The sequence below is a fragment of the Kitasatospora sp. NPDC091276 genome, from assembly GCF_040684355.1.
In the GTDB taxonomy this organism is placed as follows: Bacteria; Actinomycetota; Actinomycetes; order Streptomycetales; family Streptomycetaceae; genus Kitasatospora.
The window spans coordinates 1-114,505 of sequence record NZ_JBFBFU010000010.1 but is presented as its reverse complement, the minus strand read 5'-3'; the positions used below and the strand labels follow the sequence as shown (position 1 = coordinate 114,505).

The 114,505-nt window shown below is 72.4% G+C and carries 93 protein-coding genes, 1 rRNA gene and 2 pseudogenes (1 of these 96 cut by a window edge); 49 read left to right on the top strand and 47 right to left on the bottom strand.

Features of this window, described 5'->3' with window-relative positions; genetic code table 11:
* Nucleotides 1-450, top strand: the 3' portion of a protein-coding gene (locus AB0O19_RS14900; protein ID WP_363619683.1) for a TNT domain-containing protein. Its footprint begins 264 nt before the window's first position; the window shows 450 of its 714 coding nt (coding positions 265-714); its start codon lies off the left edge, out of view; its stop codon occupies nucleotides 448-450.
* 134 nt (nucleotides 451-584) lie between these two features.
* On the opposite strand, the gene AB0O19_RS14895 is transcribed toward AB0O19_RS14900, so the two are convergent.
* Nucleotides 585-6,734 (bottom strand): hypothetical protein, encoded by a 6,150-nt coding sequence (locus AB0O19_RS14895; RefSeq protein WP_363619681.1) that lies wholly within the window; start codon nucleotides 6,732-6,734, stop codon nucleotides 585-587.
* A gap of 185 nt (nucleotides 6,735-6,919) precedes the next feature.
* Nucleotides 6,920-7,861 (bottom strand): hypothetical protein, encoded by a 942-nt coding sequence (locus AB0O19_RS14890; RefSeq protein ID WP_363619679.1) that lies wholly within the window; start codon nucleotides 7,859-7,861, stop codon nucleotides 6,920-6,922.
* Between the two features lie 185 nt (nucleotides 7,862-8,046).
* Between AB0O19_RS14890 and AB0O19_RS14885 the strand changes: the two genes are divergently transcribed.
* The 3 genes from AB0O19_RS14885 (at nucleotide 8,047) to AB0O19_RS14875 (ending at nucleotide 12,698) form a co-directional block, all read left to right on the top strand.
* On the top strand, nucleotides 8,047-10,146 hold the full coding sequence (locus AB0O19_RS14885) for a hypothetical protein (protein ID WP_363619677.1): 2,100 nt from the start codon (nucleotides 8,047-8,049) through the stop codon (nucleotides 10,144-10,146).
* 522 nt (nucleotides 10,147-10,668) lie between these two features.
* A complete protein-coding gene (locus AB0O19_RS14880) occupies nucleotides 10,669-11,868 on the top strand; it encodes a serine hydrolase domain-containing protein (RefSeq protein ID WP_363619675.1) in 1,200 nt (399 codons plus the stop codon).
* A gap of 47 nt (nucleotides 11,869-11,915) precedes the next feature.
* Entirely contained in the window at nucleotides 11,916-12,698 is a 783-nt protein-coding gene (locus AB0O19_RS14875; protein WP_363619673.1) for a MerR family transcriptional regulator, read from the top strand.
* A gap of 19 nt (nucleotides 12,699-12,717) precedes the next feature.
* Here AB0O19_RS14875 and AB0O19_RS14870 read toward each other — a convergent pair whose 3' ends face one another.
* Nucleotides 12,718-14,199, bottom strand: coding sequence for a CoA transferase (locus AB0O19_RS14870; RefSeq protein ID WP_363619671.1), 1,482 nt, complete (start codon nucleotides 14,197-14,199; stop codon nucleotides 12,718-12,720).
* Nucleotides 14,186-16,003, bottom strand: coding sequence for an acyclic terpene utilization AtuA family protein (locus AB0O19_RS14865; RefSeq protein WP_363619669.1), 1,818 nt, complete (start codon nucleotides 16,001-16,003; stop codon nucleotides 14,186-14,188). Before AB0O19_RS14865 ends, AB0O19_RS14870 begins: the two co-directional genes overlap by 14 nt.
* 142 nt (nucleotides 16,004-16,145) lie before the next feature.
* Between AB0O19_RS14865 and AB0O19_RS14860 the strand changes: the two genes are divergently transcribed.
* Nucleotides 16,146-17,063: a LysR family transcriptional regulator gene (locus AB0O19_RS14860; RefSeq protein WP_363619893.1), complete on the top strand. Its 918-nt coding sequence runs from the start codon at nucleotides 16,146-16,148 to the stop codon at nucleotides 17,061-17,063.
* 110 nt (nucleotides 17,064-17,173) lie between these two features.
* On the opposite strand, the gene AB0O19_RS14855 is transcribed toward AB0O19_RS14860, so the two are convergent.
* Nucleotides 17,174-18,787, bottom strand: coding sequence for an FAD-dependent monooxygenase (locus AB0O19_RS14855; protein ID WP_363619667.1), 1,614 nt, complete (start codon nucleotides 18,785-18,787; stop codon nucleotides 17,174-17,176).
* Nucleotides 18,788-18,885: 98 nt separating this feature from the next.
* Here AB0O19_RS14855 and AB0O19_RS14850 point away from each other — a divergent pair, with 98 nt between their 5' ends.
* Nucleotides 18,886-19,608, top strand: coding sequence for a TetR/AcrR family transcriptional regulator (locus tag AB0O19_RS14850; protein WP_363619665.1), 723 nt, complete (start codon nucleotides 18,886-18,888; stop codon nucleotides 19,606-19,608).
* Between the two features lie 140 nt (nucleotides 19,609-19,748).
* On the opposite strand, the gene AB0O19_RS14845 is transcribed toward AB0O19_RS14850, so the two are convergent.
* Together AB0O19_RS14845 and AB0O19_RS14840 are read right to left on the bottom strand one after the other, a co-directional pair.
* Nucleotides 19,749-20,810, bottom strand: a complete 1,062-nt coding sequence (locus tag AB0O19_RS14845; RefSeq protein WP_363619663.1) for a CU044_5270 family protein — start codon at nucleotides 20,808-20,810, stop codon at nucleotides 19,749-19,751.
* Nucleotides 20,807-21,448: an RNA polymerase sigma factor gene (locus AB0O19_RS14840; protein ID WP_363619662.1), complete on the bottom strand. Its 642-nt coding sequence runs from the start codon at nucleotides 21,446-21,448 to the stop codon at nucleotides 20,807-20,809. Before AB0O19_RS14840 ends, AB0O19_RS14845 begins: the two co-directional genes overlap by 4 nt.
* A gap of 333 nt (nucleotides 21,449-21,781) precedes the next feature.
* Here AB0O19_RS14840 and AB0O19_RS14835 point away from each other — a divergent pair, with 333 nt between their 5' ends.
* Nucleotides 21,782-25,612 carry a cytochrome D1 domain-containing protein gene (locus tag AB0O19_RS14835; protein WP_363619660.1) on the top strand — a complete coding sequence of 1,277 codons (3,831 nt, stop codon included), beginning with the start codon at nucleotides 21,782-21,784 and terminating at the stop codon, nucleotides 25,610-25,612.
* Nucleotides 25,613-25,753: 141 nt separating this feature from the next.
* Here the strand turns inward: AB0O19_RS14835 and AB0O19_RS14830 are convergent, their stop codons facing one another.
* The 6 genes from AB0O19_RS14830 to AB0O19_RS14805 all read right to left on the bottom strand — a co-directional run bounded on the left by AB0O19_RS14830 (nucleotide 25,754) and on the right by AB0O19_RS14805 (nucleotide 31,652).
* Nucleotides 25,754-27,073: a ferritin-like protein gene (locus tag AB0O19_RS14830; RefSeq protein WP_363619658.1), complete on the bottom strand. Its 1,320-nt coding sequence runs from the start codon at nucleotides 27,071-27,073 to the stop codon at nucleotides 25,754-25,756.
* Nucleotides 27,070-27,813: a DNA-binding domain-containing protein gene (locus tag AB0O19_RS14825; RefSeq protein ID WP_363619656.1), complete on the bottom strand. Its 744-nt coding sequence runs from the start codon at nucleotides 27,811-27,813 to the stop codon at nucleotides 27,070-27,072. The genes AB0O19_RS14830 and AB0O19_RS14825 overlap by 4 nt, the downstream gene beginning before the upstream one ends.
* 1 nt (nucleotide 27,814) lies before the next feature.
* A complete protein-coding gene (locus AB0O19_RS14820) occupies nucleotides 27,815-28,711 on the bottom strand; it encodes a DUF692 domain-containing protein (protein ID WP_363619654.1) in 897 nt (298 codons plus the stop codon).
* Nucleotides 28,708-29,370 (bottom strand): hypothetical protein, encoded by a 663-nt coding sequence (locus tag AB0O19_RS14815; RefSeq protein WP_363619652.1) that lies wholly within the window; start codon nucleotides 29,368-29,370, stop codon nucleotides 28,708-28,710. Before AB0O19_RS14815 ends, AB0O19_RS14820 begins: the two co-directional genes overlap by 4 nt.
* Nucleotides 29,371-29,595: 225 nt before the next feature.
* Entirely contained in the window at nucleotides 29,596-30,969 is a 1,374-nt protein-coding gene (locus AB0O19_RS14810; protein ID WP_363583438.1) for a HAMP domain-containing sensor histidine kinase, read from the bottom strand.
* Nucleotides 30,966-31,652 (bottom strand): response regulator transcription factor, encoded by a 687-nt coding sequence (locus AB0O19_RS14805; protein ID WP_363583436.1) that lies wholly within the window; start codon nucleotides 31,650-31,652, stop codon nucleotides 30,966-30,968. Before AB0O19_RS14805 ends, AB0O19_RS14810 begins: the two co-directional genes overlap by 4 nt.
* Nucleotides 31,653-32,083: 431 nt before the next feature.
* Between AB0O19_RS14805 and AB0O19_RS14800 the strand changes: the two genes are divergently transcribed.
* From AB0O19_RS14800 to AB0O19_RS14790, 3 genes are all read left to right on the top strand, one after another.
* Nucleotides 32,084-32,836 (top strand): DUF2993 domain-containing protein, encoded by a 753-nt coding sequence (locus AB0O19_RS14800; RefSeq protein ID WP_363619650.1) that lies wholly within the window; start codon nucleotides 32,084-32,086, stop codon nucleotides 32,834-32,836.
* Nucleotides 32,833-34,023 (top strand): alpha/beta fold hydrolase, encoded by a 1,191-nt coding sequence (locus AB0O19_RS14795; RefSeq protein WP_363619648.1) that lies wholly within the window; start codon nucleotides 32,833-32,835, stop codon nucleotides 34,021-34,023. Before AB0O19_RS14800 ends, AB0O19_RS14795 begins: the two co-directional genes overlap by 4 nt.
* Before the next feature lie 75 nt (nucleotides 34,024-34,098).
* A complete protein-coding gene (locus AB0O19_RS14790) occupies nucleotides 34,099-34,893 on the top strand; it encodes an SGNH/GDSL hydrolase family protein (RefSeq protein WP_363619646.1) in 795 nt (264 codons plus the stop codon).
* Nucleotides 34,894-34,968: 75 nt separating this feature from the next.
* Here AB0O19_RS14790 and AB0O19_RS14785 read toward each other — a convergent pair whose 3' ends face one another.
* Complete coding sequence (locus AB0O19_RS14785; RefSeq protein WP_363619644.1) at nucleotides 34,969-37,962, bottom strand: glycoside hydrolase family 3 C-terminal domain-containing protein; 2,994 nt, start codon at nucleotides 37,960-37,962, stop codon at nucleotides 34,969-34,971.
* Between the two features lie 241 nt (nucleotides 37,963-38,203).
* On the opposite strand from AB0O19_RS14785, the gene AB0O19_RS14780 reads away from it, so the two are divergent.
* The gene (locus tag AB0O19_RS14780) at nucleotides 38,204-40,237 is read left to right on the top strand and encodes a chitinase C-terminal domain-containing protein (RefSeq protein WP_363619642.1); all 2,034 of its coding nucleotides are present in this window, start codon (nucleotides 38,204-38,206) and stop codon (nucleotides 40,235-40,237) included.
* A gap of 146 nt (nucleotides 40,238-40,383) precedes the next feature.
* Here AB0O19_RS14780 and AB0O19_RS14775 read toward each other — a convergent pair whose 3' ends face one another.
* The 7 genes from AB0O19_RS14775 to AB0O19_RS14745 all read right to left on the bottom strand — a co-directional run bounded on the left by AB0O19_RS14775 (nucleotide 40,384) and on the right by AB0O19_RS14745 (nucleotide 54,164).
* Nucleotides 40,384-41,142: a thioesterase domain-containing protein gene (locus tag AB0O19_RS14775; RefSeq protein ID WP_363583424.1), complete on the bottom strand. Its 759-nt coding sequence runs from the start codon at nucleotides 41,140-41,142 to the stop codon at nucleotides 40,384-40,386.
* A 54-nt stretch (nucleotides 41,143-41,196) separates the two neighbouring features.
* The gene (locus AB0O19_RS14770) at nucleotides 41,197-42,432 is read right to left on the bottom strand and encodes a cytochrome P450 (RefSeq protein ID WP_363583422.1); all 1,236 of its coding nucleotides are present in this window, start codon (nucleotides 42,430-42,432) and stop codon (nucleotides 41,197-41,199) included.
* Nucleotides 42,429-44,507 carry a non-ribosomal peptide synthetase gene (locus tag AB0O19_RS14765; RefSeq protein WP_363619640.1) on the bottom strand — a complete coding sequence of 693 codons (2,079 nt, stop codon included), beginning with the start codon at nucleotides 44,505-44,507 and terminating at the stop codon, nucleotides 42,429-42,431. Before AB0O19_RS14765 ends, AB0O19_RS14770 begins: the two co-directional genes overlap by 4 nt.
* A gap of 4 nt (nucleotides 44,508-44,511) precedes the next feature.
* Entirely contained in the window at nucleotides 44,512-44,892 is a 381-nt protein-coding gene (locus tag AB0O19_RS14760; RefSeq protein ID WP_363619638.1) for a nuclear transport factor 2 family protein, read from the bottom strand.
* A 103-nt stretch (nucleotides 44,893-44,995) separates the two neighbouring features.
* Complete coding sequence (locus AB0O19_RS14755; protein WP_363619636.1) at nucleotides 44,996-48,142, bottom strand: amino acid adenylation domain-containing protein; 3,147 nt, start codon at nucleotides 48,140-48,142, stop codon at nucleotides 44,996-44,998.
* The gene (locus AB0O19_RS14750) at nucleotides 48,139-52,416 is read right to left on the bottom strand and encodes an amino acid adenylation domain-containing protein (protein ID WP_363619634.1); all 4,278 of its coding nucleotides are present in this window, start codon (nucleotides 52,414-52,416) and stop codon (nucleotides 48,139-48,141) included. The genes AB0O19_RS14755 and AB0O19_RS14750 overlap by 4 nt, the downstream gene beginning before the upstream one ends.
* A complete protein-coding gene (locus AB0O19_RS14745) occupies nucleotides 52,413-54,164 on the bottom strand; it encodes a condensation domain-containing protein (RefSeq protein ID WP_363619632.1) in 1,752 nt (583 codons plus the stop codon). The genes AB0O19_RS14750 and AB0O19_RS14745 overlap by 4 nt, the downstream gene beginning before the upstream one ends.
* A 437-nt stretch (nucleotides 54,165-54,601) precedes the next feature.
* On the opposite strand from AB0O19_RS14745, the gene AB0O19_RS14740 reads away from it, so the two are divergent.
* The 15 genes from AB0O19_RS14740 to AB0O19_RS14670 all read left to right on the top strand — a co-directional run bounded on the left by AB0O19_RS14740 (nucleotide 54,602) and on the right by AB0O19_RS14670 (nucleotide 66,948).
* The gene (locus tag AB0O19_RS14740; RefSeq protein WP_363619630.1) at nucleotides 54,602-56,119 is read left to right on the top strand and encodes an AMP-binding protein; all 1,518 of its coding nucleotides are present in this window, start codon (nucleotides 54,602-54,604) and stop codon (nucleotides 56,117-56,119) included.
* Nucleotides 56,116-56,385 carry an acyl carrier protein gene (locus AB0O19_RS14735; protein WP_363583409.1) on the top strand — a complete coding sequence of 90 codons (270 nt, stop codon included), beginning with the start codon at nucleotides 56,116-56,118 and terminating at the stop codon, nucleotides 56,383-56,385. The genes AB0O19_RS14740 and AB0O19_RS14735 overlap by 4 nt, the downstream gene beginning before the upstream one ends.
* A gap of 2 nt (nucleotides 56,386-56,387) precedes the next feature.
* Complete coding sequence (locus AB0O19_RS14730) at nucleotides 56,388-57,443, top strand: anthranilate phosphoribosyltransferase (protein ID WP_363619628.1); 1,056 nt, start codon at nucleotides 56,388-56,390, stop codon at nucleotides 57,441-57,443.
* A complete protein-coding gene (trpA, locus tag AB0O19_RS14725; RefSeq protein ID WP_363619626.1) occupies nucleotides 57,440-58,243 on the top strand; it encodes a tryptophan synthase subunit alpha in 804 nt (267 codons plus the stop codon). Before AB0O19_RS14730 ends, trpA begins: the two co-directional genes overlap by 4 nt.
* A gap of 92 nt (nucleotides 58,244-58,335) precedes the next feature.
* On the top strand, nucleotides 58,336-58,710 hold the full coding sequence (locus AB0O19_RS14720; protein ID WP_331744348.1) for an ectoine synthase: 375 nt from the start codon (nucleotides 58,336-58,338) through the stop codon (nucleotides 58,708-58,710).
* A gap of 12 nt (nucleotides 58,711-58,722) precedes the next feature.
* A complete protein-coding gene (locus AB0O19_RS14715) occupies nucleotides 58,723-59,862 on the top strand; it encodes an acyl-CoA dehydrogenase family protein (RefSeq protein WP_363619624.1) in 1,140 nt (379 codons plus the stop codon).
* A 6-nt stretch (nucleotides 59,863-59,868) separates the two neighbouring features.
* On the top strand, nucleotides 59,869-60,543 hold the full coding sequence (locus AB0O19_RS14710; RefSeq protein ID WP_363619622.1) for an N-(5'-phosphoribosyl)anthranilate isomerase: 675 nt from the start codon (nucleotides 59,869-59,871) through the stop codon (nucleotides 60,541-60,543).
* Nucleotides 60,544-61,359, top strand: a complete 816-nt coding sequence (locus AB0O19_RS14705; RefSeq protein ID WP_363619620.1) for an indole-3-glycerol-phosphate synthase — start codon at nucleotides 60,544-60,546, stop codon at nucleotides 61,357-61,359.
* 4 nt (nucleotides 61,360-61,363) lie between these two features.
* Nucleotides 61,364-61,579: an MbtH family NRPS accessory protein gene (locus AB0O19_RS14700; RefSeq protein WP_363378543.1), complete on the top strand. Its 216-nt coding sequence runs from the start codon at nucleotides 61,364-61,366 to the stop codon at nucleotides 61,577-61,579.
* Nucleotides 61,576-62,754, top strand: a complete 1,179-nt coding sequence (locus AB0O19_RS14695) for a Glu/Leu/Phe/Val dehydrogenase dimerization domain-containing protein (RefSeq protein WP_363619618.1) — start codon at nucleotides 61,576-61,578, stop codon at nucleotides 62,752-62,754. The genes AB0O19_RS14700 and AB0O19_RS14695 overlap by 4 nt, the downstream gene beginning before the upstream one ends.
* Before the next feature lie 89 nt (nucleotides 62,755-62,843).
* Nucleotides 62,844-63,293 (top strand): TIGR03618 family F420-dependent PPOX class oxidoreductase, encoded by a 450-nt coding sequence (locus AB0O19_RS14690; RefSeq protein ID WP_363619616.1) that lies wholly within the window; start codon nucleotides 62,844-62,846, stop codon nucleotides 63,291-63,293.
* Between the two features lie 241 nt (nucleotides 63,294-63,534).
* Nucleotides 63,535-64,383, top strand: coding sequence for a class I SAM-dependent methyltransferase (locus AB0O19_RS14685; RefSeq protein ID WP_363619614.1), 849 nt, complete (start codon nucleotides 63,535-63,537; stop codon nucleotides 64,381-64,383).
* Between the two features lie 447 nt (nucleotides 64,384-64,830).
* Entirely contained in the window at nucleotides 64,831-66,147 is a 1,317-nt protein-coding gene (locus tag AB0O19_RS14680) for a hypothetical protein (RefSeq protein WP_363619612.1), read from the top strand.
* A gap of 109 nt (nucleotides 66,148-66,256) precedes the next feature.
* Nucleotides 66,257-66,787 (top strand): GNAT family protein, encoded by a 531-nt coding sequence (locus AB0O19_RS14675; protein WP_363619610.1) that lies wholly within the window; start codon nucleotides 66,257-66,259, stop codon nucleotides 66,785-66,787.
* Between the two features lie 2 nt (nucleotides 66,788-66,789).
* The gene (locus tag AB0O19_RS14670; protein WP_363619608.1) at nucleotides 66,790-66,948 is read left to right on the top strand and encodes a hypothetical protein; all 159 of its coding nucleotides are present in this window, start codon (nucleotides 66,790-66,792) and stop codon (nucleotides 66,946-66,948) included.
* A gap of 80 nt (nucleotides 66,949-67,028) precedes the next feature.
* Here AB0O19_RS14670 and AB0O19_RS14665 read toward each other — a convergent pair whose 3' ends face one another.
* A complete protein-coding gene (locus AB0O19_RS14665) occupies nucleotides 67,029-67,403 on the bottom strand; it encodes a GNAT family N-acetyltransferase (protein WP_363619606.1) in 375 nt (124 codons plus the stop codon).
* Between the two features lie 249 nt (nucleotides 67,404-67,652).
* Between AB0O19_RS14665 and AB0O19_RS14660 the strand changes: the two genes are divergently transcribed.
* Together AB0O19_RS14660 and AB0O19_RS14655 are read left to right on the top strand one after the other, a co-directional pair.
* A complete protein-coding gene (locus tag AB0O19_RS14660; RefSeq protein ID WP_079136622.1) occupies nucleotides 67,653-67,985 on the top strand; it encodes a PadR family transcriptional regulator in 333 nt (110 codons plus the stop codon).
* The gene (locus AB0O19_RS14655) at nucleotides 67,982-68,947 is read left to right on the top strand and encodes a hypothetical protein (RefSeq protein WP_363619604.1); all 966 of its coding nucleotides are present in this window, start codon (nucleotides 67,982-67,984) and stop codon (nucleotides 68,945-68,947) included. Before AB0O19_RS14660 ends, AB0O19_RS14655 begins: the two co-directional genes overlap by 4 nt.
* A 509-nt stretch (nucleotides 68,948-69,456) precedes the next feature.
* Here the strand turns inward: AB0O19_RS14655 and AB0O19_RS14650 are convergent.
* The 5 genes from AB0O19_RS14650 to AB0O19_RS14630 all read right to left on the bottom strand — a co-directional run bounded on the left by AB0O19_RS14650 (nucleotide 69,457) and on the right by AB0O19_RS14630 (nucleotide 74,916).
* Nucleotides 69,457-70,371 carry an NAD(P)-dependent oxidoreductase gene (locus AB0O19_RS14650; protein ID WP_363619602.1) on the bottom strand — a complete coding sequence of 305 codons (915 nt, stop codon included), beginning with the start codon at nucleotides 70,369-70,371 and terminating at the stop codon, nucleotides 69,457-69,459.
* Nucleotides 70,371-71,573, bottom strand: a complete 1,203-nt coding sequence (locus AB0O19_RS14645; RefSeq protein WP_363619600.1) for a cytochrome P450 — start codon at nucleotides 71,571-71,573, stop codon at nucleotides 70,371-70,373. The genes AB0O19_RS14650 and AB0O19_RS14645 overlap by 1 nt, the downstream gene beginning before the upstream one ends.
* A complete protein-coding gene (locus AB0O19_RS14640) occupies nucleotides 71,570-73,063 on the bottom strand; it encodes a class I adenylate-forming enzyme family protein (RefSeq protein ID WP_363619598.1) in 1,494 nt (497 codons plus the stop codon). The genes AB0O19_RS14645 and AB0O19_RS14640 overlap by 4 nt, the downstream gene beginning before the upstream one ends.
* Nucleotides 73,064-73,162: 99 nt before the next feature.
* Nucleotides 73,163-73,906: a glycosyltransferase gene (locus tag AB0O19_RS14635; protein WP_363619596.1), complete on the bottom strand. Its 744-nt coding sequence runs from the start codon at nucleotides 73,904-73,906 to the stop codon at nucleotides 73,163-73,165.
* Nucleotides 73,903-74,916 carry a 3-oxoacyl-[acyl-carrier-protein] synthase III C-terminal domain-containing protein gene (locus AB0O19_RS14630; RefSeq protein ID WP_363619594.1) on the bottom strand — a complete coding sequence of 338 codons (1,014 nt, stop codon included), beginning with the start codon at nucleotides 74,914-74,916 and terminating at the stop codon, nucleotides 73,903-73,905. Before AB0O19_RS14630 ends, AB0O19_RS14635 begins: the two co-directional genes overlap by 4 nt.
* Nucleotides 74,917-75,196: 280 nt before the next feature.
* On the opposite strand from AB0O19_RS14630, the gene AB0O19_RS14625 reads away from it, so the two are divergent.
* Entirely contained in the window at nucleotides 75,197-75,409 is a 213-nt protein-coding gene (locus AB0O19_RS14625; RefSeq protein WP_363583369.1) for a cold-shock protein, read from the top strand.
* A 165-nt stretch (nucleotides 75,410-75,574) separates the two neighbouring features.
* Here the strand turns inward: AB0O19_RS14625 and AB0O19_RS14620 are convergent, their stop codons facing one another.
* Nucleotides 75,575-76,633 (bottom strand): Lrp/AsnC family transcriptional regulator, encoded by a 1,059-nt coding sequence (locus tag AB0O19_RS14620; protein ID WP_363619592.1) that lies wholly within the window; start codon nucleotides 76,631-76,633, stop codon nucleotides 75,575-75,577.
* Between the two features lie 214 nt (nucleotides 76,634-76,847).
* Here AB0O19_RS14620 and AB0O19_RS14615 point away from each other — a divergent pair, with 214 nt between their 5' ends.
* Both AB0O19_RS14615 and AB0O19_RS14610 read left to right on the top strand, forming a co-directional pair.
* Nucleotides 76,848-78,287, top strand: a complete 1,440-nt coding sequence (locus AB0O19_RS14615) for a UbiD family decarboxylase (protein WP_363619590.1) — start codon at nucleotides 76,848-76,850, stop codon at nucleotides 78,285-78,287.
* An 82-nt stretch (nucleotides 78,288-78,369) separates the two neighbouring features.
* Nucleotides 78,370-78,984: a UbiX family flavin prenyltransferase gene (locus AB0O19_RS14610; protein WP_363619588.1), complete on the top strand. Its 615-nt coding sequence runs from the start codon at nucleotides 78,370-78,372 to the stop codon at nucleotides 78,982-78,984.
* Between the two features lie 87 nt (nucleotides 78,985-79,071).
* On the opposite strand, the gene AB0O19_RS14605 is transcribed toward AB0O19_RS14610, so the two are convergent.
* The 7 genes from AB0O19_RS14605 to AB0O19_RS14575 form a co-directional block, all read right to left on the bottom strand.
* Entirely contained in the window at nucleotides 79,072-79,461 is a 390-nt protein-coding gene (locus tag AB0O19_RS14605; RefSeq protein WP_363619586.1) for a RidA family protein, read from the bottom strand.
* Between the two features lie 224 nt (nucleotides 79,462-79,685).
* Nucleotides 79,686-79,859 (bottom strand): hypothetical protein, encoded by a 174-nt coding sequence (locus AB0O19_RS14600; RefSeq protein ID WP_363619584.1) that lies wholly within the window; start codon nucleotides 79,857-79,859, stop codon nucleotides 79,686-79,688.
* Nucleotides 79,860-79,911: 52 nt separating this feature from the next.
* Complete coding sequence (locus tag AB0O19_RS14595) at nucleotides 79,912-80,157, bottom strand: hypothetical protein (RefSeq protein WP_363619582.1); 246 nt, start codon at nucleotides 80,155-80,157, stop codon at nucleotides 79,912-79,914.
* A gap of 268 nt (nucleotides 80,158-80,425) precedes the next feature.
* Nucleotides 80,426-81,610, bottom strand: coding sequence for a helix-turn-helix transcriptional regulator (locus AB0O19_RS14590; protein ID WP_363619580.1), 1,185 nt, complete (start codon nucleotides 81,608-81,610; stop codon nucleotides 80,426-80,428).
* Between the two features lie 86 nt (nucleotides 81,611-81,696).
* Entirely contained in the window at nucleotides 81,697-82,329 is a 633-nt protein-coding gene (locus AB0O19_RS14585) for an HAD family hydrolase (protein WP_363619579.1), read from the bottom strand.
* 448 nt (nucleotides 82,330-82,777) lie between these two features.
* Nucleotides 82,778-83,101 carry a divalent-cation tolerance protein CutA gene (gene cutA / locus AB0O19_RS14580; RefSeq protein ID WP_363619577.1) on the bottom strand — a complete coding sequence of 108 codons (324 nt, stop codon included), beginning with the start codon at nucleotides 83,099-83,101 and terminating at the stop codon, nucleotides 82,778-82,780.
* 482 nt (nucleotides 83,102-83,583) lie between these two features.
* On the bottom strand, nucleotides 83,584-84,477 hold the full coding sequence (locus AB0O19_RS14575; RefSeq protein ID WP_363619575.1) for a helix-turn-helix transcriptional regulator: 894 nt from the start codon (nucleotides 84,475-84,477) through the stop codon (nucleotides 83,584-83,586).
* Between the two features lie 234 nt (nucleotides 84,478-84,711).
* On the opposite strand from AB0O19_RS14575, the gene AB0O19_RS14570 reads away from it, so the two are divergent.
* From AB0O19_RS14570 to AB0O19_RS14560, 3 genes are all read left to right on the top strand, one after another.
* Nucleotides 84,712-85,629 (top strand): MBL fold metallo-hydrolase, encoded by a 918-nt coding sequence (locus tag AB0O19_RS14570; protein ID WP_363619891.1) that lies wholly within the window; start codon nucleotides 84,712-84,714, stop codon nucleotides 85,627-85,629.
* Between the two features lie 88 nt (nucleotides 85,630-85,717).
* Complete coding sequence (locus AB0O19_RS14565) at nucleotides 85,718-87,157, top strand: carboxylesterase family protein (protein WP_363619573.1); 1,440 nt, start codon at nucleotides 85,718-85,720, stop codon at nucleotides 87,155-87,157.
* Nucleotides 87,158-87,321: 164 nt separating this feature from the next.
* Entirely contained in the window at nucleotides 87,322-87,651 is a 330-nt protein-coding gene (locus AB0O19_RS14560; protein ID WP_363619571.1) for a deoxyxylulose-5-phosphate synthase, read from the top strand.
* 129 nt (nucleotides 87,652-87,780) lie between these two features.
* Here the strand turns inward: AB0O19_RS14560 and AB0O19_RS14555 are convergent, their stop codons facing one another.
* Complete coding sequence (locus AB0O19_RS14555) at nucleotides 87,781-88,443, bottom strand: GDSL-type esterase/lipase family protein (protein ID WP_363619568.1); 663 nt, start codon at nucleotides 88,441-88,443, stop codon at nucleotides 87,781-87,783.
* 419 nt (nucleotides 88,444-88,862) lie between these two features.
* Here AB0O19_RS14555 and AB0O19_RS14550 point away from each other — a divergent pair, with 419 nt between their 5' ends.
* The 5 genes from AB0O19_RS14550 to AB0O19_RS14530 all read left to right on the top strand — a co-directional run bounded on the left by AB0O19_RS14550 (nucleotide 88,863) and on the right by AB0O19_RS14530 (nucleotide 94,025).
* Entirely contained in the window at nucleotides 88,863-89,903 is a 1,041-nt protein-coding gene (locus tag AB0O19_RS14550) for an ABC transporter ATP-binding protein (RefSeq protein WP_363619566.1), read from the top strand.
* A 24-nt stretch (nucleotides 89,904-89,927) separates the two neighbouring features.
* Nucleotides 89,928-91,202, top strand: coding sequence for an ABC transporter substrate-binding protein (locus tag AB0O19_RS14545; protein WP_363619564.1), 1,275 nt, complete (start codon nucleotides 89,928-89,930; stop codon nucleotides 91,200-91,202).
* Nucleotides 91,203-91,264: 62 nt separating this feature from the next.
* Nucleotides 91,265-92,119: an ABC transporter permease gene (locus AB0O19_RS14540; protein WP_363619889.1), complete on the top strand. Its 855-nt coding sequence runs from the start codon at nucleotides 91,265-91,267 to the stop codon at nucleotides 92,117-92,119.
* 13 nt (nucleotides 92,120-92,132) lie between these two features.
* On the top strand, nucleotides 92,133-92,948 hold the full coding sequence (locus AB0O19_RS14535; protein WP_363583321.1) for an ABC transporter permease: 816 nt from the start codon (nucleotides 92,133-92,135) through the stop codon (nucleotides 92,946-92,948).
* A gap of 177 nt (nucleotides 92,949-93,125) precedes the next feature.
* The gene (locus AB0O19_RS14530) at nucleotides 93,126-94,025 is read left to right on the top strand and encodes an LLM class F420-dependent oxidoreductase (protein WP_363619562.1); all 900 of its coding nucleotides are present in this window, start codon (nucleotides 93,126-93,128) and stop codon (nucleotides 94,023-94,025) included.
* A 274-nt stretch (nucleotides 94,026-94,299) separates the two neighbouring features.
* Here the strand turns inward: AB0O19_RS14530 and AB0O19_RS14525 are convergent, their stop codons facing one another.
* Nucleotides 94,300-96,354: a transglycosylase domain-containing protein gene (locus AB0O19_RS14525; protein WP_363619560.1), complete on the bottom strand. Its 2,055-nt coding sequence runs from the start codon at nucleotides 96,352-96,354 to the stop codon at nucleotides 94,300-94,302.
* Nucleotides 96,355-96,867: 513 nt separating this feature from the next.
* Here AB0O19_RS14525 and AB0O19_RS14520 point away from each other — a divergent pair.
* The 3 genes from AB0O19_RS14520 to AB0O19_RS14510 all read left to right on the top strand — a co-directional run bounded on the left by AB0O19_RS14520 (nucleotide 96,868) and on the right by AB0O19_RS14510 (nucleotide 99,602).
* Entirely contained in the window at nucleotides 96,868-97,071 is a 204-nt protein-coding gene (locus tag AB0O19_RS14520; RefSeq protein WP_030918248.1) for a cold-shock protein, read from the top strand.
* A 371-nt stretch (nucleotides 97,072-97,442) separates the two neighbouring features.
* Complete coding sequence (locus AB0O19_RS14515) at nucleotides 97,443-99,008, top strand: DEAD/DEAH box helicase (RefSeq protein ID WP_363619558.1); 1,566 nt, start codon at nucleotides 97,443-97,445, stop codon at nucleotides 99,006-99,008.
* A gap of 213 nt (nucleotides 99,009-99,221) precedes the next feature.
* A complete protein-coding gene (locus tag AB0O19_RS14510; RefSeq protein ID WP_363619556.1) occupies nucleotides 99,222-99,602 on the top strand; it encodes a CBS domain-containing protein in 381 nt (126 codons plus the stop codon).
* On the opposite strand, the pseudogene AB0O19_RS14505 reads toward AB0O19_RS14510, so the two are convergent.
* Nucleotides 99,592-99,840: pseudogene (locus tag AB0O19_RS14505) on the bottom strand (TetR family transcriptional regulator); the annotation flags it as partial. The gene AB0O19_RS14510 and the pseudogene AB0O19_RS14505 sit on opposite strands and share 11 nt — an antisense overlap.
* 5 nt (nucleotides 99,841-99,845) lie before the next feature.
* On the opposite strand from AB0O19_RS14505, the pseudogene AB0O19_RS14500 reads away from it, so the two are divergent.
* Nucleotides 99,846-100,289, top strand: a pseudogene (locus AB0O19_RS14500) (amidase family protein); the annotation flags it as partial.
* A 47-nt stretch (nucleotides 100,290-100,336) separates the two neighbouring features.
* On the opposite strand, the gene AB0O19_RS14495 reads toward AB0O19_RS14500, so the two are convergent.
* The gene (locus AB0O19_RS14495) at nucleotides 100,337-101,230 is read right to left on the bottom strand and encodes an NADP-dependent oxidoreductase (RefSeq protein ID WP_363619887.1); all 894 of its coding nucleotides are present in this window, start codon (nucleotides 101,228-101,230) and stop codon (nucleotides 100,337-100,339) included.
* Nucleotides 101,231-101,309: 79 nt separating this feature from the next.
* On the opposite strand from AB0O19_RS14495, the gene AB0O19_RS14490 reads away from it, so the two are divergent.
* Nucleotides 101,310-101,897, top strand: a complete 588-nt coding sequence (locus AB0O19_RS14490) for a helix-turn-helix domain-containing protein (protein WP_363619554.1) — start codon at nucleotides 101,310-101,312, stop codon at nucleotides 101,895-101,897.
* Nucleotides 101,898-102,036: 139 nt separating this feature from the next.
* Entirely contained in the window at nucleotides 102,037-102,477 is a 441-nt protein-coding gene (locus AB0O19_RS14485; protein ID WP_363619552.1) for a hypothetical protein, read from the top strand.
* A gap of 37 nt (nucleotides 102,478-102,514) precedes the next feature.
* On the opposite strand, the gene AB0O19_RS14480 is transcribed toward AB0O19_RS14485, so the two are convergent.
* A complete protein-coding gene (locus tag AB0O19_RS14480) occupies nucleotides 102,515-102,820 on the bottom strand; it encodes a hypothetical protein (RefSeq protein ID WP_363583303.1) in 306 nt (101 codons plus the stop codon).
* Nucleotides 102,821-103,145: 325 nt separating this feature from the next.
* Between AB0O19_RS14480 and AB0O19_RS14475 the strand changes: the two genes are divergently transcribed.
* Nucleotides 103,146-103,886, top strand: a complete 741-nt coding sequence (locus tag AB0O19_RS14475) for a hypothetical protein (RefSeq protein ID WP_363619550.1) — start codon at nucleotides 103,146-103,148, stop codon at nucleotides 103,884-103,886.
* A gap of 573 nt (nucleotides 103,887-104,459) precedes the next feature.
* Here AB0O19_RS14475 and AB0O19_RS14470 read toward each other — a convergent pair.
* Nucleotides 104,460-104,849, bottom strand: a complete 390-nt coding sequence (locus AB0O19_RS14470) for a phage tail protein (protein WP_363619548.1) — start codon at nucleotides 104,847-104,849, stop codon at nucleotides 104,460-104,462.
* A 572-nt stretch (nucleotides 104,850-105,421) separates the two neighbouring features.
* Complete coding sequence (locus AB0O19_RS14465) at nucleotides 105,422-106,714, bottom strand: NAD(P)/FAD-dependent oxidoreductase (RefSeq protein WP_363619546.1); 1,293 nt, start codon at nucleotides 106,712-106,714, stop codon at nucleotides 105,422-105,424.
* Nucleotides 106,715-107,306: 592 nt separating this feature from the next.
* Here AB0O19_RS14465 and AB0O19_RS14460 point away from each other — a divergent pair.
* On the top strand, nucleotides 107,307-107,801 hold the full coding sequence (locus AB0O19_RS14460; RefSeq protein ID WP_363619544.1) for a cupin domain-containing protein: 495 nt from the start codon (nucleotides 107,307-107,309) through the stop codon (nucleotides 107,799-107,801).
* A gap of 119 nt (nucleotides 107,802-107,920) precedes the next feature.
* Here AB0O19_RS14460 and AB0O19_RS14455 read toward each other — a convergent pair whose 3' ends face one another.
* Together AB0O19_RS14455 and AB0O19_RS14450 are read right to left on the bottom strand one after the other, a co-directional pair.
* Entirely contained in the window at nucleotides 107,921-109,390 is a 1,470-nt protein-coding gene (locus AB0O19_RS14455; RefSeq protein ID WP_363619542.1) for a carboxylesterase family protein, read from the bottom strand.
* A 274-nt stretch (nucleotides 109,391-109,664) separates the two neighbouring features.
* Nucleotides 109,665-110,585, bottom strand: coding sequence for a phenylalanine 4-monooxygenase (locus AB0O19_RS14450; protein WP_363619541.1), 921 nt, complete (start codon nucleotides 110,583-110,585; stop codon nucleotides 109,665-109,667).
* Nucleotides 110,586-110,849: 264 nt separating this feature from the next.
* Between AB0O19_RS14450 and AB0O19_RS14445 the strand changes: the two genes are divergently transcribed.
* Nucleotides 110,850-111,308 (top strand): DoxX family protein, encoded by a 459-nt coding sequence (locus AB0O19_RS14445; RefSeq protein WP_363619540.1) that lies wholly within the window; start codon nucleotides 110,850-110,852, stop codon nucleotides 111,306-111,308.
* A gap of 111 nt (nucleotides 111,309-111,419) precedes the next feature.
* On the opposite strand, the gene AB0O19_RS14440 is transcribed toward AB0O19_RS14445, so the two are convergent.
* Together AB0O19_RS14440 and AB0O19_RS14435 are read right to left on the bottom strand one after the other, a co-directional pair.
* Nucleotides 111,420-112,229 (bottom strand): metalloregulator ArsR/SmtB family transcription factor, encoded by an 810-nt coding sequence (locus tag AB0O19_RS14440; RefSeq protein ID WP_363619538.1) that lies wholly within the window; start codon nucleotides 112,227-112,229, stop codon nucleotides 111,420-111,422.
* 158 nt (nucleotides 112,230-112,387) lie between these two features.
* Nucleotides 112,388-112,993: a TetR/AcrR family transcriptional regulator gene (locus AB0O19_RS14435; RefSeq protein WP_363619537.1), complete on the bottom strand. Its 606-nt coding sequence runs from the start codon at nucleotides 112,991-112,993 to the stop codon at nucleotides 112,388-112,390.
* Nucleotides 112,994-113,081: 88 nt separating this feature from the next.
* Here AB0O19_RS14435 and AB0O19_RS14430 point away from each other — a divergent pair, with 88 nt between their 5' ends.
* On the top strand, nucleotides 113,082-114,329 hold the full coding sequence (locus AB0O19_RS14430) for an NADH:flavin oxidoreductase/NADH oxidase family protein (RefSeq protein ID WP_363619535.1): 1,248 nt from the start codon (nucleotides 113,082-113,084) through the stop codon (nucleotides 114,327-114,329).
* Nucleotides 114,330-114,413: 84 nt separating this feature from the next.
* Here the strand turns inward: AB0O19_RS14430 and rrf are convergent.
* Nucleotides 114,414-114,505 (bottom strand): 5S ribosomal RNA (rrf, locus tag AB0O19_RS14425); the annotation flags it as partial.

Below are 114,505 nucleotides of genomic sequence, written 5' to 3'. Positions count from 1 at the left end.
GTGCGCTTCCTGGACTGGTACCGGGACTGGAGGGGGTGGAAGTACCCGGACCACAACGGCTTCACCGACAACAACGGCACCCTCGACATGGCCGTACAGAGCATGACGGAGCACCAGAAGCTGGACCGCTTCGGGAACAGCGCCTACGGCTCGTTCCTCGCCCCCGGCGGCACGCCGTTCCCCCAGCGAGCCCTTCCGCCGGACTCCCTCAACGGGGGCGAGGACAACTACCACTGCTTCGAGGTGCAGAGGCCGTTCAACGTCCAGCAGGGGCACATCGCGGGCGCGTTCTCCCAGCCGGGCAACGGACTCCAGCAGTGGCTCGACCCGGCCCTGAAGCCGGGCGACATCCCGGGCACGTACGACGTCGCCGGCCTCATCACCGCCGGGTACCTGACCGAACACGCCGCCGACAAGGACTTCTGCCAGTCGAGCCAGAACGACGCCTGACCCCCACCCGGCCGGACCTGGCTGCGCACGCCCGGCAACCGGCAACCGGCCCGCCCCGCCCTGCTACGCGCTCGGCGGGGCTGCCGCGGCAGTCGGCACGGGCCTGTGGCCTGCGGCGACACCGGGAAGAACGGCTAGTCGAAGGATGGGCTGACCGAATCGGAGAGTCCGACCGCATCGAGGTCCTTCGCCAGCCAGTTGTAGGCGAGAGCCGTAGCCGGAGTGTCCCCGAACACCCACAGGGCCTCACGGACGACGCTCCGGCTGGACCATGCGGCCGATTCGGGGCGGAGGTGGCGAAAGTCGGCCTGGCCGTCGACGGAGCCGGACCACGGCCAGGAGTCGGGCTCGGCACGGACGTCCTCCACCCGGGTGACGTCGACGTGCGACGAGGAACCGAGCGGCAACGGGACAACGACACGCGAGAACGTGGGCCCGAAACCCCAGCCACGGTCGGTCCCGGCGGGGGGCCAGCTGATCTTGCAGGCGAACCGCACCGGCAGCGCACCACCGAGGAACAAGGTCCGCCGGACGGGAGACAGGTACTGCGCGACGATGTCCTCGTAGATGGAGAGGGCGCCGGAGTAGACCTGTCCGACCAGGTCGATCAGCACCTCCTCGCTGTACGCACTCGAAATGTCGCCCGACATCTGCTCCAGCGGGACATCCGGTACCGGGTAGGGGCGGCGGATCAATCCGTCACGCGTGATCGGGAGGCTCTGTTCGACGCACTGGTCGCGGAGTTCCGCCAACTGCGACCTCGACACGACCTCGCCGCGCCGGAACCGCAGCAGGACGGCGTCCGGCGCGTGGCGGAAGATCTCGTCGATCGTGGAGACGACGTCGGGGATCGGAACGGGACGGTGCGCCCATGTGCCACGCTGGTCGGTCAGCAGCCGGGCGAGGCTCCAAACCTCTTCCAGACGCGCGGCCGGGTTGTCCGGCAGTGGAAAGGCCCTGTGCTCCAGCACCTGTGCCATGCTGCTCTTCACCCAGGACAGGGAAAGCCGCCACGGCCAGGCGGGGACATCGGACGCGACGGTCACCGAACGGAGCGAGGTGATCCTCAGCCCGTCCACTTCGCCTCGTTTCAGGTCCGGCGGGGCAGTGGTCTCGAAGAAGCGCTCACGGCCGTCGAAGGCTGCGGGGTCGGCGAACACGAGGCCGAGACTGCTGGAGCTCTCGGTGCCTGATCCGACCCCGATGGGGACCCCTCGGCCGGTTCCGTCCGCGCAGCTGAGCAGGGCGCTCGCGCGGCCGACTCCGCCGAGCCAGGCGTCGAGCGTCCCGGACAGGCGCCGGGCGCATTCGAGGGCCTCGGGGTGCGCGACCGTCGATCCGTGCCCGAAGCTCGGGACGGCCTTTTCGGTGATCCATGCGGCCAACCCGGGGTCAACGGCCGTCAGATCGCTCAGCAGCGACGTCACGCGGTCCCAGGGGCCGCTGGAGACGACGAAGGTCAGAGCGTCCCGCCACCGGTCCCGGCGCTGTGGGGAGAACTCCACGAGCTCCGGCAGTCCGTTGTCCAGGACGTACTGGCCTCCGAAGTACTGTCCCAGCACCGGGAGGGCGAAGGTGAGCGTGCGCTGCCGGTGGACGACCAGCCTGGTCCGGACGAGTCGGAGCTGTTCCTCCCTGGTCCCGGCCTCGCCTGCCGGGACGGCGCCACCGGAGTCCAGGGTGAGCCGGCCGAGCCGGCCGAGCAGGGTGTACGTGTCGTCACCGAGCCCGGGGGCCCGCGCGAGCGCCCGTTCGACGAGGGCGGCGAGGAACTCCCCTCGTGAGTGGGGTACATCGGAGCCGGCCTTCCGGCAGTCGGCGGCGATCAGCGCGAAGAGCGGCCGGTGCAGTGCGTCGCGGATCTCGGGGTTGGAGTGCCACGCCAGCGCCCGTGGTGCCCCCACCCTGTCGAGGAGGTCGCGGAGTTCGGTGTCCGAGAGTGCGGGCAGGGTGAGACAGTCAGCGCTCTGAAGGAGGCTGTCGGGGCGGCTGGTGGCCAGGACCTTCCGGCCGGACGCGCTGTAGACCCAGGCCCGGAGGTCGTCGAGGATCTCCGCCGAGCGCCCGGCACCGAACTCGTCCAGGCCGTCGAGGAAGACCGTCACCTGGTCGTGGTCGCCGGGGAACCGCGCAAGCTGTTCGTCGAGCGCTCGCAGCAGGTCGGGCCCACTCGACTTCACGGTGAGGTGGACCGGCAGCGGCGCGCGGAGGTCGTCGATGGCCCGCAGCGCCGACGTCCGGTACTCGCGTTCCAGGGCAACGGTCTTCCCCGAGCCGAAGTCGCCCGTCAGAACGGCGATCCTGCGTCCGCTGTGGAATCGCCCGAACTCCCGGCACACGCCGACGGCACCGTCGTCGGCCAGTTCCTCCGCCTGTTCGGGTGCCAGCCCCACGGCGATCCAGCGCGTCACCAGCCGTCCCCGGCTGGCGGACAGGCCGGCGAGGAGCGCGTCCCTCCTGGCCGGCCCACTCGGCGGGTCGTCGCCGGAGGCCGCCCGCCGAACGTGGCGCGCGGCGGCGGCAGCCTCGCGATCGAGGCCGATCGGGCGAGCGAACCCGTCCTCGGACGAAGGGAGTTCGGACCCTCCGTTCAGCTGTCCGATGACATTCGTGTCGATGTAATGACCGTTGAACTCGTAGTGGTCCCCCAGGACGATCGTTCCCCCCTGTTCGGGGAACGACAGGATGCCGACCAGTTCGTCGAGGGGAACTCCCGACCATCCGGCCGCGGCATAGCCGTTCTGTGCGGCGACGAGCGCGGACTTCAGACCCAGTCGCCAAGGGAATTCCGCGACCAGTGACTTGAGGACACGGAGCGCTTCCGGGGTGCATCTGCGAGTCAGCGTCCGGGGGATGGCTTCCCGCCACTCCACGACCTGCTGCGCAGCATCGACGAAATTGCCTCCCACGGGGTAGGCGGTTTCGGCGGCGGCGGACAAGGAGTGCAGCCAGCGGTAGAGCTCGGCCAGTTCGGCCTCGGCCAGCGGTGCTTCGATCCGCTGCCGCGCCGCCTCCGCGGTACAGGCCTCCGCCAGGCCGCGGCTGAACGACTCCGATCTACCGGTCAGCGTCCGAAGGCGCGGCCACGCCCCGGGAGAGTCCGTGGTCAGCAGCGCCTTGGCCGCCCTTACCGCCAGCTCCGCTCGGACGGGCTCCTGGAAGTCCGCCACCCCCTTCAGCACCTCGGCCACGAGAGCGTGTGCCGGCTCGCTTCCCACCGGCAGCAAGGCTTCGAGCAATACCGACCAGGTGTCCAGGATCGCCCTGTCGTCACCCGCTGCCTGCCCGATCTCCTCGGCCACTGACCGGGCCAGGCCCTCCATCACGAGTGCCAGCGGCGCGGACCACTGCGGTTCCAGGAGTCGCAGGTTGCAAGGGTGCCGCCCGTGCTCCAGGTCTGCTCGGACACATCGTTCGACGGTTTCCGCGAAATCGTCCGGCGCGTGCTCTGCGGCGAGGCGCAGCAGCGCCGCCTGCACCTCACGAAGCACCCCCTCGGGCGCAGTCGGCGGACTGCACGCGACTGCCGCTGTCCAACGCGGCCAGATGTGTTCGGGAACCTCGCCGATTCGGCCGACCCGGTGCAGGAGGACGAGCGACTGATGGCCCGCCCAGGCTCGCAGGTCCTGCTTGTCCGTCCCGAGCCAGGAATCACGGTGGTCGTGCTCGGCCCGGAGGTAGTGCAGCGCGCAGTCCGGAAGCACGGCCAGCTGCTCGGCGGAGAACAACGCGGCGCCCGGCCAGTCCTTGATGTCACCGCTGTCGCACGCCTTGGTCCTGCCGCCCTCGAGAGGCACTTGGAGGTTCCACAGCAATTTCCAGAAGCTGTCGGTGTCACCGTTTCGGGCACCGGCGAGGGCCGCATGCTGAAAACCGGACAGTTCGGCGGATGCGCCGGCCGCCTCGGACGCATTCCGTTCGGCTTCGGAATGCATGCGCAGGAAGTTCGCCATCTCCAGCGGAACTCCCTCGAAGATCCACCTCAACCGCGCCCAGGTCGGATCCTCCCGCCGCTCCCAGAGGAGTTCGAAAGCCTCCTGGTCGTCGTGGCGGTAGAGATGGAACGCGAGGGTCACGTAGGCTTCCGCGATCTCCGGCTCGCCGGCCCGCACTGCCCGATCCCCCTGGTCCAGGACCCACCCGAAGTCCTCCGCCTTCGCCAGACTGCACAGGGAGCGACGATCCGGTGCCGCCCACCGCAGGCGGGTGAGCTCCCACAGCACCGCCACGGACGATTGGCCGTCGCTGAGGCTCTCCCTGACCAGCGCGTCCACGAACGCCAACCGACCGGACCGGGCCGCAGCGGCATCGCAGGCGCCCGGCCCGGTGTCGTCCATGCCGCTCGGACAGGAAACCCGCGCATGCCGCCGGAGGCGCCCGGCGACGATCACCGCCGCCTGCGGATAGAGCGCCGCGGCGCGCTCGGAGCTCAGCACGCGATCGACGACCGCGTCGACGAACTGCTCCACCGCCGGATCGTCCGAACCGGGGAACCCGGAGTCCCGGGCGACCAGCCGGCCCAGCAGACCGGCCGCCTGCTCCTCGTCGCAGTCGGCCACCAGAACTCGGAGGAACGCGCGATAGCTGCCGTACAGATGGGTGTTCCGCGGCGGTCGCAGCACCCTCAGCACCGTCGCGAGGTCGAGATGACCGGGCCAGAGCCCGGTCAGCAGGACGCCTCGGAGCTCATCGTCCGGATCGACGCGAGCGGCGTACTCGTCGTCCTCCAGGGAGCAGAGCAGGGGCCGCAGTTCGTTCGCGGCCGTCTCGGGGGCGCAGGCGAACGCCGCGCTCATGGCGAGCCTGCGCTCGGTCGCCGGCCAGCGGTCGTCTCGGCACAGGGCGAGCAGCGGGGCCACCAGGGCGGGCTCGGCGCAGCCCCGGGCGAGCTGTAGAGCCACCCGTACCCGCGCCCGCATCGGCCAGTCGTCGTCCAGCGCGGTCGGGTCGCCCACCAGGGCCGCACCGAGTTGCTCCCCCACCCGTGGGTGGAGCAGGCTCCAGCGGGTGAGCTGCCACCGGTTGGGGCTCAACTCCACCTCGGCCGCGTCCTCCAGGAGCCGGGCGACGATCAACTCGCGCATCGCGTCGGACCGCACCAGCGAGCTGTGGACGGTCACGCTCTCGGGATCCGCGTCGGCCAGCCATCCGACGTGCTCCGGATCGAGGGCGACCAGCCAGGCCGCCGTCTCACGCAGGGGCGGAGGGATGCGGGCCGCGCTCGCCCCCGGGATGTCGACCAGGAAGAGCGCCTTCAGCTGCCGGCGCGTCAACCGTCGACGAACCAGGTACGAGGCGGCGAGATAGGCCGACAGCGACGAATGCCGGAACGCGCTGCGTTCACGGTTGGTCGCGGTGAACAGGGCGGTGTGAAGCACCTCGCGCACCGCCGGCGGGGTGACGTGGAAGCGGTCTCCCGGCGCGGTCTCCTCCTCTCCCCCGGCCACGTCGTCGATCTCCAGGTCGAGCCGGTGCCGCTGATCGCGGTGCGCGGGCTCGTGCCAGAGCGTCCGTCGTCCCGACAGCAGCATCCGGGCGGCGATCCGGCCGGCGATCTCCACGCGCTGCCTGGGCAACGTCTGCGGTGGGCCCGGGGTGTTGCGTCCGGGATCGTGTTCGGCGGCCAGCAGCCGGGCACCGCTCGCGAAGAGCCCGTGGGGATCACCGCTCAGGCCGTCGTTCTCCCGGCAGGAACGAACGAGCAGTTCCAGCGTCAGCGGCGCGCTGGCCAGGGCGCCCGCGCCGACCGACACCGCGGCGGTCACGAGGCCCTCGCCGTCCGTACCGGTGCTGTCGACCAGGCGCACGGCCTCGGCACGGGACAGTGGCGCGAGGTCGACGAACAGGCAGTCGCTGAAGTGTTCGGTGAGTACGTCGGTCAGCCGCGGGGGCCAGTCGGCGGTTCGGCAGGCCAGCAGCATCCGCAGGCCCGTGGTGTCCCTGCCGTTCAGCGACCTCGCCAGGGCGCCGTGCAGGGGGAGCAGCCGGGGGCTCTCGTCCAGCTGGTCCAGCACGATGGTCACGCGGCGGGCAGCTGCCGCACCCGATGCCGCCTGCGGCGGCTCCGACGCCGTGGTGTCCCCGCTCCGCCGGGGCTTGCGGGGCAGGCCGTCCAGAAACCGTCCGATCAGCTGCTGGTAGGAGTACTCGGTCAGCTCGGAGCCGTCGACCCAGACGTAGCTGTCCGAGGTCTCCGGATTCGCCGGGTCCAGCGGTGTCAAGTCCTCGACCAGACGCCGCAGCACCGTCGTCTTCCCGCCGCCGGGCTCGCCCAGCAACACCATGACCCCGGCTCCCGCCACTTCCTCCGGCCTCAGCAGGGCCCCCGGGAGCACCTGTCCGTCCACCGGCCGATATCCCGCCTCCTCGTCCAGGAAGCCGTCGTACCCGAGCGGAAACAAGTCCTCGACCGGATCACTGCCCGCCCGGACCCGGCACAGCCGTTCGGCCTGGACCTGGAACAGATTCCTCAACGATCACCACCCGAGTGGGGCCGCTCCGCACGGCAACCTGCTTGTCTGCCCGTCACCGTCGAGCCCGTGAAGACTCCGTTGAACTCGTAGTGGTCACCGCCGTAGCGGCGATCACCGCCGGTCCTGCCGGCAGGTCGCTCCCGTGCTGTGGCGAACGTGGTGGCGAACGTGCCGCCACCTGGACCGGCCGACTGCCTCAGGGGGAGGCCGGCGATCACGGACGACACCGCGGCGGCAGCAGAAGCCGCCGCTCTCGATCGCGATCCGTCGGCGTCGATGGCCTGTCCGGCGTCCTGCGCACGACCGTCCACCCCGCACACCACCAACGCCTGGCGAGCACGGCGAAGGTACACCACTGCGGACCCTGCGCTCCCGTCGTCGACCGCCACCGCGTCCTGGTGGTCGTTGCTCAACCGTTCGGCCACCTCCCCGGCCACCTCCCCGGCCGTCACGTCGACCGGAACACCTCCGGAAACGATCGGCTTGAAGTGGACGGCCGGTCTCCCGGTCAGGAGCACCCCCGGAGCGATCCGGTCGCGCCATCGCCCGTCGGCGAGAGCTGCCGAGGCATCCTGAACCAGGGACACCGGTGGCTGCCACGGCCGTGGAGAGCCGCCGAGCCCCTCGGAGTACGGGCCCGCCAGTTCGTGATGCACCTCGGTGGCGACCACGACGTCGCCGAGCGCGATGTCGTCCTCCAGGCAGTTCACGACATCGACGAAGAACAGCACGGCGGGTTCGGTTTCACCGACACGTTCGGCAATCACCGCAGCGGCCCGGTCGTACCCGCTGACGAGGACGGACGCGACCCGCCACGAACTCCCGGTCAGCCGGCCGCACGCCACGAACTTCCTTTCCCCGACCGGCCATCGCTCCACCCCATCCAGCTGGCGCAGAAGTGCCTGGTACATCACCGGTAGGGTCGTCAGCACGGTCACCGCTCCCGACTGCCCACCCACCCGTGCACTCTTCATCACCCTTCCTCCCTTCACCGCAGCGGTCCAGAGCGACCGCACGGACGACTTTCGAGCTGCCAACTTCCCTGTATACCAGTCTTGTTGATCATCACTATCGAATCCAGGCGTTTACCCATCGCCGCCTCGAAACCCGCTAGCGTCCTGCCATGGCCAACCACCCGGACGCACCTCCCGACGAGACGGCAGACGAGGAGTGCGGTGCCGGCACCGGTACCTCGTCCGAGGACCTGGCCGACTTCCTGAGAACCGGCGATCGGACCGGCCCGGTCATCTACGCGCCACACGGAAACATCAACACCGGTGCGGTACACGGCGACCAGCGCATCCTCAACGACCATGCGGCTCATCATGAGGACCGTCACGGACACGTCCACAGCGGCCCGATCCCACCGGCGGAACTCGCCGATGCGCAATCGGGCTTCGCGGAACCGGACTGGTTCGCCGGCGCCCTGGCCTCACCTGGAGCGCGGCTGTTCTTCCTCGCCGGGCGGCCGGGGACAGGACGGCGCACCGCGGCCGTCAATCTGCTGCTCCGCCTGCTTCTCCGCCGCAGTCGGCCGGGCAGCACGCTGTGGGCCGTCGACGGCGATACGGACCTGTCGTCGTGGCGGCCCCGCCGAGGAGCGGCCGGCGGCTACCTGCTGGACGACCGGCAGGCCCCGCGCCCCTTGAGGCTCAGCACCGTGCACCATCTCCAGCAGTCGCTGGACAGCGCCGACGCCTACCTGGTGATCGTCGCACCCGACAGCCCCGAACTCGTCCGGGCTCTGGAACACCAGCTCCACGTCAGTCCGCTGAGACACCAACCACCAATCCCCGAAGTCGTGTTCGCGGCCCGCTTCGCGGCCGCGGTACCGGACCCGAACGAACGCGACCGGCTGCTCGGAGGCCTGGCGCCCGGTCTGCTGGACGCACTGCTCGTCCCGGAACTGGTGCCCGCCGAAGTCGCCGAGTTGGCGACGGCGGTGGCCACCTCGGCCGGGAAGTCCCTGACACTCGACAGCCTGCAGGAGCGACTGGTCCTCCTCGCCGACAGCGAAGCTCCGCGCCTCGTCGCCGAGTTGCGCGCGAACCCGCACGCCTTGGCGTTCCTGCTGGCCGTCTGCGTCTTCGAGGGCCTCGACCACCGGGTCGTCCAGGAACAGGCAGAACGGCTCCTCGGCATCGTCGGCGGCACTCTTCGGACCGCACCCGGGAACGGCGATGACGGAAGCCCACAGCTCTGCGCCAATCCTCGATTCGTCCTCGCGTGGCCGTGGGAAGAGCTGCTGCACATCGTCCGCGCGGAGCGAACGCCGCCGGAGATCCGTACCGGGCCACCTCACCCCCAGAGGCTGGAGCCGGTGCGATTCACGCGACACCGGCAGGCGGAAGCGGTCCTACGACATGTCTGGCGCGAGTACAGCGACCTCGCCGCGGCGCTGACCACATGGCTCGAACACGTCGCCGACACTGCTGAACTGACCGCGGCGGCCGGCCGCGCCCTGGGCCTGGCCGCGGGTTGCGGCGTCGGCTCCCGGACGTTCCGGCGGATCGAGGTCCTCGCCGTGTCGGGACGCGGCGCCGACCGGGCGATCGCGGCCCATGCCCTGAGTGCAGCGGCCACCGATCCGGCTCTGGCAGGACGAGTCGAGTCCTTTCTGAACCAGTTGAGCTGGAGCCATGACCCGCGACTTCGCGGCACCGTGGCCCACGTCTGCGGCACCTCCTTCGGACGCTCTCGACCGGATCGTGCCATGGAGTTACTCCTCCGGGTCGCCCAAGGGCCCGGCGGTGAACCGAGCCTGCTGGTCCAACGCGCCGTCCGGCCCTCCGTGGTGAGCCTGTTCACCTCGGGCAGCCAGCCGACGGTTGTGCGGCACCTGTCGAGCTGGCTGCGGCAGAGCGAGGCCGCCGCCGAATTGGCCCTGCGCCTCTTTCCGCATCTCCTGGCGGATCTCCTCACCGAGGCGTCCTGGTTCCACCGTGAAATCCTCGCCGAGGGCGAGTGCATGCAGCCGGTCGTCGAACTGATCCGCCACAGCCTGGACCACGACGGGGTCTTCGACCTGACCTGTCGGCACCTGGTCCGATGGTGTCGCCTCGCTCCGACCGGTCCCCGGAACGGGGCCGTGGAAATCCTGTTCCGCGAGCTGGCCCGGCACCAAGGACGCGGGACACGACGACTGTCCACCGTCCTCGCCCCGGGCAGCGGCCTCCTGCCGGCCGATCGCCGGAGCGAATCCGGGACGACCCGGGGCACATGACGGCCGTCACCTGCCGTACGCGGCCGGCCGGCGCACGGGAATCCGGACCATCCGGACCCGACCGCAGCCTGGTCAAGGCGGCTCGGAACCACTGATCCGCCGCGAGGGTGACGGCCGGCCCTCGGCTCGTTCAGTGGGGGAGGCGGGCGTGTGTGCGGCCGGGAACGTCGCACCGGTGGCGTGCGCGTTTCACGGCCGTGGACCCGTCGTACCCGAAGCGGCGGCCGCCGTCACGGGCGACGCGCGGCGGTGCGCCCCGGTGGCGGCGGGCACCACGCGGAAACCCGCGGTTCTCGCCACTTCTCTCATCGAGAACTGCCGGGCTGCCACTGGTCCGTGGCGGCCTCCCGGTGGCGGGTGGCGTGGAGACTGCCGAGCGGCGGGGGCGCCTGCCCGCCGGGGCTTGCCCCCACTCGCCTGTGAGCGAGATCACCATTGAGGTTGACCTTGGGTCAGGGCTCAAGCTCCTCGCAACGGCACGACGCCGACCCGGGCGTCACCGATGTGAAGGAGCACACCACCATGCCACTCCCCCTTTCCGGCCCTTCCGGCCCTTCCGGCCAGGACGAGAGCACCCTGCGGACCGTCGCCCCCGACTCCGCCGGACAGGACCGCCCGGAACTGCGGAAGGCGATCGAGGAGATCGTCGACTCCGGTTTCACCGGGGTGTCGCTGCGCGTGCACGACGAGCGGGGCGCGTGGGTCGGCAGCGCCGGGGCGGCCGAACTGGGCGGGGCCGCGAAGCCGCCGACGGACGGGCGGGTCCGGATCGGCAGCAGCACCAAGACCTTCACCGCGACCCTGGTGCTGCAACTGGTGGCCGAGGGCAAGATCGGGCTGGACACCCCCGCGGCGCACTACCTGCCCGAGTTCGGGCTGGACGGGCGGATCACGGTGCGGATGCTGTTGCAGCACACCAGCGGGGTGTTCAACCACACCGGCGAGGTCTACGCCGACGGGACGGTCGCGCCGGGCATCCCCATCCCCTACGGCACCACGGGCAGCGAGTGGATGGACAACCGGTTCAAGACCTACCGGCCGCAGGAGCTGGTACGGCTGGCGCTGTCCAGGCCGGCGCGGTTCGAGCCGGGGGCGGGCTGGAGCTACTCCAACACCAACTACGTGCTGGCCCGGCTGCTGATCGAGAAGGTCACCGGCCGCCCGGTCGCCGAGGAGATGCGGCGGCTGGTCCTGGGGCCGCTCGGACTGTCGGGCACCGTGGTGCCGGGCACCTCGCCGGAGATCCCCGAGCCGCACGCCCACGCCTACTACCGGTACGAGGACGCCGGCGAGCAGAGGACGGTCGACATCACCCGCCAGAACCCCTCCTGGATCTCCAGCGGCGGCGACATGATCTCCACCACCCGGGACCTCCACACGTTCATCTCCGCGCTCCTGGGCGGCAGGCTCCTGCCGCCCCCGCTGCTGGCCGAGATGTGTACCCCGCACCCGACGGGCATCCCGAACATGGACTACGGCCTGGGCGTGTTCGTGGTGACGACGGACGACGGCGCCACCGTCATCTCCCACAACGGCGCCGCCGTGGGCCACGCGGCGCTGATGTACGGCACGCCCGACGGCAGCAGGACCCTGACCGCCGCGCTGAACTGCGTGGACGACGCCGGCCTGTCCGTCGGCGGGGCGTTCCAGCAGGCGATGCACAGGCTCGTCGGCGAGGTGTTCCGCGGCGGGCAGGCCGATCCGGCCCGGCCGACGGACTGATGTGCTGCGCGTAGCCACCGAGTTCGAACCCGAGGCAGGATTGGCGGATGAACGGAGTCACGATCGGGCAGGCGGCGGCGTTCGTCGGCGTCACGGTGAAGACGGTGCGGCACTACCACAAGCTCGGCCTGGCCGAGGAGCCGGAACGCGACAGCTCCGGATACCGGCGGTACGGATCGGCCGACCTGTTGCGGCTGGTGCAGGTCCGGACGCTGGCCGCCGCCGGGGTGCCGCTGGCCGAGACCGGGCCCCTGCTCGACGCCGACGCCGCGCTGTTCACCGCCAAGCTCGCCGACGTCGAACGTCAACTCACCGAACGGATCGAGGAGTTGACCGCACGGCGCGACATGCTGCACCGGCTCGCCGACGGCGACCGGGCGCTGCTGCCCGACCGCGCCGTGGCACTGCTGGAGCGGATGGCCGGCCTCGGCTTCACCCCGGACGAGGCGGCGGCCACCAGGGAGGGCTGGGTGCTGGCCAGGGCCCTGGTCCCGGAAGGCTTCGACGACTACCTCACCCATGTCGAACACGCCCTGCTGGACAGCCGGTTCGTCGCCTTGCTCAAGCGCGGCGCCGAAGCCGCGGCCTGGGAGCCGGACGACCCGCGCATCGCCGAACTCGCGACCGCCGCGGCCGACCACTTCCTCGCCAACCCCGCCCAGCTGAAGATCGTGACCGGCCTCCAAGCCCGCGCCGAAGCCGCGCGCCGGTACCAGCTGATCGCCCACCACGGCGAAGAACAGGGATCGGGCGGGGCCCGGCTGGTCGCACTGGTCGAGACCGAGCTCCGCTCCGCCGGCGTCCGCATCCCCGGGCCGGACTCCCCCTGACCGGCCCGGGGTCGCGGCGTCACCGCTCCCATTGCGGGCGGCAGGAGCCCCGGGGCACGAGGACGGTGCGGTACCGGCCGGGGGTGCGGGACATGGCCACCTGGTCGGTGACGCCCTGGTAGCGGCCCAGCGGGGTGTCGGCGGTGAAGGTCCGTGGGGGCAGGTAGGCGTGCTGCTCGCCGTGTCCGGCGGCCTCGTGGGCATAGGCGTGGTCGAACACCCCCATGGCGAGGATCCACAGGGCGGCGCGGGTCAGCGAGACGTGGACCCGGTAGCTGCCGCCGTGGGTGGCCCGGCGGGTCAGGGCCTCGACGACGCCGGCGGCCATCAGCCAGGAGACGATGTAGTCGTTGACCACGAGGATCGGCGGCAGTGCGGGGCGTTGGCCGCCGCCTTCCAGCAGCATCATGCCGGTCAGGCTTCCGGCGCTCTGGTCGAAGCCCACGCGCTCCGCCCAGGGGCCTCGTTCACCGTTGAGCGAGGCGGTGGCGTGGACGATGCCGGGGCGCAGGTGCGCGGCCTCCTGCGCGGTGAGGCCGATCCGTTCCAGGTATCCCGGCCTGCGGTTGGCGTAGAAGACGTCGGCCGAGGCGAGCAGTTCTCTGATCCGCCGGGCGCCTTCGCCCTGGTAGGGGTCCACGGTGGCCGACCGTACGCCGACGTTGGCGCTGGCGTAGGTGAGGTCGTGTTCGAACTCGTCCGGGCGCCAGAGGTTGAGGACGTCGGCGCCGTGCAGGGCGAGGGCCCGGCCGAGGCCGGCGCCGGCGATCACGTGGCCCATGCCGAGCGCGCGCGTCCCGGACAGGGGCTGGTCGGCGCCGTGGGGGAACGGCTCGGGCTCGCTGTCGGCGATCTTGGTGATCTCGATCAGCGGAAGGTCGGCGAGGACGTCGCGGTAGTGCCGCTCGGCGAGCAGTTCGCCGGTGGTGCGCAGCATCGGCAGGACCACTCCGGCCGCCCCGGCGGCTTCCTCCAGCTCGCGCGCGTCGCGGCGGGCGATGGCGGCGGCCACGCGGTCGGGGTCGTCCGGGACGTCGAGCAGCCGCTGGGCGGCGATCTTGATCTTGGGGTAGGGGTTGAGGGGCATGACCCAACGGTCGTCCGCCGTGCGGTAGAAGCGGAATCCCAGGGCCTGGGAGGGGTTCGACGAGGCGGTGGGCGGGTGGCCGTTCAGCAGTTCCCATCTGCGCTCGTAGAAGGGGCAGAGCCGGTGCGGGGTGACCCGCAGGTCCACCGCGATGTCCTGTCCGGAACCGCCGCGCAGCCGCCAGAGCTTGGCGATGGCGGCGGACTTGGCGGCCAGCGCGATGGCGGAGGCGGCCCCGAGGCGCAGGGTGCTGGGCACCACCGGGTCCGCGCCGTGGAAGGCGATGGCACCCCCGGTGTCGGCGGGGCTCATCCCGATCCCGGCCAGGACCTGGGCGAGGTGGGCGTGCGGGTCGAAGGCGTCGTGGGTCAGCGGGTCGGCGACCGCTTCGGCGAGTTGGTCAGTGAGCGTCATCGGGGCCCTCCGCGCCGGTCAGCAGCGCTTCGGGGACCAGGACGTGCTTGGCGCGCAGGTATTCGCCGACCGCCTTGCCGACCTGGTCGACCCGCAGATTGGACGACCCACCGGTTCCCAGCAGTCCGCGCAGGACGAAGTGCACGGCGCGCAGGTGCTCGAACTCGTGGCGGACCACGTCGAGGTCCTTCGCCTCCGGCAGCAGGCGCCGCAGCTGCGCCGTGGTCAGCGTCCGGCGCAGCCACGGCCACACGGCGGGGTCGTGGGCCCAGATCCCCACGTTGCTGTTGCCGCCCTTGTCGCCGCTGCGGGCGTAGGTGACCGTGCCCAGCGGCACGCGGCGCACCCGGGTGGCCTCCACGGCTTCCTCGACGGCTTCCTCTACGGCTTCCTCGGGCTCGGGGTGGACGGGCTGACGGACCGTCGCCGTCCGGGAGGGGGGTGCGATGTCGAGGGTGCGGCCTTCGGCGAGGACCACCCGGTGGGCCACGGCGGTGATGTCCAGCAGGGCGGGCCAGTAGTCGATCCTGGGTTTCGGGCTGGTCTGCGGGACGGCCTGGCCGTCCAGGAAGAAGCCCGGGATGCTCTGCAGGTACAGGCTGCCCAGCCGGCCCGCGAGGTCGAGGCGCTCCAGCGGCTCGCGCTCGCGGGCGGCGGCCATGACCCGCAGCGCGACCGTCGCGTCCCACTGCGTCTCGGGGTCGGTGGCCGCGGTCCCGATCCTGGTGATGTCCAGCTCGTCCACGCCCGCGGGCAGGTCCCTGCCGATCTGGGCGCGCAGCAGGTCCACCTTCTCCTCGACCTCGGGCGCGGTCACGTAGACGGTGTTCACGACCGTGTGGCCGATGGGCGCGAAGAGCGCGACCTTGGTCGTCGGCGACGGAGGCGAACCCGCCGCCCCGGACACCCGGACCCGGTCGGGACCGGCCGGATGGAGCCGGACGCCGTCCAGGTGGACGGTGACGTCGGGATTGAGGTAGCGCGGCCCCTGGATCTCGTACACGAGCTGGGCGGTGACGGTGTCGACCGTGACGGCCCCGCCGTCCCGCCGGTGCTTGGTGATCACGCTGGTGCCGTCCTCGGCGATCTCGGCGATCGGGAAGCCGGGGGTGAGCATGCCCGGGATGCGGGTGAAGCCGGAGAAGTTGCCGCCGACGGCCTGCGGGCCGCATTCGATGATGTGCCCGGCGACGACCGCACCGGCCAGCCGGTCCCAGTCCGTGCCGTCCCAGCCGTGCCACCACGCCGCCGGGCCCAGGGCCAGGGACGCGTCCGTGACCCGGCCGCACACGACGATGTCCGCGCCCTCGGCCAGCGCCCGCGCGATGCCCCAACCGCCGAGGTAGGCGTTGGCAGACACGGGCTCCGCGCCCCACGACGCCAGCGGCCGGCCGGTGTCGAGGTGCTCCAACCGGTGCCCTGCCCGCGCCAGTTCGGGCAGCCGGGGCAGCAGGTCGTCGCCCTCGACGTGGGCCACCGAGACCTCGGCGCCCGCCCGGGCGGCCGCCGCGCGCACGGCCTCGGCCAGGGCGGCGGGCCGGAAACCGCCCGCGTTGGTCACCACCTTGACCCGCCGCCGGGCCAGCGTGGCCAGGTGCGGCCGCAGCTGGTCGAGGAAGTACTCGACGTAGCCCCGCGCCGGATCCTCCTGGTACTGCGCCGACAGGCCGGCGAGGGTGATCTCCGCCAGGTAGTCACCGACCAGCACGTCGACCGGGTCACCGGCCACGGCCTCGTCGATGGCGGTGTACCGGTCTCCCAGGTAGCCGGAGAAGTTGGCGATGCGAACGGGTCGGCCGCTCATGGTCAACACCTTCCCTCGATGGGGTGAGCCCTTCCCGTCCGACGTTAGGAGGCGACCGTCCCCGGCGGCCACGACCAATCCCCGCACGCGCACGTGACCGCACCGGTCACGTGGAAGACGGGCGTATGTTGTGGCGGTGGACATGCTGCACCTGCGGTACTTCGTGGCCGTCGCCGAGGAGTTGAACTTCACCCGCGCCGCCGCGCGCCTGCACATGGCGACCTCCCCGCTGAGCCAGCGCATCAGGGACCTGGAACGCGAACTCGCCACCCCCCTGTTCGTCCGCACCCACCACAAGGTCGAACTCACCCCCGCCGGCGAGACGCTGCTACCGGCGGCCCGCGACACGATCCGACGGTTCGACGCCCTCCCCGGCCTCGTCCGCACGGCGGCCGGCAACACCGCGCGCACCGTCGTCATCGGCATCGCACCCGATGTGTCCACCGAACTGCGGACCGGCTTCCTGAACACCGTCGCGGCCCGGCACCCCGATCTCCTCCTGCGGCTGCGCCCCGCCAGCACCGAGCCCCTGGTGCGCTCCCTGCTCACCGGCGAGATCGACATGGGCTTCCTCCACGGCCCCGTCACCGGCCCCGGCATCCGCACCCTCGACCTGGAGACGGCCCCGGTGGCCGTGGTGGTCGGACGCGGGACCGGCTTCGACGCCCGCACGACCGTCCGGCTGGAAGAGCTCGCGCACCTGCCGTTCGCCTCGATCGGCTACGACGCCGCACCGGAGATCTACCGCAGACTGGACGACGCCCTGAACCGGGTCGCGGTCCGCAAGCGCATCAGGCTCGAAGGGGACAACTTCGGCGGCCTGGCCCACCTGGTCGCCGCGGGCCAGGCTTTCACCCTCATCGCCCTGGGCGGTGGCACCACGGGCAAGGCCTTCACCGGCGAGCCCGTCGTGACCCTCGCCATCGAAGGCGGCGAGCTCACCCTCACCACCGTCGCGGCCTGGCACCAGGACCGGCCCGGCCCCGGCGAGATGCTGGCCGAACTGGCCGCCACCCTCGCCGAAGGTCTGCCCACCACCCACGGCCCCTCGCCGGGGTGACGCCGCGGGAGCGGGCGGGGAGTCGGCACCACGGCTGAACGGCCGCCCCCGCGGAGCGGGGGGCAACGCCGTGCGGCAGGACACCCGCCGAGGTCGACGCGCACCGGGGTTCAGCGCACCGGCTCGGGCTCCGGCGAGGGGGACGGCGTGCCCGCCCAGCGGTGCAGGGCGGCTTCGAGGCCGGCGGCGGCATCGGCGGCGGCATCGGCGGTGTCGGTGTCGGTGTCGGTGGTGTCGCAGGCCCAGGCGACCACTCCATCCGGGCGGACGAGGACTCCGGTCGGCGTCGCGTGGTCGTCGGTCACGCTGGTCACGCTGCTCACCCGCCCGGTCCAGCCCGCGGCGAGACGGGTGAACGCGCCGTCCGCCGTGCGGTCGAGCAGCAGGAACCCGCCGCCGTGGCCGTGGTCGACCAGCCGGGAGCCGTCCCCCAGCCACAGGTCGGGGGCGTACCGCCCGACCAGCGGGTGGTCGCCGGGCAGGTCGACGCGCTGCGTCACCCCGGAGATCTTCTTGACCGCGTAGGTCGCGCCCGCCCCGGTGCCCAGCAGGTCGGCGACGACCTCCCGGAGCGCGGCCGACTTGGCGTCCCCGCGCATCACCCCGATCTGGGCCCTCGTCCAGTCCAGTACCCAGGCGCCGAGGGGGCGGCGCTCGGCGTCGTAGGTGTCGAGCAGCCCTTCGGGCGCCCACCCGGCGACCACGGCGCCGAGCTTCCAGCCGAGGTTCATCGCGTCGCCGACCCCGAGGTTGAGCCCCTGGCCGCCGAACGGCGAGTGCACGTGCGCGGCGTCGCCGGCCAGGAGCACCCGCCCCGAGCGGTAGGCCGCGGCCTGGCGGGCGTTGTCGCTCCAGCGGGTCGCGGGGCCACGCAGCGCGGTGAGCGTGACGTCGGTGCCCGAGACCCGGCGCAGGCTGCTCTGCACCTCTTCAAGGGTGACCGGCGCGGAGCGGTCGGCGGGGGCGCCGCCGAACTCCACGGTGACCACCCGCCCGGGCTGCGGCCCGCAACGGTAGGCGCCCTTGGACGACCACACCCATCCATCCGCGAGCACCGTGGGGTCGGCGATGTCGACGACCGCCAGGTGTCCGGTGAGTTCGGGGTCGGTGCCGGGGAAGCCGATGCCCGCGAGGCGGCGCACAGTGCTGCGCCCGCCGTCGCACCCGACCAGCCATCCGGTGCGCACCGTACCGGCGGTGGTGGTGACGAGCACGCCGTCGCCGGTGTCTTCGAACGCGGTGACCTCCACCCCGCGACGCACCGCCACGCCCAGACGCGCGACCTGGCCGGCCAGCAGCGCCTCCAGCTCGCGCTGCGGCACCATCCGGGCTCCGTCGACGGCGGTGTGCGCGGCGAGGTCGGTATCGGACCAGTCCACGAGGTCGGCGTCGAGGACCATCCCGGCGAAGTGCCCGGTGAAGCGGGGTGCGCGCGCCGGCCGGCCACCGCCGGGCGGCCGGTCGACCGCGCGGGCGAACGACCCGACCCGTTCGAGCTGCTCCCGCTGCACCTGTTCGGCGGCCGGCAGCAGGCCGCGGCGGTCGAGCGCCTCGGCCGTCGGGACGTTGACCGCCCCCGCCTTCATCGACCGGTCCGGCTCGGCGAGCCGTTCGAGCACCTGCACCGTCGCCCCGGAGAGCGCCAGTTCGGCGGCGAGCACGAGGCCCACCGGCCCGGCGCCGACGACGGTCACGTCCACGTCCTGGTTCATGGTCTGGTTCATGGTCTGGTTCGAATCCTGATGCGGATCCCGGTTCACATTCCTAGTCACGAACAGTGTTCTATAAACGAACGGCGTTCGTGTCAAGCTATGATGGTCCGGTGAACCCGAGAGAGCGACGCGCGGCACGCCACCAGCCGCCGAACCCCGACGCCGAAACCGACCCCAGGCCGCGACGCCGCAAGGCCCCCATCACCGTGGACCAGGTCATCGACACCGCGCTGGGCGTCATCGCCACCGAGGGCTACGAGGCACTGACCATGCGCCGCCTCGCCGGCGCCCTCGACACCGGACCCGCCTCCCTCTACGCCCACGTCGTCAACAAGGCCGACCTCGACGAGCTGCTCATCGGACGGCTGTGCGCCGCGCTCGCCCTGCCCGAGCCCGACCCCGCGGCCTGGCGGGACCAGATCCGCGGCGTCTGCACCCGGATCCGCGACCAGTACCTGGACTACCCCGGGATCTCCCGCGCCGCGCTCGCCATGGCCCCCACCGACCTCGAAACCATGCGCGTCAGCGAAGGGATGCTGGCGATCCTGCTCGCCGGCGGCGTCGCCCCACAGGCCGCCGCCTGGGCCGTCGACGCGCTCCTGCTGTACGTGGCCGCCTACTGCCTCGAAACCTCGATCGTGCGCCAGCGAGCAGCACACGACGACGACACGTGGGTCCTCGACCGCGACGAGCTGCTGCGCCGCCTCACCGCCCTGCCCGCCGAGACCTTCCCCCACACCACCCGCCACGCCGCCGAACTCACCGCCGGCACGGGCCACGACCGCTTCGACTTCACCGTCTCCCTGATGATCGACGGCCTCGCCCGCCGCTAGGGCGTGACGTTCCGAAGCCGGCCGGGTCCACTGTCAACTGCTGTTCACGCAGCTCCGCCCGTCTGCTCACACAGCTCCGCCCGTCGCCCCGGCCCGAGAACGGGGGCCGGAGCGACGGGCGGGGCGACGGGCGGGTGCGATCAGGCCTGGGCGTTGCCCGGCTGGCGGCCGGGGGCGTCGGCGGCGGCGCGCTTGAGGACGGCGGTGTTCGCGGTGACGGTGCCGGGCTCGACCCCGGAGGCCGCGGTGACCTGGACGCTGCGCTCGCCCAGGAAGGCGTAGGAGCTGCGGTCGAAGATGATCTCGTCGCGGGAGCCGGTGGCGGTGTTGGTCCGGGCGATGGCGATGCCGGTGCGCCCGGCGGCGTCGGTGGCGCTGTCGAGGAGGACGACGCCGGGGATGCGGGCCGCGGCCTGGTAGAGCGCGGCGGCGAGCTTGCCGGGGACGGCCTGCTCGCGGATCAGGTCGGCGATGGTGACGAACGCCTCCTGGTCCGGCCCGTTGCCGCTTCCCTTGGTCTCGGCGTAGATCTTCTGCAGCAGTTCCTGCGGGTCGGTGGGCAGGGTGCGCACGTAGTCGTAGGAGGGCGCGTTCAGGTAGGCACCACTGCCCGATTCGAGCGCCTTGCCGCCTTCCGGGGACTTGCCCTCTTCGGTGAGCCAGCCGGTGCGGCCGTCGGCCGAGTGCCAGACCTGCCGCTGGTGGGGCTTCTCGACCCACACCTTCGAGGTGCCGCTGGCGGCGTCGATGGTACCCGTGGGGTGGGAGACGGTGCTCTCGATGTAGACGTACTGCCCCGGCCGCAGGACGAGGTCCGGCGCGGCCGCGGCGGCCAGCGAGATCCGCTCCACCGCGCCGGCCAGGCCCGCGGTGTCGCCCGCCGAGACCTGGATGACGGGCGCGGCGACGCGCTCACTGCGCGCGGGGGTCGTTCCCGGGCTGCCGAGCGTGGTGGCCGCCACGGTGGCGGCGAGGGCGAAGGCCGCCACCGTGGTGGGCACGGCGATCAGCAGCCGCCGACGCCTCCTGGCCTCGGGGCGGACCGGCACTGCGGCTTCGGGGGTACGGGTGATCTCGTTCATCAGGAACTCCTCGATCTGGCGCTGTCGGCCGAGCGGGGCGGCCGGTGCTCCGGCCGCCGGCAGCAGGTGCCTCAGCTCCGCGTCCTCAAGCGGCTGCTGCCACTCCGGGGTGCTGGTCATCTGTTCCACTCCTTGTTCGACCGGGCCGGAACCATCCGGCCACCCTGTACTTGTCCGACCCCCCGCAGGGGTTCCCGGCGAGTTTTCGAGGCCTGCCGCAGTTCCTTGTCGGCCAGAGCACGCAGCCGGGTCCGGGCCCTGGAGAGCCTGGAGCGCACGGTGCCGACCGGGATGCCGAGGGCCTCGGCGGCCTCGGGGTAGCTGAGGCCCGCCCACACGCACAGCGAGAACACCTCGCGCTCCCCGCGGCGCAGTTTCTCCAGCGCCGCCTTGGCAGCGAGCAGTTGATCGCGGTCGGCGAGCCGGCCGACCAACTCGTCGGCGAAGTCCGGGGCGGGTTCGGCGAGCGGCATGCGGGCGAGGGCGGCCGCATGCCGGCGGGCGGCCCTGGCCCGGTTGCGCAGCACGTTGACGGTGATGCCCATCAACCACGGGCGAGGAGTGGTTCCCTCGTCGCGGAGCTTGTCCCGCAGCCGCCAGGCCTCCAGGAAGACCACCGCCATGACGTCCTCGGCACCGGCGCGGTCCCCACTCACCCGGACGGCGTGTGCCAGAACCGCGTGCGAGTGCTCCTGGAACAACTGCCGGAAGGCGCCCGGGTCCCCGGCTCTGATCCGTTCGTGCAGCGAATAGTCCACACCTCTGGTTGTCCGGCCACCACGAAGCAGTTCCAGTGAGCTGCGTCACAGGTGTGCCGGCAGCCGGCGGATGCCTTTCGCGCGGACGACGGGTCCTCCGCGCAGGTGCCGACTTGAGCGGCGGCACCTGCGCGGCGGCACCTGAGGCGCTCGGCCCGGTGGCGAGCGGCTGCCACCGGGCCGTCCCCCGAACGCCACGAGGTGTTCCGGCGAACCCCCCGATGCCAGAAACTCTGCAGCGGCGGCGCATTGTCCGAAAGAGCCCTCTGGGCAGGACATTCAAGTCGGACAACGATGTGAGGGGGCGGGAGAGGCCTGCCAGGGGTGGTGAACGTGGACGCGCGGCCGAACGGGACACAGCGCAAGGCCCGACTGGGCAGACCGGAGCGGTTCGTCGATCCGCAGGCCGGTCCGGTGGAGCGGCTCGCCTGGGAGCTTCGCCAGTTGCGGGACCGGTCGGGCGCACCGAGCTACCGCGCGCTGGCGAAGGAGTCGCACTACTCCGCCAGCACGCTGGCGGAGGCGGCGAAGGGCGAGCGCCTGCCGTCGCTGGCCGTGGTGCTCGCCTACGCGCGGGTGTGCGGCGGAGAGAAGGCGGAGTGGGAGGCCCGCTGGCTGGCGGCTTCCCGCGCCGTCCAAGGGCCGGCCGCCACGGCACAGGACGGCGATGAGGACCGCGCGGACGGGGGCGACCCCGCTCACTGCCCGTACCTGGGACTGGCCGCGTTCGGCACGGGGGACGCCGACATCTTCTTCGGCCGGTCGGAACTGGTGAGCCACCTGGTCCGGCACGTGGGTGACCACCGGCTGACGGCAGTCGTCGGCGCCTCCGGCAGCGGCAAGTCCTCACTGCTGCGGGCCGGGCTGCTCCCCCGGCTCGACGAGTCCTGGCACACCGCGCCGCTGGTCCCCGGCGACCACCCGCTACGGGCGCTGGCCCTGGCGGTCTGCGCCCTGACGGGCGGTGACGCGGAGGCACTGTCCCGCGCGCTGGCCGACGAGCCCGCGGCCCTGGGGATCGCGCTGGACACCTGGCTGGTCACGCAGCCCGCCGACCGGCGCGTCGTCCTCGTCGTCGACCAGTTCGAGGAGCTCTTCACCACCTGCGCGGACGCCGGGGAGCGGGAGGCGGCCCTGGCCTGCCTGGCCTGGACGGCCGGCGACCGCACGGCCGTCGACGGGACGGCCGACGACCACACAGCCGGCGACGGAGCGGCCGGGGCCGGCGCGGCCGAGGCCCGGGTACGGGTCGTCATCAACGTGCGCGCCGACTTCTACGACCGCTGCCTCGCCCACCCCGCCCTGGCCGCCGCCCTCCGTTCCGGCGCCCAACTGCCGGTCGGCGCACCCACCCGGGCCGAGCTGCGGGACATCGTCGTCGAACCCGCGGCCCGAGCGGGCGTCGTGGTGGACCCCGACCTGCTGGAGGCCGTCCTCGCGGAGGCCACCGGCCAGCCCGGCGCGCTGCCGCTGGTGGCCCACGCGATGCGCGAGACCTGGACCAGGCACCGTGGGACCGTCCTGCGGCTGGCCGACTACCGGGCCACCGGCGGCATGCGGGGAGCCATCACCCAGACCGCCGAGGCCATGTACGCCGCTCTCCCGCCGGGCCACCAGGAGGCCATGCGGCTGCTGTTCCTCCGGCTCACCGCCCCGGGCGAGGGCACCGAGGACACCCGCCGCCGCCTGGCCCGGAAGGAACTCGACGGCCTCGCCGACGCCGCGACCGTCGACGACCTCCTGCACCGGCTCGCCGCCGCCCGCCTGATCGTCCTGGCCGACGGCACCGTCGACGTCGCCCACGAAGCGGTCATCCGCGCCTGGCCTCGGCTGCGCCACTGGCTCGACGTCGACCGCGAGGCCCTGCGGACACACCGCCGGCTCACCCAGGCCGCCCTGACCTGGCACGAACTCCAGCGCGACCCGGGCGCGTTGTACCGGGGAGCACAGCTCGCCACCGCCTGGAGCTGGTCCCGTACCCGCGGCGCGGCGCTCAACCGGCTTGAGTCCGCCTTCCTGGACGCCAGCACCGCGGCGGACGGCCAGCGCGGCCGTCGCCGGCGCCGGACGGTCGTGGCGCTGGCCGTCCTGACCGTGCTCTCCCTGGTGCTGGCGGTGACCGCGTTCGTCCAGGGGGAGCAGTCCGACGCGCAGCGCCGCGTCGCGGTCTCCCGCGAACGGGCCGCCCAGTCCAGGCAACTCCTCGAAACGCAGCCCGAGGCCGCGGCGCTGGTAGCGCTGGAGGGCTACCGGACGGCCCGCACCACCGAGGCCCGCGGCAGCCTGCTGAGCGCCTACGCCGCCTACTCCTCCAACCAGTTCACCGGTCACACCGGCACCGTGACGGCGGTGGCGTACGCGCCCGACGGCCGCACCCTGGCCACCGGCAGCGCCGACCACACCGTGAAGCTGTGGGACACCACCACCCACCGCATGCTCGCCACCCTGACCGGCCACACCGGCATCGTCAACACGGTCGCCTTCAGCCCCGACGGCCGCACCCTGGCCAGCGCCGGCGCCGACCGCACCGTACGGCTGTGGGACGTCGCCTCCGACCGCACGACGGGCATCCTCACCGGCCACACCGGCGCCGTCTCCTCGGCGGTGTTCTCGCCCGACGGACACACCCTGGCCACCGCCGGGTACGACCAGACCGCCCGGCTGTGGGACGTGGCGTCCCAGCGCGCCCTCACGACGCTCACCGGTCACGCCGGTTCCGTACGAGCGGTGGCGTACGCGCCCGACGGCCGCACCCTGGCCACCAGCGGCGCCGACCACACCGTGAAGCTGTGGGACACCACCACCCACCGCATGCTCGCCACCCTGACCGGCCACACCGGCGCCGTCGGCACCGTCGCCTTCAGCCCCGACGGCCGCACCCTGGCCAGCGCCGGCGCCGACCGCACCGTACGGCTGTGGGACGTGGCGTCGCACGACACCACGGCCGTCCTCAACGGGCACACGCAGGAGGTGAGCCAGGCCGCGTTCACCGCCGACGGCCGCACCCTGACCACGATCGGCCAGGACAACACGGTCGCCCTGTGGGACGTGGCCGAGCGCCGACTGACCGCCACCCTCCACGAGACCAACACATCCGCCCCCGCGCTGGCGCTCTCCCCCGACGGCAACGAGCTGGCCACCACCGCCACCGACAACATCGTCCACACGTGGGACCTCAGGAGCCGCCAGATCGCCGCCACCTTCAGCGCGACGAACGACCTGGACACCCTCGCGACCGTCGCCACCTACGCCCCCGACGGCCGGACCCTCGCCATCGGCCACACCGACGGCTCCGTCACCTCGTGGACCACCGCTCCGCTGCGCCCCGCCGTGACCTTCGCGGCGCACAGCCAGGGCATCATGCACCTGGCGTTCTCCCCGGACGGCCTCCTGCTGGCCGCCGCGAGCTCCGACCGCACGGCACGCCTGTGGGACGCCGCGTCAGGCCGCCCGGTGGCCACCCTCGAAGGCCACACCGACCAGGTGTCGAGCGTCGCCTTCTCCCCCGACGGCCGCACCCTGGCCACCAGCAGCCTCGACACGACCGTGCGTCTGTGGGACGTGGCGACCCACCAGACGACAGCGGTCCTCCAAGGGCACACCAGCCTGGTCTCCAAGGCCGTCTTCGCCCCCGACGGCCGCACCCTGGCCACCGCCGGGTACGACGGGACGGTGCGCCTGTGGGACCTGGCCACGCACCGCACACTCGCCGTGCTGTCGGAGAACACCAACGCCATCGCTTCCCTGGCCTTCTCCCCCGACGGCCGCACCCTGGCCACCGGCAGCTCCGACGCCACCGTGCGCCTGTGGGACGTGGCGCAGCGCCGGACGGTCGCCACCCTGACCGGCCACATCAACACCGTCTTCTCCGTCGCCTTCAGCGCCGACGGCCGCACGCTGGCCAGCACCGACGCCAGCGGCACGGTGTGCCTGTGGGACGTGGCATCACAGCAGGTCACGGCACTGCTCGTCGGTCACACCAGAGCCGTGCACACGGCCGCCTTCAGCCCCGACCAGAGCACGCTCCTCACCGCCGCCAGCGACGGAGCACGGCTGTGGCCCACGGACGCGGACCGGACCGCCGACCGCATCTGCGACCTGAGCCGCACCAACCACTGGCCCGGATCCCTCTCCGGCACCACCACGGGCGACGCCTGCCGGTGAGCTCCGAGTCGTTGACGTAGCCCGCGCCCGCCCGCCCGCCCGCACACCCCGAACGCCGGATGTGCCACGAAGACACCGCCAACCCCCCGTTGCGCGGATCGTCGGAGCGGGCGGACGGGCCGGGGCGCCGGTCGCGGTCCGTCAGTTGGGCATCGGGCGCGGGCGGCTGGCGGGGGGATCCGAGGGGATGTCGTCCACGCTGGGCAGGTTCTTCAGGAGCCAGTGGACGCTGTTGTCACCGCCGAGTTCGGGGAAGTCGACGACAGCGGTCTCGCAGAGCCAGATCAGGTGCTCCTTCATGGTCCGGTGCCCCTTGGCCTTCTGCTCCGCGGCGAAGTCGTAGTACTCGAAGGTGGGAGCGGCACAGGCTCCGTCCCAGGCGGGGTCGTCGCTGCCCGGGGTCGTCATGAGGAGTTCCGCGATGGGGTAGAGCACACCGCTCATCGAGGCGATGAAGGTGCGTTCCAGGTGGTAACGGGTGCTCGTGCGGTTCGGGTTGAGGTTCGACCGGACGGCGTAGAGCTTGTCGAGCATGGCCAGGGTGTAGCAGTAGGCGGCATTGAAGAGGAGGGCCAGGCCTCCGGCCGGTCCGGAGAAGTCCTTCGCCCGGGGATCGCCGGGGACGTCGCGGACCTGCCCGATGACCTCGATGCCCTGTTCGATCCTCTTGAACTTCGCGTAGTGCGAGAGCTCGTCGAGGCCGGGTCGCGGGTTGACGGGGTCGATCGGGACGGTGGCCTTCTTCGGGTCCACGCCCTCGCCCTGCTCGATCACGATCTTCAAGGCGGTCTGGGCCGTGTCGAGGTCGGTGATGACCACGGGTTCGCCGCCGCCGTCGTGGTTCCAGTACGCGCTCTCGTACTGCCAGGGGGCGTTTGCCTTCGCGTACTTCCACACGCCGTCCGGGTCGACCTGGGTCAGGTGCTTGAGGCCCTCTTCGATCGCCCGGTAGAACTGGCCGAGCGTGTGGTACTCGTCCGGTTGCGGCTCGGCGCCCTTCTCGGCGGGCAGTTCCAACGGCAGGAACACCCGGGTCATCAGGTCCTTGCTGCACCGCTCCAGGTGAAGGGTCAACGGCGGAGTCCGATGGAGCATCTTGCTCGGGTACTTGGTGATGAAGTCCGGGTCGTAGAAGACGATCCGGTCCGCTCCGCCGAGCGCGACCGCCAGGTTGCGCACCAGGCACAGGTGCAGCATCTCCTCGATCGCGATGCTGATGATCGTGCGCTGGGCGGAGATTCCCGGGTCCCACTGGCTGTGGCCCTTGGTCCCGATGGAGTAGGCCGCGTACAGGTACATCGGGATCGTGGACAGCTCGACCTGGGCCGCCTGGTGCAGGTGGTCGAGCAGGGCGTCGATGTCCTCGATCGGCCGGTCGGCCTTGATCGTGTCGATCGGGGTGACCGCGAAGGGGATGTCGGCCAGGCGACGGGTGGCGGACTTGGTGGCATCGGTCGTCATACCTCGGCTCCGTTCGGTTCCGGGCGCTCGTGGCGCGGTGAGGGCGGTGCGGGTGGCGGACCGGCCCGGTCGGGGCGGTCGGGGCGGTCGGGGAACCCAGCCCGGGAGGCGAGGAGCGTGCGCCGGACGTCCCCGGTCAGCTCCGTCACGTGGACGCCGTGGTCCCGGCGGCGCAGCAGCAGGAGTACGGGGCGTGCGGCCGGCGGCTGCGGGTCCTCGCCGCGGGCCACCGCGGCCGCGTAGCGGTGCACGGGGTGCCGACAGGCCAGCACGCGGCACGCGCGGTCCGGTTCGGCGTCGTACACTTCGGCGAAAGCCCGTTCATATCCCGCGAGTTCGACGATCAACTGGACCCAGGGATCGGCGTCGTGGCCCGGTGGGTCGCGGTCGGGTCTGGTGGTCGCGAGGTGCGACGCGAAGCCGTCGGCGAAGTGCTCCAGGGTCCAGCTGCGGGACGGGCAGGTGTTCAGGTACTCGGTGGCGAGCGCGTCGAAGGCCTCCGGCCCCAGGAGTCGGCGCAGCGCGGGGAAGCAGGAGCGCAGGCAGGCCAGTAGGCGCAGCCGGTAACCGCGGCGGTAGATGTCCAGCCGCTCGCCGGCGGTGAGCCGGCTGGACGGTGTGAGCACCAGGGCGGTGGCCTCGCCGCCCTCCTGGTCCGGGCCGGTGGCGTGGAGGACGGCGGCCTGCAGCCAGTGCTGGAGTTCGGCCAGGTGCGCCGGTTCCCCTTCGACCGTCGACATGTCAGACTCCCGTCGCGACGGGGATGTTCGCCGGATCGAGGGCCCGCTGGCGTGCCTTTCCGAGTTCCGCCACCAGCTCGGGGAAGGGCGGCAGGCGGTCGTCCCACTCCAGCAGGGTGGACACGGGCCCGGTCAGCGCGATCGCCGCGTCGTACAGCTCCCACACGGCCGGTGCGACCGGTCCGTCATGGGTGTCGATCAGATGTGTGCCCGCGTCGGTGTGACCGGCCAGATGGATCTGTACGACCCGGTCGTGCGGGAGTGCTCCGAGGTATGCGCGCGGATCGGTGTCGTGGTTGACGGCCGACACGTGGACGTTGTTGACGTCCAGCAGGAGCCCGCAGTCGGCCTCGACCGCCAGCCGCGCGACGAACTCCTCCTCCGGCATGGTCGATGCGGCGAAGCCCACGTACGTGCTGGGGTTCTCCAGCACCAGCGGGCGCTCCAGGAAGTCCTGCACGGTCCTGACCCGTCGCACCAGATGCGTCAGCGCGGCCTCGGTGAAGGGGACCGGCAGCAGGTCGTGGGTGTTGAGCCCGGCGACCCCGGTGAAGCACACGTGGTCCGACACCCAGGCGGCGCCCGCCGCGTCGGCCAGCCGCCGGAGCCGCCCCAGGTAGTCGAAGTCCAGGGGCTCCACGCTGCCGATCGACAGCGACACCCCGTGCATGACCAGGGAGTGCCGCTCGGCGACCCGGTCCAGTACGTGACGCGGGTGGCCGTGGGAGTCGAGGTAGTTCTCGGAGATGATCTCCAGCCACTCGGCGCCCAGCTCATCGCCGAGGTGGTCCAGTACGTACCGGTGGTGCGGGCCGCGCAGGCCGACACCGAACCCCAGGTTCGGCAGGTCGAAGCGGGACACCCGGTCGATCCGCTCGCCCTGGTGGGGCTCCGTCACGCGGTCGCCTCGTCCGACGGCAGCGGCAGCACCTGCGGCTTGCTCCGGTCGAGTCTCTTCTTCCTCCGCTCGGCCTCGGTCACTTCGTACGGCGGGACCAGGTCGTCCGGGTAGCCCTCACCCGGGGACGGGCCGAACGGGAGGCCGGCGGCGTACATCCGGGCCTCGAACAGCTGGCGGGCGAGCTTCCAGACGCTCTTGCCCTTCAGCGGGCCGCCCGCGAACACCCGGCTGACATTGATCGGGCTCGCGCAGCTGCCGTTCTGCCGACAGGCCTGCTCACCCGGCTTGGCGAGTTCCGCGTCGGGGCCGGTGTAGCCGCACCCGCCCTGCCCGCGGCACTCGTTGGCGCCGTGGCACACGTGCAGGACGGTGGCACAGGCTCCCATGCCCGCCATCGGCGCCTTCTCGTCGATGTCGTGGTTGCGGCAGGCGTTCAAGCCCATGCACACATGGAGCTCAAGGGCCTTCTGCAGCTCGGCCGCGGACACGCGCGGCCCGCCGGCCTCGTGCGCGGCGTGCCGCAGCGCGATCCCGTCGTCGCCGCCGAGGATCACGCGCTCGATCTGCGCCAGTTCCCCGGGGCTCAGATCCGGGAAGCCGTCACCGCCGGCCGCCCTGCCACTGTTCTCCCTGCCACTGTTCTCCCTGCCACTCACGAGTACCTCCTCGATCGCCTTGGCTCGGGCACGCACGGCAGTGCGATCTCACTGCGATGTCACACGATGTGACGCGCGCCACAGTCGCCAAGGTCATCACAGCCGGAGGCGGGCTGGATAGCGCCAAATGAGTAGTGTGCGAATTATTCCTGCGGAGCGAGCTCCGGGCGCTGCGCGGGGCAGGCGGTTCGGACGCGGCCCTGGTCCGGGGTGCTGCGCGGGCGGCTACGCGTCGAGCGGGATGGTGCCGAGGGCGACGGTGAAGCAGGCGCCGCCCTCGGGGCCGTGGCCGTGGACGGTGATGGTGGCGCCGAGCCGGTCGGTGAGGCGACGGGTGATGGCCAGGCCGAGGCCGGTGCCGCCGGGGCGGGTGCCCGCATAGCGGGAGTGCAGGGCGCCGGGTTCGAAGGCGACCCGGACGTCCTCGTCGGTCAGGCCGGGGCCGCCGTCGCGGACCTGCAGCTCGGTGTCGCCGCTGTCCGTTCGGCGCAGGGCCAGCACCACGGGGGCGCCGGGCGGCGAGATCCGCACGGCGTTGCCGATCAGGCCGTCGAGCAGCTGGCGGACCCGGAATCCGTCGGTGACCGTGATCACGGGTTCCCCGGCCGTTTCCACCCGCAGGTGGAGTTCGCTCTGCCGGACCCTCTGGTCCCAGGCTCGCGCGGTCTCACGGACGAGGGCGGTGAGGTCGGTGGGTTCGCGGGTGATGGGGAAGTCGTCGGCGTCCAGGCGTGCGAGTTCGAGCAGGTCGGAGACGAAGCGGTCCAGGCGTCTGGTCTCGGTCAGGAGGATCTGGCCGACCTGGGCCTGCTGCCCGGGTTCGACGACCCCGTCGGTGAGGGCCTCGGCGTAGCCCTGGAGTGCGGTGAGGGGGGTACGGATCTCGTGGGAGATCGAGGTCAGGAAGTCGCGCTGGCGTTGTTCGCTGCGTTCGAGGGCGGCGCCCAGTGCGTTCAGGGCCTGGGCGACGTCACGGGCCTCGGTGGGGCCGTCGGCCTCGCAGCGCAGGCCGCGTTCACCTGCGGCGAGTCGGTGGGCGACACCGGCCGCCGCGACCAGGGGGCGGGCGATGCGGCGGGCCAGCAGGGCTCCGGCGAGGGCGGCTCCGACCAGGCCCGCGACCAGGGGGAGCGTCAGACTGCCGCGCATCCGGCCGGCAGCCGCATCGACCTCGGTGAACGGCTGGGTCAGCACGACAGCGCCGCCGTTGCTTGCCGGGTGTCCCTGGACGAGTACGCGCTGGTCGCCGAGCGAGGCCGTGGCGGAGAGCGTCCGCCCGGCGAGCAGCGCGTCCCGGTCGGCCGGGGCTACGGCCTGCGCCGCGGGGCCGTCCACGTGTCCGTCGGGATCGACGACGGCGACCAGGACGCCGGTGGCCCCGGTCAGCCGTTGGGTCTGGTCGAGGAGCAGCACGGACAGGTTGGGAGCGAGGCTGAGCACGGTGGCCTGCCGGGACAGGCGCTCCCGGTACTGGGACTCGGCGTTGGAGAAGGCGGTCTGCCAGGCCGCGACCCCCGCCAGTAGCACGGCCGTGGCTGCCACCACGGTGGCGAGCAGGACCAGGCTGCCGGTGAGGGAGCCCGCGCGCAGGCGCCTCACCGCTCCGGCTCCTGGGCGCTGTAGCCGATCCCCCGCACGGTGCGGATCGGGCTGGCGTCGCCGAGCTTGGCGCGCAGCTGCGAGACGTAGACGTCGACGACCCGGCTGTCGCCGTAGTCGGCCTGCCCCCAGACCTGGGCGCGGAGCTGCTCGCGGCTGAAGACCTGACCGGGCCGGGCCAGCAGGTGGGCGAGCAGGTTGAACTCGGTGGTGGTCAGCTCCAGCGGTTCGCCGTCGCAGAGCACCGTGCGGCGACCGGGGTCCAGGCGCAGCCGGCTGCCGCCCAGGACGGCCGAGACCGGTGGGCCGGCGGTGCGGCGCAGCACCGCCTTGACCCGGGCGACCAGCTCGCGGGGCGAGAACGGTTTGGTGAGGTAGTCGTCGGCACCGATCTCCAGGCCGAGGATCCGGTCGGCCTCCTCGTCCCGGGCGGTGACCAGGATGACGGGCGTCCAGTCGTCGGCGGCGCGCAGCCGGCGGCAGAAGTCCGTGCCGTCCAGCCCGGGCAGCCCGATGTCGAGAACGATCGCCACCGGCCGCAGCCGTGCCACGGCGGCCAACCCGGCGGTGCCGTCGGCCTCGGTGTGGACGCCGAAGCCCTCGCGGGTGAGGTACAGGCGCTGGAGGTCGGCGATGTGGCGCTCGTCCTCCACCACCAGCACAAGGCCCTTGCTCTGTGTCATCTGTCCGGTGTCACCGCAGTCTCCCCGCGCCGCGGCACCCATCCCGCGGCTGCTTGGCCAGTCGCGCGTGCCACGGCTTCGAACTGCACCGATGCTAACCCGCGGGCCGTCACCGTCCGGCGGACCGACGGCGATCCTTACAAGGCCCGAACACAGGCCGAACCTTCGCCTTGCACAACGGCGACAGGATGCTTCCGACCTCGCCGACCGGCGGGGTCGGGACAAGGGAGAGCAGTCGTGCTCACGGGCTCCGGATCCCTCGTGCTGCTCGGCGTCTGTGTTGCGGCCCTCCTGATCGTCGCGGTCGTCGTGCTGCTCACGCGCACCGGTCGCGCCCCGTCCCCAGGACAACGGCCGACCACAGGACGCCGCCGGGACCGCACCGGGCCGCCCGCCCCCTCCGACGCCCCGACAACGACAGCAGGACAATGATGACCATCCGTCCAGAACCGGCCCGAACCGCCACCGCGCGGCTGGGCCGCCTCCGCCGCCCGACCACCCGGCGAGGCCGGATCACTCGCGCCGTCGTCCTGCCCGTGGCCGTCGTGCTGGCCCTCGCCGGGGGCGGCGAGGCCGTCACCCGGCACGTCCTGAAGAGCCGGATCGCCGACCGCATGGGAAAGGCGCTCGACACCCGGGTGACGGTCGACACCGGCGCCGGCCCGGCGCTGCTCGCGATCCTCGACCGGCACCTGGATCACGTCACGCTCGGCGCGGACGACGCCCACCTCGGCTCACTCACGGGCGCCTCGGTCCGCATCACGCTCGACGACCTCCACCTGGCCGAGCCCGCGACGGCGTCCGACGTCCGGGCCACCGTCACGATCCCCGCCGACTCCCTGGCGGGAGCGATCCACGACTCGGGCCAGGGCGTTCCCGTCAGCAGCACCCGGACCGACCCCGCCACCGGCACCCTCCTGCTCGCCCTGGGCCCGGGTGGCATGGGCCAGTTGACGCTGAAGCCCGCCCTGGCCGACGGCCGGGTCACCATCACCGCCACCAGCCTGCAGTTCCTCGGCCGAACGATCACCGGTCCCCAGCTCGACCAGATCAACACCAAGCTCACCGCGCGGAACCGACAAACCGACTATCCCCTGTCCCTCAAGCCCGTCTCACTCACCGTCACACCGACCGGACTCGCCCTCACCCTGGCCTCCGGCCCCACCACGCTGAAGCAGCCATGAACCAGGAACCGACCCCGGCGATGACCGACCCCACGACACCACCGTCCAGCCGCCGCACCCGCCTGCGCCGACGCATCGTCGTCGCCGTCACGGGCCTGCTCGTCCTCACTCTCACCGCGGCGTCCGGCGCGCTGTGGCTACTGACCGGCAAGTTGCTGCACCCCACCGACGACACCCCGCTGAACACCCGCGTCATCGCCGTGGGGAACGCGACGGTGACCCTTCCCGCCACCGACGAGAGCCGCTACACCGGCACCTACGGCCTGGTCTGGCAGGACAGCGGATCCGCACAGCGGCGCTCGGGAGAACTCGGCCGCGTCCTCGCCTCGGACGGCAAGACCGTCACCCGCGAACTCCAGGCCACCGCCCCACCCGCCGTCGGCGCCAAGGCGAAGATCATCGTCACCGTGTGGAACTCGGACCCGCGCCGAGCGGTGGGGCTGGACTACCAGGACGTCAGCTACCCCGGCGACCTGGGCCCGATGCCCGCCTGGTACCTCCCGGGCTCGCGCAGCACCTGGGTCATCCAGGTCCACGGGCTCGGCGCCGGCCGCAGCGCGGGCCTGCGGACGATGCCCGAACTGCACGACCTCGGCTACCCGATCCTCGACATCACCTACCGCAACGACCCCGGCGCACCCCGCGACTCCAACGGCAACCGACAACTCGGCAACACGGAATGGCGCGACCTCGACGCCGCCGTCCGCTACGCCCAAGCCCACGGAGCCTCCGGCGTGGTGCTCTACGGGTTCTCCATGGGCGGCGCAATCGTCGAGAACTACCTGCAGCGCGCCCAGGACACCAGCGCGGTCCGCTCAGTCGTCCTCGACTCGCCCGCACTCGACTACCGGGCGGCCATCGACACGATCGCCACCGGCCTCGGACTCCCGTTCCCCATCGCCGACCTCACGGCCCCCTTCATCCGGATCCGAGCCGGAGTGGACCTCGACCAGGTCGACACCCTGGCGGCGAACCGGCGCAACGGCGGCCCCGGACAGCCCGTGCTGCTCTTCCACGGGACCGCCGACACACTCGTCCCGTACGCCGGCAGCGCCCGGTTCGCCCGCGACTGGCCGGACAAGGTCCGACTCGTCACCGTCCCCGGGGCCGGCCACACCGGCTCCTGGAACGCCGACCCCGCCCGGTACGACAACGAGCTCGCCGACTTCCTCGGTCAGCACTCCTGACCGCGTCCCGGGCACCGCGCCGCAACGCCGAACAGCCCCACTGACACACCAGCCGTCCCACCAAGGAGGCAACCGATGAGCCGAACCCGCCCCGCAGCCCTCGCGGCCGCGCTCCTCACCCTGACGACCACCGCACTCGCCGCCACCACCGGCACCGCCCACGCCGCCACCGTCAACTACGTGGCCCTCGGCGACTCCTACTCCGCGGGCGGCGGATCATCCAGCACGTACCTCAACAGCTGCAACCAGAGCACCAACGCGTACCCGTACCTCTACGCCCAGTCCACCTCACCGGCCACCTTCGACTTCCAGGCCTGCGGCGGCGCCACCACCACCGACGTCGTGAACAACCAACTCGCCCCGCTCACTTCCGGCACCACCTTGGTCAGCATGACCATCGGCGGCAACGACGTCGGCCTGCGCGACGTACTGGCCTCCTGCCTGCTCGGCAGCGACGCCGCCTGCCTCAGCGCCGTCTCCTCCGCAGAGAACACCGCCCGCACCCAGCTCCCCGGCGAACTCGACACCGTCTACGGCGCCATCCGCTCCCGCGCCGCCAACGCCCACGTGGTGATCCTCGGCTACCCCCGCTTCTACGACCCCGGCGCCCCCCTCTGCCCGGGGATCAGCCCGGCCAGGCGTGCTGCCCTCAACGACGGCGCCGACGTCCTGAACAGCGTCATCCAGAGCGAGGCCGCCAAGTACCCGAACTTCGCCTACGCGGATGTGACCAGCCGGTTCGCCGGCCACCAGCTCTGCGACCCCGCTCCCTGGCTGCACGCCCTGAACTGGCCGATCGGACAGTCCTTCCACCCGACCGCCGCCGGCCAGGCCGGCGCCTACCTCCCGGCTCTGGAAGCAAACGCCTGACGCAGCCCCGCCGTCCGCCGCCCGCCGCCATCGGACGGCGGCGGACAGCGGACGGCGCCCGGCCGGCGGTGGGCATCAGGAGGGCAGGGTCCAGCGCTGGTTGGGGCCGCCGTGGCAGTCCCAGATCTGCAGCCTGGTCCAGTCGGCGCCGCTGCCGTCGCGGGCGTCGAGGCAGCGGCCGGAGGCCGGGTTGAGGAGCGTGCCGTCCGGGCGTGGCTGCCAGCGCTGGGCGCCGGTGCCGTTGCAGTCGTAGAGCTGGGCGGGCGTCCCGGCGGCGGTCCAGCCGTTGGTGACGTCCAGGCACTTGCCGAGGGCCCGCAGCGACTCGTCCTGCCCGACGGTCCAGTCCTGGGCGCCGGTGGAGTTGCAGCGGTAGAGCTGGACGGCGGTGCCGTTGGCCGTGTCGGCGCGGTTGAGGTCCACGCACTGCCCGGCGATGCCGGTCACCCGGCCGCTCGGGCGGGGGGTGGCCCAGCTCTGTTCGGCGCCCCCCGAGCAGGGCCGCAGCAGCAGCCGGTCGTCGGCGGCCGCGAGGCAGCGGCCGGACGCCGGGTGGAGGATCGAGGAGCCCGGGCCCGGGCGCCACACCTGGTCGGCGCCCGCGGTGCAGTCCCGCAGCCGGACGGCGGCGCCGTCGTCCGGGCCCGCCGGGGTCAGGCAGCCGTCGAGGGCGCGGACGGTGCCGTCCGAGCCGACCGTGGCGTCCTGGGCCGCCGTGCCCGCGCAGCCGGCCAGCCGTACCGCCTCGTCGCCGTCCGCGGCGGCGGCGCCCGCGTCCAGACAGGACCCGTCGGCACCGGTGATCCGCCCGGACCAGGTGGAGACGGCCGGAGAGCCCGGGACGTCCACCGCGCCCTGCAACTTCGGCGCGCGCGAGGAGGAGCCGACCATGAGGCCGTACCGCCCGCCGGGGACCTGCCAGCCGTGCACTCCGGTATCCCAGACCGCGAAGGAGGAGCGGTCCAGCGCCAGCTCCACGTGCGTCGACCGGCCGGGCGCCAGCGTGACCTTGTCGAAGGCCTTGAGCTGCTGCGGCGGCTCGCCGGCGGCGGACGGGAAGGAGACGTACAGCTGCGGCACCTCCGTGCCGGTCCGGGCGCCCTGGTTGGCGAGGTCGAAGCCGACCCGAACCCGGCCGGCGGCGTCCGGGCCGGTCACGGTGAGGTTGCTGTAGCCGAAGGTGGTGTACGAGAGGCCGTGGCCGAAGGGGAACAGCGGGGCGGTGGCGGTCGCGTCGTACCAGCGGTACCCGACCGCGAGCTGCTCGGTGTAGTGGTAGGCGCCGTCCGTGCCGGGGTACTGGGAGGCGTCCCGGATCGGCGTGGCCGCCGCCGAGGTCGGGAAGGTGACGGGCAGCCGCCCCGCCGGATCGGCGTCGCCGAACAGCACGTCGGCGAGCGCGGTGCCGCTCTGCTCGCCCGGGTACCAGGCCTCGACCACCGCCGGCACCGCGTCCAGCCACGGCATGGTGACCGGCCCGCCGGTGTTGAGCACCACCACCGTCCGCGGGTTGGCGCGGGCGACGGCGCGGATCAGGGCGTCGTCCGCCGGGGCGAGGTCCAGCGAGCCGCGGTCCGCGCCCTCGGTCTCCTCGTCGCCGACCACCACCACCGCGACGTCCGCCCCGGCGGCCACCGAGGCGGCCGCGGCCGCGTCGTCGCCCGGGTGGTAGCGCACCGAGACGCCCGCACCGGCCCGGGCGGCGATGCCCTGGCGAGGCGTCACGACCTGGTCGGGGTAGGGGGCGACGTGCGAGGAGCCGTAGCCGCCGGTGTAGGCGTGGTCGGCCCACGGGCCGATCACCGCGACGGACGACAGGTGGGCGGCGTCCAGCGGCAGCACCGGCCCCTGGTTGCGCAGCAGCACCGTCCCGGCGGCGGCCGCCGCCCGGGCGTCGCGCGCGCCGGCGGCGGGGTCGGAGGCGGGCGGATCGGAGACGGGCGGATCGGAGACGGCCTGGCCCGAGCCGGGGCCGGAGCCGGGGCCGGAGCCCGAGCCGGGGCCGGGACCGGAGCCGGGCGGCCGGCCGCCGTCCAGCGCCCCGGTCCGGACCATCAGCCGCAGCACCCGCCGCACCTGGTCGTCCAGGACGGCCGGGGCGAGCCGCCCGTCGGCCACGGCCGCGTTCAGGTCGGCGAAGTACGTCGTACCGCCGAACTCCTGGTCCAGCCCGCCCGCCGCGGCGTTCACCGAGGAGTGGGTGGCCGGGTAGTCGGAGCCGACCACCCCGTCGAACCCCCAACGGCCCTTCAGCACGTCCCGCAGCAGCGGGAAGTTCTCGCACGCCCAGATGCTGTTGACCGGATTGTAGCCGCACATCGCCGACCAGGCCCGGCCGTCCCGGACGGCCGCCCGGAAGGTGGGCAGCTCGATCTCGGCCAGCGTCCGCTCGTCCACCTCCGAGCTGTACGACTGCCGGTTGTTCTCCTGGTTGTTCGCCGCGAAGTGCTTCACCTGTGCCGCGACCCCCTGCGCCTGGATGCCGCGGACCTCCGCCGCCGCGACCCGCCCGGCGAGGAACGGGTCCTCCCCCAGCGTCTCGAAGTTCCGCCCGCCCTGCGGCACGCGCACGAGGTTCACCATCGGCGCGTACAGCACCTGGTAGCCGCGCGCCCGGGCCTCGCGGCCCAGCACCGCGCCGTAGGTGGTGGCGAGCCCCGGGTCGAAGGCGGCGGCCAGCGACACCGGTGCCGGCAGCGCCGTCGCCGGTTGCCCGTCCCGCACGCCGGCCGGGCCGTCGGACAGCAGCAACGGCGGGATGCCCAGCCGCGGCACGCCCCGGACGTAGCCGACCGCGTACACCCCGTTCGGTGCGGCGATCCCCTGTAGCAGCGTCGCCTTCTCGTCGGTGGTCAGCTGACCGAGGAGCGCTTCGATCCTCTGCTCCGGCGACGGCCCGCCGTGCGACCACCCACCGTGCGACCCCCCGTCCTGAGACCGCCCGCCGTGCGACTGCGGACCGGCCTGTCCGGCGACCGCTGGGCACATGCCGGAGCCGGAGGCGGCCGCCAGGAGGCAGCCGCTGAGCCCGAAACGGAGTATTCGCGTCCACGAGGTGATACGCCGCATGGCAGCACCTTTCGACGAAGGCGGGCCGAGCCGGGAGGGCCGGGAAATGTGACGGCCAGTCAAATTTACGGCGCATTAACACTTACCGGCAGGTAGCGCGCAAGGGCGCGTCGGAGGCACCAAGGGCGCGAACCGTCACCGAGGGGCGCAGGCGGGGGCGCGGACGGCGTCGGCCCGGCCGTCGTTGACGCGTCGTCTATCCGCTGTCAACACGCCGACCCTAGCTTGTCCGCGCCCCGCGATGCGGGTGGTGATGCGGAAGAAATCCGAGGTGCGATCAGCGAAAATCCCGCCGGTGCGCCCCCGGGCGCCGGCCAGTACGGATCGCCATAGGCATGGCCGCGTTCCTGGCGTCCACATCGATGTCCGCGCTGGGCGCTCCGACCGCGTCCGCGTCGACGGAGAGCACCCTGCACGCGGCCCGGTACCTGCAGTTCATCGACCAGGTGCGGAGCATCGCGACCACCCCGCTGCTCGGTGCCGAGCAGACGGCCGAGCACCAGGTCGGTGCGGCCCGGGAAACGATGAGGGGCTTCGTCGAAGTCCCGCTTACTACCGCGGCGCCCTGCCGCCCGGCCGGATCAACCTCGGCATCCCCTACTACTCCCGCGGCTGGCAGAACGTCCAGGGCGGCACGGACGGGCTCTGGGGCACCTCCGCGATGCCCGACCAGTCCCAGTGCCCGAAGGGCCTCGGCGGTCGCGGCCCGGCCAACGCCCAGAGCTGCGGCCTCGGCGCGACCGGCATCGACAACGTCTGGCACGACACCGAGGACGGCCGCGAGGTCGGCGCCGGGTCGAACCCGCTGTGGCACACCAGGAACCTCCAGGACGGCCGCACCCCCGGCTACCTGAAGTCCTACGGAGTCGACCCGGCCACCGACGCGGGCAAGCTGACCGGCGGCTACGCCGAGAAGTACTCCGACCCGCTCCAGGCGTCCTGGCTGTGGAACGACACCAAGAAGGTGTTCCTCTCCACCGAGAACGAGAAGTCGATCGACGCCAAGGCGAAGTACATCGCGGACAAGGGCATCGGCGGGGCGATGATCTGGGAGCTCGCCGGCGACTACACCAAGCACCCCAACGGCGAGTGGGGCATGGGCTACGACCTGACCACCCGGCTCGACAACGCCCTCAAGGGCGCGGGGGCGTCCGGCAACACCACCGGCGGCGGCAAGCCGCTGCCCGCCGAGGTGATCGACGTCAAGGCCGAGCTGGTGGACTTCCCCACCGACGTCGCGGACATGTGGCCGATGCAGCCGAAGCTGCGGATCACCAACAACTCCAAGGTCGCCCTCGCCCAGGGCACGGAGATCTCCTTCGACCTGCCCACCTCCGCCCCGCCGGTGGTGAAGGACGGGGCCTGGAAGGAGATGAGCGGCATCGTCCCCGGCCACACCGGGCCCAACGCGGGCGGGCTGAAGGGCGACTTCCACCGGGTGACCGTCAAACTCGGCTACTGCGAGGACATCCCCGCCGGCAGGTCGAAGGACATCGACGTCAAGTACTACCTGCCCGTCACCGGCCCGGCGAACGTCACCTTCAGGATCGGCGGCAAGGACTACGGGTCGACCGGCGACAAGCGTCGCGCGGTGACAACGGTCGATCCCCCGGCACCGGCCTCCGGGGCCCAGTGCCAGGCCGCGCCGTGGCAGGCGCACGCCTACAACCCCAACCCCTCGTTCGCGTTCTGGCAGACCGGCGACAAGTGGATCATCGAGGACCGCAACAGCGGCAACGTCCTCGACCACCCCGCAAGCTGGACCGACGCCCACCTGGTGGACAAGCAGAACGGCAACGCCAACCAGCTGTGGACGGTGACCGAGGAGAGCCAGGGCTGGTACCACATCAAGTCCGCGTCCAGCGGCCACGACCAGTGCCTGGGCGCCACCACGGCCAGGGGCACCCTCACGGTCCGGGACTGCGACGGGAAGGTCGACCAGTGGTGGCGGCTGGTGCCGCTCAGCACGGACCAGGCCACCGCCGGCAAACCGCAGCTGGACAAGTGGTCCACCGGCGGCCCCAAGCACGGCAGCTCCTACGCACTGGGCAGCTTCGCCGACGGGACCGACTGGTGGAAGGCACCGGCCTACCTCGCCGCGCCCGCCAACAGCGCCACCGCCGCCGGCACGAAGATCATCACCGGGGACACCGACGGCGCCTGGGCCTCGACGGTGTCGTGGAACGGCTTCTACTGGCGCGCCAAGTGGTGGAACAAGGCGACCGACGAACCCGGCAAGAGCGACGCCTGGCAGAAGCTCGGCCCCACACCGTGACCGACCCCCACCCTGAGGGGAGTTGACCGCCGCGGGCCCCGGCAGAGCATCGCCGCTCTGCCGGGGCCCGCTGCGCATCGACGCCGGGGCGGCCGGCCCGTTTGGGTGCAGGTGCCAGAGGGCGCAGGTGCCAGAGGGCGCAGGTGTCAGGGGGTGCCGGACCGGGTGGGCGTCAGGTCCGCGACCAGGAGCGCCAGCAGGTCCGTCGGCGCCTCGATGAAGCGGTAGTGGCCTCCCTCCAGGAGTTCGAAGGTCGCTTCGCCGCACGCCGACCAGCCGGTCATCAGCGACGGCTCGATTCCCGTGTCCTCCGTCCAGCCGATGGCGGTGATCGGGCACGGCAGCCGGACCGGCTCGGCCACGTGGTACCGCTTGTTCATGTCGACGTCGTTCCGCAGGACGCCGAGGTAGAGCGCGAGCAGGCTCGGTTCCAGGGTGCCGCCCAGTTCCGCGACGAGCTGGCGCAGTTCGCCGGCCAGCTCGTCGTCGTCCATGCCGAGGAAGCGGCCGTAGGGGCCGTCCTGCGGCGCCACCTCGGCGGAGACGAACACCCGGGTCGGGGCGGGGCAGCCCCTTTCGACCAGCCGTACGGCGGTCTCGTACGCCGCCAGCGCGGAGCCGCAGTGCCCGAACAGCGCGTAGGGACGGTCCAGGTAGGGGCGCAGCGCCTCGCAGAGGTCGTCGGCCAGTGCCTCGTAGGTGGTGTGGGCGGGCTCGCGCATCCGGTTCTCCCGGCCGGGCAGCTGCACGGGGCAGACCTCGACGCCGTTGACCGATGACGGCCACTGGCGGTACATGCTCGCTCCGCAGCCGGAGTAGGGCAGGCAGAACAGCCGTGCCGGTGCCACCGGCGACGGCTCGCGCAGGAACCACTTGTTGCGGGTACGGGCCGTCGGAGCGTTCACTGATGACCTTCCGGGTGGGGTTTCTTCTCGGGTGGGGCTGCGGTGGTGCACGCGCTAGCGGGTCCGCGCGGTGATCGGCAGGTGGGTGAAGCCCGCGATGATGTTCGAGCGCATGCGCCGCGGCGTCCCGGCGAGTTCGAAGCCGGTGAACCGGCCGAGCAGTTCGGCGAACAGGATCCGCAGGGCCACCCGTGCGACGGTGTGTCCGATGCAGTAGTGCGCGCCGACGCCGAACGCGATGTGCTTGTTGGGCCGCCGTCGGATGTCGAAGGTGTCCGGGTCGGCGAACACGGTCTCGTCGCGGTTGGCCGACCCCAGCCACACGACGACCGCGTCCCCCGCGGGGATCGGCACGCCCCGGACCTCGACGTCGCGGGTGGCGTGGCGCATGAAGTGCTGGGTGGGCGAGGCCCATCGCAGGGCTTCCTCCACGCCGCTGCCGAGCAGCTCCGGGTGTGCCGCCCAGTCGTCCAGGACCGCCGTCCCGGCCAGTTCGACCATCGCCGCGATCGGCGGCTGGGCGGTGGTGACGGTCGCACCGAGCAGCAGGCTGTAGCAGTTGGACACGATCTCGCCCGGCGACAGCCGCCGTCCGTCCAGTTCCATCGTGAGCAGCACGCTGATCAGGTCGTCACCCGGTGCGCGCCGACGCGCGGTGACGATGTCCTGGAAGTAGGCGAACAGTTCGCGGTGGGCGGTCACGAGGGTGGCCTGCGGTCCGGCGGCGAGCTGGAACTCGGGGTCGTCCGCGGCGATGCAGGCGTGGGCGAGTCGGACCAGCCGCGGCCAGTCCTGTTCCGGCAGCGCCATCATGGTGCCGATCACCGCCATCGGCAGGGTGGCCATGGCGGCGGCGAAGTCGAACGGGCCGCCGTCGGCCAACGGCCGGAGCAGTTCGACGATGACCCGGCGGATGGCCTCCCGGTCGTTCTCCACCGTCTTGATCGACAGCGCCTGTTGCAGCGGGCCGCGCAGGTGCGCGTGCCGGGGCGGGTCGGTCACGGCCATCTGCCGGCCGCCGGCGGGGTCGCCCTGGCCGAGGAGGTTGAGCAGGGTGCCCTGTTCGGAGGTGAACGTGTCGTGGTCGCGGAGCACCCGGTTGGCCTCGGCGTAGCCGACGACCGACCAGTAGCCGATGTCGCCGACCGGCTGCCAGCTCACCGGGGCGTGGCGGCGCAGCCGTCGCCACACCTCGTGCGCCCCGCCCGAGTGGTACAGGTCGGGGTCGATCAGGTCGACCGGCTGCGGGGCGAGGACCGGGCATCGCGGGGTGGGGGGAACCGCCGTCATCGGGGCTGCTCCTGCCGTGCTCCGTCGGCCGGGCCACCCGCCGTCAGGCCGTCCGGGCGCGCCGCCGGGCCGTCCGGGCCCGCCGTCCGCATCCGGGCGGTGAGGGCCGTCGCCAGCTCGGCGACGGTCGGCGACAGGTACAGGATCTGCGCGGGGAGGTCCACGTCGAACTCGCGCTGGGTGGCGACCAGGAGGTCGGTGGCCAGCAGGGAGTGCCCGCCGAGGTCGAAGAAGTCGTCGTCGACGCCGACCGGTTCGATGCCGAGGATGTCGCCCCACAACTCGGTCAGCCGCGTCTGCACCTCGGTGACGGGCGGGACGTACTCGTTGGCCACGTTGCGCGGTACCCGGGTGGCGGTGGGCAGGGCCCGGCGGTCGATCTTGCCGTTGCGGTTCACCGGCAGCTCGGGACGGACGAGGATCGCCCAGGGGATCAGGTAGCCCGGCAGCCTGTCCCGCAGCTCGTGGCGCAGCCGCCGACCGAGGTCGGCGTTACCCGCCGGGTCGGACTGCGCGGGCACGACGTAGGCCAGGAGCCGGGTGCCGCCCGCCGGGTCGGCCTGCGGCAGCACGACCGCGTGCCGCACCTCGGCGAGCCGTTCCAGCTCGACCTCGACGGCGCGCGGTTCGGCGCGGTAGCCCTGGACCTTGACCTGGTCGTCCGCGCGTCCGACGAACTCCAGCGTGCCGTCGGGCAGCCATCGCACGAGGTCGCCGGTCCGGTACATCCGGGCCCCGGGCTCGCTCCCGAACGGGTCGGGCAGGAACCGTTCGGCCGTTGCGGCCGGGCGCCCCAGGTAGCCGCGGGCCAGGCCCGCCCCGGCCACGTACAGTTCGCCGCACTCGCCGACGGGCACCGGCCTGAGGTCGCCGTCGAGCACGGCGACCCTGGTGCCGCTGATCGGGCGGCCGATCGGCACGCTGCGCAGCTCCGGGAGGGTGCTGCTGGTCCAGCAGGTCGTGTACGTGGTGTTCTCCGTCGGCCCGTAGCCGTTGGTGAAGAGCAGCTCCGGGTAGCGGGCCAGCAGGTGCTGGACGTGGCCCGGCGAGGCCACGTCACCCCCGGTGAGGACGTGCCGCACGTCGGCGAACGCCTCCAGGTGGGAACTCACCATCTGGTGGAAGAGCCCGGTGGTCAGCAGCAGGACCGTCACGCGCTCGGCGCGGACGACGCGCGCCACGTGCTCCAGCGTGATGGCGACCGGGGGGAAGAGGACCAGTCGGCAGCCGTTGACGAGGGGGGCCCAGATCTCGAACGTGGACGCGTCGAACGCGACCGGCGCGAGGTGGAAGAAGACGTCCTCGGCGCGGACGTCCACCCAGTCCGCACCCCGGACGAGCCGGTCGATCGCCCGGTGGGGCACGCCGACGCCCTTGGGCTCGCCGGTGGAGCCCGAGGTGTAGCTGACGTAGGCGAGCCGGTCCGGGTCGCCGGGGCGGGCCGCAGCCGCCGGCCCGGTGGCCGGCTCCTGCGCCGGGCCGCCTTCCGTCACCGTGACGACGGTGTCGGGCAGCTGCTCCCCCAGGGCCTCTCCGGCGATCACCATGCCCGCGCCGGCGTCCTCGAGCAGCAGCGCGTGGCGGCCGGCCGGGTCGTCCGGTTCGAGTCCGAGGTACGCCCCGCCCGCGATGAGGACGGCGAGCAGGGCCACGATCAGCTCCGGCGACCGCGGCACCAGCACGCCCACGACGTCCTCCTGCGCCAGTCCGGCCGCTCGCAGCCGCCCGGCGAGCCGGTTGGCGCGGTCGTTGAGCTGCCGGTAGGTCAGGGTCCGTCCGTCGCAGGTGACGGCGGGCGCGTGCGGGGCCCGCTCCGCCTGTTCGGCGACCAGCTCGTGGATGGCCCGCGCGTCGAACGGTGGCCGTCCGCTGCCGACGAACGCCGGGATGTCGGAGGTGAGGACCGTCTTGGTCAACTGCTTCCCGCTTTCCTGTGCTGAAGTGTCCCCGTCGGGGTTGAACGCGCGACCGCGTGGGCCGTCGCCGTGGCCGTCGCCGTCGCGGTAGCCGTCGCGGTAGCCGTCGCGGTGGCCGCTGCGCAGCACGTGGTGCGCGGTGTCACCGGGTGCGTCCACCGCCTCAGACCGCCGGCACGTGGAAGAAGGTGTCCCGCGCGGCGATGCGGCCCTGCGGCGTCATCCGGAAGAAGTCCGCGAACCGCAGCTCGACCTCACCGCCGTCGTGCAGCACGCCGCGGAACAGGCCGTGCACCGCCACCTCGTCGTCGGTCGTGACCACGGTGGCCAGGGTGTGCACGCCGGTGCGGATCACCCGCTGGTCGCGGTAGAAGCGTTCCAGTTCGGCGTGCCCGACCATGGGTTGGTACCCGGGGCGGTGGTAGCGGGCGTCCGGGGTGAACAGGGCGACCAGCGCGGGCACGTCCCCGGCGTCGACGAGCTGGTAGTACCGGCGGACCTGGGACACCCCCAGCGCCGGTGCCGTCGGGGTTTCCGGGGCCATCGGGGTCTCCGGTGTTGCGGGTGTTGCCGGCGGTGCCGGCGTTTCGTCGGGATGGGAGAGGGTGTGGACCATGCCGAGGTGCTTCCTGTGATCGCTTGATCTGTCAGAGTCGTGTACGTGGTGAGAGAGCCGGTACGGCCGCGGCGTCCGGGGCGTCCTCGAGCGCTTCGACCAGGCGCGCCGGCGTGGGTGCCTGGAACAGGGCGCCGAGGGTGAGTTCACGGCCGAACCTCACCCGCACCCGGTTGACCAACCGGGTCGCGAGCAGGGAGTTGCCGCCCAGCGCGAAGAAACCGTCGTCGACGCCCACCGCGGGCCGGCCGAGCACCTCGGCGAACAGCGCGCACATCGTCTGCTCCGCCGGGGTTCGCGGCCCGGGCCCGGACGGTGCCGGTGCGAGGTCCGGGACGGGCAGCGCGGCCCGGTCGATCTTGCCCCTGGGGGTCAGGGGGAAGGCGTCGAGCGTGACGATCACCGAGGGCACCATGTAGTCCGGCAGCACCGCGCTGGCGTGCTCCCGCACCGCCGCCGGGTCGAGCCCCGAGTCCCCGGCCGGGACGACGTAGCCGATCAGACGCCTGCCGGGCGAGGCTCCCGGGCCGGCGACCACGGTCGCCTGGGCGACGGCCGGGTGCCCGGCCAGCACCGCCTCGATCTCGCCCAGTTCGATGCGGAAGCCGTGGAGCTTGACCTGCTCGTCCGCGCGGCCGAGGAACTCGAGCTCCCCCTCGGCGTTCCAGCGGACCACGTCGCCCGTGCGGTACATCCGCTCGCCCGGGTCGCCGAAGGGGCACGGCAGGAACTGGCCGGCCGTGCGGCGGGGGTCGTTCAGGTACCCGCGCGCCACGCCCGCACCGGCGACGTACAGCACGCCGGCCACCCCCGGCGGCACCGGCGACAGCGCCTCGTCCAGGACGTACACCCGCCTGTTGTCCACCGGTCGGCCGAGGGGGACGACGTCGGGCACGGGCCGGCCGGGGCGCAGCACCCTGCGCGTGGTGAACGTGGTGGCCTCGGTCGGGCCGTAACCGGCGACCACCACGGAGTCCGGGCACCGTGCCAGGACGCGCCGGACGGCATCGGCCGGCACGATGTCACCGCCGGTCCACACCTGGCCGACCCCGGCCAGCGTGCCGGGTGACTCCTCGGCGAACACCCGGAACAGCCCGGCCGTCAGCCACAGCGCCCCGACCCGGTGGTCGACGATGAGCCGGTGGAGGTCCGCGAGCGCCAGCTCGCCGGGCGGGGCCACGACGACCCGGCCCCCGTTGAGCAGCGGCACCCACCACTCGTAGGTCGAGGCGTCGAAGGCGTGCGGGGAGTGCGCGAGGACCCGCGGGCCGTCCTCTTCGCGCCAACAGCGTTGCGCGGTCAGGCTGATGACGTTGCGGTGGGTCAGGGCCACCCCCTTCGGCGTGCCCGTGGACCCGGAGGTGTACAGGACGCACGCCAGGTGGTCCGGGCGCAGCGGCACGACGGGGTCGGTGGCCGGCTCGTCGGCGAGTCCGGGGTCGGTGTCGACGACGACGACCGGGGTGCCGTGGGACAGCGCGTCGTCCCGGGTGGCCCGGTGGGTGAGCAGCACCGCCGCCCCGGTGTCGTCCAGGACGCGGCGCAGGCGGGCCGTCGGGGCCCGGGTGTCCAGCGGCACGTAGGCGCCGCCGGCCTTGCTGATCGCCAGGACCGACACCACCACGTCGGCGGAGCGTTCCATGAGCACGGCCACCGTGCTGTCGCAGCGGACGCCCAGGGCGATGAGCCGGTGGGCCAGCCGGTTGGCCCGGTCGTTCAACTCCGCGTAGGACAGGGTGGTTTCGCCGCACACGACGGCGGGCGCATCGGGCGTGCGCGCGACCTCGGCCGCGAAGGCCAGCGGCACCGTCGGGTGCGGGAGCGGCTGCGTGGTGCGGTTGACGGCCACGACGGTCCGCTGCCGTTCCTCGGGGGTGAGGAGGTCGGGCCGGCCGATCGGCCGGTCCGGGTCGGCGGCCACCGCGTCCAGGAACCGGAGGAACCGCTGCTGGTGGGCGGTGAGTTCGGCCTCGGAGTAGAGCGCGGGGTTCGCGTCGACGTCGAGCCGAGGCGCGGTGCCGTCGGAGCGGTCGTAGACGGAGAACGAGAGGTCCTCGACCGGCCCGTTGGACAGGTTGTGCACGGTGGCCCGGACGCCCGCGAAGTCCAGGTGGTAGTAGAAGGACATGATGTTGACGAGGGGCCCGAACAGGACCCGCTCCGACCGGGCCGGATCCAGTTCCCTGCGCAGTTCCTCGCTGCGGTGGCACTGGTGCCCGCGCAGGGCGGCGACCTCCTCGGCCGCCTGTCGCGCGAGTACGGACAGACCCTGTTCCGGGTGCACGCGCAGCCGCAGCGGCACCACGTTCGCCACCATGCCGGGGACGGCCTGCACGGAGGAGCCGGTGCGCCCGGTCACCGGCATGCTGAGCACGATGTCCCGTTCGCCGCTGAGGCGGTGGAGGTACGCGGCGACCGCTGCGGTGAAGGCGGTGGGCCAGCTCGCCCCGGCGGGCCGCGCGGCCCGCCGCAGCGCCGCGACGGTGGGCGCGTCGAGGGTGCTGGTACGGCGCAGGAAGCCGTCCGAGGCGGCCGCCGAGCGGCTGGCGAGGCTGACGGGATCCGGCCGGCCGGCCAGCCGGGCCGCCCAGAACGCCCGGTCCTGTCCGGGCTGTTCCGACGCGTGGTAGGCGGCGTCGTGCGCCAGCAGGAGGCTCAGCGGTCCGAAGGCCGGCCGTGCCCCTCCCCCGCCCTCGACCAGTCCGGTGTAGGTCTTGGCGACGCGGCGCGCGATGAGCGACATGCTGAAGCCGTCGACCACGATGTGGTGGACGCGCTGGTACCAGAGGAAGCGGTCCGGCGCGACGGCGAACAGGGCCTGGCGGAACAGCGGGTCCCGGGTGAGCCCGACCGGTGTGGACAGGTCGGCGCGCATCCAGCGCTCGGCCGCCCGCAGCGGATCCGGTGTCGAGGTGAGGTCGACGTGGTCCATCGACCAGTCGGGCGACGGGGTGACGACCTGCCGGGGGCCCTCGGCACCGTCGGTGAGGCGAACGCGCAGGGACTCGGTCTCGTCCACCACGCGCCGCACGGCCGTCTCGAACAGCTCCGGGTCGATCGGCCCGGGGATGTCCACGTACTCACCGGTGTTGTAGACGGGGCTGCCGGGGCGCAGGTGGTGGGCGAACCAGATGCCGGACTGCGCCGACGACAACGGCAGCTCGTGTCCGTCGCTCATCCGAGCTCCTCCAGGACGGCCGACAGCGCGTCGGCGAAGGGTGCGGCGTGGGGCGGCGACAGCATGTCGTGGTGGTTGCCGGGCACCTCGACCACGCTCAACGCCCCCTGAGTGCGGTCGCGCCACCGGGCGGGGACCACGACCGGGGCGGCGAGCACGGGGTGCGCCTCGGCGCTCGTGAACAGGTGGATCGGTGTCCGCAGCCGCGCGGTCGACCGGTAGCGTCGGGCGGCGTCGCCGTTGGTGGTGAAGACCCGTACCATGCGCCGCAGTTGTTCGGTGCGCACCCGCAGGGGAAGGCGCTCGCCGACGTGCGCGTCGTGGAGCAGCAGGGAGAGGGCGTCCTGCTCGTCGAGCTCGTGGAGCTCTCCGACGGCTCCGGTGGGCAGCCCGGAGGCGAGCGCGAACCGGGCCGTCCCGTGCGCGTCGTGGCCGCCGGGCCCGTCGGTGGGCCCGTGGTCGGACTCGGCGGATCCGCAGGTGGATCCGTCGGTGGAGCCGTCGGTGGAGCCGTCGGTGAAGGCGGGCGCTCCGACGTCGATGATCCCGAGGAATCCCGGGGGGTTCCCCTCCTCCTCCAGCAGGCGGGCCATCTCGAAGGCGACCAGCCCGCCGAAGGACCAGCCGGCGAGCAGGTACGGGCCGTCGGGCAGGACGGACCGCAGCTCCCGCAGGTAGCGCTGCGCCTGCTCCTCGACGGTGGCCAGTGGCGGCTCGTCGGTGTTGTAGCCGACGGCCTCCAGGCCGTAGACGGGCCGGCCGCCGGCGAGCGGTTCGGAGGGGTGCTCGGCTGGCTGTTCGGCGGGGTGCTCGGCCAGGCGTTCGGTGAGGTGCTCGGCCAGGTGGAGGAAGGAGCACACGTCGCCGCTCTGCGGGTGCACCAGGATCAGCGGCGCCCTGCGGTGGTCTCCTTCGGCCAGCGGGACCACGAGCCGGCGCAGGGCCTGCGAGGCGTTGGGCAGTTCCGCGCACAGACCTTCGACGGTGGGATGGCGGAACACCGTGTTCAGCGGCACGGTGACCCCCCACTCCCGCCGGATCGCCTCCACGAGCTCGACCGCCCTGAGCGAATGCCCGCCCAGCGCGAAGAAGTCGTCCCGGACGCCGACCCGCGGGGTGCCCAGCACGCGCTCCCAGATCCTGGTCATCAGGAGTTCCAGCAGGTCCCGCGGCGGTAGCGCACCCGCCTCGTGGCCGTGGCGGGCCGGCTCGGGCAGGGCCCCGCGGTCCACCTTGCCGTTCGTGGTCAACGGGATCCGGTCGAGTGCGGTCAGCGTCGTGGGCACCATGAACTCGGGCAGGGTCTCGCGCAGGGAGCGCCGCAGGACCGCCAGGTCACCGGGCCGGTCCTGCCACACCAGGTAGCCGGCCAGTTCGGCGTCCGTCCCGGTGCCCCGCACCGTCACCGTGGCCCTGGCGACACCGGGCTGCGCGCACAGCGCGGCCTCGATCTCGCCCAGCTCGATGCGGTAGCCCCGGATCTTCACCTGCTCGTCGGTGCGGCCCAGGAAGACCAGGCTGCCGTCCGGCAGGTACCGCGCCAGGTCGCCGGTCCGGTACAGCCGGCCGCCGTCGGCACCGAACGGATCGGGCACGAAGCGCTCGGCGGTCAGCCCCGGCCGGTTGGCGTACCCGCGGGTGACGCCGACCCCGCCGATGTGGATCTCGCCCGGTACGCCGACGGGCACCGGGGCGCCGGCCGGGTCCAGCAGGTAGATCCGGAGGTTGCCGAGCGGCCGGCCGATCGGCACGGACCCTCCCGGCCGGGCCAGGTCCCGGTCGGCGTCCACGCGCCGGGTGACGCAGCCGACGGACGCCTCGGTGGGACCGTAGCCGTTCCACAGCGTGGAGACCCGGTCGAGGAGCCTCCGGGCCAGGGCGGGCTGGAGCGGTTCGCCCACGCAGATCGCCTGGAACCGGCCGCCCTGCCATCCGCCGTCCAGCAGCAGGAGCCAGGTGGCCGGTGTGGCCATGAGCGTGGTGACGCCGAACTCGCGCATCATCTCCGTCAGGCGCGGGCCGTCGACCGCGACCTCCGACGGGGCGATCACCACGCTCGCGCCCCAGGCCAGGGGCATGAGCACCTGGGGGACGATGACGTCGAAGGAGATCGAGGCCACCGAGGCGACGACATCGTCCCCGCCGAGGTCCAGCTGTCGGCCGCGGACCACCAGGTAGTTGACCACGCCCTCGTGCGGGACCAGCACGGCCTTGGGGCGGCCGGTCGAACCGGAGGTGTAGATCGAGTACGCCAGGTTGGCGGGCGTCGCGAGCGGCGGCAGCCGGTCCCCGGGCAGGGCCGCGATGAGCCCGGCCTCGTCGTCCGTCCACACCGTCGCGGCGCCGTGCCGCGGCAGCCGGTCGGCCAGGGAGCGCTGGGTGAGCAGCAGCGGCACTTCGGCGTCGGCGAGCATGAACGACATGCGCTGCGCCGGGAGGTCCGGGTCCAGCGGCAGGTAGGCGGCGCCCGACTTGAGGACGGCCAGCAGGGCCACGACCAGGTCCGCCGAGCGCGGCAGGCACACGCCGACCAGGCGTTCCGGCCGCGCTCCCCGGGCTCGCAGGTGCCGGGCCAACTGGTTGGCCCGGTGGTCGAGTTCCCGGTAGGTCAGTCGCTGGGCGCCGCAGCGGACCGCCACCGCGTCGGGGGTCAGCCGGGCCTGCTCCTCGACCAGCTCGTGGACGCAGAGGTCCGCGGGGAAGGGTTCGTCGGTGGCGTTGGCGGCCACCAGCAGCGCTTCGCGCTCGGCCTCGGTGAGCAGGTCCAGGCGCGAGACGGGACGGTCGGGATCGCCGGCCGCGGCGTCCAGCAGCCGCAGGTAGTGGCCGACCAGCCGTTCCACGCTCGCGCGGTCGAACAGATCGGTGTCGAAGGCCACGGTCCCGGTGGTGCCGGCTGCCCCGGTCGTACCGGTCGCGCCCGTCGACCGGTCGGCTATCACCAGGCTGAGGTCGACCTTGGCCGTGCCGTTGTCGACCTCGATCTGTTCGACCTCCGTCCCCACCAGCCGGAGGGCGGCGGCCGGGTCGGACAGGCCCGCGAACATCACCTGGAACAGCGGGTTGCGGTCGAGACCGCGGGCCGGCCGCAATTCCTGCACCAGCCGTTCGAACGGCAGGTCCTGGTGCGCGTAGGCGTCCACGGCGGTGCTGCGGACCCGGTCGAGCAGTTCGGCGAAGCTCGGGTCGTCCGCGAGGTCGGTGCGGATGACCACGGTGTTGATGAACGAGCCCACCAGCGGGTCGAGTTCCGGACGGGTCCGGCCCGCGACCGGTGTGCCGACCGCCACGTCGGACTGCCCGCTGTAGCGGGCGAGCAGGGCCTGGAACGCGGCGAGCAGCGTCATGAACATCGTCGCGCCGTGCCGCCTGCCCAGCAGCCGCAACCGGTCGGCCAGTTCCTCGGGCACCGTGAAGGTGATCCGCTCGCCCCGGCCCGCGCGGACCGGTCCGCGCGGGCGGTCGGTGGGCAGGTCCAGCGGCGACAGCCCGGACAGCTGTGCGCTCCAGTAGTCCAGTTGGCGCTGCAGGCGGTCGCCGGAGAGCCGGGCCCGCTGCCAGTGGGCGAAGTCCGCGTACTGGATCCGCAAGGGAGGCATCTCGTGCTCGCGGCCTTCCAGCCGGCTCCGGTACATCGCCGACAGGTCGTCCCACAGCAGCGGCATCGACCAGCCGTCGACGGCGATGTGGTGGACGACCACCACCAGGACGTGTTCGTCCTCGCCGACCCGCAGCAGTGATGCGCGCAGCAGCGGGGCGGCGGCCAGGTCGAACGGGCGCAGGATCTCGGACTGAACGAGATCGAGGGCCAGCCGTGTCCGGCGTTCCGCGGGCTCGGTCCGGAGGTCCGTGACGGGCAGGTCGAGCGGCCGGGCCGGCTCGACCGAGGGGCTGGGGAGCCCGTCCCGCTCGGGGAAGGCGGTGCGCAGGACTTCGTGGCGCCGCACCAGCTCGGTGAGGCTGTGGCCGAGGGCGTCCACGTCCAGCGGGCCGTGCAGCCGGAAGACCTCGTGGACGTTGTACATCGCGGGGCCGTCGGACAGCCGCTCGACCAGCCACATGCGTTCCTGGGTGAACGACGTCACCTGCGCACCCGCCGGACGGGGCGGGATCGCGGCCTCCGGCTCGCCCTCGACGGCCCTGCTCCGGGCCGCGCGGACGCGTTGGTCGAGCAGGGCCCGGGTGGTGGCCGGCGTGGAACCGGCCGACGGGGCGGCTCCGGGCGCGGAACCGGTCGGCCGGCCGGGCTCGGGGCGACTGTGCTGTGCCTTCACGGGTGACGGGCCTTTCCGGCGGGAAGCGGTTCCGCTTCGGCGGCGGCACCGAGGTCCGCCAGCAACGCCGCGTCGATGCCGTCGGCGAGTTCGGCGACGGTCGGGTGGTAGAAGAGCAGGGCGACGGGCAGTTCGAGGTCGAGTGCCCGGCCGAGTCGGGACATGACCTTCGACGCGAGGAGCGAATGGCCGCCCAGCTCGAAGAAGTCGCTGTCCACGCCGTCCGGGGTGACACCGAGCACCTCGGCCCAGGTCTCCAGCACGAGGAGCTCGGTCTCGGTGGCGGGCCCGGTCTCGGTGGCGGGCTCGGGTTCGGTCTCGGTGGCGGGCTCGGGTTCGGTCTCGGTGGCGGGCTCGCCGGCCGTCTCGCTCCTGGTGGCGGGAGCGGGGCGGCTCACCCGGAGGCCGGGAGGGGTCTCCCACGCCGATATCGGCCGTTCGGGGCTGTCGACGAGCTGGTCGAGCAACACCCGGAAACCCTCGGAGAGTTGCCGCACCGTGTCGCGGTCGAAGAGGTCGGCGGCGTAGCGGATGACGCCGGTGAAGCGATCGCCGCCGTCCGTCATGGAGACCTCGATGTCGAACTTCGCCACGTCGTTCGGCATCTGGTGGTCACTCACCTCGATCCCCGGAAGGCCGGACGGGAGCGAGGGCGGCTCCTCCAGCTGGAACATGACCGTGAACAGCGGGTGTTGGCCGAGGTCGCGTTCGGGCCGGAGCTCCTGCACCAGCCGCTCGAAGGGGACGTCCTGGCGGGCGTAGGCCTCCACCGCGCACCGCCGCACCCGGGCGAGCACGTCGGTGAAGCCGGGGTCGCCCGACAGGTCGGTACGCAGGACGAGCGTGTTGACGAAGAAGCCGACCAGCGGCTCCACCTCGATCCGGGTCCGCCCGGAGATCGGCGTCCCCACCGTCACGTCGGCCTGTCCCGTGCAACGCGCGAGCAGGACCTGGAAGGCGGCCAGCAGCGTCATGAACGGCGTCACCTCGTGGGCGCGCCCCAGTGTGCGTATTCGCTCGGCGAGTTCCGCCGGGATCTCGATCTCGACCTGGTCGCCCCGGCCTGACCACACCGCGGGGCGGGTTCGGTCCGTCGGGAGCACCGACGGGCTCAGGTCGGCCAAGTGCTCGTGCCAGTAGGCGAGTTGGTCCAGCATCGCCGTTCCGGCCTGGTAGCTCCGTTGCCAGTCGGCGAAATCGGCGTACTGGACGGGCAGGTCCGCCAGGGCGATCGGCCGGCCGTCGACGGCGGCGCCGTATCCGGCGGAGAACTCCTGCCACAGCACCGACAGCGACCAGCCGTCACAGGCGATGTGGTGGATCACCAGGAGCAGCAGATGGTCGTCGGGGGCGATGCGGATCAGTCGGGCCCGCAGCATCGGAGCGGTCCCGAGGTCGAACGGGGTCGCCAGATCGGCGGCCACCAGCTCCCGGGCCCGCTGCCAGGCCTGCTCCGCGGGGGTGTGCGTCAGATCGGTGATCGTCGGCACGAAGGTCTCGACCGGCTCCGCGACGTGGCGCGGGCCGTCCTCGGTGTCGACGATCCTGCCGCGCAACACCTCGTGGCGCCGCACGACTTCGGTCAGCGCCCGGGTGAGCGCCCCCTGGTCCAGCCGTCCGCGCAGGCGTACCGCGGTCGGGACGTTGTGGTCCGGCCGGCCCGGCCGCAGCCGGTCGAGGAACCACAGCCGTTGCTGGGCGAAGGACAACAGGGTCGGAGCGTGCGCGCGCCGATCGGGACCAGGCATGACGGATCCACCTTTCACGGCGATCGGGAACGCTTCAACGCCCCGGAAATCCCCTCGCCGATTCGCTACTTGGCGAACAGTACGGCGGATACTAGGTGGCTCCCGTCTCACTCCGCAAGATCGAGAACGGGGTTGCAGGCATCAAGACAATATTTACGCCAGTCCACCGGAATCCTTATGTAGATCGAACACGCTCGACGGCTAGCATCGGCGCGGCCGGCCATGAAACCCTCTCTGACGTGCCGTCATGACTCGAATCACACACCCCACTTCCGTGGGCGGGCACCACGTGATAATTCTTCTGTCTCCAGGGGACGGCCGGGTGGACCCCTTTCATGCCGGGCCTTCATTGTTCCGAATAAGATCGGTGAACCCGTTGCATGAACTCATCCGTTGTATATGAACCCACCCCGTTGCATGAACTCGGAGAAGTCGTGATGCAGCAGCAGAGTCTGGTGGGTTCATTCGTCTCGCACGCCACCGGCCACCCCGGTGATCCGGCGCTGATATGGCGCGGAGAAGAGACGACCTACCGTGAACTCCACCAGCTGGCGGAGCGGGAGCGCGTCCGGATCGCCCGGATCGCCCCGGGCGGGGACGAGCCGGTCGGCATCCCGGCCGCCAAGTCGCCCTCGACGATCGCCCTGATGCTCGCCTGCCTGCTGGAAGGGCGGCGCTTCCTGCTGCTGCCAGCGCCCACGCCGGAGGGGAGGACTCCCCACACGTTGGTCGAGCAGGCCGGGATCCGGCACGTCCTGTCGCCGGAGAGCCCCCGGGCGCCCGGACCCGGGCCGGGCACCCCGGACCGGCCGGCGGAACCGGAGGCGCCGCGCCGTACGGAGCCCGCCGACGTCTCCTTCATGTTCACCACCTCCGGTTCCACCGGGCGGCCGAAGATCGTGCCACTGAGCACGGGGGCGGTGGACCGCTTCACCACCTGGGCCGGCGAACGGTTCGGCGTCCGCCGGGGAACGACGGTCCTCAACTACGCCCCGCTCACCTTCGACCTGTGCCTGCTGGACATCTGGACCACGCTCAAGTACGGCGGCCGCGTCGTCCTGGTCGATCCGGCCCGGGCCACCCAGCCGGGCTACCTGCTGGACCTCGTGTCCCGCCACGCGGTCCAACTCGTCCAGGCGGTACCGATGTTCTACCGGCTGCTGGTCGACGCGGCCGCCGGGAGCGGCCGACGGCTCGACACGGTCGAGCACGTCGTCTTCACCGGCGACAGCATGCCCGCCCGCTGCCTGGCCGAACTCCCGCAGCTGTTCACCGGCGCGCGGTTCTACAACATCTACGGCTGCACCGAGACCAACGACAGCTTCCTGCACGAGGTCGACGGCACCGAGCCGGCGGACGGCCCGGTGCCGATCGGACGCCCGCTGCCCGGAGTCCACGCGGTGATCGTCGGTGCCGACGGCGGGATCGTGACCGGGCCGGGGACCGGCGAGCTCCACGTCGCGACGCCGTTCCAGACCGACGGCTACCTGCACCGGGAGCAGGACGCGGACAGGTTCGCGACCCACCACCACGACGGGGAGGCGCGGCGCTACTTCCGCAGCGGCGACCTCGTGCGGCGTGACCGGGACGGCCGCATCACCCTGGAAGGCCGCAACGACCACCAGGTCAAGGTCCGCGGCGTGCGGGTCAACACCCACGAGGTCGAGCAGGTGCTGCTCGACCATCCCGACGTCGTCGAGGCGGCCGTGGTGACCGTGCCCGACCCGGTGGCCGGCCGCCTGCTGCGCAGCGTGGTCCGCCGCGCCCCGGACAGCCGGCTGAACTCGCTGGCGCTGCGCCGGCACTGCGCACAACGGCTCCCGCTCACCGCCGTCCCCTCGACCCTGCTGATCGTGGACGACCCGCTGCCCAGGACGTCCACCGGAAAGATCGACCGCACGCCCCTCCAGCCCGCCTGCTCCCCGTCCCAGCCAAACGAAGGAACGGCCACGTGAAACACGCCGCGGTAGTCACGCAGTTCATCATCGAGGAGTTCCTGCCGGACGTCGGCGCGAACGAACTGGACTCCGACTACGACCTCGTGGACGGCGGGGTCATCGACAGCCTCGGCCTGCTCAAGACGATCGCCTGGCTCGAGGACTGCTTCGACCTGCGCGTCGAGGAGATCGACCTCGACCTCGACCCGGACAGCTTCCGCTCGGTCGGCTCGATCAGCAGGTTCATCGAGCAGGCCCAGCAGCACCGGACGGACGCCCACTAGCCATGCACGAGGTGCTGCGAGCGCTGATCGACCGGGACCGCGCCGTCGTCGACCAGGAGATGTGGGGGTCCTTCTGGGACCAGCTGCGTGACGGCGCCCTCCGCTCCGGCGAGACGGTGGCGCTGCTGTCCTCGCTGTCCACCCGGATGCCCGATCGGGACACGCTGGTCGCCATGCTCCGCTCGCTGGACGAGCGCCGGCCGGCCGTCACCGCGCGGCTGGACCGCACGGCCAACATCGTCGGCACCGGAGGCGGGCCGGCCACGTTCAACATCTCCACCGCGGCGGCGTTCGTCGCCGCCGCCCTGGGCGTGCGCATCGTCAAGACGGGATCCCGCGCCTACACGAGCACCTGCGGCTCCCACGACCTGCTCGACCGCCTCGGTATCGGAACGACCACCTCCTACGAGCAGACCGACGCCCTACTGGAACGCTTCGGCATCGCCTTCCCGGGGAACTTCGTCTACCCGCGGGAGGTGGCACTGCTGGCCCGGAGCATCGTGCCGATGGACCTGCGGATGATCGGCGGATTCATCAACTCCGTCGGCCCCTTCCTGGCCGCGGTGCCGGTCTCCGCCCAGCTCGTCGGTGTCTCGGACCATTCGCTGGTGCCGACTCTGGGCCAGGTCGCCGCCACCGTTGCCGACCGGAGGATCTGGCTGTGCTCCAACGAGCTGGGAGTCGACGAGCTCGTCAGCTCCGTCGACAACGTCGTCCTCACCAATGACGGCACCGACGCGATCCGACTGCGGGCCGAGGCTCCCGGGACTCCCGCAAGCGGCACCGACCCGATCGCCGGACTACGGCCGACCAGCGAGGGCGAGGACGTGGTCGACCACTTCCTCGGCGTGCTCTCCGGAGCCGGGACGGCTCTCGCAACGCGGACCGTCTGCCTGAACGCCGCCGCCCTGGCCGTCGCGAGCGGGCTGATCGACGGGTGGCCGGAGGCGATCAGGGCGGCCGACGGCGCCCTCCGCAGCGGCGCCGCCCGCGACCTCGTCGACCGCCTGCGCGCGCACCCGGCGCGCCGCGTGATCACCACGGCGCGTGCGCGGTGAGCGGGTTCTTCGCACGCCGGCCACCGGACCAGCCCGGCCTGGCGATGTTCCTCAACGCCGGAGATCCCCCGCTGCCCGTCCTGGCCGACGTCATGCGGATGCTCGACGACTGCCGCGTGGACTGCCTGGAGCTGGCGGTGCCCTTCCCCCACTCGGTCACCGACGGGCCGGTCATCCGCCGATCGGCGCAGCGGGCCCTGGCCGACGGCGTCGGACTCGACGAGGTGCTCGGACTCCTCAGCGGGATCCTGCCCCGGCTACGCCACCTGCGGGTGGCGCTGCTGGCCGACTGGAGCCACACGGTCAGAGGCCTGACCGTGCCCGGCTTCGTCCGGCGGGTCGCCGACTCGGGCGTCGACGGCCTGCTGGTCCACGGCCTGCCGCCGCGGCTACGGGCCGGCTACCTCGAAGCGGTGCAGGAGGCGGGGCTGCCCGTGGTCGCCACCTGCTACGCCGCGTCGACGGCCGAGGTGAAGGCCGCGGCCGCCGAGTCCGCCACCGCGTACCTGTACCTGGTGGCCCACTACGGCCGCAGCGGCGGCGAGCTTACGGCCGACCGCCAGGAGCTGGCCGACGCGCTGGCCGCACTGCGCAGGACGACCGCCGTGCCGATCGCCGTCGGATTCGGCGTCCGCTCCCGGGCGGACATCGACCTGCTGCACGGCCTCGGCGCCGACGCCGCGGTGGTGGGCAGCGCCGGGGTCGCCCGGATCGAGCACGCCCTCGCCGAAGGGGCCGACGTGGTCGAGGAGTTCCACACCTTCGTACAGACCGTTTCGCCGTACTCAGCAAACCGCTGATCCGGCAAGCCGCTCACTCAACAAGCCGCTCATTCAGCAAGCCGCTCATTCAGCAAACCGCTGATTCGGCAACCCGCTAGGAGGCACACCCGATGATCGTCCGACGCCTTGACGAGGTGACCACCGTGGACTGGGGCAACGGGCTCAGCCGCAGGTTCCTTCTCGAATCCGACGGCCTGGGCTACACGATGACGGACACCACCGTCCGCGCCGGCACCAAGTCGAGGCTGGAGTACCGCCGTCATCTGGAGGCCTGCTACTGCATCGAGGGAACGGGGCAGGTCGTGAACGCCGACGGCACGTCCCACCCGATCGAGCCGGGCACGCTGTACGCGCTCGACCTGCACGACGCCCACTTCCTGATCGCGGACCAGGACGCTGACCTCCGCCTGGTGTGCGTGTTCTCGCCCGCGCTGCGCGGCGACGAACGCCACAACCTGGACTCGACCGATTTCTCCGAGTACTAACAGGACTGACAGATGATCAGCTGGAACGCCGACCAGATCGCTCTGGGCGAGGGCATCGCCCAGTGGTGCGAGGAACTCAGCTCGGGCCATCTCGAAGGGGACGCGCAAGGCGCCTTCCCGTGGGACAAGTGGAAGCTGATCCAGCGGTCCGGAATCCTCGGCCTGCCGTTCGACGAGCAGTGGGGCGGGCTGGGCCAGGACCTGCTCACCACCATGCACGTGCTCGAACAACTCGGCACCGGGTGCCGTGACGGCGGACTGAACTTCTCGGTCGCCACCCACCTGGTCAGCGTCGGAGTCCCGCTGCAACGGTTCGGCTCGCCGGAGCTCAAGGCGCGCCACCTGCCGGGGATCTGCTCGGGAGAGACGATCGGGGCGCACGCGATCAGCGAGACCGAGAGCGGCTCCGACGCGCTGGCGATGAGGACCACCGCCACCCGCGAGGGCGACGGCTTCGTGCTGCGGGGCGGCAAGGCCTTCATCACCAACGGCCCGGTGGCCGACGTGTTCGTGGTCTACGCGCGCACCCACCCGAAGGCCGGCCCGCTCAGCATCACCGCCTTCGTCGTGGAGCGGGACACCCCGGGGCTCGTCGTCGGGCCGCCCGTCGCCACCATGGGGCTGCGGACGGCGCCGCTGGGCGAACTGCACTTCGACGACTGCCGGATCCCCGCATCCGCCGTGATCGGCCGGGTCGGATCAGGGTTCCTGGTCCTGGACCACGTGATGAAGTGGGAGATCCTCTGCTCCTTCGTCATCAACACCGGGCAGATGCGCTACCGGCTCGACCGCTGCGTCGAGTACGCCAAGGAGCGCGTCCAGTTCGGCAGTCCGATCGGCTCGTACCAGTCGATCTCCCACAAGCTCGTGGACATGAGCATCGGCTTGGACACCGCGCGGAAGTGGCTCTACGACACGGCCGTCCGGCTGACGGAGGGCGAGAACGTCACGAGGGACATCGCCGTCAGCAAGGTCCTCGCCAGCGAGAGCAACCTCTCCTCCGCGCTGGCCGCCGTGCAGATCTTCGGCGGCAGCGGGTACCTGGCCGAGTACGGATTGGAGAAGGACGTGCGCGACGCGGTCGCCGGCCCGATCTACTCGGGCACGTCGGAGATCCAACGCAACCGCATCGCCGCCATGTTGGGGTTGTGACACCTGATGCTGGTCAAGATCTGCGGAGCCGCCTCGGCCGAGGACGTGGCCTCGCTCGACAGCGCCGGCGCCGACTTCGTCGGCCTGTGGCACGGCGTCCCAGGCGGCCGTGCCGACCTGACGCTCAGTCAACTCACCTCCCTCGCAGACGCCGTACACCGAACGGCGCGCATGCATCCGGTCCTCGTGACCTTCCTCAACAACGCCGAGACGCTGCGCGCGGCGACGGCCGCGGCCCGGGTCCGGTGGGTCCAACTGCACGGCTACCAGCCGCCGGGCCTGGTCCGCGCCCTGAAGGGCGCCACGGACCTCACCGTGGTCAAGGTGCTGCACCTCGGCGCGGACACCCGCGCGGAGCGGTCCCTGATCGCGGCGTACGAGCGGGCCGGAACGGACCTCTTCCTGCTGGACGCGGTCGCCGGGGACGGCCGGATCGGCAGCACCGGGCAACCGGCGGACTGCGGGGCCGTCATCGAGATCGCGGACCGCCTCTCGCGGCCCTTCCTGCTGGCCGGCGGCATCTCGGCCGACAACCGGGAGGACTACCGGGCGGTGCTGGACCACCCCCTGTTCCTGGGCATCGACGTGGACACGGCGGCCAGGGACGGCGACGGACGGCTGAGCGCCGACCGGGTCACGGCCGTACGGCGCGGCTGGCGTGATCCGAAAGCGAGGGCCTAGATGACGGCCGCGTTCATCGAGGCGCTGCTGGACGCCCGCCGACCGGTGATCATGGAGCTCAAGCGGCAGGACGCCGCCGGGCACGACCTGTTCGGTGACAGGTCGGCCGCCCGGCTGGTCGCCGACTACCAGGACGTCGGCGCACCGTGCCTGTCCGTGGTGACCGGCCGGTGGTTCGGCGGCACCCCGGACCTGCTGCACGAGGTCGTGGCGGCAACGGACCTGCCCGTGCTGCAGAAGGACTTCATCACCCGCCGGAGCCAACTGCACCAGGCCCGCGAGAGCGGCGCGTCCGCGGTCCTGCTCACCGCCGCGCTGCTGCCGCGCGCCACCCTGGGCCATCTGGTCGAGCTCGGCCTGAGCCTGGGCCTGACGCCGTTCGTCGAGGTCACCACCGAGGAGGAGATCAGCCGCGTGCCGCGCGCCGAGGAGTGCGTGGTCGCGGTGAACAACAAGGACATCGCCACCCGCGAACGCGGCGCGGGCGACCTCGGGCGAAGCTCGTCACTCCTGCCCGCGGTGCTGGGCAGCGGTACCCGGTGCCCGGTGAGTGCCGGGGCCATCCGCGGCCCCGACGACGCCGCCCGCCTGCTCGGTGAGGGCTTCGCCGGTGTACTCATCGGAACGGGCCTCCTGCGCGCCACCAGCCTTCCGCAATGGCTGGACGGCCTCGACACCCACCTCGACTCCCGTCTTGGCACCCACCTCGACACCCACCTCGACTCCCATCTTGGCACCCGTCTCGACGCCGGCCGCGAACCGGCTCCACCCGTCCGCCGCCCGGCGGACCCCCCGACCACCGACATCTGGAGGTAACGGCATGACCAGCGAAGCATCCGAGCAGTGGAAGGTCGTCGTCAACGACGAGGAGCAGTACTCGATCTGGTCCGCCGACCGCGAGTCGCCGGCGGGCTGGCGCGAGGTCGGCGTCCGGGGCGCGAAGGACGAATGCCTCGCGCACATCGAACACGTGTGGACCGACATGCGCCCCCGCAGCCTGCGCCTGCGGTCCGTCCCGGAGGACGGTGCGCAGTGAACCGGACGCTCGCACCGCACGGCGCGCGCCCGGTGGCCGAGCCCCTGCTCTCCACCACCCTGAACCTCCCGGGGTGCCAGGCCCGGGGCTGGGTCGTCGTCGACTCCATGGTCGACGGCCTGGCCCTGGGCGGCACCAGGATGACCCGGACGGTGACCGAACAGGAGCTGACCGGGCTCGCCAGGGCGATGACCCACAAGCTGGCACTGGTCGGCCTGCCCATCGGTGGCGCCAAGGCCGGCATCGCACCCGATCCGGGCGCCACCGTCGAACGGCGGGCGGTGATGCGGGGGTTCGGCCGCGCCGCGGCCCCGCTGCTGCACGGCGGGGTGTACCTGGGATGCGACCAGGGCACCACCTACGCCGACCGGCAGGTCGCCTTCGAGGCCGCCGGGTACGACGTCACCCGCCGCCCCGGCACCACCCGTCTCACCGTCGACTGGGCCGAACTGTGGGACCACATGGCCGACATCACCGGGTTCGGCGTGGCCGTCGCGGTGCTCGGCGCCCTACGGGCCTCCGGTGCGCGGACCCCGCAGCGCATCGCGATCCAGGGCTTCGGCACCGTCGGGCGCGCGGTGGCCGGCCACCTGTCCGCCCACGGCCACTCGGTGGTGGCCGTGGCCGACGTCCGGGGCACCATCGAGGACCAGCGCGGACTGCCCGTCGCCGAACTCGCCGCGCTCACCAGCAGCGACGGCACGATCGACCGGAGCCGGCTGCCCGCCCGGGTCACCGTCCACGGGCCCGGACAGGCGTGGCTGCACGTCGACGCCGACGTGCTGGTGCTGGCGGCCTCCGCCTCCGCGGTCGACGAGGAGGCGGTGCCGGCGGTCCGGGCCGGCCTGGTGGTCGAGGGCGGAAACCTGAGCTGCACCCCACCCGCCCGCCGGTTGCTGCGCGAGGCCGGCCACACCGTCCTGCCGGACGTGGTCGTCAACGTCGGCGGAGCGGCGGCAACCGGGTGCGTGCTCGCCGGGCTGGCCCCGTCCGACCTGCCGCTCCCGCAGCTGTCCGAGTGGCTGCGCGAATGGGTCTCCAGCAGGATCGCCAGGAACTGCGAGCTGGTGCAGGAGCTGAGCGCCTCGGGCAGCGCCGATCCGGTCGCGCAGCTCCTCGGTTCGCGCGGAGCCCCGGCCGGCGCCTCCGAACCGGAGGTGCCGGCCGAACGGTGACCCGGCGGGAGGACGCGCCCTCGCGGCCTCACTCGAACGTGGCTTCACTCGAAGCGAACCGCCCCCTTCGTGGTTGCTAGCCTCCCGGGATGACCGCGACATTCGACGAAGCCGTCCGCGCCCGGCTGCGGGCACCCAACATCTGGTACGTCGGCACCGTGTTCGCCGACGGAGCACCGCAGGTCAGCCCGATGTGGGTGGATCTGGAGGGCGAGGGGGAACTGACGTTCAACACCTCGGTGGGGCGGGTGAAGGAGGAGAACCTCCGTCGCGACCCGCGCGTCTACCTCTCGCACGCGGACGCCACCGACCCCTTCGACCGCGTGCAGATCAGTGGCGTGGTGGCCCGCTTCATCGAGGGCGAGGAGGCGCACGACCGGATGGACCGGCTGGCCCGCAAGTACCTGGGCGTCGAACGCTTCGAGTGGACCATGCCCGGTGAGCAGCGGGTCGCGGTGATCGTGCGCCCGCTCAAGGTGCGGCACATCGTCGGGGTGGAGCGCTTCCGTCCCGGCGGGCCCGTCCCTGCCCCTGAGTAGCACTCCTGCCGGGCGTCGTCATCGAGACCCGGCGACGGGTCGCCGTTCCGGAGGCCGGTGCGGAGGCCGGTGCGGAGGCCGGTGCGGAGGCCGGTGCGGAGGCCGGTGCAGCGACTCGTCAGCGACCGGAGCGACCGAAGCGACTCAAGGTTGGCGGTCAGTGCGCGCATGCGCGGCCGGCCGCCCATGAACCCGGCTCCCCTCATCAGGCCCCTCGGGATCGATCATCTAGGCTGGCGCGGTGACTGATGAGCAGGAGCGGGTGCAGCCGTCGGGAGTGTGGGCCACGGCGGTGGGGGTGGCCAGGGTGCGGGCGCTGGAGACCGAGCGGGTGGACGCGTTGTTCCGCGACCCGCTGGCACAGGCCTTCGCCACCGCCGGCGGCCTGTGGCCCTCCTCGCCGCCACCCGCTGACGAGGCCGCGCGCCGCCGCCGACTGGCCGTGTCGTTCTCCATCGTCATCAGGACGAAGTTCCTCGACGACCTGTTGCGGCAGGCCTCCGCGTCCGGGGTCCGGCAGGTCGTGTTGCTCGGCGCCGGCATGGACAGCCGCGCCTTCCGGATGGACTGGCCCGAGGGCACCCGGCTGTTCGAGGTCGACACCTCCGCACCACTGGACTTCAAGGCCTCGGTGCTGCGCCAGGAGCGGGCCGTCGCACGCTGCGAGCGGATCACCGTCGCGGCGGATCTGCGGGAGGACTGGCCGGCCGCGCTGGCCGCCGCAGGGCACGACCCGGCCGCGCCGACCGTGTGGATCGCCGAAGGACTGCTGATCTATCTGCCCGAGGACGCGGTGGAGCTGCTGCTGGCCCGGATCAGCGCGCAGTCGGCGGCAGGCAGTCGGATGGGGCTGACGTTGGGCTCGCGCGGCGTGATCGAGCGCTTCGGCGCGGACGCCGTGCCCGGCTCTGCGGCGTCCATGTGGGTCTCGGAGATGCCCGACGACCCGGTGCGCTGGCTGGCCGGGCACGGCTGGGAGGCCGACAGCCACACCCTGCGCGAGCGCGCCGCCGCCTACGGCCGCCCGGTCAGCACCCCGGCGCAGCGCGAGGAGCAGCCCGGCGGACTGGTCTCGGCGGTCCGCCGGTAGGGCGCCTCCCGGTTCCCCGGTTCTCCGATTCTGCGGTTCCCCGGATCATCGGTTCCAGGGGAGCCTGATCCGCCCAACAGCCGCCCAGCAGCCGCCGAGCAGCCGCCCGAACGCTGCCACTTCACGTGAACGAATCCAGGCCGCCGGCGGGGACGTCCCGCTGGAGGTCGCGGATGTGCCGGACCGTGGCCGCCACGTCCAGCGCGTTCCGGCAAAGGGTTCGTCAACGGTCATTCCCGAACTCCCGGATCCCGCAGGTGGCAGGCCCACCGGGTCCGGCCGGACCGGCGTTCGCCGTGGTCGGGAGGTGGAGGGGAGTTGGCGAAATCGTGTCCATGACCGGTCCGGCCCCGTTGACCGCCGGTACGGCCGGGCGGTTGGCTCGCCCCGAGCCGGCCGGCGGGGGCGGGAGGCGGTACGGCCCGAGGCAAGGGGAGGACGGTTCAGGTGGAACGGACGAACGCGAGGACCCGCGGCCGGTCGGCGGTACGGGCCGGCAGCGTGCTGGCAGCCGCGCTCCTGGCCGCCACCACGGCCCAGGTCCAGGCCCAGGCCCAGGCCGCGCCGCTCCCGGAGGGCACCGTCACGGTGAACGTCGCCCCCGACGGCACCCCGGCCGACGACTGGTCGGAGCCGCTCGGCCTGAGCGCCGACGGCCGCTACGCCCTCTTCACCTCGCTGGCCGCCAACCTGGTGCCCGGCGACACCAACCGCCTGTACGACGTGTTCGTCCGCGACCTGTGGACCGGGCACACCGAGCGGGTGAGCGTGGCCGACGACGGCGGCCAGCTCGACGGCTCCACCAACCAGGCGGCGATCAGCGCCGACGGCCGGTACGTGGCCTTCAGTACGAACGCCGCCGACGTCGTCCCCGGGCAGCACGGCGGCGGCCGGTTCGACGTCTACGTCCGCGACCGCTGGACCGGCCGCACCGAACCGCTCACCGCGGGCACCGACGCCGGCAACTCGCTCGACCCGGCGATCAGCGCCGACGGCCGGTACGTCGCGTACACCTCGGACCGCACCGACCTCGCCCCCGGCACCCAGCCCGGCGTCCAGCCCGGCGTCCAGAACATCCACCTGACGGATCGTCGGACCGGCACCACCCGCCTGGTCAGCACCGGCCGCGACGGCGCCCCCGCCGACGGCGGCTCGGTCGAGCCCTCACTCAGCGCCGACGGCCAGACCGTCGCCTTCCGCTCGAAGGCGACCAACCTGCTACCGACCGCGCCCACGACGGCCACCAAGCCCCCGCCCGCACGGCAGCTCTTCCCGCTCTACACCTACGACGCGCGCACCGGCCGGATCCAGGGCGCCAGCATCGACGCCTCCGGCGCCCTGCGCGACGCCGCCAAGGCCGGACGCCTCAGCCCGGACGGCCGCTACGCCCTCTTCCGCGTCTTCGAGCGCGAGCAGGACGTCGTCCAGGTCCGTCTCTACGCCCGCGACCTGCGCACGGGCACGGTGACCACGGTCTCCGCCGTCGACTCCCAGCCCGCCGTCATGACCACCGACGACCGCTGGGTCTACTTCGCCTCCGACTCCGCCGCCCTCGTCCCCGGCGACACCAACGGCGTCGCGGACGTCTTCCGCCGCGACCTGTGGACCGGCCGGACCGAACGCGTCAGCACGGCGGCCGACGGCAGCCAGCGGCCCGGCGCCTCCACCGCCCCCAGCGTGGACGCCCTCGGCACGACGGTCCTGTTCAGCACCCTGAACGGAACCGGCGCGGAGCTCCTGGCCCGCCGCCTGCCGCCACTCTGACTCCGGTCGAACTCCCCTCTCCGGCACTCCCGATGACGGCGACGGTGCAACGCGCCGGAGAGGGTCCAATTCGGTTGAGCGGCCGACACGGCCCTGATAGCAATGTGACATGATACAAGGACTCAAGATCGCCCTCCGCGCACGCCACGAGAGCGACGTAGCCGTTCTGCAGACCGAACTGTACGACGACGTCGCCGTCCGGTCCCGGGCCGACTCCCGCCCCTGGCGGCCCATCTCGCCGGGCTCGGCAGAATCCCCCTACGCGCTGACCCCGCCCTCGGAGGAAGCGGCCTGCTTCTCCGTACTGGAGCTGGCCTCGGGGGAGTTGGCCGGGGAGGCCGTGCTCTGGGGCATCGACACCCACAACCGCACCGCCCACCTCGGGATCGCCCTGCGCCCGGGCCTGCGCGGCCGGGGCCTGGGCACGGACGTGGTCAGGGTGCTCTGCCAGTACGGCTTCGCGGTACGCGGCTTGCACCGGCTGCAACTGGAGACCCTCGCCGACAACACTCCGATGATCGCGGCCGCCCGCAGGGCCGGCTTCACCCTGGAGGGAACGCTCCGCCGCTCCGCCTGGGTGTGCGGCGAGTTCGCGGACGAGGCCGTCCTCGGGCTCCTCGCCGAAGAGTGGAGGCCGTGACCATGCCTACCAACACGGAGATCATCGGCCTGGCCCTGGACCGGATCACGGCCGGGTACGTCTTCCCCCAGCGAGTCGTGGAGATCGACAACGCGATCCGGAGCCGACTCGCCGCCGGGGCGTACGACACGCTGAGCGGCCCGAGCTCTGCGAGACCGTGACCGCCCACCTCCAGGAGGTCTGCCCGGACAAGCATCTGAGGCTCCAGCGCCACCACCCTCTCGGGCGGGGAGGACGTGGCCTACACCCTGCGGGCGCACGGGCGCGCCCTCCTCGTCGGCGAGACGACCCGTGGTAGTGCTCCCCCGACCGCCCCGCACCCGGTGACGGACCACATCACCGTCACCGCGCCGTCCCCGTCCGGAATCGGCGCCAGCAGCACCGTGCCTACCAGCACTGCCGTGTCCCGCCGCTCCACGGCCCAGCACCCGAACGGCGGGTTCACCGACCGTTCCCGGAAGCGCCCGATCAGCGCCTCCGCGGCCCCCTCGTCCGCCAGCACCCTCGGCTCCGCGCCCAGCCACCGGGCGACCTCCCAGCGGGAGTAGATGTCCAGCGCACGGTCGCGGTCGGCGGGCCGCCACTGGCGCAGGGTCAGGCGTTCGGTCTCGTACACGGGATCTCCAGGGTGAGGGTGGGCATGCCTGCGGGCGATCCTCCTCCTCGTGGACCACAGCAGCCACGGGATTTCCGTCGCGTGGAGTGCCGGCCCCCTCGCTCGGCGAACGTCACCGCCACCCGCCGTCGACGACGCCGTCACCACCGGCTCCAGCAGCTCCTGGTGAGCCCGGGTCCGTTCCACAGGGGCTTTGCCAGACACTACGGTCACCGTACTATGGTGGGGAACGTGAAGAACAAACGCTCCATGCAGGAGCCGACCTTCCTGCTCCTCACCGCGCTGGCCGACCGGCCCCGGCACGGCTACGCGCTCGGCGACGAGGTCGCCGCGATCTCCGAAGGCCGGGTACGGCTCGGCGCCGGCAGCCTGTACGGCACCCTCGACCGGCTCCTGGCCGAGGGGCTGATCCGCGTCGAGCGCGAGGAGACGGTGGACGGGCGCCCCCGGCGCGTGTTCGCCCTCACCCCGGACGGTGAACAGTCGCTCAGGAACGAGGCCGAACGCCTCCGCTCCGCACTGCGCGAGGCCGACCGGCGCCTGACGCAGACCTGGACCCGTCCCGCAGGAGGCACGGCATGACCTCGGAGCACCCCTTGAACACGCGCCTGCTGCAACGGGCCCTCCGGCTGTACCCGGCTTCCTACGGCGCCGGTGCACTCGCGGAGGTCGCCGACCTCGCCCAGCACCGGATCGCCCGCTCCGGCTCCGCGGCGGGGCTGCGCGAGGTGGCCGACGTCGCCGGGCACGGGGCCCGGCTCCGGCTGGGGATGGTCTCCCACCGGCCGCCGGGCCGGGCGTTCGCCACCGCGGCGCCGCTCGCCGCGATACTGGCCGGAACGTACGCGGCGACCTACCTGTGGCGGAACCTGCGGCTCGCCATCAGCCCCGAGTCCCCCGGCTTCCCCGCCGGAGTCCCGGTGGGAGGCGCGCTCCTGGCGGCGACGTCGCTGCTCGTCCCCGCTGTGCTGACGGCCTGCGCGGTCGTGGCCGGCCGCTGGTCGGCCGCACGGGCCCTGGCCCTGGTGTCGCTGGTACTGGCGCCGCTGTTCTACGCCATGTGCCGCTTCGGGCTGCTCGACCTCGACTTCCGCACCGCGGCCGAACTCGGCCTCGGCCCCCGGGGGTTCGGGCTGATCGTGCTCAACACCCTCGTCCTGCTGGTCGCCCCGCCGGACCGGACCCGCAGGACCGGTGCCGGGCTCTGGCTGCTCGCCGCCACGGTCACGGCCCTGGGCATCGGCGCCACGATCACCGGCGAGTCCGCCGAGCGGATCCTCACCTCCGGCTTCGGCACCTGGGCCCCGCTCGCCACCGGTGCAGCCCTGGCCTTCACCGCCCGGACGGCCGGGAACGCGGCCCTGGCCGCGACCGTCCTGGCGGCGCCGCCCGTACTCACCCCCGTACTCCTCGGCGGCCACGCGTCGGTCGCGGCGATGCTGCCTCAGCTCCTCATCCCGTCCGCCTTCGGCTACCTGACGGCCCGAAGCGCGATCCTCCTCATCGACCGTCTCCCCCGACGGGGCCGTGTCTCCCGCCCCTGACCGGCTCCGCGCCAGGACGCCCTGGCCCTCTCCCCCGGTGAGTCCGGCCGGCCGGAGCTCGGCGAAGGCCGACGAGCCGAGGTGCTGCAACAAGGTCGGTAGGCCCGGACATCGGTCTGTCGGAACAGCCGTTGTGCTCACGGCTCCGACAGCACCGATGTCGAAGCGCCCTTGCTGGAACCGACGGCCTACCGAGAAACCACCACCCGACTCCATCCGCGACCGAGGCGACCGGACGTGGCGGCGAGTTCCGTGGGCGGTCCGCTGCGTGACCGACCACCGGCACCACCCGGGTCGAACCGAGAGTCGCCCGCGTGGCCAGTTCCTCGACGCTGGTCACCGTGCACCTCCGACCACGACGGGCACGAGGCGGCGATGTCACCTCACGTGCTTTCGCGTCCACCGATTCGTCGAGCTGACCTGACCGGTCGTTGGCGCGGAGAGGGTCTGCGAGGTACGGCTCGGTGGGTCGGATGGACACGGTCGCGGCAACCGGGCCCGGCCGGGTGTCAGGGGTGGTAGTCGGTGAGGGTGTGGGTGGGGGTCCAGCCCTGGGCGCGGGCGCGGGTGAGGTCGAGGACGACGCTGCGGGTGAGGAGGTCGACGGTGTAGGGGGTGAGTCCGGGGATGCGGGTGGTGCGGACGGCGAGGCGGGCGAGGGGTGCGGGGAGGTGGGCGATGCGGGCGGGGACGCGGTGGGCGGCGAGGACGTGGCGCAGGGCGTCGTCGCGGCGGTAGGGGGTGGCGTCGGCGATGTTGTAGGCGCCGGGCGGCCAGGGCGGGGTGCCGGTGAGGCCGAGGGCGGACAGGCAGGCGTCGGTGAGGTTGGCGACGGCGGTGAGGCTGAGCGGGATGTCGCGGCCGGGCAGCGGGAGCAGGCCGTGCCGGGCGCGGGCGAGCAGTTCGGGGACGAGGTGGGGGTCGCCGGGGCCGTAGACGGCGCGGGGGCGCAGGACGACGGCGCCGGCCGCGAGGGCGAGGCGTTCGGCGGCGGCCTTGGTGCGGCCGTAGGCGTTGAGGTGGCCGGCGGCGGTGGGGTGGTCCTCGGTGACGGCGGGGGCGGCGGTGGCAGCGGGGGCGGTGCGGGCGGTGGTGCGCGGGTCGTAGACGCTGGCGCTGCTCACGTGGACGAGGGGGCGGCCGGCGGCCGCGCGCAGGACGCGTTCGGTGCCGGTGACGTTGACGGCGTGCTGGTGGGCTTCGGCGGGATCGCCCGGGGGCAGGTCGGCGACGGCGGCGGCGCAGTGGACGACGAGGTCGGCGCCGGTGAAGTCGGGCTCGCCCTCGTCTGCGTCCCAGGGGCGGTGGCGGCCGACCGGGCCGGGGCGGCGGCCGTGGCAGGAGACTTCGAGGCCCAGGGCGGCGGCGGTGCGGGCGAGGTGGGCGCCGCAGAAGCCGGTGGCGCCGGTGATGGCGAGGTGCATCAGGATCTTCCCCGTCGGACGGTGAGTTCGGCGTAGCCGGGCAGGGCGCTGCGGCGGTCGACCCTCGCGCGGGTGACGACCGGGTGGTGGGGGGCGAGCGCCAGGAGGAGGTCGGCGAGCAGGGCGCGGGCCAGTCCGGCTCCGGGGCAGGCGTGCGGGCCGGCGCCGAAGACGGCCTGGGTGGCGGCGGGATCGTCGGCCGGGCCGCGGCGGTGGGCCCGGGCGGCGTGCCGGGCGACCAGGACCAGCCGGTCGCCGGCCCGTACGGGGTGCCCGGCGAGGGTGGTGTCGGCGGCGGCGACCCGGGGCAGCAGCGGGGACGGGGCGGTCAGGCGCAGGAGTTCGGCGGCGAGGCGGGGTGCGGTCGTCTCGCTCACGGTCGGCCAGAGCCCGGCGTCGGAGCACCAGGCGACGGCCCGGGGCAGTGCGGCGACGGTGGTGTTCACGGCGGCGACGGCCACCATGGCGTCACGTGCGTCACGTGCGTCACGTGCGTCGGGCGCGTCGGGCGCGTCGGGCGCGTCGGGCAGCAGGGCGGCGAGCCGGGCCGCGGCGGCGACCGTGGCGGCGACCGCGTCCGGGCCGCGGCGGCGGAGGCCCGGGAGGTGGTCGCGGGCGGCGTGGGCGGCGGCTTCGGCCGCGGCGTGGGCGAGGCGGTGCGGGCAGGACTGCGCGCCGGTCAGGGCGGCGGCCGTGACACCGGCCAACTCGCGCGCCAGTGAGACGATTTCGAGCTCGCCGGCGGCAAGGTCCGGGATCCGCGTCGCGAGCACGGCCTGCCAGTGCGGGCGGATCCGTTGCTGTGCGGCGGTGTCGAGGCCGCCGGCCAGGGCGCGGCGGGCGCTTCGGTGTTCGGCGCCGTCCTGGTCGAACAGCAGTCCGCCGACGGTGAGTTCGGCCGCTGCGCCGCCGGTGGTGCCGGGTGCGGTGCGGTCCAGCGGGACCTGGGTGAGCGCTTCGCGGTAGGCCTCGGTGCCGTGCACCAGCACGGTGCGGCCGAGCCGGACCACCGGGCGGCGGCGGGTGGCGGCGAGCAGGGCGAAGAGCAGGGGGTGGCTGCGCAGGTAGACCCGGCGGTCCCGGCGGCGGGCCCGGCGGGCGGCGGCGGGTGGCGGCGGCGGCGGGGGCACCGATGCGGTCATCGGTGCGGTCATCGGTGCGGGCGTCGGTGCGGGCGTCGGTGCGGTCACGGGGTCGGTCACCGGTCCAGCTCCCGTGCGCAGTGCGCGGCGGCCGCCGCCCGGTCGGGCTTGCGGGAGCGGCCCGCGAGCGGGACCTCGCCGAACAGGACGGCGTCCGGCCGGGCCGCTGCCATCCGGTCGAGCGGTCGGCGCAGGGCCTCGCGCAGGCGCCGCGGGTCGGTGCCCGGCGCCGGCTGGACGAGGGCGACCAGCCGCTCGTCGCCGTCCCCGGCCGGAACGCCGACCAGGACGGCGAGTTCGACGCCCGGCAGGTGCAGCGCCGGTTCGTACAGGCCGGGGTAGATGTTCTCGGCACGGCGCAGCACCATGTCCTTGAGGCGGCCGGCGAGGACGATCCGTCCGTCGGGGGTGAGCGCGGCGCGGTCGCCGGTGCGCACCCAGGGGGCGGGGTCCTCGCCGAGGTAGCGGTGGCGGGCGCCCGGGCCGGTGAGCAGCAGTCCACCGCCGGTGGCGATCCGGGCGCGGACGCCGGGCAGGGGCGCTCCGACCAGGTCGCCGTCCCCGTCGTGGGCGCTCTTGTCCGCCTCCTCGACGGCGGCGGCCGGGAACAGTTCGGTGAGCGCGTAGACGCTCCAGGCCTGGTGGGCGCCGGACTGCTTGACCCGACGCAACAGGGCGGCGTCGGCCGGGGCCGAGCCCGTCCAGACCCGGCCGGTGAAGCGGGCCCCGGCGGCGAGGGCGGCGCGCAGTTGCGGTGGGGTGAGGTAGGTGTGGGCGGGGCCGAGGCGGGCGAGTTGGCGGCCGAGCGCGGCGGGGCGGCGGGCGGGCAGCACCACGGCGGCGCCCGCGGCGAGGGCCGGGACGAGGACGAAGAACGTCCCGCCGAGGACGACCGTCCCGGGGCGCGGGTCGACCAGGTCGGCGACGGTGCGCAGCCCGGCGGCCAGCCCGTCCCGGGTGTGGACGACGGCGCGCGGGCGCGCGGTGGTGCCGGAGGTGAAGACGATCACCGCGTCCGTTTCCGGGCCGCCGTCAGGTCGGGCGGGCGGGGTCGCGCCGGCAGGGCGCAGGTGCGCCGCGCAGCCGGGCAGGTGCGGCGCGCAGCCGGGCAGGCGGCGGCCCAGGGTGGCGACCGGCCCGAGTGCGGTGAGGCGGGGCAGGGCGAGGTCGGCGCGGCGGGCGAGCGGCCCGGCCCAGCCGGCCACGGCCTGGGCGGCGGCGTCGGCGAGGACGAGATCGGGGCGGGCCAGGGTGAGCCGGGCGGCGAGCACGTCGGGCCCGGCGGTCGGGTCGAGGACGGCGATGCGCAGGCCCAGCCGGTGCGCGGCGAGCATGACGGCCAGTGCGCGCGGCCCGGGCCGGACGGCGACGCCGACGGTGTCGCCGGGGCCGAGGCCGTGGGCGTGCAGCGCGGCGGCGTAGCCGTCGGCCAGGTCGGCGAGTTCGCCGCGGCGGATCACCGTGCGGACGGTGCCCAGGCGGGTGTGGCGCAGGACGGCGGGCCGGTCGGGGTGGTCGGTGCGCAGGGCGTGGGTGAGCCGGTCGAGCATGGCGGGGTCCTTCGGCGGGCTGCGGAGCGGCGGGCTGCGGAGTGGAACGGAGCGGGTCCGGTCGGGAAAGGGCCGGTGAGGAGCGAGGCGCGCGGGCTGTCAGCGCACGTCGACGGCGCGCGGCCCCGCGCCGCGCTCCAGGTACCAGCGCGCGGTGCCCACCACGCCGTACGCGCGGATGCGCCGGGTGGAGTTCTGCACCACCATGTCGCGGCGGCGCACCACCGCCGTGGTGTGCCGGCGGACCCTGTTGAGGAACGCCCGGTCGGTGGGTGAGGGCCGCCGCGGCATGCCGCCGACGGCGAGGTAGAGCTCGGCGGTGATCGCCATGTTGTTGCCCGCGTGCATCCGGTACGGGGTCAGGTAGCCGTGTCGGCGGCGGTGGGCGGGCCGGATCCGCCCGAAGAAGGCGCCGAGCGCGACCAGTGCCAGGAACACCGCTCGCCCGGCCGGGCCGTGCTCGTCGTGGCGGGCGGTGACCCGGCCGCAGACCAGCCCGCCGGAGGCGACCAGCCCTGCGCGGGCCGCGGCCGTCCAGCCCAGTTCGGGCAGGCAGTCGGCGTCGGTGCGGGCGAGCAGGGTGGCGCCGTGGGCGATGGCGTACCGGAAGGCGGTGTCCACCGCGGAACCGACGCCCTTCTCCCGCTCGACCACCACCTCGACCGGGAACGGCGCGTGCGCGGCGAAGGCCCGCACCAGGGCGACGGTGCCGTCGGTGGAGCCGTTGTCGGCGACGAGCAGGGTGAAGTTTCGGTCGCGCTGGCCGGTGAGGGCGCGCAACACGCCCTCGATCCGGGCCTCCTCCTGGTAGGCGGGGACCACCACCCACAGGTCGGTCCTCACGAAGCCTCCCAGACCATGGTCATGAGGCTGACGCCACCGCCGAGACCGATCAGCAGCACCTTCTCGCCGGGCGCCAACGTGCCGCGTATTCGGTCGAGTTGCACGCCCAGCGTGGCACTGGCCACGTTGCCGAGTTCCGGCACGGTCAGGACCAGCTTCCCGGCCGGCACCCCGGTCAGCTCGACGAAGCGTTCCAGGTAGGGGATCGTCACCTGGTGCACCAGCACCCGGGCGTAGTCGTCCCAGCCGAGGCCGGTGCGGGCGGCGAGCCGGGCCAGGGCGGCGGGGCCGATCTCCTCGAAGATGCCGCGCAGTTCCTTGCCGCCGCCCCGGAAGTAGCTGTACTCGTCGCCGCGCGGGTGGCGGGAGCCGCCGCCGGGGATGCCGCCGGCCGGCCAGTGCTCGGAGGCCGTCTCCGTCCCGACGTCGAGGATGCCGCCCCGCTCCACGGCCTCGACGACGACGGCCGCCCCGGCGTCACCGAAGGTGTAGCCGGCGAAGCCGTCCCGGAACTCCGCCGGGGAGGACGGCGTGCGGAGCATGGCCCGGCTGGGCGTCTCGCCGGTGACGACCAGGGCACGCCGGGCCCGGCCGACCAGGATCATCGCGCGGGCCAGGTCGATCCCGTTGAGGAAGCTGTTGCAGGCGTTGCTGACGTCCAACGCGTGTGCACGGGTGCCGAGTTCGGCCTGCACGATGTGGGCGGTGGCGGGCTCGCACACGTCCCGGGTGGCGGAGGCGAACAGCAGCAGGTCCACGTCCTGCGGGCGCAGTGCACGGGCGGCGAGGGCGCGTCGGGCGGCGCCGACCGCCAGGGTGGAGGCGTACTCGCCGTCGGCGGCGAAGTGCCGGGTGCGGATGCCGGTCGCCTTCTCGAACATCCGCTCCGGAAGGGCGAGTCGCCCGCCGGCGGTGACCTCGTCCTGGAGCTGCTGGGAGGTGAGCCGGCGGGCCGGCAGGTGGGAGCCGACGGCGGTGATGCCGATCCTCGGTGTTGCTGCTGTGTGCATGCCCCCATGCTCCGGCGGCACGACCGGGCCGGCCTGAGTACGGGTACTCAGGCCGGCCCGCCGGGCTACCCGATCACGTCTGCGCAGATGGACGGTGGACGGTGGACGGTTGCCGGGACTCCGGCGCGTGCAGCACCTGTGGTGCCGTCACCGGTCCGGGTGGCTACTCACCGCAGCGGCCGACCAACTTCGCGTTACAGCCCCGCCGAGACCCCGAGCCCTGTCATGATCGGCATGTTGCGTCTCGTAGATCCTCGATCCTCGGAAAGCAGGAGTGGCTGTGGCAGAGCGACAGAACGGCACGGTGAAGTGGTTCAACGACGAGAAGGGCTACGGCTTCATCACCCCGGAGTCCGGAGCGGACCTGTTCGTTCACTTCCGGGCGATCCAGGGAAGCGGCTTCAAGTCCCTGGTTGAGGGCCAGAAGGTGACTTTCGTGGCGGTCCAGGGCCAGAAGGGGCTCCAGGCCGACGAGGTCCAGGTGGTGGGGTAGTAGCAGTTCCTCCCCTTCCTCCCCCGGGCCCCGGTCCGAACGGGAGATGCGGGAGATGCGAGGGATCACGCCCTGGGCGGCCTCCGTTCGATCGGGGCCGCCCAAGCCGTTCTGAACGGCTGGCCGGCTCGCCGGGCGGTCAGCCGCCCGACGTCTCGACGGTCCTCAGCCGCGCCGGGTGCCGGCCGGCCGGTTGCGGTGGCGGCCGACGGTGCCGACGCGTTTGAGGGTCCGGACGATCGGGGCGGTCTCGACCGTGTCGATGCCCGGGAGGGCGCCGAGACGGTCGGTCAGGTAGTCGTACAGGTACTCGTCGTCGGGGCAGAGGACGGCGGCGAGGAGGTTGGTCCGCCCCGTGGTGGCGGCGGCGTAGGCGACTTCGGGGTGTTCCGCCAGGGCTGCGCCGACGGCGGCGAGGTGCGAGGGCCGCACCGACATCCAGATGGCGGTGGTGGTCGGGCTGCCCAGCAGCCGCTCGTCGACGTCCACGACGAAGAAGAGCGCTCCGGCCGCGCGCAGGTGGGCGATCCGGCGGCGCACCGTCGACTCGTGGCAGCGGGCCTCGGCGGCCAGCGCCGCGTACGTCGTACGGCCGTCGCGGGCCAGCGCGGCGAGCAGCGTGTGGTCGAGGTCGTTGAGCTCGGTGAGCCCGGTGGGCTCCAGCGACGGCGCCCAGGACGGCGACGACGGCCGGGCGTCGGAAGGCGGGAGCCTCGGGGGTGGGAAGGCAGGCGGCGGGAACGCGGGGGCGAGCGCGTCCCGCTGGTCCTGGTCCAGCGCGCAGGTCAGGGCGCCCCAGGTTGTCGGGCCGCCCTTGAACAGCCGCAGCACGCGCTGCGCGGTGATCGAGGTGACCCCCGGGAGCCGGTCGAGCAGTTGCACCGGCGCGTCCTGGGCGCGGTCGCGGTGCGCCACGAGATGGCAGATGATCTCGGTGGCGCCGGAGGCGAGCTGGACCCACCGCGTGTCCTCCCGCGCGGCCAGGGCCCGGGCCAGGCCGAGCGACGCGCCGGGGGCGGACCGCAGTCGCAGCGCCCACACGGTCTGCCCGACGGGCCGGGGGTTGAGCCGGCCGATGACGCGCAGCCCGGCGCTCTCGCACAGCGCGGCGTAGCGGCGGGCGACGACCTGCTCGGAGACGCCCAGCACCGAGGCGATCCGGCGCAGGGGGGCACGCCCGTCGATCTGCAGGGCGTGGATCAGCCGGAGATTGAGGGATTCCACGGATCCAGACCCTACCCGGGGCGGTATCCGGCACCTACGTCCGGACTCGTTGCGTCCGCTCGCGGCCGATCCGGATCATCGGTGCGCAGGCCGACGCGGCACCTGTCCGCGCGGAACTGCGATCCCCGTGACGGCCGCGCCGAGGCTCGGCCGCCACCCGCGAGGAAGAGGAGGAGGGGAGATCCGGGCACACCACCCGGCTCCCCGACGGCAGATGAGCGCATTTCGTGATCTTCGGCATTACATCGACCACCTGACCGAGGCCCTCGGGAAGGACGAAGTCCTCCAGATCGACGGCGCCGACCGGGACCTGGACATCGGAGGCATCACCGAACTGCTGGCGGAGCGGGAAGGCCCCGCCCTGATGTTCGACAACATTCCGGGATTCCCCACGGGGTACCGGGTGTTCACCAACTTCATGGGGACGCCCGCCCGCACCGCGGTGGCGCTCGGGCTGCCGCACGACACCCCCAAGCTCGACATCGTGCGGGCCTGGAAGGACCTCAGCAAGCGGATCGAGCCCGTTCCCCCGGTGGAGGTCGCCACCGGTCCGGTCCTGGAGAACGTCCTGGTCGGCGAGGACGTGGACCTCGGGATCTTCCCCACCCCGCGCTGGCACGACAGGGACGGCGGGCGCTACATAGGCACCGCCTGCATGGTGATCACCCGCGACCCCGACAGCGGCTGGGTCAACGTCGGCACCTACCGGGCCTGCGTCCAGGGCCGCGACCGGCTCTCGCTGTGGATGCTCGGCAACCGGCACGCCAAGGCGATCGCCGAGAAGTACTGGGCGCGCGGCCAGACCTGCCCGATCGCCGTGGTGGTGGGCCAGGACCCGATCCTCTCGACCGCCGCCGCGATCGCCGCACCGTCCGGGATGTCGGAGTACGACCTGGCGGGCGGGCTGCGCGGGGAGGGCGTCGAGGTCCTGTACGCGCCGGGCAGCGAGCTTCCGATCCCGGCGCACGCCGAGATCGTGATCGAGGGCGAACTGCCGCCGGTCGAGGAGGAGTCCGTCCTGGAGGGCCCCTTCGGGGAGTGGACCGGCTACTACACGCACTCGGGCCAGGAGACCGTCGTCCGGGTCACCCGGATCCTGCACCGCGACGACCCGATCATCCTGGGCGCCCCGCCCATGCTGCCGACCATCCCGGCCGGCGACCAGGCCGTTCCGCTCTACTCGGCGTCGCTGACCTGGGACCACCTGGAAGCGTCCGGCGTGCAGAACGTCAAGGGCGTGTGGGCCTACGCCCGGCAGCTGCTGATGGTCGTCTCCATCGAGCAGACCGGCGCGGGGGACGCCATGCACGCGCTGCTGGCGGCGGCCGGGCGCAAGCGCACCGGCGGCATGGAACGGTACTTCGTCGTGGTCGACGAGGACATCGACATCACCGACATCAACCACGTCCTGTGGGCGATGTTCACCCGCGTCCACCCGACCGAGTCCATCCAGGTCCTGCGTGCGCCCACCACCGCCATCGACCCCCGGCTCGCACCCGACAGGCTCGCCGCCGGCGACCTGTCGATGGGCATCGTGCTCATCGACGCGTGCAAGCCGTTCGCGTGGAAGGACCGGTACCCGGCGGCCAACCGCGTCGACCAGGCCACCCGCGAGCGGCTGCGCGAACGCTGGGCGGGCGTCCTGGCGCTGTAGCCGCCGGGGCGGTGAGGGAGCAGCGGCGCGCCCCCTCCCTCACCCTCCCCTCCGGCCCTTCCCCCTACGCCAGGAGCACATTGTGTCCGCCACACCCCCCGCCACCCGCCTCGTCATCGGAGTCACCGGCGCCACCGGCGCCCCGATCGCCGTCCGCCTGCTACAGGTCCTGCGCGAGGTACCGCAGGTGGAGACCCACCTCGTCCTGAGCACCTGGGCCCGCTCCACCATCGAGGTGGAGACGCCCTACAGCGCCCGTCGCTTCGCCGAACTCGCCGACGTGACACACAAGTTCGGCGACCTCGGCGCCACCATCTCCTCCGGCTCGTACCCGGTCGCGGGCATGGCCATCGTCCCGTGCAGCATGAAGACGCTCGCGGCCGTCCGGCACGGCATGGCCGACAACCTCATCGCCCGCGCAGCCGACGTCACGCTCAAGGAACGGCGCCCACTGGTCCTCGTGCCCCGGGAGACACCCCTCAACGAGATCCACCTGGAGAACATGCTCGCGCTCTCCCGGATGGGCGTACGCATCGTCCCGCCGATGCCGGCCTTCTACGACATCCCGAACGGCATCGGCGACCTCGTCGACCACATCGTCATGCGCGTCCTCGACCAGTTCGACCTCCCCGCAGGCACCGCCGACATCGCGGAACGCTGGCAGGGCCTGGCCGACACCCGCCGCCACCGCCCCTAGCATCGCGCGGCACACCCGCCCCGCTACGAAACACCACAGCGCTGGTCGCAGCCACCCACGTGTGGCCGCGACCAGCGCTCTTCGGAATCAGTCGAGGATGGCGTCGATCTCCACTTCAACGAGCCATTCGGGATCGATGAAACGTGAAACCTCGACGACGGTGCAGACCGGACGGACCGACCCGAACCGCTCCCCGTGCGCTCGCGCGGCCTCCTTCCAGCGCGTCACATCGGTGAGCATGAGACGGGTCCGCACAACGTCCCCCAACGACGCCCCCGCCTCCTTCAGCGCGGCCTCCGCAATGTCCAGACACCTGACAGTCTGGGCGTACACATCGCCCTTCCCCACCGTCGTCCCACCGTCCCCGATGGGAGCAGTCCCCGCGACTGCAACGTGTGACCCCTTGCGGACTGCCCGGGAAAAGCCGATCTGAGGTTCGAGAGGCGAGCCGGAACTGACTATCTGCCGATGATCCATCGCACCATGCTCCCAGAGCACCGCACATCTGAAAACAGGCCCTCCACCGGACACTTCGCCCCTGAAGCAGCCCGTCCCCACCCGTGCGGAAATTGCTCCGGCCTCGTCCCGCCCACGCTCGACCAGCTCAGCGCGATCGCCCGCGCGATCGGGATCCCGCTCTGGCGTCTGTTCCGCGACGAGTAGCACTGGCCGGCCGCACCGCCGTACGGCCGGCTGGGGAGTCACTTCTCGGGGTTCGGAAGCGGGTCGGCCAGCGGCGGGGGCATCGGTGCCGTCAGCGGTGCCTTCGGGCCACCGATTCCGCCCGAGCCGCCGCTGGGGCCCTTCTGCGAGGTCATGTCGTCCTCCTCGATCTCCTCGTCCGCCGGAATCGGGATCTCACCCGGCGACGGCATCAGGGGGTGCCACCCGCGGTCTCGACGCCGACCGGTGTTCCACCGCCGACGCTCACTTGGCAACCTCGAGGCATCCGGGATGAGCGACAGCGGGCCGGCTGTACTGCGCGTTCCCGGGCGGGGCGTCGGTATAGGTGCGTCCGATGTAGACCAGGTGTGTCCCGTCGCCATCTGTGCAGGCGATACAGGCCTGGCCGTGCAGTTGCTCGGGGGTCACCCGGAGCTGTCGAGGAACACCGGCGTAGGGCCTGAATTCCACGCTGGTGAAATCCGTGGCCGGGGGATACTGCTCGCTCACTGGTCCTCCGTCGAGATGGTCCGGCATCCGGAAGCACAGGCCACAACTGGCCAGCCGAGCGGCGCCGTGGTCGGGCCAGTCGACGTGTAGACGTGGCCAGCCGCTATCAGAGGCGGCTCGGGCGAGCCACAGCAGATGCACGCTTCTCCGTGGAGCCGCGCGGGGCTTGTTGACCCCGGCTCGACAACCTGTGGCGTCGGTGTCCCTGTCACGCCTCCAAGCGTCCCGGTCGGGCGCCCCCGGAAGTGCCACAACCTGTGGCACCCCCCTACACCGCCTTGGCCCACCGAGCGAAAGCGAGCAGCTGCTCGTCCCGGCCGCGCGACAGCCGGACCATCGTGGCCAACTCCGTCCGCACCTGGCTGTGCTCGCGCACGTGTTGCGGGGCGATTTGCCTCGCGACCAGCAGTGATTCCTTCGCGTGCTGCGGTTGCCCGAGGAGCATCTGGGCCCGGCCAAGGTCGATGTAGTAGTGTGACCGGCGCTCAGCTGGCAGGTCCCGCGGGGGTGCCCAGCAGGACGCCGCCACTACCGCGTTCCGGAGATCCTGCGGATTGCCCAACTCCACGGCCACCGACAACCGGTGGATCTCCAGACTGTCAGGCCCGACCGCCGTACCGTCATAGAGCCGCTCCCGCACCCGGCTAACCAGTGCCTCGGCGTCCCGCAGGTGCTCACGCGCCTCGTCCGCGCGCCGCATACGGCCCGCAGCAACCGCCGCGCGCATGTGCAGGGCGGCAGCAGCCGCAGCGAGCGACTCCGTCGTCGGGGCTGGCATCCGGTCGACGGCGGTCCGAAGCGACCGCAAACCAGGGCCGAGCTGGCTGACAGAGAAGAACGTCTCCATGCGCACGTACGCCGCGGCAGCTTCGAGGGCGGGGTCAGCGGCGATCGATGCCGCCCACCTCATCAGCTCGATCAGTCGGCCCGAGAGGTCGCCGTAGCCGTACTTGTAGGCCACCGCGTCCGCCGACCTGATCGCCAGCGCGAGGAGACGAGCGGCCCGTTCGCGGTCAGCTCCCCGAGCCTTGTCCACCGCGCGGAACAACTCGCTGAGCAACTGCGGCATCTGCTCGGCAAGGTGTGCGTACCGCGACTGCACGCGGTCCTCGACTGCCCGCCCGACGTCAGCCGCGAGTAGTGGCAGCGACCGGACCGGGCCGTCCTCCGGCAGGTCGTACGCGGCGATCGCGCGCTGCAGGTTCGGGATGGCCTCGTGCACCCGGCTGTCGGTACGACCGGGGCCGTCCAGCAGATCCTCCGGAGTGCGGTCGAGAGCACGGGCCAGCGCCTCCAGGATGCCGTCACCTGGGGACCGCTCCCCGCCTTCGACCTTGCGGATCGTGCTGTACGAGACGCCGGACAGCTTCTCCAGCTGGCGACGCGTCAACCTCCGTGCCAGTCGGGCGGTTTCGATTCGCTGACCGAGTGCGGTAGCGGTGGTTCCGGGCATAGTGTGGCTCCGTTCCGTGGTCGCACTCGGAACGGTACCGGCGCCTGGCGGATCGCCCCGGCGGTCACGCCGCCGGGGCGATCCTGCTACTCGCCCACCAGCAGACCGGCCAGCTCGGTCAGCGAGTTCACGGTCCAGTCCGCGGTGGGCGCAGTCGACGTGAGCCCGATCGGACCGCGGCGAAGGTGCGCGGCCCGGAGACCGGCCGCCCGAGCCGGCGTGACGTCGTTGGCCGGGTGATCACCGACGTACACGATCTCGTGGGGCTCACCCGGCGCCCAAGCCGTCACCCGATCGAAGAAGGCTGCGCTCGGCTTGGACACTCCCCACTCGCCGGACGTGGCGATCGCAGCGGCCGGCAATCCAAGACTGGACAGCAGCTCGGTCACGGCGGCGTTCTGGTTGCCCGCGATCCCCACCCACAGCCCGGCTTCCTGAAGACGGGCCAGAGCCGGGCGGACGTCTGGGTAGAGGTCGGATTCGTCGAGGAAGTCGCCCTGGCCAGCTTCCTGCCGGGCCTGCCACTCTGCGGCCACGTCCACGCCGGGCCGGGCAATCCGGATTGCGTCGGCGTTGTCTCGGCCTTGAGCAAGTACGGCCCCGACGAGGGCCGACATCGTGTGCGTGGGGACGCCAAGCCACCGGGCCCAGTCTCCCCAGTAGCGGGTGTCGCTGGTCAGGGTCTCGCCGATGTCGAACACCACGGATCGGAGGGGCATGGGGCCGAGCCTACGCCGGGCAGTCCCTCCAGCCAGACCGCGAAGGCCGCACTCGACAGCGAGGCGTCCGCGTAGGCCACGCCTACTTGCCGAGCTTCAAGGCCCGTACCACCTCCTCCGCCAGCAGCGCATCGAGCAGACCGCACACCGCGTCCTCGACCCGCGCCCGAGGTGCGGGCGCGAGGTCTCGCGCTACGACCGCCATACGGCCGACAGATGCAGAGCGATGGCCGGAGACAGAGCCCAAGTGGTCAAGCCCATGCCCCTCATGATGGCCAACCACCAGGCCGGGGCCGAAACGCACGAACGCGCCTCCGCCATCCAGAACTCGAAGCCGAGACAACCATGGGTCGAGTACGGCTGTCCGCACTGGTCGACCAGCTCCCGGCATCGTCGGCGGCCCAGGCACTTCGAGACGAGATCCGGGCCTCCTTGGAATAGCTGCCGATCAGCTTCGCGTCTCTGCGGCCACCCAGTCCAGGTAGGCGGCCGATCCAGTGATCACCGGCACCCCGACGACCTCCGGCCTGTCGTAGGAGTGCAGCTCGACGATGCGCGCGGACAGCTGATCAGCCAGGCTCGCCCGGGACTTGAAGTCGATCCGCCACTCGGCGGATTCCTGCACCTCGCCGTCCCACCAGTAGACGGACTGGACGCGGTAGACCTGCGCGCACGCGGCCAGGCGGTCACGGATCACCACCGAGGCGAGCTCACGGGCCTTTGTCTCGTCGTCATGGGTCGTCGTCACCACAACGAAGTCACTGGTCGTCATACCGTGACGGTACCCGGCATCGATCGCCTCCCATACGCACATCTGCCCGACGGACCTACCCCACAGTGTGCCCAGCCAGCTCCTGACTCGGACGGATACCACTGCCAACGGTCGTCAACCATCGTCCCAACCTCCATGTGCGAGTACGCTTCGAGAACGTGGGCCACGAAACTGACAACCAGCCTTGGAGCAAGGAGAGACGGCAACAACGCATCAGCTGCTCGACGAGGTCTCTACCAAGCGAACTGAATCAATCGGGCCCCTCTGCCGCTAATCACTGAAGGTCAGGAAGTATCGGCCCCGCGGTCGCGGGGGTTGCTCCAGGTCGACAGCGTCGACGGCGGCCTTGTCATCATCGGCCCCGCGCTCGCGGGGTTGTTCCACTCTGTTCACGGTCAGCGTCCGCACGGGATCGTCGACCTCCCGGTGACGTCACTTACTGTCGATGACGACGGTGGCTGGGGCCGCAGCGCTTGCCCGGCCTACGCCTGGCGCGCGCCCGCGCCGCGCGCGTGCGGTGCCCGGCTGGCGGCCGCGTGGCGGAGGAGGGTGAGGGCCTGCTCGGAGGGGGAGTTGGCGGGGGTGGTGCACACGATGAGCGCCTGGTCTGGTGAGCGGGCGATGGACAGGGTCTGCTGGGTCACCGTGACCGTGCCGACGACGGGGTGGTGCAGCTCGTAGGACGAGGCGTCGCACGGCACTACGCGGTGGTCTGCCCACAGGGCGACGAACTCCGGGCTTTTCATGGTCAGTTCGCCGATCAACTCCGCGAGCAGCGCGTCCTCCGGATGTCTGCCGACGGCGATGCGCAGGTTGCCGACCACCGCGCGCGCCTTGCGTTCCCAGTCCGCGTACAGCTCTCGGCAGTGCAGGTCGAGGAAGAGCATCCGGCTCATGTTCGGGCGTCGGGCCGGGTCGTCCGGGCTGAGGACGTCGAGGTGGCCGGCCAGCAGGGCGTGTCCGAGGGTGTTCCAGGCCAGGACGTCGGTGCGGCGGCCGAGCACGATCGCGGGGACGCCGTCGACGGCGCGGAGGAGGTCCCGGGTTTCGGCGGCGAGCTTCTCGGGCCGTGGGCGGCGTGGCCGGGGCGTGTGGCGGGCGGTGTCGGCGAGCCGGTCGAGGTGGGCGCGTTCGTGGGTGTCGAGCAGGAGGGCGCCGGCGATGGCGTCGAGCACCTCGGCGGAGGCCCCGCGGGACAGGCCCTGTTCCAGCCGGGTGTAGTAGGAGACGCTGACGCCCGCGAGTTGGGCGAGTTCTTCGCGCCGGAGCCCGGCCACCCGTCTGCGGGGCCCGAGGTCGCGCAGGCCGACGTCCTCGGGCCGCAGCTGCGCCCGCCGGGCTTGGAGGAAGGCGCCGAGTGGGCCTGGTCCGTTCATCGCCCCAGTATTCGACGGGCGGCCCGGTCCCTGCCACACCCTGCGAGGGGTAGGACAAGCCGGGAGTGGCTGGTGCCCGTCCGGGTGTCCAGGATCGGTCTCAGTCAGCCGCCGATTCGGCCGCGTATCCCGGACCCGAGGACGGACCGCATGGATCAGGACATGAACCAGAACATCGATCACGACATGGATCAGCGCATGGGCCAGCACATGGATCAGCACATGGATCAGCACATGGGCCAGGACCCCGAACAGATCACCCTGGGCGACGTCACCGTCACCCGCGTCAAGGAGTTCTACGGCTCGGCCGGGCTGACGCCGGGCCAGTTCTTCCCGGACAGCCCCGACGGCTCGTGGGACGAGCACCGCGACTGGCTGGCGCCCGACTTCTGGGACCCGGAGACGGACGAGTGCCGTACGGCGATCCAGTCCTGGCTGCTGCGCAGCGAGGGGCGCACGATCCTCGTGGACACCGGCGTGGGCAACCACAAGGACCGCCCTTACGCGCCGGTGTGGAGCCGCCTGGACACCGGCTACCTCGACAACCTCGCCGCCACCGGGGTGCGGCCCGAGGACGTCGACGTCGTGGTCAACACCCATCTGCACGTCGATCACGTGGGCTGGAACACCCGCCTCGACGGCCGGGACTGGGTGCCGACCTTCCCGAACGCCACGTATCTGATGCCCCGGCGGGACTTCGAGTTCTGGGACCCGGCCAACGGGCACAGGAGCGTGTTCGGCCGGGGGAACCAGAACGTGTTCGAGGACAGCGTCGCGCCGGTCCACGCGGCGGGGCTGACGCACCTGTGGGAGGGGACGTACCGGATCGACGGGAACCTGCGGCTCGATCTCGCTCCCGGGCACACTCCCGGCTCGTCCGTGCTCACCCTGGAGTCCGGCGGCGACCAGGCCTTGTTCGTCGGGGATCTGGTGCACACCGCGTTGCAGATCGCGGAGCCGGAGACCAATTCCTGTTTCTGCGAGGACCCGGCGGAGTCCCGCGCGACCCGGCGCAAGCTGCTCGGCCGCGCCGCCGAGAACAACGCGCTCGTCCTCCCGGCGCACTTCGGCGGCCGGGGGGCGATGGAGGTCGCGCGCAGCGGGTCGAAGTTCGCGGTCAAGGAGTGGGCGGGTTTCTCCCGGATCTCCTGATCTCCCGACGTCCCGACGTCCCGACGTCCCGTCCGGAGCTCCCCCGATCGATGTCCCGTTCGTTCCCTTCCAGAGAGGAAGTCATCCCGTGCCCCGACAGGCAGATCCGGTCGTCGAAACCCCGGCGGGCGCCGTGCGCGGCGTCCGTGACGAGTCCGGTGAGCGCTTCCGCGCCCTCCCGTACGCGGCGGCGCCGGTCGGTGCCGGCCGGTTCGCCGCGCCCATGCCGCACCCGGGCTGGCCGGGTGTCCGTGACGGCGGCAGGCCCTCGCCGACCGCCCCCCAGCCGGCCCGGGACTTCGGCCGGCTCGACATGAGCCCCTACTTCGGGCCGGGCTGGGTGCCCGGCGAGGAATACCTGACCGTCGACGTCCACACGCCGGCCGCCGACGGGGGCGGGCGCCCCGTCATGGTCTTCGTGCACGGCGGCGGGTTCGTCACCGGCTCGAACCGCGCGGCGCTCTACGGCGGCGGCGCGTTCGCCCGCGACGGCGTCGTCCTGGTGACGGTGAACTACCGTCTCGGCGTGCCGGGGTTCCTGGAGCTGGCGGGTGCTCCGGCCAACCGCGGGCTGCTCGACGTGCTCGCCGCGCTCAGGTGGGTGCGGGGCTCGGTGGCGGCCTTCGGTGGCGACCCGGGGAACGTCACGGTCTTCGGCCAGTCCGCGGGCGCCACGCTCGTCGGTGCGCTGCTCGCGACTCCGGCGGCCGCCGGTCTGTTCCGGCGGGCGATCGTCCAGAGCGGCAACGGCTGCGGCGCGTTCACCCCGGAGCAGGCGCAGCGGGTCACCGCCGCGGTGGCGGCCTCGCTGGGCGTCGAGCCGACCGTGGAGGCGTTCGCCCTGGTCCCGGACGAGCGTTTCGTGGCGGTCCTGCCCGCGCTGGCCGGCCTGGATCTGCGGACCGGCACCGCTTCGGACCCGCTGGCCGGGCTCAGCCCGTTCAGCCTGGTCCTGCCAGCGCAGCCCGCCGACGCCCTCGCCGACGGCCCGGCCGCCGACGTCGATCTGCTCATCGGCACCAACACCGAGGAGGGGAACCTCTACGTCGTCCCGCAGGGCGGTCTGGAGTCCACCACGGACGCCGACGTGCTCGCCGTCGCCGCCCGGGTGCACGCGGACCCGGCGGCCGCCCTCGCCGCGCACCGCGCGGCCCGGCCGGGCGCGACACCGGGCGAGCTGCGCTCCGCCGTGCTCGGGCGGGCCCTGTTCGAGGCCGGTACGGCGCGTCTAGCACAGGCCCACGCCCGGATCTCGGGCGGCCGTACGCACCGTTACTCGTTCGGGTACCGCTCGACGGCTCTGGGCGGGCGGCTCGGCGCCGCCCACACCGTCGAACTGCCCTTCGTGTTCGACGTCGCCGACGAACCGTGGCTGCACGGGGACACCGGGCTGCTCGGCCCCGAACCCGCCCCGGCGGGGCTCGCAGCCCGGGTCCACGGTGCCTGGGTCGCGTTCGCCAGCACCGGGGACCCGGGTTGGGCCGCCTACGACCTGCGGCGACCCGTGGCGGAGGCCTTCGGCGGCTGAGCGCCGCCAGTGACAGCCGGGGACCGCCAGTGACAGCCGGGGACCGCCGGGGGCCGCCGGGGACCGCCGGGGACCGCCAGGGACCGCCCGAGACATGGCTTCCCTGAGGCCGGACAGGAGGAAATCCGGTCGGCTCGACGGCCGCCGACGCATAGTCTGGCCTCATGGCCCATGCAAGGACCTCGTACGTCTGTCTGCCCTGCCGGGCCTCGTACAAGCAGCCCTACCCCGGGACGCGCGAACGGCGCTGCCCGCGTTGCACCGAGGCTCTGATCCACGTCGGGTCCGCCTTCGCGGCACCGCGTCGACGGGACGCCGCCGGTTGGCGGACGCTCTCCGTCCTGCTGCACGCGGGGGTCCGATTCCACAAGGGCTGCTGCGGTGGCCCCGGCTACCGGCCACGCACGCTCGGCGAGGTGCGCGAACGGATGGCACACGCCCGGCTCACCGGGGAGCCTGCTGCCCGTGTGCTGGTGCGCCGCGAGCTTCCCTGACGAAGCTGTCCCGCACAGGCATTCAGGTCTGGGCGAGCAACGGCGTTCCTCCCTGGCTCTGGTGAGGCCGGCCTGGAGCCCTTGGATCTCCCCGCGACCGCCGCTGTCGCGGGTGGTCGCGGGGCTCGGTCAGGCGACCAGGCGCAGCCAGGCTGCCGCGAGTGCGGCGTGGCCGGCGGGCGTCGGGTGGACGCCGTCCTCGGACCAGTGCTCCGGGCCGGCCGTGGCGGCGAGTTCGGCGAACATGCCGTCGGCGGCGAGCAGGTGCGCGCCGTAGGTGCGGGCGAGTTGGCGCACGGCCTGGATCTTGGGGTCCAGGTCGGTGCGCCATTGCCGTCGTTCTTCCGCTCCGATGAGGGCGGCGCCGGCCTCGATGACGCCGTGGATCGGCAGGAGGAACGGCTCGATGAGGATCAGCTGCGCGCCCGCCTCGGCGAGGGGCGCGAGCAGGCGGTCGTAGCCCGCTTCGAACTCCTCCGCGGGGATCACGCGCCCCTCCGGGTCCAGCGTGTGCCAGCCCATGTCGTTGACTCCGACGAGGATCGACACCACGTCCGGTCGGGCGTCGAGCACGTCGGTCTGCCAGCGGGCTTCGAGGTTCATCACCTTGTCGCCCGCGTTCCCGGTGTTCAGCCAGGTCACGGGCCGGTCCGGGTGCCGGAGTCCCCACTCTCCCGCGACGCGCAGCGGGTAGCCGTAGCCGAGGCCGTCTTCGCTCTGCTGCCGCTGGCAGTCGGTGATCGAGTCGCCGGTGAACATCACGGTGCTTCCCGGTCGGATGGTGATCGTCATGTGCGCTCCTTGGACGTGTACGTGTACGTGTACGTGTACGTGTACGTGTACGTGTACGTGAATTCGGTTGACTTGAACGTGAATTCGGATGAGGAGGGGCAAGCGCGGACCTCTCGAAGGTGCCGGACCTCGCCGTCATCGGGCTGACAATCGCCGCCGTGCCACCGTCATCGCGCTGACGGCCCCCGAGGCCGGTGGGCCGCCGCCACCCGGACCGGTGGCTTTTCTGCTTCAGTCGAAGGTTCAGAGGATTCAGCAGTCGCGGATCCGACAGCAGAGACCGCGAGACCGAGGTGCGGATGACGTCCAGCCCAGTTCCCAGTCCGTCCGCCGGTTCCTTCCCGAGCCCGCCGGAGCGTACGTCGGGCCGTTCGTCGGGCCGCTCGGCCGACTGTCCGGTCGAGCCCGGTGCGGTCGCGTTGTCCGGGGTCAGCAAGGCGTTCGGCGTGGTCAGCGCCGTGGACGGGATCGATCTGGAGGTCAGGCCGGGCGAGTTCTTCTCGATGCTCGGGCCGTCCGGGTCGGGCAAGACCACGGTACTGCGCATGATCGCGGGCTTCGAGGCGCCGAGCGCCGGCCGGGTGCTGCTGGGCGGGGTCGACGTCACCGGATTGCCCGCGTTCGACCGCGACGTCAACACGGTGTTCCAGGATTACGCCCTCTTTCCGCATCTGTCGGTGTGGCAGAACGTCGAGTACGGACTGAAGGTCAAGCGGGTGCCGCGGGCGGAGCGGGCCGCACGGGTGGCCGAGGCGCTGGCGAGCGTGCAGTTGCCCTCCTTCGGTGACCGGCGCCCCGCCGAACTGTCCGGCGGGCAGCGCCAGCGGGTCGCGCTGGCCCGGGCGCTGGTCAACCGCCCGTCCGTACTGCTGCTCGACGAGCCGCTCGGCGCCCTCGACCTGAAGCTCCGGCTGGAGATGCAGCTCGAACTCCAGCAGATCCAGCGCGAGGCCGGGATCACCTTCGTCCTCGTCACCCACGACCAGGACGAGGCGCTCACGATGAGCGACCGGATCGCGGTCCTCAACGCCGGCCGGATCGAGCAGGTCGGTACTCCCGCCGAGGTGTACGAGCGACCGGCCACCGCGTTCGTGGCGGGCTTCGTCGGCACCTCGAACCTGCTCCGGGGCGCCTGCGCCGAGCAGGTCTTCGGCCGGCCCGGGACGTACTCGGTGCGCCCCGAGAAGATCCGCATCGCCCGTCCGGGCGACCTGACGGGGCCCGACGAGTACGGCGTCACCGGGACGATCGGCGAGGTCGTCTACGCCGGCGCGCAGACCCGCTTCCTGGTCGACCTGGCGGCGGGCGGGCGGCTGGTGGCGGTCCGGCAGAACCTCGACGGCTCCGGTCTCGACAACTCCGGTGCCGACGTCTCCGGTGCCGACGTCTCCCGCCGCCGCGGGGCGAGCGTCCTCCTGGCCTGGCGGCGACAGCACACCGTCCGCATCGACAACTCCTGACCCCCAACCCTTGACGAACAACCCTTGACGAAAGCGACCGAGTTCATGAGCACCACGCACCCCCTACGCCGCCGGACCCTGCTTCGCCGCCCCGTCCGCCGCCGCCCCCTGAGCGCCCTGGCGGCCGCGGCCGCCCTGCTGCTGACCGCAGCGTGCGCGTCGAACTCCGGTGGCGGCGGCGGCACGGGCAGCGGGTTCACCGCACCGGACATCCCCGCGCAGAAGTCCCTCGGCCCCGGCGAGGGCACCGTCAACATCGTCGCCTGGGCCGGCTACGTCGAGTACGGGCAGGACAACAAGGCCGTCGACTGGGTCACCCCGTTCATCCGGCAGACCGGCTGCAAGGTGAACCTGAAGGTGGCGGGCACCTCGGACGAGATGGTCGCGCTGATGAAGACCGGCCAGTACGACACCGTCTCGGCTTCCGGTGACGCGACGCTGCGCCTGATCGCGGGCGGCGACGTCGCGCCGGTCAACACCGCGCTCGTCCCCAACTACGCCGATGTCTATCCCGGGTTGAAGAACCGCCCGTGGAACTCGGTCAAGGACGTGCCGTACGGGATCCCGCACGGGCGCGGCGCCAACCTGCTGATGTACAACACCGACAAGGTCACCCCCGCGCCGACCTCCTGGGGTGCGGTCTTCACCCCGGACTCGCCCTACGCCGGGCACCTCACCGCGTACGACAGCCCGATCTACATCGCCGATGCCGCGCTGTACCTGATGAGGACCAAGCCCGAGCTCGGCATCAGGAACCCCTACGCCCTGACCTCCTCCCAACTGGACGCCGCGGTGGCGCTGCTCAAGGTCCAGAAGAAGCAGGTCGGTTCCTACTGGAGCGACTACACCAAGGAGCAGGCGGCGTTCGACTCCGGCGACGCCCTGATCGGCACCACCTGGGAGGTGATCCAGCGGGCGGTCGCCGCCGAGGGCAGGGTGAGGACGCAGGCGATCCTGCCCGTCGAGGGTTCCACCGGCTGGTCCGACACCTGGATGGTCTCGTCGCACGCCCAGCACCCCAACTGCGCCTACGCGTGGATGGACTACATCGTCTCGCCGTCGGCCAACGCGCAGGTCGCCGAGTACTTCGGCGAGGCCCCGGCCAACTCGAAGGCCTGCGCGCAGATCACCGACAACCCGGGCTTCTGCGCCGACTACCACGCCACCGACGAGAACTGGTGGAAGGAGGTCTACTACTGGACCACGCCCACCGCGCAGTGCGCCGACGGCAGCGGCCGCGACGACTGCACCGCGTACGCCCAGTGGGTCACCGCCTGGAACGGGATCAAGAGCTCGTGAGCGCCCCCGCCGCGGCGCGTACCCCGGCGCACACCGACGCGCGCACTCCGACACGCACCCCGATGCGCCGGTTGGCCGGGCTGCTGGACCGGCGCCCCGGTCTGCGGCTCGCGGCGCTGCTGGCGGCGCCGATGACCTGGCTGGTGCTGGCGTACCTCGGCTCGCTGGCGGTCCTCCTGCTGTCCGCGTTCTGGACCACCAACGCGTTCACCTCCGCCGTCGAACAGCGCTGGACCGTCGACAACTTCCGGTCGCTGCTGACCGATCCGCAGTACCGGACGGTCGCCGTGCGCACGCTGGGCATCGCGGTGTCGGTGACCGTGATCGACGCGGTGGCCGCCCTCCCGATGGCCTTCTTCATCGCTCGGGTGGCCCGGTCCGGGAGCCGACGCCTGCTGCTGGTGGCGGTGCTGACGCCGCTGTGGGCCGGCTACCTGGTCAAGGCCTACGCCTGGTGGGTGATGCTCAGCCACGGCGGTGTCCTGGACTGGGTCGCCGCCCCCTTCGGCGGGCACTCCCCCGGTTTCGGCGTTCCGGCGGTGGTCATGGTGCTCGCGTACCTGTGGCTGCCCTACATGGTGCTGCCGCTGTGCACCGCGTTCGGGCAGCTGCCCGACAGCCTGCTCGCCGCGGCGGCGGACCTCGGCGCCGGCCCCTGGCGGACCCTGCGCACGGTGGTGCTGCCGCTGGCCAGGCCGGCGCTCATCGCCGGGTCGGTCTTCACCTTCTCGCTGAGCCTGGGCGACTACCTGACGGTGCAGATCGTCGGCGGCACCACGTCCATGCTCGGCAACGTCATCGCGTCCAACGTGACGCTGAACCTGCCCCTGGCGGCCGCGGTGTCCTGCGTCCCGGTGCTGCTGATCGTGGGCTACCTGCTCGCCGTGCGCCGCACCGGCGCGCTGGACAGTCTGTGAGGCCGAGGCCCTGATGCAACTCTCCCGCGGTGCCCGGATCCTGCTCCGGACGGCGACGGCCCTGGGGTTCGCCGTCATCTACGCCCCGCTGCTGCTGGTCCTGGTGAACTCTTTCAACGCCTCGCGCTCCTTCGCCTGGCCGCCGTCCGGCTTCAGCACCCGCTGGTGGACGGCCGCCTGGCAGGAGACCGGGCTGCGCGAGGCGCTGGCCACGTCGCTGAAGGCCGGGCTCGGCGCGACCGCGGTGGCGCTGGTGCTGGGCACCATGGCGGCCTTCGCCGCGACCCGGTACCGGTTCTTCGGCCGGCAGTCGGTCTCCTTCCTGCTGATCCTGCCGATCGCCCTGCCCGGCATCGTCACCGGCATCGCGCTCAACGCCGCGTTCCGCACCGTGCTGACCCCGCTCGGGGTGGGCTTCGGCCTGTTCACTGTGGTCGTCGGGCACGCCACCTTCTGCATCGTGGTGGTGTTCAACAACGTGTCGGCGCGGCTGCGGCGCATCGCGCCGTCGGTCGAGGAGGCGTCGGCGGACCTCGGGGCGGACACCTTCCAGACCTTCTGGTACGTCACACTGCCGGCCGTGCGCAGCGCGCTGCTCGCCGGGGCGCTGCTGGCCTTCGCGCTCTCCTTCGACGAGATCGTGGTGACCACCTTCACCGCGGGCCCCGGCACCCGGACGCTCCCGCTGTGGATCTTCGAGAATCTGGCCCGGCCCAACCAGGGCCCGGTGGTGGACGTCGTGGCCTCGGTGCTGATCGTCCTGGCGGTCGTGCCGGTCTACCTGGCGCAGCGCCTGTCCGGCGAGCCGCTGGAGGGGCGCGGCCTCTGAGTCGGCGCCGCCGAGGAGAGGCACCGTTGACATCGCCGTATCCTGGATTACGCAGGCTGCCTGCGGGTGTCGGAGGCCCTCCCCCGACGGCCACCGGCCCTGTTCACCGTGTCACGGTGCTGTTCGCGCTTCCGCGGCAGCGTGCACGTCTTCGAGACGAAGCGCTCAGGAGTGACCATGCTGACTGGCATCAGGTTCCCCTCGCAGGAGATCGGTTCGGATCGTGCGGTCATCCGCGATTGGGCCCTGCAAGCGGCCGGGACCGGCTTCTCCTACCTCGTGGTGAACGACCACGTGGTGGGGGTGGACCCGGACTCGCGGCCCGACTACGGCGCCCGGTTCCCGGGCGGCGCGCAACGGACGGCGGCGGCCTACTCGATCAACACCGCGTTCCACGAGCCGCTCACCACCATCGCCCATCTCTCGGCCCTCTGCCCGGACCTCGGCTTCTCCACCGGCGTCCTGGTCTGCCCACAGCGGCAGACGGCGCTCGTCGCCAAGCAGGCCGCACAGGCCGACATCCTCAGCGGCGGCCGGCTGCGGCTCGGGATCGGCGTGGGCTGGAACCCGGTCGAGTACGAGGCGATGGGCGCCGACTTCCGGACGCGCGGACGGCGGATCGAGGAACAGGTGTCGCTTCTCCGTGCCCTGTGGACCCGTCAGATCGTCGACTTCGAAGGCGACTTCGACCGCGTCGTCGGTGTGGGCCTCGAACCGCGGCCGCTCCAGCAACCGATCCCGATCTGGATGGGCGGGTGGAGCGGCATCGTGTTGGACCGCATCGGACGGATGGCCGACGGCTGGTACCACGGAGGCGAGTTCAAGCCGGACGTCCCCCAGAAGATCGAGGCGATCACCACCGCCGCCGAGCGAGCCGGTCGCCGGGCCGACGACATCGGAGTGGAGGGCGCGGTCGAACTCCGGTACGGCCTCGAAGGGATCGAGGAGCGGGCCCGGAGGTGGGCGGAGGCGGGCGCCACACACCTGGTCGTCGACCCCATGCACGCCGGGTACCACGGCGGCGAGCACCTCGACCACCTGGCCCGGATCGCCCAGAGGCTGCCGCTCCGGGCCTGAACTCACGGATTCCGGCGAGCCCCGGGCCCGAGCCCACGGATTTCGGCGAGCCTCGGGCCCGAGCCCACGGATTCCGGCGCCGTCGATGGGGCACGGGCGACAGAACGGCATCCGGAAGCCGGACCGGTGCCGCTACGACCCGCTCGGCCCTGCGGGCGGGCGACGCCGCCACGCGGGCGCGCGGCCACCCGCAGGGAGGCGGCCGTGGGGGTCGCCGCCGGGTGCCGGGGCCGCGCCGGATTCCGGCGGCGCGGCCCCGCTCAGAACGAGCACGCTACGGCAGCTGCACCGGGGTGAAGGTGCCGGCCGGGGTGTCGGCGAGGGCGCCGTTCATGGCGTCGCGCCAGATCGGGCCGGCCAGGGTGCCGCCGAAGGCCTGGCCCACGACGGTGCCGCCGATGCGCTGGCCGTCCAGGGGCTTGGGGTTGTCGGTGTCGCTGACGACGGTGGCGCCGGCCATCTCGGGGGTGTAGCCGACGAACCAGACCTGGCGGCTCGCGTCGGTGGTCCCGGTCTTGCCGGCGCTGTCGCGGCTGCTGAGGCCGGCGGTCTGGCCGGTGCCGTCCTCGACGACGCCCTTGAGCATCGCGGTGACGGTGTCGGCGGTGGTGGTCGACATCACGGCGGAGCAGTTCGCCTGCGGCACCGCGAGCTGCTTGCCGTCGGGGCCGGTCACCGAGGCGATGGCGGTCGGCGCGCAGTAGGTGCCGTGGGCGGCGAAGGCCGCGTAGACGCCGGCCATCTCCAGCGGGGTCAGATCGTTGCTGCCGAGCGTCATCGACGGGACGACCTGGAGCTTCTCGCCGCCCGCCTGCTGGGTGATGCCGAGCTCGTTGGTCATCCGGGCGACGTTGCACAGCCCGGCGTCGCCCTCCAGCTTGGCGAAGTAGGTGTTGACGGACTGTGCCATGGCCGTCTTCATGTCGAACTGGCCGGTGAGGCTCTGGCTGTCGTTGTGCACCTGCCCGGCGGAGGGGAACCGGCCGCCGGAGCAGTCCGTCATCGCCGGCCACGGGATGCTGTAGTCGGTGGTGTAGCTCTGGCTCGGCGAGATGCCGTTCTCCAGGGCCGCCGCGGCGACGATCGGTTTGAACGTCGAGCCGGTCGGGAAGCCGAGCCCGCCGCCCATGGCCTTGCCGACGTTGTAGTTGATCTGGGTCTGGTGCTGCTTGCCGTCGACGCCGTACGGGCGGCTCTGGCCCATCGCGAGGATCTTGCCGGTGCCCGGCTCGACGATGCTCATCGCGGTCGCCGCCTGGTCGCCGGCGTTCACGTGGGCGGTGACGGAGGCGTAGAGCGAGGCCTGGGCCTTGGGGTCGAGCGTGGTGTGGATCTGGAGGCCGCCGCGCTTCCACACCGCCTGCCGTTCGGCCGCCGACTTGCCGAAGGCCGGATCGGTGAGCACCGTCTGGCGCACGTAGTCGCAGAAGAAGCCCTCGCCCTGCTTGGCCAGGATGCAGCCCTGCTGCGGCGCCTGGACGTTGAGCCCGAGCGGGGTCGCGATGGCCTGCTGGGCCTGCTCCTTGGTGATGTGCCCGTACTCGGCCATCTTGCGCAGCACGGTGTCGCGCCGGTCCTTCGCCGCGGTCGGGTTGACCGTCGGGTCGTAGCCGGTGGGCGACTGCACCAGGCCGGCGAGCAGCGCGGCCTGCGGCAGGGTGAGGTCCTTGGCGTGCACGCCGAAGTAGCGCCGCGCTGCCGACTCGATGCCGTAGGCCTTCTCCCCGAAGAAGGTGATGTTCAGGTAGTTGGTGAGGATCTGGTCCTTGCTCAGGGTCTCCTCGACCTTGATCGCGTACTTCAGTTCCTGGATCTTGCGGCCGATCGTCTGGCGCTGCGCCTCGGCCACCTTCTGCGGGTCGTCACCCGCCTCGTCGACGAAGACGTTCTTCACGTACTGCTGGGTCAGGGTGGACGCGCCCTGCGCGGTGCCGCCGGAGGTGGCGTTCTTGTCCAGGGCGCGCAGCACGCCCTTGAGGTCGATCGCGCCGTGCTCGTAGAAGCGGTTGTCCTCGATGTCGACGAGTGCGGTCTTCACCAGCGGGGACATCTGGTCCGCCGGGACGACGGTGCGGTCGCGGTCGTACACGGTGGCGATCGTGCCGCCCTGCGCGTCGAGGATCGTCGAGGCCTGTGAGAGCGCCGGGGTCTTGAAGTCGTCGGGCAGGCTCTGGAAGTCGTCGGCCGCCGACTGGGCGCCGAGCCCGGCGGCCGCCACCGCGGGCAGGGCTATGCCCGCCGCCACGACCCCGGCGATCACGCTCACCCCGATCAGCCGCGTTCCGTGCCCCAGTTTCCGCATCTCCATCGCCTCCCGCTTCTCCGCCATGTCGTGCGCGACCTTACGTGCGCGTCATGAGGAACTCCTTGGGAGGCGGGCCCCGCCGTGTCACAGCCGCGCGACAACCTGCCGCGCCACCGCCCCCTCGCTCCCGGCGCCGCCGGCAGACCCGGCCGCGCCTTGATCACCTGGACCCGGAGGTGAGAAGTCTCGGAACACCCCGTGCAGCTTGAGCGAACTCCCCGTAGCCCGTCATTTCAGACGGCAGAATTGACACTTCCTGCCGTATGCGCCCGAGAGTGCAAGGGCGGTCTTTCCGAAGCCGGCCGCCCCCGGGGGAGGCTCCCGCGAAACCCGGGGTGAAATATTCGCCCATGGCGGGCCGGAGCCTGCTAGAGTCGTTTTAGTTGCAGTAGTGGTTCCCATGAACTTTGTGTGCGCCTGCTGATGTTTCGCAGGCGCATTTTTGTTTCCCGGCTCTTCCCCGGGTGGGTGCTCATCGCGGCGACTCGGAGCCTGCATGGTGCGGGCTTCGGACAGCCCCTTGAAGGAGATTTTTTTATGGCTAATGGCACTGTGAAGTGGTTCAACGCGGAAAAGGGCTTCGGCTTCATCGAGCAGGAGGGTGGCGGCCCGGACGTCTTCGCCCACTACTCGAACATCAACGCCAACGGCTTCCGTGAGCTGCTCGAGGGCCAGAAGGTCGAGTTCGACGTCACGCAGGGTCAGAAGGGCCCGCAGGCCGAGAACATTCGTCCGCTGTAGTTTTTCTGCCACGGCACCCGCCTAGCAGCGAGGGGCCCGCACCGCGTACATGTTGCCCGGTGCGGGCCTCTCGGCATTTGCGTCACGACGCATTCCCGGCCGTTCAGGCCCCCTGGCTCCGCCACCGGCGGCCATCCCCACGCGAGACGCACAGCGCCGCGTCCGGATCGGCGCCCTGCCGTGACAGCTCACGGTTCGAGGTCGTTCGCTCCCACCCCTCTCGGTGAGCGCCGACCGTAGGTGACGTGCCGCACGGTTCTACCGTCCACGCCCCGCCCGTCACACTTCCGGCCCGTTCCCTTGCGGTCTCCGTCGGCGCCCCGCGCCACGGGGCCTTCCTCGTGACGCGCCGCCCTGAGGAAGGTTTCCACGTGAACCGCTCCAGTCGCTCCTCGTACCAGAACGCCAACTCCCGCTCCGCCGCCGGCTCCCGCTCCGGCGCCAGCTCCGGTTCCCGCTCCGGCTCCGGCGGCAGCTCCTTCTACGGCTCCCGTCCGGCCGGCGGCCGGCGCCCCTCCGATCGAGGCCGCCGCCAGGACTCCTCCCCGCAGGGCGAGTTCGCGATGCCGGTGAGCACCACCCCGGCGCTGCCGGCCGTCGAGTCCTTCGACGAACTGGACATGCCAGCGGCCCTGTTGAAGACGCTGACCCGCCAGGGCGTCACCTCGCCGTTCCCCATCCAGGCCGCGACGCTGCCCAACTCGCTGGCCGGCCGCGACGTCCTCGGCCGGGGCCGCACCGGCTCCGGCAAGACCATCGCCTTCGGTCTCGCCGTCCTGGCCCGCACCGCCGGGCAGCGGGCCGAACCCCGCCGCCCGCTGGCCCTGGTGCTGGTCCCGACCCGCGAGCTCGCGCAGCAGGTCACCGAGGCGCTCACCCCCTACGCGCACTCGGTGCGGCTGCGGATGGCGACCGTGGTCGGCGGGATGTCGATCGGCCGCCAGGCGCAGGTGCTGAACCGCGGGGCGGAGGTCGTGGTGGCCACCCCCGGCCGGCTCAAGGACCTGATCCAGCGCGGCGACTGCCAGCTGGACGGGGTCGGCGTCACCGTCCTCGACGAGGCCGACCAGATGGCCGACATGGGCTTCCTGCCCCAGGTCACCGAGCTCCTCGAACAGGTCGCCGAAGGCGGCCAGACCATGCTGTTCTCCGCCACCCTGGACCGCAACGTCGACCGCCTCGTACGGCAGTTCCTGAACGACCCGGTCACCCACTCGGTGGACCCGTCCGCGGCGGCGGTCAGCACCATGGAGCACCACGTGCTGCACGTGCAGAACCACGACAAGAACGCCACGATCGCCCACATCGCCTCACGCGACGGCGGGGTGATCATGTTCACCGACACCCGGGACCGTGCCGACGCGCTGGTCGAGGACCTGCTCGCCAACGGGGTCAAGGCCGCGGCCCTGCACGGCGGCAAGTCCCAGCCCCAGCGCAACCGCACCCTGGAGCAGTTCCGCACCGGCCAGGTCACCGCGCTGATCGCCACCAACGTCGCCGCCCGGGGCATCCACGTCGACGGCCTCGACCTGGTCGTCAACCTGGACCCGCCGAGCGACCACAAGGACTACCTCCACCGGGGCGGCCGCACCGCCCGGGCCGGCGAGTCCGGCACCGTCGTCACCCTCGTCCTGCCCAGCCAGCGCCGCCAGATGGCCCGCATGATGACCACCGCCGGCATCACCCCCGTCACCACCAGGGTCCTCGCCGGCGACGAGGACCTGACCCTCATCACCGGCGCCCGCGTCCCCACCGGCGTGCCCGTCGTCATCGCCGACCCCGTCGTCGAGCGTCCGCGCCGCAGCGCGGCCGCGAACCGCGGCCGCCGCGGACGCCCCGCCTCCACCGGCAGCGACACCCGCGCGGCCTCCGGCCGCGACAACCAGGGCTCCTCCGGCCGCCGCCGGGCGCCCAGGCGCGTCGCCCTCGCCGCGTAGCACCCCGGCGCGGGCCCCGGTGCGCACCGGGCCCGCGCGGCCCTCCCAGGCCCTCCCAGGCTCTCCCAGGCCCTCCGAGGCACGCCACCCGGTTTCCACGACCACTGCACCCGGAAGCCGGAACCGGCCCCAGGCCCCCGGCCCCCACTCGCCCCTCCGCCAGTGCCCCGATCACCGCCGACCCCGGCGGAAGCGACACGAAGGAGTCCGCCCATGACCATCGCCCTCGACCACCCCGCAAGCACCGCCACGGTCGGCGACCTCATGAAACACCCGGAACTGCAGATCAGCGACGATGTCATGGTCGACACCGCGATGGACATCCTGCAGAGCTCCGGCACCGACCACCTGCTCGTCCGCGACGACGACGGCCGCTGCGCCGGGCTGCTGACCCGCCTGCACCTCGCGCCGTTCCAGGCCCGTTCCTGGTACACCGAGCGCACCCCGGTGCGCGACATCGTCCTCGACCGCGCCCCCTTCGCCACCACCGACATGCCCGCCACCACGGCGGCCGCCGCCATGCGCTCCCGCGGCCTGGACGCGTGGCCGGTGGTGGACCACGACGGCCGCGTCATCGGCCTGCTCAGCCTCTAGACACGATCCCCTGGACGATCCTCATCAGGCGCTCCCCCGCCCGGTCGACGCTTCCGTTCTGCGCGCAGACCTGTGCCCCTTCGAGCACGAAGCTGATCTCGGCCGCGGTCTGCGCCGGGTCGGGCGGCCGGGCCTCGGCGCACATGGCGACCAGCCTGCGCAGCTGGCGGGCCTTGTGCTCCTCGATCACCTGCCGCGCCGGGTCGGAGCGGTCGGGCAGTTCGGCGACGGAGTTGATGCTCGCTGCGGATCGGCGTCCTCGCCCAGGCGTGGGGAGGACGCCGGACCACCGCACCGGTGGCCGACGCCCTCTCCCGAACCGTGCGCCTGCTCGAATCCCTCGGACACCAGGTGGAGGAGGCCGGGGTCGGCCTCGGGGGCGGCTGGGAGGAGTTCGTCCTGGCCAACGCCCGTCTGATGGCGGCGAATCTCACCGCCATGGTCGGCTGGATCGACCGCCTCCTCGACCGCTCGCCGTTCACCGCGGCGTTCAACGTGGCGGGCACGCCCGCCACGTCCGTACCGCTGACGGCCGACACCGAGACGGGACTGCCGATCGGCATGCAGTTCGCCGCCGGGTACGGCCGCGAAGGCCGCCTCTTCCGCCTCGCCGGGCAACTCGAACAAGCGAGCCCGTGGTCGCACCGCACGCCCTCCGTGTGGGCGGGGAACGCCCCGGGCCGCTGACGAACGCCTCTGGGGGAGCCGGGTCGTACGACTGCGCAGGAATCGGCTCAGACGAGCACGACCCGGCGCCCCCGCGTGTGGCCGGCGTGGCTGTCGATGTGCGCCGCCGCGGCCTCGGCGAGCGTGTACGACTTCTCGACCGGGATGTGGAGCCTGCCCCGCGCGATGAGGTCGACGGCCTCGGCGAGCGCCTCCGGCATGCTCCCGGCCACGCCGGAGAACCGGACGCCGAACTGCGGCGCCGAGAGATCGGCGATGGAGATCACCTTCTGCGGATCCCCCGTCAGCTCGACGAGTTCGCGGATCACGCCCGAACCGGCCAGGTCGAGCGCCGCGTCGACCTGGCCGAGTTGCCGCACCCGCTCGACCCAGCCCTCGCCGTACGTCGTGGCGGCGGCACCCAGGCTGCGCAGGTAGTCCTGGTTCGCGGCCCCGGCCGTGCCGATCACCGTGATGCCGCGGTCGCGGGCGATCTGCAGCACCGCCGAGCCGACTCCGCCGGACGCGCCACTGGCCAGCAGCGTCTGCCCGGGCCGCACGCCGACCTGACGGATGATGCGCAGCGCGGTCTCCACCACGGAGGGATAGCCGGCCGCCTCTTCGAACGTCAGCCCTTCGGGCATCCGGGCCCAGGCCGACAGCACGGCGAACTCGGCGTAGGTGCTCAAGCCCTCGCCGAACACGTGGTCGCCGGCCTCGATCCCCTCGACGCCCTCGCCGACCTCGTCCACCACCCCCGAGGCGTCCTGCCCGACGCCGGAGGGCAACTCGATCGGATGGGCCTGGAGGAACTGGCCTTCGCGGATCCTCCAGTCGACGGGGTTGACGCCCGCCGCCCGTACGGCGATGCGGATCTGACCGGGGCCCGGGTCGGGCCGCTCGGCGTCGACGAGCTGCAGAACGTCCGGCCCGCCGAACTCGGCGAAGCTCACCTTCTTCATGTTCTTCATGCGGCCGACCGTAGCACTAACGGTTAGCGTTTAGGAACTGTTCCACCTTCGCATCTGCTAGCGTGAGGGCATGACCGTGCCGCCCGGACGCCGCGAACGCAAGAAGGCCGCGACCCGCGAGAAGATCGCCGACGCCGCCCTGCGGCTCTTCCTGGAACGCGGGTACGACGCGGTGGGAATCCGGGACGTGGCCGCCGAAGCCGACGTGGCCGTCACCACGCTCTTCTCCCACTTCGCCTCGAAAGAGGCCCTGGTGTTCGAGCGGGACGACGACTTCGAGCAACGCCTCACCCGAGCGGCCACCACCCGGGCGCCGCACGAGCCGCTCATCCCCGCGCTGCGCCACGAGATCCACGCCCTGGTGCGCCATTGCACGGCGGACGCCGCCGCCCCGATCTGGCGCATGATCGAGGAATCCCCCGCCCTGCGGGAGTACGAGGAGTCGATGAGGCTGCGCCACGCGGACTCGCTGGCCACGGCCATCGCCACCGACCTCGGCCTGCCGCAGACCACGACGGCCTGCCGGGCGATCGCGAGGTTCGCGATCGACGCCTACACGCTGGCCCGCGAGGCGGCCGATCCGGAGGCCGCGGTGGACGAGATCTTCCTGATGATCGAGGCGGCCTGGGAGGTCACCGGCCCTGCTCGACGCGCGTGAAACGTCGCGGAGCAGCCCCACAACCGCGCCGAAGGCCCCTTCGACAACTCGAAGGGGCCTTCGGAGGGGCCTTCTTGTCTGCAACACATCTACGGCGGTTATTTGTGTTCAGGATCCGGGGCTGCAAGGGTGTTGCACCATGAGGATCACGATCACCGTGGAGAATCCGACCCCCGAGGCGCTGGAGAAGCTGCTCGCCTTCGCCACCATGCCGGACGCCGTCGTGACGGCGCTGCCCGACGACCGCTGGACACCGGAGCGGGCCCGCTCGTACTACGACCGCCTGCCGCCCCGGGCGCAGCAGATCCTGCTTCAGGTCGTCGAAGGCGACGGCGAGTGTGCCGCAGAGGAGCTGAAGGCGAACGGCCGCAGCCTGCGGGGGTCCACCGGCGCGTTCCGCCGCGTCCTCTCCGAGGGCAAGCGGACCGGCCTCTGGCCGGACGCCCTGCCCGTGCCGCTGGTGTCCCACGTCGTCGGCGGGCAGCTCAAGAAGCTCGAAATGCCCGGATTCGGCACCGACCAGTACCCGCACTCGGCCTTCGAGGAGGGATTGCGTGACGCCCCGGCCCGCGATCGCTGATCGCCCGGGAAGCCACTCATGTGCACACCCCCACCAGTCAGTTGTCGCTGTTGACGTTGGCGAGGGCGGCGCTGTAGCCCGTGGGACAGTACAGGATGTCGGAGCCGTCGCCGGTGTGCCAGCGGCCGTTGACCGTCTGCCGGATGCCCTTGACGCTGTCGCTTTCACAGATCAGGACGAGTTGCCAGTGGTTCTTCGGGGCGCTGGTCTGGCAGTTGACGGAGCCCCAGTTCTGGCCCTGGTTGGTGACGCAGTAGGAGATCGCCGAGGCTGACGGCGCGGCGATCAGCCCCGCCCCCATGAGCAGTGCCGCCCCGGTGCCGATGGCTGCGATTCGACGCATGACCTTCTCCTTGCCGTAGATCCGACAGCATGTGCGGTCAGCATTCCGAAGATGTGAATGCGCGTATACATGAACAGCACAACTGGCCGAAACCGGACCCTTCCGCTTCGGTTCGGTGGCGCGCCGACCTGCAGTGCAGGTGAGGGCCTGCGGTGCAGATGAGGGTGCGGGGAGGGCGTAGCAGTCTGGTGACATAGCAGGGTCTGTTTCGTCGACTGCTCGCACTAACTTCGTTCCCGTACGCAGCCACGTTGCTCCTGGTCCCCGCAGGAGGGGCCACAGGCAACTCGCTGTTCCTCACCCGTACTTCGCTCAGGAGCACCGCATGTCGACCTTAACGAACCGCCGCTCGTCCGCCGTCCGCACGCTGGCCGGTTCCGCCCTGGCGGCCGCCCTGCTGGTGTCCACCGCGACAGCTTGCTCCAGCCCGTCCCCCGCGAACCAGACCGCCGCGCCGGCCGCCACGCCCACCACGCCCAGCGCGCAGGGCACCACCCCGCCGGCCGCTGCGCCCAGTGCTCCCACCACTCCCGACGCCACCGCGCCGGCCGGCACGCCGGCCGCGCCCCCCGCGCCCGGAACCGCCCCACCGGCTGCCACGCCCACCGCGCGCCACACCACCACGCCGCCGGCCGCCCCGCCCAAGGGGACGTCCCCGGTCCGCACCCAGAAGCTGGTGGACGGCAGCACGGCCGAGATCCGCGCGACCGGCAACCAGAACTACGTCGCCAAGATCGTCAACAACGGTACGGAATACGGCACGCTGGAGACGCACGACTCCGACGCCGGGGTCGACTTCAACGACATGTTCATCGTGCTCTCGATGGACGGCACGGCCCACTCCTGGATGGGCGGCGGACACCAGGGGCCGGGCACGTTCAAGCTCGCGGGCGGCTGGACGGCCAAGGTCACGAAGATCGGCGAACTCCACTACCGCGCGCAGATCCTCGGCAACGACGGCGCGGTGAACGGCACGCTGGAGGCGAACCAGCAGGACGCCGGAGCCGTCGCCAACGGCGTGTACATGGTGCTCAGCACCGGCGGTGAGATCAGCGCCAACATGTGAACATGACAAGGTCGTGCTATGAATGCCCAGGAACCCGCCGGCGGGCCGCCGGCGGAAACCTCCGGGGCCGCCCGGCCAGCCGAACGAGTGAAGCCCGCGGCGGCCGCTCCCCGCGCGGCCCCGCCGCCCACGCCGGCGCCAGCAGCAGGCTCGCAGCCTGCCTGACGACCGCGCTCGAACAGGCTCTCGCCGCCCGTGCGCTGGGCTGCGCCGCCCTGCCGACCGCAGTGAGACCGGAATCGGTAGTTGGCCCTTGAGAATGCTTGTTGGCCACTGAATGGAGCTGGACTACAGCGAGCAGTCGCGCCGGGTGGCGATTGATGGCCTGTCGCCGTGCAGTTGTCACGGGATCAGAAGGGCGGCCGACCCCCGAAGCCGTGGTCGCGCGAAGAGGTCGTGGTTGAGCAGGCCGACCAGCAGATCCGAGGGGACCGGTCGCGGGATGCCGGTCAGGTCAGCGCGTGGCCGGGGCTCAGTGCTAACGGTTGGCCCGCCAGAACCAAGGCCGTAGAGGGCGCGGGTAGGCCAGCCGAGGAGCTGGATCTTCGAGTCGCTCCTCGGCAAGCCACTTCCTTACTCCTCGATGACCTTGGCGCATGCGATGGTCACCGTGTCGATGGCGCCGTCCGCGCCCCAGGCAGCCGAAGCCCAGGCTTCGACGAGGAGGAAGGCCCGAACGGGCTTCGACGCGGAGTCAAGCAGCGCAAGGTTCAGCCCCCGAGCGGCGTCGGGGTTCTGACTGGTCCGCTTGATCCAGTCCGTGAACGCTTTGCTCTTGTCCCTGCCTCGGGTGATGGTCACCTCTCCGCTGTCAACAGGGCCGGGCCTGGTCACGGGCCCCGTGCCAGGGGACACCTGCTGAATTTCGATGTCACCCTTGTCGACCGCCAGGCCGGAGACGCTCTGGAGTGTCTCTACCTGGCTGCCGTCGATCCAGACGGCGAACGTCAACTGATCGCTCATAACCCCTCCATCGTTGTCGGGCACGCACCAAACGGGCGCCGTGACGATCATCCCGCGCCCGGGGGTGTCTGGGCGGCAAACCGCTCAACGCTCCTTCGCCAGGTTGTCGTCCTCGTTGGCGGCTGGGATGCCCTGCGGCAGGCCCTCGACGGTGCGACCCGAACCCTCCTCGATCGGGTCAATCCCGACGCGTGAATAGCCCCTGCTAACCCTCCGTGACAAATCCGCTCGGGCTGGCCAACTACGACTTCCCACAGGGGCCAACTAGCGCTTCCGGTCACACGCAGTTCCCGACCGGCCGGAGGGCGTACCCGCCGCGGCGGCGCGGTGCTCGAAAACTCCCCGTTCGACCCGGGCACGCCCGGAGGTGACCTACTTGAACCCCACGTTCGAACAGCGTCATCATCTGTCCCCTGCCGACCACACGGCCACCCCAACTCGGCTTCCCTGAGGCCGGTTTGGACTGCCCCGGCGACCACCCGGATGACCGGCTCGGCAGCCGATGTTCCTGACGATCCGTCACCACGGGTGGGCCGCAGTCCAGCACCAGGCCCCACCCCCGCCCCGAACGTCTACCTCTGGCCGACCCGCTGTCGGCCGGTTCGCCGGGAGGCGGCCACGACGGAGAAGGCGTACTCCCGCATCCGGAGCTCGTAGGCACGTACGCCGTCCACGAGCGGCGTGCCGGAGGCCGCGGCCCCGGCCAGGGTCCGCGTCAGCTCGGCGGCGTCGCGGATCGCGGTGTTCGCGCCCATCGCCAGCACCGGGCTCATGGCGTGGATCGCGTCCCCGAGCAGGGTGACGGGGCCCGGCTCCCACGGCGGTACGGGGCTCGCCGTGGAGATGCGCAGCGGGAACAGCGAGTCGGTCTCCCAGCGGTCCAGGAGGCGGTGCACATCGGCGTGCCAGTCGTCGCCCACCAGGCGTCCGGCCAGCTCGCGCAGGGCGGGGCCGTCGAGACCGCGCAGCGCTTCGAACGAGGGCATGGCGGGGTGGTCCGCCGGCGCTCCCACCAGGCAGGCGACGTAGTCGCCGACGGGGGTGAGGGGGACGGGCGGCGTGTGTGCCCGGCCGGCGGCACCGGGAGGGCGGGTGAACCGCACGGGCCCGAAGCCGACGTGCGGACTTCCCGGCCCACCGGTCACCACGGTGAAGATGCTGTCGAACACCCACGGCGGCAGTGCGGCCGCGGCCCCGGCGGCCGCTGCGCCCGTCTCCGCCTCTCCGACCTCTCCGGCCTCCCCCGCATCTCCAACCCCGGTTTCCGGCGCATCCAGCGGGATCCTGCCGTAGATCAGCCGCAGTCCGGCGTCCTCGACCCGGGCGTGCGGCAGCAGCTGCCGGCGTACCGCCGATCCGACCCCGTCCGCGCCGACCAGGAGGTCGGCGCTCGCGCTGCGGCCGTCGGCGAACCGCACGGTGACCGTTCCGTCCTGCTCCTTCTCCCAACTCAGCAGTTCCGCGCCGTAGCGCACGGTGTCCGCCAGGCCGGAGAGCAGGATCTGGCGCAGCGTCGGCCGGTTGAACGCGTACGAGCGGTACGGGCGAGCGGTGCCGTCGGTGGGACCGGGGTCGGGCGCGGTGGGCCGGTCCGCGAGCGTGCCCAGGTGGCGGTCACGGACGGAGACCCGGGCGGGCGGCGAGGCCGCGGTCGCCAGGCCCAGCCGGAAGAGGTGCTCCGGCAGGCAGCGTTCCAGGCCCGCGAGCCCGGGTTCGTCGAGCTGGACGCGGTAGCCCTGCGGCCTCGCGTCCGGGTGGTGGTCCCGCTCGTACACGGCGACGTCGAAGCCGCGGGCGCGCAGCCCGTGAGCGAGGGTGAGGCCGCCGAGTCCGGCGCCGGCGATGATGACATGGTGCTGGTGCACAGTCTTCTGCCTTCGTTGTGGTCACGAAGGAAGCACTGGGGTTCCGCGAAGGGAACAAACACCACGAGAGCGCCGCTCAGAAACACCATTCAGGAGCGATTTTTCGCGCATTCCGTTGAATCTGGACCCAGAGTAGCAGTGAGCCGCCGGGTGGAGGGGATCCACTGGCGTTCCGGTCCGGGGAGGGTGGCCCCCGGGCGTCGCGCGGCGGGGTGCCGACCCGCCGCGCGAAACAGCCCGCGCGGACTTGTGGCGCGCAGGTCCTCCGGTTCCTGCCGCTGGCCCCGCCCGTCGCGGGCCGCCGCCAGGCTGCTGCGGGTGCGCCGACGGCCACCTCGGCGCACCGTGGACCTATGGCCCTCGTCGGGCCGCCGGGGCCTGCCGACGCCTGGGTCCGCTTGGGCCGCGAAGAGCCGGTGGAGCCGCCAGGCCCCGCCCCGCAGGGTGCTTCGGACGTGCTCGGCGCCCTCGGGCCGAACGCCGCCCTGCCCATCAACGTCGGCAGCCGGCCGGGCACACCTCGTATGCGTCGCCGGGGCGACGGACCGGACCACCGACCGATCACGCGAATGTCTCGAAAGGGAAATCCGCCATGTCCTACCCAACAGCTCACTACTGGGGCGAATCGGGCGAGAATACGGCAAATCTCCGTTTCGGCGCCACCGCGCCGGACGTGTTGATCGGCGCGGGGGGAACAAGCGTCCACTACCTGGTCGACACGCCCTCCGCGAACAAGACGTTCGGCCTGTACCGATTGGACATGGGACCCCGACCGACAGGCCCCGCTCCACATTTCCACCGGACCATGTCCGAGTCCTTCTTCGTCCTGTCCGGGATCATGCGCCTGTACGACGGTGAACGATGGATCGACGCCGAGGCGGGTGACTTCCTGCACGTGCCGGAGGGCGCCGTGCACGGCTTCCGCAACGAGTCCCACGAACCGGCCTCGATGCTGATGCTCTTCGTGCCGGGCGTGCCACGTGAATCGTTCTTCGAGGAGATCTCGGAGATCGCGGCCCAAAAACGCCCGATGAGCGACGCGGAATGGGCGGAACTCTACGGCCGGCATGACCACTACCTGGCCTGACCGGCCCGTCCGGCCAGGGATCGGCTCGGGCAGGGAGACCCTGGACCGGGCCCGGGCGGTAGGGCCCGCAGCCTGCGGCGTGCGGCTGTTCCCCACCCTCGGGACGGGCGCGGCCGGTGTCAGCCGAAGTGCCGGACGGTCGCCGAATCGGCGGGTTCGTAGGGGTGCCACTGGTCCGCGGCGGGACGGCCGGTGGCGACGAAGGCGGCGATCGCGCGGGAGAAGGTGTCGCCGAGCGAGCGGACGGCGGCGGTGGCCTCGCCGAGCATGGGGCTGTCGGGGTAGGCGTCGAAGGTGTCGAAGAAGAAGGGGAGTTCGACGCAGTGCGCGGCGCCCAGGCCTGCGGGGTCGGGTACCGGGACGTGGTCGAACCGGTAGACGTAGGTCGGGTTTCCGGCCGCGGCGTGGCGGTCGGCGATGGCCAGGGTGTCGTCACGGAAGACGAGCCCGGTCTCGAACTCGGTGAGGATGTCGGCCGGGGTCGCGTTCGGCCGCCGGGCCGCGATGCGGTCGTACCGCTCGTCGCCGCCGTCGGCCCGGCCGGCCGCGATCGAGCGGGCCCGGTCGGCGGTGATCTCCCGGATGCGGGGGGCGAAGGCGAAGAAGGAGGCCACCTCGTTCCTGGTGGTGCCGGTCAGCAGGCCTTTGCCGTCGAGGCGTCCGTCGACCAGCGCCTGCTGCCACGTCGCGGGGATCCCGGAGGCGCCGAGGACGGGGTACATGGGCGGGGCGACGTTGCCCGGGCGGGCGGCCTCCCGGGAGAGCTGCTGGTAGGCGGCCAGGAGCCGGTCGGCCGGGACGGCGCGCAGCGCGGCACCCCGGTCCCGGGTGCCGTCCGGGCCGAGGATGCCGAGGATGCCGAGGAAGCGCCGGGCGTGGTCGCCCGCCTCCTCGGGGTCCTGCGGGGCGAGCCCGAAGGGACCGCTCTGGGCGATGACCCGGTTGACGAGCGCGCCGGTGGTCGGGGAGACGGCGAGGTAGAGGGCGGAGAACGCCCCGGCGGACTGGCCGCCGACGGTGAGGCTGCCGGGGTCGCCGCCGAAGGCCGCGATGTTGCGCCGCACCCAGGCGAGGACGGCGGCCTGGTCCTGCACGCCGAGGTTCTCGATGCCGAGGTCCGGCAGGTAGAGGTAGCCGAGCGGGCCGAGGCGGTAGTTGGCGGTGACGACGACGGCCCGGCCGGCGGCGGCCAGGTGCCGGCCGTCGTACCAGTCCCAGCCGCCGGACCCGCTGGTGAACCCGCCGCCGTGGAACCACACCAGGACGGGCAGGGCGCCCGGGGCGGACCCGTCCGCAGGCGGACGAGGGGTCCACACGTTCAGCGTGAGGCAGCCGTCCTCGTCCCAGTCGGGGGTGCGTGGCCCCATGACGGCTTCGAGCCGGGAGGGGCTCTGCGGGACGGACGGGCCCGGGCGGTCGGCGTCCCGGACGCCCGACCAGGCGGGGTGCGGCACGGGGGCGGCGAAGCGCCGCTCGCCCACGGGCGAAGCAGCGTAGGGGATGCCGCGGAACGCGGCGACGCCGTCCTCGACGGTGCCTCGGACGCTGCCCGACTCGATGGTCACGACGGGGCTCTCGCTCAGGGTCATCGGTGTCGCCTTCCTTGCAGACGTGGGACGGCTCCGGTCTATCGCTATCGCCGTGAGATGGGAAGACGCGAGGTTCGGCTCTCTCTGCGCGTCTACGGCACCTGTCGAACTCGGCCGTAGGCGATGCATATCGGCCACGATCGCATCGTTCCGTCACCAGCTGCGCACGCGCCATCGCCGACGCCCTCACCGTCAACGGGCTCCTGACCGCCAACGGGGACCTCGATGCCTGGTACCGGCCGAACAGCGAGCACAAGGCTCCCGGCCCTGGTCCTCAGCGCCGGCCTGGGCGGGCCATGAAGCCGCGTTCGTGCAGCGGGGGCATGCGGCGGCGTTCGCGGGTCGTTTCGTCGAAGTCGTCGAGGAAGTCGTGCAACTGCTCCGCCACGCGGGTCAGGGAGGGTAATGCGAACAGGACCGGCTGGTAGCCGGCCACTTGGTAGGGCAGGCGAACGAGCTCGGCGAGGTTCCAGGGGCGGATGTCGGCCCGGGTGAAACGACGCAGCTCGCCGTAGGAGGAGAGCAGGGCTGCCCCGTACGCCTTGGGGCGGCCGCCTTCGAGGACGAGGCCGTATTCGAGGGTGAACCAGTAGACGCGGCTGATCAGGTCCAGCGCGTCCCGGGAGCGGACGCGGGTGGCGGCCCGGCCCACCGTGCGGTACAGGTCCGCAAAGAACGGGTCCGCGAGGTGGATGCCGTGGCCGAACACGTCGTGCATCACGTCCGGCTCCGGCGTGTACAGGGGCATCGCGGGATGCCGCACGTACTGCACCGCGTGGAAGTAGCCGTCCGCCATGGCACCCAGGAAGCGCTCGTTGGGCACGATCCCGCCGGCCGGGGTGAAACGGAAGCCCGTCAGCGCCTGCAGCCGGTCCGAGACTTCCTCGTGCTGCGGCACGCCGCCGTGGGCATGCACCGGCGCAACCTCCCTGGCCCGCAGGACCTGCTCGCAGGCACCTCGTGTCTGGGCGCTCCAGACCGCGGCGCGGACGGTGCGCCAGGTGGCGTTCTCGGCCTCGGTGTAGCGCACCCGGGGCGAGGGATCCCCCACCCGGTGGCCCTCGGCTCGGGCCGCGATCGCATTCCTGCGCCGCACGTAGGCGCCGTCCGCGAGACCGGGGTGCTCCCCGGCCGCTCCCAGCCGCGCACCCCGGGTGTCCAGCGGCGTCCTGTCCGTCCAGTCGAGATCGACCACGAGTACCGTCCTGTGTCCGCCCGCACCCCGACCGACGATCGGTCGGCCGCTGCTCATCCTCACCGGTGACCACCACCGCGCACCAGCACCCGCGCGCCGCAGCAGCCGAAGGGCCGGTCCGCGGACGGCAGGCCGTCGACGAGCTGTCGGCGCTGGGGCCGGGGCCGGGTTGTCGGAAAACCTCTCCTCCCGGGACCGATGAGTTCGGGCGGCGGCGGCGGTCATACCTGGGAAAGCAACGACAGCCGACCGGGGAGACCTGAGATGTCCAGCACCGCCACCGCCACTGCTACCGCCGCTACCAATGCCACCGCCGCCACCGCCGCCACCGCCGTCGCCACGAAGTCCGGCAAGGCCGTGGTCCGGGTGGTCTGGACGCTGCGGATCCTGCTCGCGCTCTTCTTCGCCGTGGCCAGCGCGCTGCCAAAGCTGCTCGCGGTCCCCGCCGCCACGACCGTCTTCGACGCCATGGGTGTGGGCCACTGGTTCATGTACCTGACCGGGCTGGTGGAGCTGGCCGGAGCGGTCGGGCTGCTGGTCCACCGACTGGCCGGGCCGGCAGCCACGGCGCTGATCGTCTTCCTGGTGTTCGCGTTCGTCACCCAGCTCACCGCGATGCACGGCGAGAACGCCGGGACCCCGTTCATCTTCATGGTGCCGCTGGCCGTCATCGCCTGGAACCGGCGCGCCGAGACCGCCGAACTGCTCGGCCGCCGACGCTGACCAGTGCAGCGGCCGGTTCGGATGGGCGTCGCCGTGCCACCCGTCCGAACCGCGACGCCCATCCGAACGGCTGCGCTGCGTGCGCGGTGGTGCGGCCGAGTCTGTCGGCGGTCAGCCTTCGTGGACCGGCTGCCCGGCGGTGGGCAGGGCTTCGCCCGTCTCCAGCAGTGTCTTGAGGCTGGAGAGGATGGCCGGCCAGCCCTGGCTGCACATCGAGCGCAGGGTCCCGGCAGGGTCGAAGTCCTCGTGGGTGACGGTCAGCTTCACCTGGTTGCCGTGCGGCACCAGCTCGAAGGTGACCTTCGAGCGGCGTTCCGCGGCCAGTTCCGCGCGCAGTTCCTCGCCGACACCGACCGTCCGGGCCCACTGCGGGCTGAAGGTGTGCCAGGTGTAGGAGAGCCGCCGGTACGGCTCGTGGACGAGTACGACCTGCTCCGGGTCGGCGGTCCGTGCGCCGCGCTCGACCCAGACGACGGGTGAGCCTTCGGCCCAGTCGGTCTCAAGGCGCACGCCCCAGTAGCGCTCGGTGAAGGCGGGGTCGGTGAGCGCCTGCCAGAGCCGCTCGGGTGTGGTGTTGATGTACGTCGTGTAGACGAAGGCGTTGTTGTCCACGGGTGGCTGCTCCAGTGCTCTCTTCAGATCGGCGAGCGCGGCGGCCCGCCCGCGGTCGAACTGGCTGATCCAGCGGTCCGCGATGGCGTTGATCGGAGCGGCGTTCAGGTAGTGCAGCTTCTCTCGGCCCTGCCGCACGGTGGTCACCAGCTCGGCGGCCTCCAGCAGGGCGAGGTGCTTGCTGACCGACTGCCGGGCCATGTCCAACCCGGCGCACAGCTCCCGCAGGCTCTGCCCGTTGTGGGCGCGCAGGCGGTCCAGCAGCCGGCGGCGGCTGGGGTCGGCCAGGGCCTTGAATATCTCGTCCATCCGACGCCATCCCCCATCAGGCAGCCGAACAGCTGCCTTTTCACATTAGGCAGCTGTTCGGCTGCCTGTCAACGGCGATGCCCGGCACACCGGCGCCGCGATGGCCGGCGAGCCGACCGGCCAGCCCGCCGCCCCAGTGGGGATGGCCTCGTCCCGGATCAGCGGGGCGGTTCCGCCCCGGAGCGGGTCCGGGCGGTGCCCAGCAGCGCGCGGACGGCCGCCCGGACGCGGTCGTCCGCTGCGGCGGGATCAGCGGCGTCGAGCTTTCCGTCGAGGTGGAGGAAGGCCAGGCCGTGGACCAGCGCCCACACGGCGGCGGACATCGCCTCACGGTCGGTACCGGGGAAGGTGTCGCCGACGATTCCGCCGACGTAGTCCCACATCGCCGCGGTCGCCGCGGCCCGTTCCGCGTCCGCGGGGTCGCAGGGTTCGGCGAACATCACCCGGAACAGCGCGGGCCGGTCGACGGCGAAGCGGACGTAGGCGGCGGCGACGGCGGCGAGGTCCTCGGGCTCGCGCGGAGCGGGGTGCGCGGCGACGAGGCGCTCGGCGAGTTCGCGGTACCCCTGCGCGGCGACGGCGGAGAGCAGCGCCTCGCGGTCGGCGAAGTGACGGTAGGGGGCGGTCGCCGAGACGCCGGCCCGGCGGGCGACGGCACGCAGTGACAGTGCCGCGCTGCCGTCCTCCTCCAGGAGGTCACGGGCTGCGCGCAGGCAGGCGGCCCGCAGGTCGCCGTGGTGGTACGAGCCGGTCTGCTGTGGCATGGGTCACCCTCGCTTATGTTTGCACTGCTTACATCACCGTCCTAATGTGAACAGTGCAAACATTCTAGTCCAGGGCGAGGAGACCCCCATGGCGGACGACCTGTTCACGACACTGCGGCTGGATTCGGGCGCGGTTCTGCCCAACCGGATCGCGAAGGCGGCCATGGAGGAGAACCTGGCCGGCGACGGCCAACTGCCCGACCGGCGGCTGTTCGACCTCTACCGCAACTGGTCCGCGGGTGGCAGCGGCCTCCTGATCACCGGCAACGTCATGGTCCACGCCGAGGCGCTCACCGGCCCGGGCGGCGTCGTCCTCGATGCCGCCGCACCCCTGGAACCCTTCACCGAGTGGGCCCGGGCCGCCAAGTCCGGCGGCGCCGCGGTGTGGATGCAGATCAACCACCCGGGCCGCCAAGTGCCCTCCGGCCTGCCCGGCGTGGTCTGGGGCCCCTCCGACGTCGGCGTCGACCTCGGTCGGCACAGCGGCCGCTTCGGCCGCCCCACCACCATGACTCCCAATCAGATCACCACCACCGTCGAGCGTTTCGCCACCACCGCCCGCCGCGCCGCCCAGGCCGGCTTCGACGGCGTGGAGATCCACGCCGCCCACGGCTACCTGCTGTCGCAGTTCCTCTCCCCGCTCGTGAACACCCGTACCGACGCCTGGGGCGGCTCACCGGCCAACCGCGCCCGGATGCTGCTGGACGTGGTGCGGGCCGTCCGCTCCGCCGTACCACCCCAGTTCGCCGTCGCCGTGAAAATCAACTCCGCCGACTTCCAGCGCGGCGGCTTCGACGCCGACGACGCCCGGCAGGTGATCGCCATGCTCGCTCCCCTCGATGTCGACCTGGTCGAACTCTCCGGCGGCAGCTACGAGAGCCCCGCGATGACCGGCCGCCCCGCCGACCAGCGCACCCGCTCCCGCGAGGCCTACTTCCTCGACCTGGCCGCCGACCTGGTCCGCACCAGCCCGCTCCCGCTCATGCTCACCGGCGGCATCACCCGCCGCGAGACCGCCGAACAGGTCCTCGCGGACGGCGTCGCGGTGATCGGCATGGGCACCGCCCTCGCCGTCACCCCCGACCTTCCCCTCCGCTGGGCCACCGGCGCCGAGGCCGACCGCACCCTGCGCCCGGTGACCTGGTCCGACAAGGCACTCGCCTCCGCCGCCGGCATGGCCCAGGTCCGCCACCAGTTGCGCCGCCTTGCCTCCGGCCGGGCCCCCTCCCCCGGCACCCGCCCGGCCGTGGCCCTGCTCGTCGAACAGCTCCAGCAGCGCAAGGCCCTGCGCCGCTACCGCGCCTGGCTGGACACCCGCCGGCCCGAAGCTGCGTAGCCGTCAGTGGGGGGGGACCCATTACCCCGGAAATGCAGAGAACCCCCATCCGGTTTCCCGGATGGGGGTTCTCTGTGAATGATTGTTCGGCGGCGTCCTACTCTCCCACAGGGTCCCCCCTGCAGTACCATCGGCGCTGTAAGGCTTAGCTTCCGGGTTCGGAATGTAACCGGGCG

What these genes read in the sequence shown, in the direction of transcription:
- AB0O19_RS14865 (WP_363619669.1), bottom strand. Translation starts at nt 16,003, where the DNA reads ATGAGCGGCCGACCCGTTCGCATCGCCAACTTCTCCGGCTACCTGGGA.
- AB0O19_RS14540 (WP_363619889.1), top strand. Translation starts at nt 91,265, where the DNA reads ATGCGCCGGTTGGCCGGGCTGCTGGACCGGCGCCCCGGTCTGCGGCTC.
- AB0O19_RS14795 (WP_363619648.1), top strand. Translation starts at nt 32,833, where the DNA reads ATGAACCAGGAACCGACCCCGGCGATGACCGACCCCACGACACCACCG.
- AB0O19_RS14675 (WP_363619610.1), top strand. Translation starts at nt 66,257, where the DNA reads ATGATACAAGGACTCAAGATCGCCCTCCGCGCACGCCACGAGAGCGAC.
- AB0O19_RS14790 (WP_363619646.1), top strand. Translation starts at nt 34,099, where the DNA reads ATGAGCCGAACCCGCCCCGCAGCCCTCGCGGCCGCGCTCCTCACCCTG.
- AB0O19_RS14825 (WP_363619656.1), bottom strand. Translation starts at nt 27,813, where the DNA reads ATGTCGACGGTCGAAGGGGAACCGGCGCACCTGGCCGAACTCCAGCAC.
- AB0O19_RS14740 (WP_363619630.1), top strand. Translation starts at nt 54,602, where the DNA reads ATGCAGCAGCAGAGTCTGGTGGGTTCATTCGTCTCGCACGCCACCGGC.
- AB0O19_RS14445 (WP_363619540.1), top strand. Translation starts at nt 110,850, where the DNA reads ATGTCCAGCACCGCCACCGCCACTGCTACCGCCGCTACCAATGCCACC.
- AB0O19_RS14535 (WP_363583321.1), top strand. Translation starts at nt 92,133, where the DNA reads ATGCAACTCTCCCGCGGTGCCCGGATCCTGCTCCGGACGGCGACGGCC.
- AB0O19_RS14460 (WP_363619544.1), top strand. Translation starts at nt 107,307, where the DNA reads ATGTCCTACCCAACAGCTCACTACTGGGGCGAATCGGGCGAGAATACG.
- AB0O19_RS14585 (WP_363619579.1), bottom strand. Translation starts at nt 82,329, where the DNA reads ATGCCCCTCCGATCCGTGGTGTTCGACATCGGCGAGACCCTGACCAGC.
- AB0O19_RS14520 (WP_030918248.1), top strand. Translation starts at nt 96,868, where the DNA reads ATGGCTAATGGCACTGTGAAGTGGTTCAACGCGGAAAAGGGCTTCGGC.
- AB0O19_RS14660 (WP_079136622.1), top strand. Translation starts at nt 67,653, where the DNA reads ATGCAGGAGCCGACCTTCCTGCTCCTCACCGCGCTGGCCGACCGGCCC.
- AB0O19_RS14785 (WP_363619644.1), bottom strand. Translation starts at nt 37,962, where the DNA reads ATGCGGCGTATCACCTCGTGGACGCGAATACTCCGTTTCGGGCTCAGC.
- AB0O19_RS14530 (WP_363619562.1), top strand. Translation starts at nt 93,126, where the DNA reads ATGCTGACTGGCATCAGGTTCCCCTCGCAGGAGATCGGTTCGGATCGT.
- AB0O19_RS14590 (WP_363619580.1), bottom strand. Translation starts at nt 81,610, where the DNA reads ATGCCCGGAACCACCGCTACCGCACTCGGTCAGCGAATCGAAACCGCC.
- AB0O19_RS14430 (WP_363619535.1), top strand. Translation starts at nt 113,082, where the DNA reads ATGGCGGACGACCTGTTCACGACACTGCGGCTGGATTCGGGCGCGGTT.
- AB0O19_RS14480 (WP_363583303.1), bottom strand. Translation starts at nt 102,820, where the DNA reads ATGCGTCGAATCGCAGCCATCGGCACCGGGGCGGCACTGCTCATGGGG.
- AB0O19_RS14575 (WP_363619575.1), bottom strand. Translation starts at nt 84,477, where the DNA reads ATGAACGGACCAGGCCCACTCGGCGCCTTCCTCCAAGCCCGGCGGGCG.
- AB0O19_RS14780 (WP_363619642.1), top strand. Translation starts at nt 38,204, where the DNA reads ATGCGGGTGGTGATGCGGAAGAAATCCGAGGTGCGATCAGCGAAAATC.
- AB0O19_RS14745 (WP_363619632.1), bottom strand. Translation starts at nt 54,164, where the DNA reads ATGCCTGGTCCCGATCGGCGCGCGCACGCTCCGACCCTGTTGTCCTTC.
- AB0O19_RS14770 (WP_363583422.1), bottom strand. Translation starts at nt 42,432, where the DNA reads ATGACGGCGGTTCCCCCCACCCCGCGATGCCCGGTCCTCGCCCCGCAG.
- AB0O19_RS14510 (WP_363619556.1), top strand. Translation starts at nt 99,222, where the DNA reads ATGACCATCGCCCTCGACCACCCCGCAAGCACCGCCACGGTCGGCGAC.
- AB0O19_RS14720 (WP_331744348.1), top strand. Translation starts at nt 58,336, where the DNA reads ATGATCGTCCGACGCCTTGACGAGGTGACCACCGTGGACTGGGGCAAC.
- AB0O19_RS14860 (WP_363619893.1), top strand. Translation starts at nt 16,146, where the DNA reads ATGCTGCACCTGCGGTACTTCGTGGCCGTCGCCGAGGAGTTGAACTTC.
- AB0O19_RS14555 (WP_363619568.1), bottom strand. Translation starts at nt 88,443, where the DNA reads ATGACGATCACCATCCGACCGGGAAGCACCGTGATGTTCACCGGCGAC.
- AB0O19_RS14855 (WP_363619667.1), bottom strand. Translation starts at nt 18,787, where the DNA reads ATGAACCAGACCATGAACCAGGACGTGGACGTGACCGTCGTCGGCGCC.
- AB0O19_RS14475 (WP_363619550.1), top strand. Translation starts at nt 103,146, where the DNA reads ATGTCGACCTTAACGAACCGCCGCTCGTCCGCCGTCCGCACGCTGGCC.
- AB0O19_RS14525 (WP_363619560.1), bottom strand. Translation starts at nt 96,354, where the DNA reads ATGGCGGAGAAGCGGGAGGCGATGGAGATGCGGAAACTGGGGCACGGA.
- AB0O19_RS14455 (WP_363619542.1), bottom strand. Translation starts at nt 109,390, where the DNA reads ATGACCCTGAGCGAGAGCCCCGTCGTGACCATCGAGTCGGGCAGCGTC.
- AB0O19_RS14570 (WP_363619891.1), top strand. Translation starts at nt 84,712, where the DNA reads ATGGGCCAGGACCCCGAACAGATCACCCTGGGCGACGTCACCGTCACC.
- cutA (WP_363619577.1), bottom strand. Translation starts at nt 83,101, where the DNA reads ATGACGACCAGTGACTTCGTTGTGGTGACGACGACCCATGACGACGAG.
- AB0O19_RS14715 (WP_363619624.1), top strand. Translation starts at nt 58,723, where the DNA reads ATGATCAGCTGGAACGCCGACCAGATCGCTCTGGGCGAGGGCATCGCC.
- AB0O19_RS14700 (WP_363378543.1), top strand. Translation starts at nt 61,364, where the DNA reads ATGACCAGCGAAGCATCCGAGCAGTGGAAGGTCGTCGTCAACGACGAG.
- AB0O19_RS14630 (WP_363619594.1), bottom strand. Translation starts at nt 74,916, where the DNA reads ATGCACACAGCAGCAACACCGAGGATCGGCATCACCGCCGTCGGCTCC.
- AB0O19_RS14495 (WP_363619887.1), bottom strand. Translation starts at nt 101,230, where the DNA reads ATGAAGAAGGTGAGCTTCGCCGAGTTCGGCGGGCCGGACGTTCTGCAG.
- AB0O19_RS14730 (WP_363619628.1), top strand. Translation starts at nt 56,388, where the DNA reads ATGCACGAGGTGCTGCGAGCGCTGATCGACCGGGACCGCGCCGTCGTC.
- AB0O19_RS14870 (WP_363619671.1), bottom strand. Translation starts at nt 14,199, where the DNA reads ATGACGCTCACTGACCAACTCGCCGAAGCGGTCGCCGACCCGCTGACC.
- AB0O19_RS14805 (WP_363583436.1), bottom strand. Translation starts at nt 31,652, where the DNA reads ATGACACAGAGCAAGGGCCTTGTGCTGGTGGTGGAGGACGAGCGCCAC.
- AB0O19_RS14605 (WP_363619586.1), bottom strand. Translation starts at nt 79,461, where the DNA reads ATGGATCATCGGCAGATAGTCAGTTCCGGCTCGCCTCTCGAACCTCAG.
- AB0O19_RS14690 (WP_363619616.1), top strand. Translation starts at nt 62,844, where the DNA reads ATGACCGCGACATTCGACGAAGCCGTCCGCGCCCGGCTGCGGGCACCC.
- AB0O19_RS14650 (WP_363619602.1), bottom strand. Translation starts at nt 70,371, where the DNA reads ATGCACCTCGCCATCACCGGCGCCACCGGCTTCTGCGGCGCCCACCTC.
- AB0O19_RS14885 (WP_363619677.1), top strand. Translation starts at nt 8,047, where the DNA reads ATGGCCAACCACCCGGACGCACCTCCCGACGAGACGGCAGACGAGGAG.
- AB0O19_RS14705 (WP_363619620.1), top strand. Translation starts at nt 60,544, where the DNA reads ATGACGGCCGCGTTCATCGAGGCGCTGCTGGACGCCCGCCGACCGGTG.
- AB0O19_RS14490 (WP_363619554.1), top strand. Translation starts at nt 101,310, where the DNA reads ATGACCGTGCCGCCCGGACGCCGCGAACGCAAGAAGGCCGCGACCCGC.
- AB0O19_RS14755 (WP_363619636.1), bottom strand. Translation starts at nt 48,142, where the DNA reads ATGAGCGACGGACACGAGCTGCCGTTGTCGTCGGCGCAGTCCGGCATC.
- AB0O19_RS14485 (WP_363619552.1), top strand. Translation starts at nt 102,037, where the DNA reads ATGAGGATCACGATCACCGTGGAGAATCCGACCCCCGAGGCGCTGGAG.
- AB0O19_RS14670 (WP_363619608.1), top strand. Translation starts at nt 66,790, where the DNA reads ATGCCTACCAACACGGAGATCATCGGCCTGGCCCTGGACCGGATCACG.
- AB0O19_RS14440 (WP_363619538.1), bottom strand. Translation starts at nt 112,229, where the DNA reads ATGGACGAGATATTCAAGGCCCTGGCCGACCCCAGCCGCCGCCGGCTG.
- AB0O19_RS14895 (WP_363619681.1), bottom strand. Translation starts at nt 6,734, where the DNA reads ATGGTGTTGCTGGGCGAGCCCGGCGGCGGGAAGACGACGGTGCTGCGG.
- AB0O19_RS14435 (WP_363619537.1), bottom strand. Translation starts at nt 112,993, where the DNA reads ATGCCACAGCAGACCGGCTCGTACCACCACGGCGACCTGCGGGCCGCC.
- AB0O19_RS14560 (WP_363619571.1), top strand. Translation starts at nt 87,322, where the DNA reads ATGGCCCATGCAAGGACCTCGTACGTCTGTCTGCCCTGCCGGGCCTCG.
- AB0O19_RS14640 (WP_363619598.1), bottom strand. Translation starts at nt 73,063, where the DNA reads ATGCTCGACCGGCTCACCCACGCCCTGCGCACCGACCACCCCGACCGG.
- AB0O19_RS14880 (WP_363619675.1), top strand. Translation starts at nt 10,669, where the DNA reads ATGCCACTCCCCCTTTCCGGCCCTTCCGGCCCTTCCGGCCAGGACGAG.
- AB0O19_RS14875 (WP_363619673.1), top strand. Translation starts at nt 11,916, where the DNA reads ATGAACGGAGTCACGATCGGGCAGGCGGCGGCGTTCGTCGGCGTCACG.
- AB0O19_RS14710 (WP_363619622.1), top strand. Translation starts at nt 59,869, where the DNA reads ATGCTGGTCAAGATCTGCGGAGCCGCCTCGGCCGAGGACGTGGCCTCG.
- AB0O19_RS14470 (WP_363619548.1), bottom strand. Translation starts at nt 104,849, where the DNA reads ATGAGCGATCAGTTGACGTTCGCCGTCTGGATCGACGGCAGCCAGGTA.
- AB0O19_RS14800 (WP_363619650.1), top strand. Translation starts at nt 32,084, where the DNA reads ATGACCATCCGTCCAGAACCGGCCCGAACCGCCACCGCGCGGCTGGGC.
- AB0O19_RS14760 (WP_363619638.1), bottom strand. Translation starts at nt 44,892, where the DNA reads ATGGCCCCGGAAACCCCGACGGCACCGGCGCTGGGGGTGTCCCAGGTC.
- AB0O19_RS14615 (WP_363619590.1), top strand. Translation starts at nt 76,848, where the DNA reads ATGAGCGCATTTCGTGATCTTCGGCATTACATCGACCACCTGACCGAG.
- AB0O19_RS14845 (WP_363619663.1), bottom strand. Translation starts at nt 20,810, where the DNA reads ATGACCAGCACCCCGGAGTGGCAGCAGCCGCTTGAGGACGCGGAGCTG.
- AB0O19_RS14655 (WP_363619604.1), top strand. Translation starts at nt 67,982, where the DNA reads ATGACCTCGGAGCACCCCTTGAACACGCGCCTGCTGCAACGGGCCCTC.
- AB0O19_RS14830 (WP_363619658.1), bottom strand. Translation starts at nt 27,073, where the DNA reads ATGACGACCGATGCCACCAAGTCCGCCACCCGTCGCCTGGCCGACATC.
- AB0O19_RS14600 (WP_363619584.1), bottom strand. Translation starts at nt 79,859, where the DNA reads ATGCCGTCGCCGGGTGAGATCCCGATTCCGGCGGACGAGGAGATCGAG.